Annotated in this window: 95 protein-coding genes and 2 pseudogenes (2 of these 97 running past the window's edge); 50 read left to right on the top strand and 47 right to left on the bottom strand. The window is 63.9% G+C overall.

The genetic code is table 11. The features are described 5' to 3' along the window. From ACLEJP_RS09950 to ACLEJP_RS09935, 4 genes are all read right to left on the bottom strand, one after another. Window positions 1-2473 carry the 5' portion of a T6SS effector BTH_I2691 family protein gene (locus tag ACLEJP_RS09950; protein ID WP_440806015.1) on the bottom strand. It extends 746 nt beyond the left edge of the window, so 2473 of the gene's 3219 nt are visible here — the first part of the coding sequence; its start codon is at window positions 2471-2473; the stop codon falls past the left edge of the window. A gap of 144 nt (window positions 2474-2617) precedes the next feature. Continuing rightward, the gene (locus ACLEJP_RS09945; protein WP_440806012.1) at window positions 2618-3382 is read right to left on the bottom strand and encodes a hypothetical protein; all 765 of its coding nucleotides are present in this window, start codon (window positions 3380-3382) and stop codon (window positions 2618-2620) included. Between the two features lie 63 nt (window positions 3383-3445). Then, window positions 3446-4723, bottom strand: a complete 1278-nt coding sequence (locus ACLEJP_RS09940) for a bifunctional O-acetylhomoserine aminocarboxypropyltransferase/cysteine synthase (RefSeq protein ID WP_440806011.1) — start codon at window positions 4721-4723, stop codon at window positions 3446-3448. Window positions 4724-4870: 147 nt separating this feature from the next. Next, window positions 4871-5623, bottom strand: coding sequence for an SDR family NAD(P)-dependent oxidoreductase (locus ACLEJP_RS09935; RefSeq protein WP_440806008.1), 753 nt, complete (start codon window positions 5621-5623; stop codon window positions 4871-4873). A gap of 100 nt (window positions 5624-5723) precedes the next feature. Between ACLEJP_RS09935 and ACLEJP_RS09930 the strand changes: the two genes are divergently transcribed. Both ACLEJP_RS09930 and ACLEJP_RS09925 read left to right on the top strand, forming a co-directional pair. After that, window positions 5724-6650 carry a LysR family transcriptional regulator gene (locus ACLEJP_RS09930; RefSeq protein WP_440806006.1) on the top strand — a complete coding sequence of 309 codons (927 nt, stop codon included), beginning with the start codon at window positions 5724-5726 and terminating at the stop codon, window positions 6648-6650. Window positions 6651-6762: 112 nt separating this feature from the next. Beyond that, complete coding sequence (locus tag ACLEJP_RS09925; protein WP_440806004.1) at window positions 6763-7524, top strand: SDR family NAD(P)-dependent oxidoreductase; 762 nt, start codon at window positions 6763-6765, stop codon at window positions 7522-7524. A gap of 36 nt (window positions 7525-7560) precedes the next feature. Here ACLEJP_RS09925 and ACLEJP_RS09920 read toward each other — a convergent pair whose 3' ends face one another. From ACLEJP_RS09920 to ACLEJP_RS09910, 3 genes are all read right to left on the bottom strand, one after another. Continuing rightward, entirely contained in the window at window positions 7561-8460 is a 900-nt protein-coding gene (locus ACLEJP_RS09920) for a helix-turn-helix domain-containing protein (protein WP_440806002.1), read from the bottom strand. Window positions 8461-8583: 123 nt separating this feature from the next. Continuing rightward, on the bottom strand, window positions 8584-9321 hold the full coding sequence (locus tag ACLEJP_RS09915; protein ID WP_289132888.1) for an SDR family oxidoreductase: 738 nt from the start codon (window positions 9319-9321) through the stop codon (window positions 8584-8586). Between the two features lie 142 nt (window positions 9322-9463). Continuing rightward, window positions 9464-10387 (bottom strand): DMT family transporter, encoded by a 924-nt coding sequence (locus tag ACLEJP_RS09910; RefSeq protein ID WP_440805999.1) that lies wholly within the window; start codon window positions 10385-10387, stop codon window positions 9464-9466. Between the two features lie 74 nt (window positions 10388-10461). On the opposite strand from ACLEJP_RS09910, the gene ACLEJP_RS09905 reads away from it, so the two are divergent. Next, window positions 10462-11316 (top strand): LysR family transcriptional regulator, encoded by an 855-nt coding sequence (locus ACLEJP_RS09905; protein ID WP_440805997.1) that lies wholly within the window; start codon window positions 10462-10464, stop codon window positions 11314-11316. 43 nt (window positions 11317-11359) lie between these two features. Here ACLEJP_RS09905 and ACLEJP_RS09900 read toward each other — a convergent pair whose 3' ends face one another. The 4 genes from ACLEJP_RS09900 to ACLEJP_RS09885 all read right to left on the bottom strand — a co-directional run bounded on the left by ACLEJP_RS09900 (window position 11360) and on the right by ACLEJP_RS09885 (window position 14966). Next, window positions 11360-11716, bottom strand: coding sequence for a hypothetical protein (locus ACLEJP_RS09900; protein WP_440805996.1), 357 nt, complete (start codon window positions 11714-11716; stop codon window positions 11360-11362). A 213-nt stretch (window positions 11717-11929) separates the two neighbouring features. Beyond that, entirely contained in the window at window positions 11930-12730 is an 801-nt protein-coding gene (locus ACLEJP_RS09895; protein ID WP_440805994.1) for a carboxymuconolactone decarboxylase family protein, read from the bottom strand. A gap of 37 nt (window positions 12731-12767) precedes the next feature. Then, a complete protein-coding gene (locus ACLEJP_RS09890) occupies window positions 12768-13754 on the bottom strand; it encodes an aldo/keto reductase (protein ID WP_440806252.1) in 987 nt (328 codons plus the stop codon). Between the two features lie 225 nt (window positions 13755-13979). Further along, the gene (locus tag ACLEJP_RS09885) at window positions 13980-14966 is read right to left on the bottom strand and encodes an aldo/keto reductase (protein ID WP_406819131.1); all 987 of its coding nucleotides are present in this window, start codon (window positions 14964-14966) and stop codon (window positions 13980-13982) included. A gap of 278 nt (window positions 14967-15244) precedes the next feature. Between ACLEJP_RS09885 and ACLEJP_RS09880 the strand changes: the two genes are divergently transcribed. The 3 genes from ACLEJP_RS09880 (at window position 15245) to ACLEJP_RS09870 (ending at window position 17038) form a co-directional block, all read left to right on the top strand. Continuing rightward, the gene (locus ACLEJP_RS09880; protein WP_440805993.1) at window positions 15245-16153 is read left to right on the top strand and encodes a LysR family transcriptional regulator; all 909 of its coding nucleotides are present in this window, start codon (window positions 15245-15247) and stop codon (window positions 16151-16153) included. A gap of 415 nt (window positions 16154-16568) precedes the next feature. Continuing rightward, a complete protein-coding gene (locus ACLEJP_RS09875) occupies window positions 16569-16745 on the top strand; it encodes a DUF3606 domain-containing protein (RefSeq protein ID WP_440805991.1) in 177 nt (58 codons plus the stop codon). Between the two features lie 17 nt (window positions 16746-16762). Further along, window positions 16763-17038 (top strand): hypothetical protein, encoded by a 276-nt coding sequence (locus tag ACLEJP_RS09870; protein ID WP_440805988.1) that lies wholly within the window; start codon window positions 16763-16765, stop codon window positions 17036-17038. Between the two features lie 304 nt (window positions 17039-17342). Here ACLEJP_RS09870 and ACLEJP_RS09865 read toward each other — a convergent pair whose 3' ends face one another. Next, window positions 17343-17789 (bottom strand): GNAT family N-acetyltransferase, encoded by a 447-nt coding sequence (locus ACLEJP_RS09865; protein WP_440805986.1) that lies wholly within the window; start codon window positions 17787-17789, stop codon window positions 17343-17345. Between the two features lie 10 nt (window positions 17790-17799). After that, window positions 17800-17964: pseudogene (locus ACLEJP_RS09860) on the bottom strand (transposase domain-containing protein); the annotation flags it as partial. A 382-nt stretch (window positions 17965-18346) separates the two neighbouring features. Between ACLEJP_RS09860 and ACLEJP_RS09855 the strand changes: the two are divergent. The 3 genes from ACLEJP_RS09855 (at window position 18347) to ACLEJP_RS09845 (ending at window position 22298) form a co-directional block, all read left to right on the top strand. Next, on the top strand, window positions 18347-18784 hold the full coding sequence (locus ACLEJP_RS09855) for an acetyltransferase (protein ID WP_440805984.1): 438 nt from the start codon (window positions 18347-18349) through the stop codon (window positions 18782-18784). Between the two features lie 358 nt (window positions 18785-19142). Next, window positions 19143-21416, top strand: a complete 2274-nt coding sequence (locus tag ACLEJP_RS09850; protein ID WP_440805981.1) for a KAP family P-loop NTPase fold protein — start codon at window positions 19143-19145, stop codon at window positions 21414-21416. A 324-nt stretch (window positions 21417-21740) separates the two neighbouring features. Next, window positions 21741-22298, top strand: a complete 558-nt coding sequence (locus ACLEJP_RS09845; RefSeq protein WP_440805979.1) for a hypothetical protein — start codon at window positions 21741-21743, stop codon at window positions 22296-22298. A gap of 317 nt (window positions 22299-22615) precedes the next feature. Here ACLEJP_RS09845 and ACLEJP_RS09840 read toward each other — a convergent pair whose 3' ends face one another. From ACLEJP_RS09840 to ACLEJP_RS09830, 3 genes are all read right to left on the bottom strand, one after another. After that, entirely contained in the window at window positions 22616-23632 is a 1017-nt protein-coding gene (locus tag ACLEJP_RS09840) for an alpha/beta hydrolase (protein WP_440805977.1), read from the bottom strand. A gap of 31 nt (window positions 23633-23663) precedes the next feature. Then, window positions 23664-23909 carry a DUF2790 domain-containing protein gene (locus ACLEJP_RS09835; RefSeq protein WP_440805974.1) on the bottom strand — a complete coding sequence of 82 codons (246 nt, stop codon included), beginning with the start codon at window positions 23907-23909 and terminating at the stop codon, window positions 23664-23666. A 165-nt stretch (window positions 23910-24074) separates the two neighbouring features. After that, a complete protein-coding gene (locus tag ACLEJP_RS09830; protein ID WP_440805972.1) occupies window positions 24075-24593 on the bottom strand; it encodes a carboxymuconolactone decarboxylase family protein in 519 nt (172 codons plus the stop codon). Between the two features lie 128 nt (window positions 24594-24721). Between ACLEJP_RS09830 and ACLEJP_RS09825 the strand changes: the two genes are divergently transcribed. The 3 genes and pseudogenes from ACLEJP_RS09825 (at window position 24722) to ACLEJP_RS09815 (ending at window position 26794) form a co-directional block, all read left to right on the top strand. Further along, window positions 24722-25546: an AraC family transcriptional regulator gene (locus ACLEJP_RS09825; RefSeq protein WP_440805971.1), complete on the top strand. Its 825-nt coding sequence runs from the start codon at window positions 24722-24724 to the stop codon at window positions 25544-25546. Window positions 25547-25634: 88 nt separating this feature from the next. Beyond that, window positions 25635-25748, top strand: a pseudogene (locus ACLEJP_RS09820) (quinone oxidoreductase); the annotation flags it as partial. Window positions 25749-25831: 83 nt separating this feature from the next. Next, window positions 25832-26794, top strand: a complete 963-nt coding sequence (locus ACLEJP_RS09815) for a LysR family transcriptional regulator (protein WP_440805968.1) — start codon at window positions 25832-25834, stop codon at window positions 26792-26794. A gap of 16 nt (window positions 26795-26810) precedes the next feature. Here ACLEJP_RS09815 and ACLEJP_RS09810 read toward each other — a convergent pair whose 3' ends face one another. Continuing rightward, entirely contained in the window at window positions 26811-27278 is a 468-nt protein-coding gene (locus ACLEJP_RS09810; RefSeq protein ID WP_440805965.1) for a RidA family protein, read from the bottom strand. Between the two features lie 229 nt (window positions 27279-27507). Here ACLEJP_RS09810 and ACLEJP_RS09805 point away from each other — a divergent pair, with 229 nt between their 5' ends. The 4 genes from ACLEJP_RS09805 (at window position 27508) to ACLEJP_RS09790 (ending at window position 32161) form a co-directional block, all read left to right on the top strand. Continuing rightward, complete coding sequence (locus ACLEJP_RS09805; RefSeq protein WP_440805962.1) at window positions 27508-28194, top strand: hydrolase; 687 nt, start codon at window positions 27508-27510, stop codon at window positions 28192-28194. A gap of 160 nt (window positions 28195-28354) precedes the next feature. Continuing rightward, window positions 28355-28759: a helix-turn-helix transcriptional regulator gene (locus ACLEJP_RS09800; protein ID WP_440805960.1), complete on the top strand. Its 405-nt coding sequence runs from the start codon at window positions 28355-28357 to the stop codon at window positions 28757-28759. A 143-nt stretch (window positions 28760-28902) separates the two neighbouring features. Then, the gene (locus ACLEJP_RS09795) at window positions 28903-31614 is read left to right on the top strand and encodes an AAA domain-containing protein (RefSeq protein WP_440805958.1); all 2712 of its coding nucleotides are present in this window, start codon (window positions 28903-28905) and stop codon (window positions 31612-31614) included. Between the two features lie 154 nt (window positions 31615-31768). Next, the gene (locus ACLEJP_RS09790) at window positions 31769-32161 is read left to right on the top strand and encodes a YkvA family protein (RefSeq protein WP_440805955.1); all 393 of its coding nucleotides are present in this window, start codon (window positions 31769-31771) and stop codon (window positions 32159-32161) included. A 98-nt stretch (window positions 32162-32259) separates the two neighbouring features. On the opposite strand, the gene ACLEJP_RS09785 is transcribed toward ACLEJP_RS09790, so the two are convergent. The 6 genes from ACLEJP_RS09785 to ACLEJP_RS09760 form a co-directional block, all read right to left on the bottom strand. Beyond that, window positions 32260-33474 carry an aldose 1-epimerase family protein gene (locus ACLEJP_RS09785; RefSeq protein ID WP_440805954.1) on the bottom strand — a complete coding sequence of 405 codons (1215 nt, stop codon included), beginning with the start codon at window positions 33472-33474 and terminating at the stop codon, window positions 32260-32262. 148 nt (window positions 33475-33622) lie between these two features. Next, window positions 33623-35377: an OPT family oligopeptide transporter gene (locus tag ACLEJP_RS09780; protein WP_440805952.1), complete on the bottom strand. Its 1755-nt coding sequence runs from the start codon at window positions 35375-35377 to the stop codon at window positions 33623-33625. Between the two features lie 89 nt (window positions 35378-35466). Then, the gene (locus ACLEJP_RS09775; RefSeq protein WP_440805950.1) at window positions 35467-36237 is read right to left on the bottom strand and encodes an SDR family NAD(P)-dependent oxidoreductase; all 771 of its coding nucleotides are present in this window, start codon (window positions 36235-36237) and stop codon (window positions 35467-35469) included. Continuing rightward, entirely contained in the window at window positions 36234-37196 is a 963-nt protein-coding gene (locus tag ACLEJP_RS09770; RefSeq protein WP_440805949.1) for a 5'-nucleotidase, read from the bottom strand. Before ACLEJP_RS09770 ends, ACLEJP_RS09775 begins: the two co-directional genes overlap by 4 nt. A gap of 53 nt (window positions 37197-37249) precedes the next feature. After that, the gene (locus ACLEJP_RS09765; protein ID WP_440806249.1) at window positions 37250-38227 is read right to left on the bottom strand and encodes a D-2-hydroxyacid dehydrogenase family protein; all 978 of its coding nucleotides are present in this window, start codon (window positions 38225-38227) and stop codon (window positions 37250-37252) included. A 52-nt stretch (window positions 38228-38279) separates the two neighbouring features. Then, window positions 38280-39227 (bottom strand): LysR substrate-binding domain-containing protein, encoded by a 948-nt coding sequence (locus tag ACLEJP_RS09760; protein ID WP_440805947.1) that lies wholly within the window; start codon window positions 39225-39227, stop codon window positions 38280-38282. Between the two features lie 94 nt (window positions 39228-39321). Between ACLEJP_RS09760 and ACLEJP_RS09755 the strand changes: the two genes are divergently transcribed. Further along, on the top strand, window positions 39322-40497 hold the full coding sequence (locus ACLEJP_RS09755; protein ID WP_440805944.1) for an MFS transporter: 1176 nt from the start codon (window positions 39322-39324) through the stop codon (window positions 40495-40497). A 48-nt stretch (window positions 40498-40545) separates the two neighbouring features. Here ACLEJP_RS09755 and ACLEJP_RS09750 read toward each other — a convergent pair whose 3' ends face one another. Next, window positions 40546-41169 carry a glutathione S-transferase family protein gene (locus ACLEJP_RS09750; RefSeq protein WP_440805942.1) on the bottom strand — a complete coding sequence of 208 codons (624 nt, stop codon included), beginning with the start codon at window positions 41167-41169 and terminating at the stop codon, window positions 40546-40548. 158 nt (window positions 41170-41327) lie between these two features. Between ACLEJP_RS09750 and ACLEJP_RS09745 the strand changes: the two genes are divergently transcribed. After that, window positions 41328-42065, top strand: coding sequence for a hypothetical protein (locus ACLEJP_RS09745; RefSeq protein ID WP_440805940.1), 738 nt, complete (start codon window positions 41328-41330; stop codon window positions 42063-42065). 35 nt (window positions 42066-42100) lie between these two features. Here ACLEJP_RS09745 and ACLEJP_RS09740 read toward each other — a convergent pair whose 3' ends face one another. The 4 genes from ACLEJP_RS09740 to ACLEJP_RS09725 all read right to left on the bottom strand — a co-directional run bounded on the left by ACLEJP_RS09740 (window position 42101) and on the right by ACLEJP_RS09725 (window position 45500). Further along, on the bottom strand, window positions 42101-42643 hold the full coding sequence (locus tag ACLEJP_RS09740; protein WP_440805938.1) for a WYL domain-containing protein: 543 nt from the start codon (window positions 42641-42643) through the stop codon (window positions 42101-42103). Window positions 42644-42818: 175 nt separating this feature from the next. Then, a complete protein-coding gene (locus tag ACLEJP_RS09735; protein ID WP_440805937.1) occupies window positions 42819-43451 on the bottom strand; it encodes a BRCT domain-containing protein in 633 nt (210 codons plus the stop codon). A 16-nt stretch (window positions 43452-43467) separates the two neighbouring features. Further along, the gene (locus ACLEJP_RS09730) at window positions 43468-43863 is read right to left on the bottom strand and encodes a hypothetical protein (RefSeq protein ID WP_440805934.1); all 396 of its coding nucleotides are present in this window, start codon (window positions 43861-43863) and stop codon (window positions 43468-43470) included. A 212-nt stretch (window positions 43864-44075) separates the two neighbouring features. After that, window positions 44076-45500: a PLP-dependent aminotransferase family protein gene (locus tag ACLEJP_RS09725; protein ID WP_440805933.1), complete on the bottom strand. Its 1425-nt coding sequence runs from the start codon at window positions 45498-45500 to the stop codon at window positions 44076-44078. Window positions 45501-45826: 326 nt separating this feature from the next. Here ACLEJP_RS09725 and ACLEJP_RS09720 point away from each other — a divergent pair, with 326 nt between their 5' ends. Beyond that, window positions 45827-47236 carry an amino acid permease gene (locus ACLEJP_RS09720; RefSeq protein ID WP_440805932.1) on the top strand — a complete coding sequence of 470 codons (1410 nt, stop codon included), beginning with the start codon at window positions 45827-45829 and terminating at the stop codon, window positions 47234-47236. Between the two features lie 3 nt (window positions 47237-47239). Here ACLEJP_RS09720 and ACLEJP_RS09715 read toward each other — a convergent pair whose 3' ends face one another. Beyond that, a complete protein-coding gene (locus ACLEJP_RS09715; RefSeq protein WP_170029427.1) occupies window positions 47240-47413 on the bottom strand; it encodes a hypothetical protein in 174 nt (57 codons plus the stop codon). Between the two features lie 90 nt (window positions 47414-47503). On the opposite strand from ACLEJP_RS09715, the gene tam reads away from it, so the two are divergent. Continuing rightward, window positions 47504-48280, top strand: a complete 777-nt coding sequence (tam, locus tag ACLEJP_RS09710; RefSeq protein WP_440805930.1) for a trans-aconitate 2-methyltransferase — start codon at window positions 47504-47506, stop codon at window positions 48278-48280. Here the strand turns inward: tam and ACLEJP_RS09705 are convergent. Together ACLEJP_RS09705 and ACLEJP_RS09700 are read right to left on the bottom strand one after the other, a co-directional pair. After that, on the bottom strand, window positions 48270-48641 hold the full coding sequence (locus tag ACLEJP_RS09705; protein ID WP_440805929.1) for a DUF2784 domain-containing protein: 372 nt from the start codon (window positions 48639-48641) through the stop codon (window positions 48270-48272). The two genes, tam and ACLEJP_RS09705, sit on opposite strands and share 11 nt — an antisense overlap. Before the next feature lie 57 nt (window positions 48642-48698). Beyond that, the gene (locus ACLEJP_RS09700) at window positions 48699-49568 is read right to left on the bottom strand and encodes a LysR substrate-binding domain-containing protein (RefSeq protein WP_440805926.1); all 870 of its coding nucleotides are present in this window, start codon (window positions 49566-49568) and stop codon (window positions 48699-48701) included. Window positions 49569-49811: 243 nt separating this feature from the next. Between ACLEJP_RS09700 and ACLEJP_RS09695 the strand changes: the two genes are divergently transcribed. From ACLEJP_RS09695 to ACLEJP_RS09675, 5 genes are all read left to right on the top strand, one after another. Further along, window positions 49812-51128: an MFS transporter gene (locus ACLEJP_RS09695; protein ID WP_440805925.1), complete on the top strand. Its 1317-nt coding sequence runs from the start codon at window positions 49812-49814 to the stop codon at window positions 51126-51128. A 15-nt stretch (window positions 51129-51143) separates the two neighbouring features. Continuing rightward, entirely contained in the window at window positions 51144-52535 is a 1392-nt protein-coding gene (locus tag ACLEJP_RS09690) for an FAD-dependent oxidoreductase (protein ID WP_440805923.1), read from the top strand. Between the two features lie 97 nt (window positions 52536-52632). After that, on the top strand, window positions 52633-53343 hold the full coding sequence (locus ACLEJP_RS09685; RefSeq protein ID WP_170029433.1) for a YebC/PmpR family DNA-binding transcriptional regulator: 711 nt from the start codon (window positions 52633-52635) through the stop codon (window positions 53341-53343). A 137-nt stretch (window positions 53344-53480) separates the two neighbouring features. Next, entirely contained in the window at window positions 53481-54425 is a 945-nt protein-coding gene (locus ACLEJP_RS09680) for a LysR family transcriptional regulator (RefSeq protein WP_440805920.1), read from the top strand. 80 nt (window positions 54426-54505) lie between these two features. Then, window positions 54506-55918, top strand: coding sequence for a DOPA decarboxylase (locus ACLEJP_RS09675; RefSeq protein WP_440805918.1), 1413 nt, complete (start codon window positions 54506-54508; stop codon window positions 55916-55918). Window positions 55919-55957: 39 nt separating this feature from the next. Here ACLEJP_RS09675 and ACLEJP_RS09670 read toward each other — a convergent pair whose 3' ends face one another. After that, window positions 55958-57331 (bottom strand): MFS transporter, encoded by a 1374-nt coding sequence (locus ACLEJP_RS09670; RefSeq protein ID WP_440805917.1) that lies wholly within the window; start codon window positions 57329-57331, stop codon window positions 55958-55960. A 288-nt stretch (window positions 57332-57619) separates the two neighbouring features. Between ACLEJP_RS09670 and quiC the strand changes: the two genes are divergently transcribed. Beyond that, a complete protein-coding gene (gene quiC, locus ACLEJP_RS09665; protein WP_440805914.1) occupies window positions 57620-59527 on the top strand; it encodes a 3-dehydroshikimate dehydratase QuiC in 1908 nt (635 codons plus the stop codon). A gap of 126 nt (window positions 59528-59653) precedes the next feature. Here the strand turns inward: quiC and ACLEJP_RS09660 are convergent, their stop codons facing one another. The 4 genes from ACLEJP_RS09660 to ACLEJP_RS09645 all read right to left on the bottom strand — a co-directional run bounded on the left by ACLEJP_RS09660 (window position 59654) and on the right by ACLEJP_RS09645 (window position 65015). Further along, window positions 59654-60517 (bottom strand): diguanylate cyclase domain-containing protein, encoded by an 864-nt coding sequence (locus ACLEJP_RS09660; protein ID WP_440805912.1) that lies wholly within the window; start codon window positions 60515-60517, stop codon window positions 59654-59656. Between the two features lie 84 nt (window positions 60518-60601). Then, complete coding sequence (locus tag ACLEJP_RS09655; protein ID WP_440805909.1) at window positions 60602-61930, bottom strand: TolC family outer membrane protein; 1329 nt, start codon at window positions 61928-61930, stop codon at window positions 60602-60604. Window position 61931: 1 nt separating this feature from the next. Continuing rightward, the gene (locus ACLEJP_RS09650) at window positions 61932-63272 is read right to left on the bottom strand and encodes an HlyD family type I secretion periplasmic adaptor subunit (protein WP_440805907.1); all 1341 of its coding nucleotides are present in this window, start codon (window positions 63270-63272) and stop codon (window positions 61932-61934) included. A gap of 6 nt (window positions 63273-63278) precedes the next feature. After that, a complete protein-coding gene (locus tag ACLEJP_RS09645; RefSeq protein ID WP_440805905.1) occupies window positions 63279-65015 on the bottom strand; it encodes a type I secretion system permease/ATPase in 1737 nt (578 codons plus the stop codon). 551 nt (window positions 65016-65566) lie between these two features. Between ACLEJP_RS09645 and ACLEJP_RS09640 the strand changes: the two genes are divergently transcribed. Beyond that, window positions 65567-77269, top strand: coding sequence for a peroxidase family protein (locus tag ACLEJP_RS09640; protein ID WP_440805903.1), 11703 nt, complete (start codon window positions 65567-65569; stop codon window positions 77267-77269). Window positions 77270-77482: 213 nt separating this feature from the next. Continuing rightward, the gene (locus ACLEJP_RS09635) at window positions 77483-77971 is read left to right on the top strand and encodes an isochorismatase family protein (RefSeq protein ID WP_440805900.1); all 489 of its coding nucleotides are present in this window, start codon (window positions 77483-77485) and stop codon (window positions 77969-77971) included. A 59-nt stretch (window positions 77972-78030) separates the two neighbouring features. On the opposite strand, the gene ACLEJP_RS09630 is transcribed toward ACLEJP_RS09635, so the two are convergent. Beyond that, a complete protein-coding gene (locus ACLEJP_RS09630; RefSeq protein WP_225778232.1) occupies window positions 78031-78729 on the bottom strand; it encodes a pirin family protein in 699 nt (232 codons plus the stop codon). 220 nt (window positions 78730-78949) lie between these two features. Here ACLEJP_RS09630 and ACLEJP_RS09625 point away from each other — a divergent pair, with 220 nt between their 5' ends. Further along, window positions 78950-81421: a UvrD-helicase domain-containing protein gene (locus ACLEJP_RS09625; RefSeq protein ID WP_440805898.1), complete on the top strand. Its 2472-nt coding sequence runs from the start codon at window positions 78950-78952 to the stop codon at window positions 81419-81421. A gap of 3 nt (window positions 81422-81424) precedes the next feature. Here the strand turns inward: ACLEJP_RS09625 and ACLEJP_RS09620 are convergent, their stop codons facing one another. After that, entirely contained in the window at window positions 81425-86323 is a 4899-nt protein-coding gene (locus ACLEJP_RS09620) for a dermonecrotic toxin domain-containing protein (RefSeq protein WP_440805896.1), read from the bottom strand. Between the two features lie 185 nt (window positions 86324-86508). Here ACLEJP_RS09620 and ACLEJP_RS09615 point away from each other — a divergent pair, with 185 nt between their 5' ends. From ACLEJP_RS09615 to ACLEJP_RS09605, 3 genes are all read left to right on the top strand, one after another. Continuing rightward, the gene (locus ACLEJP_RS09615; RefSeq protein ID WP_440805893.1) at window positions 86509-87435 is read left to right on the top strand and encodes an alpha/beta fold hydrolase; all 927 of its coding nucleotides are present in this window, start codon (window positions 86509-86511) and stop codon (window positions 87433-87435) included. Window positions 87436-87507: 72 nt separating this feature from the next. Continuing rightward, the gene (locus tag ACLEJP_RS09610) at window positions 87508-87918 is read left to right on the top strand and encodes a VOC family protein (RefSeq protein WP_440805890.1); all 411 of its coding nucleotides are present in this window, start codon (window positions 87508-87510) and stop codon (window positions 87916-87918) included. Between the two features lie 181 nt (window positions 87919-88099). Next, the gene (locus tag ACLEJP_RS09605) at window positions 88100-89779 is read left to right on the top strand and encodes an MFS transporter (protein WP_440805888.1); all 1680 of its coding nucleotides are present in this window, start codon (window positions 88100-88102) and stop codon (window positions 89777-89779) included. Between the two features lie 129 nt (window positions 89780-89908). Here ACLEJP_RS09605 and ACLEJP_RS09600 read toward each other — a convergent pair whose 3' ends face one another. Then, window positions 89909-90478 (bottom strand): hypothetical protein, encoded by a 570-nt coding sequence (locus ACLEJP_RS09600; RefSeq protein WP_440805886.1) that lies wholly within the window; start codon window positions 90476-90478, stop codon window positions 89909-89911. 115 nt (window positions 90479-90593) lie between these two features. Here ACLEJP_RS09600 and ACLEJP_RS09595 point away from each other — a divergent pair, with 115 nt between their 5' ends. Genes ACLEJP_RS09595 through ACLEJP_RS09565 form a run of 7 tightly spaced genes read left to right on the top strand, consistent with a single transcriptional unit; the run spans window position 90594 to window position 96880 of the window. After that, window positions 90594-91271, top strand: coding sequence for a thermostable hemolysin (locus ACLEJP_RS09595; RefSeq protein ID WP_186689921.1), 678 nt, complete (start codon window positions 90594-90596; stop codon window positions 91269-91271). Continuing rightward, a complete protein-coding gene (locus ACLEJP_RS09590) occupies window positions 91261-92721 on the top strand; it encodes an AMP-binding protein (RefSeq protein ID WP_440805885.1) in 1461 nt (486 codons plus the stop codon). Before ACLEJP_RS09595 ends, ACLEJP_RS09590 begins: the two co-directional genes overlap by 11 nt. Window positions 92722-92736: 15 nt before the next feature. Next, window positions 92737-93417, top strand: a complete 681-nt coding sequence (locus ACLEJP_RS09585) for a TenA family transcriptional regulator (protein WP_440805883.1) — start codon at window positions 92737-92739, stop codon at window positions 93415-93417. Further along, entirely contained in the window at window positions 93404-94210 is an 807-nt protein-coding gene (locus ACLEJP_RS09580; RefSeq protein ID WP_440805880.1) for an SDR family oxidoreductase, read from the top strand. The genes ACLEJP_RS09585 and ACLEJP_RS09580 overlap by 14 nt, the downstream gene beginning before the upstream one ends. Beyond that, window positions 94207-94848, top strand: coding sequence for a tetratricopeptide repeat protein (locus tag ACLEJP_RS09575; protein ID WP_440805877.1), 642 nt, complete (start codon window positions 94207-94209; stop codon window positions 94846-94848). The genes ACLEJP_RS09580 and ACLEJP_RS09575 overlap by 4 nt, the downstream gene beginning before the upstream one ends. 2 nt (window positions 94849-94850) lie before the next feature. Then, the gene (locus tag ACLEJP_RS09570; RefSeq protein WP_440805875.1) at window positions 94851-95513 is read left to right on the top strand and encodes a response regulator; all 663 of its coding nucleotides are present in this window, start codon (window positions 94851-94853) and stop codon (window positions 95511-95513) included. Then, window positions 95510-96880 (top strand): ATP-binding protein, encoded by a 1371-nt coding sequence (locus ACLEJP_RS09565; protein ID WP_440805872.1) that lies wholly within the window; start codon window positions 95510-95512, stop codon window positions 96878-96880. The genes ACLEJP_RS09570 and ACLEJP_RS09565 overlap by 4 nt, the downstream gene beginning before the upstream one ends. Window positions 96881-96883: 3 nt before the next feature. On the opposite strand, the gene ACLEJP_RS09560 is transcribed toward ACLEJP_RS09565, so the two are convergent. After that, entirely contained in the window at window positions 96884-97270 is a 387-nt protein-coding gene (locus ACLEJP_RS09560; RefSeq protein ID WP_440805869.1) for a VOC family protein, read from the bottom strand. A 193-nt stretch (window positions 97271-97463) separates the two neighbouring features. Between ACLEJP_RS09560 and ACLEJP_RS09555 the strand changes: the two genes are divergently transcribed. After that, window positions 97464-98369, top strand: coding sequence for a LysR family transcriptional regulator (locus ACLEJP_RS09555; protein ID WP_440805867.1), 906 nt, complete (start codon window positions 97464-97466; stop codon window positions 98367-98369). A gap of 47 nt (window positions 98370-98416) precedes the next feature. On the opposite strand, the gene ACLEJP_RS09550 is transcribed toward ACLEJP_RS09555, so the two are convergent. Continuing rightward, the gene (locus ACLEJP_RS09550; protein ID WP_440805865.1) at window positions 98417-98890 is read right to left on the bottom strand and encodes a hypothetical protein; all 474 of its coding nucleotides are present in this window, start codon (window positions 98888-98890) and stop codon (window positions 98417-98419) included. Between the two features lie 148 nt (window positions 98891-99038). On the opposite strand from ACLEJP_RS09550, the gene ACLEJP_RS09545 reads away from it, so the two are divergent. The 4 genes from ACLEJP_RS09545 to ACLEJP_RS09530 are packed head-to-tail and all read left to right on the top strand — an operon-like array spanning window position 99039 to window position 102440. Further along, window positions 99039-99635 carry a paraquat-inducible protein A gene (locus ACLEJP_RS09545; RefSeq protein WP_440805864.1) on the top strand — a complete coding sequence of 199 codons (597 nt, stop codon included), beginning with the start codon at window positions 99039-99041 and terminating at the stop codon, window positions 99633-99635. Then, window positions 99632-100261 (top strand): paraquat-inducible protein A, encoded by a 630-nt coding sequence (locus ACLEJP_RS09540; protein ID WP_440805863.1) that lies wholly within the window; start codon window positions 99632-99634, stop codon window positions 100259-100261. The genes ACLEJP_RS09545 and ACLEJP_RS09540 overlap by 4 nt, the downstream gene beginning before the upstream one ends. Further along, window positions 100261-101895, top strand: a complete 1635-nt coding sequence (locus ACLEJP_RS09535; protein ID WP_440805860.1) for a PqiB family protein — start codon at window positions 100261-100263, stop codon at window positions 101893-101895. The genes ACLEJP_RS09540 and ACLEJP_RS09535 overlap by 1 nt, the downstream gene beginning before the upstream one ends. 11 nt (window positions 101896-101906) lie before the next feature. Beyond that, window positions 101907-102440 (top strand): PqiC family protein, encoded by a 534-nt coding sequence (locus ACLEJP_RS09530; RefSeq protein WP_440805858.1) that lies wholly within the window; start codon window positions 101907-101909, stop codon window positions 102438-102440. Window positions 102441-102650: 210 nt separating this feature from the next. Here the strand turns inward: ACLEJP_RS09530 and ACLEJP_RS09525 are convergent, their stop codons facing one another. After that, window positions 102651-104429, bottom strand: a complete 1779-nt coding sequence (locus ACLEJP_RS09525; RefSeq protein ID WP_440805856.1) for a phosphoethanolamine transferase CptA — start codon at window positions 104427-104429, stop codon at window positions 102651-102653. A 154-nt stretch (window positions 104430-104583) separates the two neighbouring features. On the opposite strand from ACLEJP_RS09525, the gene ACLEJP_RS09520 reads away from it, so the two are divergent. After that, the gene (locus tag ACLEJP_RS09520; protein WP_440805854.1) at window positions 104584-104730 is read left to right on the top strand and encodes a DUF2986 domain-containing protein; all 147 of its coding nucleotides are present in this window, start codon (window positions 104584-104586) and stop codon (window positions 104728-104730) included. A 41-nt stretch (window positions 104731-104771) separates the two neighbouring features. Here ACLEJP_RS09520 and ACLEJP_RS09515 read toward each other — a convergent pair whose 3' ends face one another. Both ACLEJP_RS09515 and ACLEJP_RS09510 read right to left on the bottom strand, forming a co-directional pair. Beyond that, window positions 104772-105140 carry a hypothetical protein gene (locus ACLEJP_RS09515; RefSeq protein ID WP_440806248.1) on the bottom strand — a complete coding sequence of 123 codons (369 nt, stop codon included), beginning with the start codon at window positions 105138-105140 and terminating at the stop codon, window positions 104772-104774. A 199-nt stretch (window positions 105141-105339) separates the two neighbouring features. Then, window positions 105340-105924, bottom strand: coding sequence for a biliverdin-producing heme oxygenase (locus tag ACLEJP_RS09510; RefSeq protein WP_440805853.1), 585 nt, complete (start codon window positions 105922-105924; stop codon window positions 105340-105342). Between the two features lie 155 nt (window positions 105925-106079). Between ACLEJP_RS09510 and ACLEJP_RS09505 the strand changes: the two genes are divergently transcribed. Further along, window positions 106080-106571 carry a GNAT family N-acetyltransferase gene (locus ACLEJP_RS09505; RefSeq protein ID WP_440805850.1) on the top strand — a complete coding sequence of 164 codons (492 nt, stop codon included), beginning with the start codon at window positions 106080-106082 and terminating at the stop codon, window positions 106569-106571. Between the two features lie 72 nt (window positions 106572-106643). Here the strand turns inward: ACLEJP_RS09505 and ACLEJP_RS09500 are convergent, their stop codons facing one another. Then, entirely contained in the window at window positions 106644-108002 is a 1359-nt protein-coding gene (locus ACLEJP_RS09500) for an 8-oxoguanine deaminase (RefSeq protein WP_440805847.1), read from the bottom strand. A gap of 164 nt (window positions 108003-108166) precedes the next feature. Next, complete coding sequence (locus ACLEJP_RS09495) at window positions 108167-109543, bottom strand: APC family permease (protein ID WP_440805845.1); 1377 nt, start codon at window positions 109541-109543, stop codon at window positions 108167-108169. A gap of 278 nt (window positions 109544-109821) precedes the next feature. Here ACLEJP_RS09495 and ACLEJP_RS09490 point away from each other — a divergent pair, with 278 nt between their 5' ends. The 3 genes from ACLEJP_RS09490 (at window position 109822) to ACLEJP_RS09480 (ending at window position 113747) form a co-directional block, all read left to right on the top strand. Next, complete coding sequence (locus ACLEJP_RS09490) at window positions 109822-110664, top strand: helix-turn-helix transcriptional regulator (protein WP_440805843.1); 843 nt, start codon at window positions 109822-109824, stop codon at window positions 110662-110664. Window positions 110665-110706: 42 nt separating this feature from the next. After that, window positions 110707-112089: an aspartate aminotransferase family protein gene (locus ACLEJP_RS09485; RefSeq protein WP_440805840.1), complete on the top strand. Its 1383-nt coding sequence runs from the start codon at window positions 110707-110709 to the stop codon at window positions 112087-112089. Window positions 112090-112253: 164 nt separating this feature from the next. Next, on the top strand, window positions 112254-113747 hold the full coding sequence (locus tag ACLEJP_RS09480; protein WP_440805838.1) for an aldehyde dehydrogenase: 1494 nt from the start codon (window positions 112254-112256) through the stop codon (window positions 113745-113747). A 49-nt stretch (window positions 113748-113796) separates the two neighbouring features. Here the strand turns inward: ACLEJP_RS09480 and catR are convergent, their stop codons facing one another. Further along, entirely contained in the window at window positions 113797-114669 is an 873-nt protein-coding gene (gene catR / locus ACLEJP_RS09475; protein WP_440805835.1) for an HTH-type transcriptional regulator CatR, read from the bottom strand. Between the two features lie 135 nt (window positions 114670-114804). Here catR and ACLEJP_RS09470 point away from each other — a divergent pair, with 135 nt between their 5' ends. Next, window positions 114805-115343, top strand: partial view of a muconate cycloisomerase family protein gene (locus ACLEJP_RS09470; RefSeq protein ID WP_440805833.1) — the 5' portion only. The gene runs 589 nt beyond the window's last position; the window shows 539 of its 1128 coding nt (coding positions 1-539); the start codon lies at window positions 114805-114807; its stop codon lies beyond the right edge, outside the window.

Here is a 115343-nt window from a genome sequence, read left to right as displayed (position 1 = left end):
TGCCAGCGGCATACAAAACGACCGAAAATAAATATTGATAGTACGCGACATCATCACCCGCAGCGGCAGTGCGTCTCATGGCATTGATTGCTTGGGCCGTATCGAAGCCCCCTGCAATCGAGCTCACCAAAGCACCAAGCCTTATCAAGGCCTCCCCTGTGACTGCAACACCCTTTGCCCGCGCCAAATTCAGTGGGCCAGCGCTTGATCTCAAAATGAGCCCAACCAGTTCGATACTCCCTCCCAACACGCCCAACTGGGATCCCTGTAACGCCAACTTGGCCTCATGCGCCTTGGGCCCAATTTCCTCTTCCGCCTTTTCCTGATTCCGGCCCAGGCTGTCCTGCTGCAGATACAACCCGCCTATCGCCAACAGCACTTCCCAGCTCCCAGCCACCCCGCGCAACCCGGAAAAACCGGTCCTTACCAATCGCGCCGCCTGCTGCGAGGTGATCTTCATCCCTTGCAACAACCTGCGCGCATCGCTTTCCAAGGTCCCCGCCGCCACCGAGATATCCACCAGGGCAAGCTGCGCCAAGCTGCTCGCCTGGTTCACGCCCATGCTGGCTTCCTTGAACAACCGCCCATGCACGTCCTCGGCCTTGCCCTCGACCCACACCGTCACGCTGATCATCGTGTGGGTGAAGCGCGGGTCGAGCACGGCCAGGCTCATCAGCCCGTGCTGGATGATCGGCCGCACCTTACGCATCGACTTCATCGAGCCAAACTCGAAATCGTCAAGGTTGCGCTGCATCCGGTCCCGCGCCGCGGCGATGGAGGCATTGGCCTTGTGCTGCATTTCCCGCAGGTGCTGGCTCTGCAGGGCGTAGTACTCGCCCAGCTTCATCTTCACTTCCAGCTCGATCAGCTGCACGCCGTTGTAGAGATACTGCGTGGCGCTGTTCAGATGCCGCACGGCTTTCTGAATGCCAGGCGACAGGCAGGGCGCCAGCCGCTGACTGGCCGCGTTGAGCGCGCTTTGCGTTTCGGCGATGGCCTGCTTGAGGGTATTGCGCAGGCGCAAGCCGGCGTCGTCACTGGCGATGATCTTGCTCAGTATGCTGTAGAGCTTGTCACTGTCATTCCAGCTGATGCCTCCATCCGCGGCAAAGCTCGGCAGCAGCCCGGCCAGCAATGCCCGGTCGCGCATCAGCAAGGCGCGGTAGGGTGGGCTGTCAGGGTCCTGCAGCCATTTCTGCCAGAGGGCCTCGCTGGTTCCGGCGGCGGGAATACGCGGCTCGGTGGTCGGCACCATGGCTTCGGTAACGCCTCCGCCCAGGCACAGCGCCAGGGTCTTGGCATACGCCACGCCGGACTCACGGTCGTTACCGTCGTAGTCGTATGCCTCGATCACCTGGAACATGGGCGTATCGAACAAGGCAACGTACGCCTGCGCGTCCTGGTCGATGTAACGCTGAAACTCGCCTTCCTGCTGGTCGTAAGCCGCCTGGAACGCCGCGCGCTGCGGTTCGTGGTAGCGTTGTTCAAGCCGCTCGTCACTCTCCTGCTGCTTGCGCTCGACCAACTGTTGTCGCGCGACTGCCGGGTCGGTGAACACCGGCGGGGCATCACCGGTCAGCGGTTCCAGCGACGGCACTTCCTGCGCGGCCCGCTCCCGGTTGGTGGCACGAATGATCTGCAGGATCTGCGAGGTCTGCAACTGATAGGCCCGCATCGGCTCTTCGCGCCAGGCCTGGCGCTTCACGACCCAGTTCAGGCGTTGCTGGTTGTATTCCTGGATCAGCCCGACGGTGTCGTCGAGCACCACGGCCAGCACGCCGTTTTCCAGCTGGTGGCGGTTGATCGCATTGATCAGGTAGCCACGCAGGGCGAACCGGCGCAGCCAGCGGCTATGGAAACCGTGCGCACTGTCGAACGGTGAACACGCCTGCTGGGCGTACTCGAACACCTGCTTGTCGACCTGCAAGTTGTCCGGCGTCATGGCGATGCCCAGCAGCTCGGGATGCTTGCGCGCCTGGGTCAGGTCCAGCCCTTCGAAGCGCTGCGCCGGAGCCTGCCCCCGCTTGTAGGCGTTCAGCACACTGACCGGCCAGGCGTCGCTGGAAAAGGCCAGCCAGGCGCTGCTGTATCGCTCGGTGTCGAGGTTGAGGAAGGCCGAGGGAATGTCGTGGTCGTCATGCACGCACTTTTCCGGCAGTGGCCTTGGCGGGCCATCCGGTGGCTCGTACGGGTTGAAGCGGCGCAGGTGGCCCTGGGCGCTGACGGCATAGGCCTGCCAGACCTGCTGATCGAGCAGCACGTACAGGTAGCCCATGCGCAAGGTGCGCAAGCCGATCCTGGTCGAGATATGCAGGTTATCCGCCACGGTGACGAGACACTCGGGGCGGGTGTCTGGCACCAGCGCGCGGCGCAGCGGCAGGATTGGCAGGCCCTGGCGCTCACAGGACATGCACTGGTCGTGCGGCAGGCCGGCTTCGGCTGCGGCGATGGCGATGCGTTGACTGATGTTCACGGGCGATCCTCGTGTTGGCCAGGGCCTTGTCGGCCTCTGAACACTAACGGGGAATCGCTTTCCAGAGAGGCTTTGGCCTTCCTAAAAGCTTGTAGGAAACTTCTCTGAGTGATGGATGCCGCTCAGGCAGGCGTGGCTGATGGCTCAACGCCGTCGCAACGCAGCCGCCAACCCGATGGTCAGCCCCACGGCACAAACCATGGCCAGGCTGATGGCAATGGCAACACCCCAGGCCTCCAGCAGCCCCGCGATCACCAGATAGAATGCAATCACCCCCACCGCACCAATCGCATTGCCGCGCACCATCGCCGCCATCCCGGCGCGGCCATGCTGCACATGGGCAAACACCACCAGCGGCCAGGCAATGACCGGAATCGGCGCCAGCATCCCGCTGGTCGCCGGCCCCAGCCAGCTGGCCAGGCGGGTGGTGAGCATCAGCAGCGCGGTTGCCGACACCATGCGCAGGGGGATCTCCCAGTAGCGATGCCGGGTGCGGGCCAGGGTGTCCGGTTTCGGTTCGCGGCCGCTGGCGCGTATCAATACGCCGATCAGCAGCAGCGCCACGCCGATGGACAAGTACAGGCTGCCCCAGTGGGTAAATGCATAGGCAGCCAGACCGTAGAACAGGATTGCCAGCAACACGGCCGGGGCGATGCCGAGCCGGCGCGTGGCGAACAGGTAGAACGTGTAGGTGGCCTGCACCGCGGCCAGGCCGCCCAGCGCGCCGGGCACTGCGCCCAGGGCGAAGGCCGTGCCTTGTTCCAGGCACAGGAAAGTCATTACCAGTGCCGAGGTCACCGGCAGGCCGGACAGCAACCCGCCCAGCAGACCACCCCAGCGCCGCGAGGCGAGGGAAATGGCCCACATCAGCAGCGGGGTAACCATCAGTTTCAGGTAGAACAGGGTCATTGCAAGGGAATCCGCTTTTGCACGAGGTGCGCCCGCCGTCGGCATTGGGTGGGGCGCGGAAAGTCAACCGCGGCTGGCCTCCAGGGCCTGGGCCAGGTCGGCGATGATGTCGTCGCTGTGCTCGATGCCGATCGACAGGCGCACCATGTCGCGCGGCACGCCGGCTTTTTCCAGCTCTTCGTCGTTGAGCTGGCGGTGGGTGGTGGAGGCGGGGTGGCAGGCCAGTGACTTGGCATCGCCGATGTTCACCAGGCGCACCACCAGTTGCAGCGCATCGATGAAGCGCGCCCCGGCCGCCTGGCCGCCCTTGATGCCGAACGACAGGATCGCCGCCGGCTTGCCGTCGGTGTAGCGCTGCGCCAAGGCATGCTCGGGGTGGTCGGGCAGGCCGGCGTACTTCACCCAGGCGACCTGCTCGTGGGCCTGCAGGTAGCGGGCGACCTTGAGCGCGTTCTCGGTGTGGCGCTCCATGCGCAGGGCCAGGGTTTCCAGGCCTTGCAGGATCAGGAAGGCGTTGAACGGCGACAGCGCGGCGCCGGTGTTGCGCAGCGGCACCACGCGGCAGCGGCCAATGAATGCGGCCGGGCCGAAGGCTTCGGTGTAGGTGACGCCGTGGTAGGACGGGTCGGGCGTGTTGAGCAGGGCGAAACGCGCCTTGTGTTCGGCCCAGGGGAACTTGCCCGAGTCGATGACGATACCGCCGATGCTGGTGCCATGGCCGCCGATGTACTTGGTCAGCGAGTGCACGACAATGTCCGCCCCATGCTCGAACGGCCGGCACAGTACCGGGGTGGCCACGGTGTTGTCGACGATCAGCGGCACGCCATGACGGTGGGCGGCTTCGGCCAGCGCGGCGATGTCGACGATGTTGCCGGCCGGGTTGCCGATGGACTCGCAGAACACCGCCTTGGTGCGCTCATCGATCAGTGCTTCCAGGGCGGCGATGTCGTCATGCGCGGCGAAGCGGGTGTGGATGCCCATGCGCGGCAGGGTGTGCGCCAGCAGGTTGTAGGTGCCGCCGTACAGCTTGGCCACCGAGACGATATTGTCACCCGCCTCGGCGACGGTCTGGATGGCGTAGGTGATGGCCGCCATGCCCGAGGCCACCGCCAGCGCACCGACCCCGCCCTCGAGCGCCGCCATGCGCTGTTCGAGCACGTCGTTGGTAGGGTTCATGATGCGCGAGTAGATGTTGCCGGCCACCTTCAGGTCGAACAGGTCGGCGCCGTGCTGGGTATCGTCGAAGGCGAACGAGGTGGTCTGGTAGATCGGCACGGCCACGGCCCGGGTGGCCGGGTCGTGGCTGAAGCCTGCGTGGATGGCGAGGGTTTCCAGCTTCATGCAATCGTTCCTTGAGCGTGGGTGGAGCGAGCGAGCATGTGGCGCGGGGCGGGTGTGGGTCAAGGGTGAGTGGGTAATTGCCACGGCGCTTGGCCCAGGCAGTGGCGGATGGCGGAGCAGCCCCAGTGGGGCTGCTTCGATACTCGGTCAGATTTGAGCCTGGCCGCCATCGACGAACAGTTCGGCGCCGTTGACGAAGCTGGCATCACTGGAAGCCAGGAACAGCGCGGCCTTGGCGATTTCTTCCGGCTCGCCAACCCGGCCGAGGGGAATCTGCGAGGCCAGGTAATCGAGCAGGCCTTGCTGTTGCGCGGCATCAGGGCCGGCGAGCTCGACCAGGCCAGGGGTGCGGGTGGCGCCCGGGCTGATGGTGTTGACGCGCACATTGCGGTCCTTCAGGTCGAGGATCCAGTTGCGAGCGAAGGCACGCACGGCGGCCTTGGACGCCGCGTATACGCTGAAGGCGGCGGTGCCGGAGCTGGCAGCGGTGGAGCCGGTGAGAATCACCGAGGCCTGCGCTGCCAGCAGCGGCAGCGCCAGTTGCACGGTGAACAGGGTGCCTTTGACGTTGCGGTCGAACGTATCGTGGTAGTGCGCCTCGGTGATCTCGCCCAGGGGCAACATCGAGCCGCCACCGGCGTTGGCGAACAGGACGTCGATGCGGCCCTGTTCGCGTTGTACCTGCTGATAGAACGCAGCCAGTTGCTCCTGCTTCGCGGAGTCGACCTGCACGCCGGTGGCATTGCCGATCTGCGCCACGGCGGCATCCAGTTCTGCCTGACGGCGGCCGGTGATGTACAGGGTGGCGCCTTCGCTGGCGAACAGCTTGGCAGTGGCCAGGCCGATGCCGCTGGTGCCGCCGGTGACGATTGCGATTTTGCCTTCAAGTTTGCGCTTCATTTGCTTCTCCATAGGGGTGTGGGTTGCGATGGGAGAAGCGTATCGACGTCACGGGTAATTCAAAATAGAATTGTTTGAAACCTACCGTTGCAGAAATGAAATGAGCAAACTCCCCGATTTCGAAGGCTTGGCCATGTTCGCCAAGGTCGCCGAGGAAGGTTCCTTCGCCGCAGCGGCGCGTGTCATGGGCGTCTCCGTGCCGACGGTGTCGCGGGCGGTCGCGCGTCTTGAACAGCGCCTGGGCGGGCGCCTGTTCAACCGGACGTCGCGGCAATTGTCGCTCACCGAATTCGGTCACAGCGTGGCCGGCAGGGCGGGGGATATCTACCGTCAGGCCGAGGAAGCAGAAGGCCAGGCCATGGCTTTGTCGGTGCAGCCACGCGGCCAGGTGCGGCTGGCGGTCCCGATGTCGTTCGGGCTGCGCTGGGTGGCGCCATTGCTGCCGAAACTGATTCGCCAGTACCCCGAGCTGTCCATCGACCTGCACCTGTCCGATGCGTCGGTGGACCTGATTGCGGAGGGGTTCGACGCGGCCTTGCGTATCGCGGCGTTGCCTGACTCGTCGCTGGTCGCCAGACGCCTGTGCGCCGTTACCCAGCTGCTGGTGGCTTCGCCCGCTTACCTGGAACGACATGGCCGCCCGCAGCACCCGAGGGAGCTGGCGAATGCCGCCTGCCTCAGTTATGCCTACCGGGCGCGTACCCAGGTGTGGCGTTTCACCGACGCGTCAGGCGCGGAAGAAGATGTGTTGCCCAACGGACCGCTGCGGGTGACCAATGCCGATGCCATGCTCCCGGTGCTGCTCGAAGGGCTGGCCATTGCCGAGTTGCCTGAGTTCATTGCCAGCGAATACCTGGCCGATGGCCGACTGGAGAGAATACTCCCAGCGTGGAGCATGACCCGCGGCGGCCTGTATTTCGTGACCCCCTCGGCACGCCCGCGCCCGGCGAAAATCAGCGCGCTGTCTGATTTCTTCCATGAGCACCTGTCAGACCCGACGTGGCGTTGGCAGGGTTGCTTCGATTGAAAGAAGCAAAACCCCGATAGGCAGAGCAAGGTCGCCAAGGAGGCCCACGTCAAAAAGAGAGAAATTGGCACCGTCGAAAGCGGCAACCAATTCCTGACTTGGAGACGAGAAAATGACCGACTTCACCCCAACCCCAAACGAAGTGGCAGGCAAGGTAGTGCTGGTCACCGGTGCGGCCAGCGGCATCGGCAAAGCCACCGCCGAACTCCTTCATGCTCGCGGTGCGAAGGTGATCGCCGAGGACATCGACCCCGCAGTCAACGCACTCGAGCGTGCTGGCCTTGTTCCGTTTGTCGCTGACATCACGGCCGACGGTGCTGCCGAGCAGGCAGTGGCGCTGGCGGTCGACAGCTTTGGCAAGCTGGACGTGCTGGTCAACAACGCCGGTCGCATTCTGTACAAGCCGCTGCTCGAGATGACCCGCGAAGACTGGGAATGGCAGATGCAGACCAACGTGACGGGGGCGTTCCTGCATTCCCGGGAAGCGATGAAGGAAATGCTCAAGAACAAGAGTGGGGCGATCGTGAACATTGCCTCCTACGCCTCCTATTTCGCCTTCCCCGGTATTGCGGCCTACACCGCGTCCAAGGGCGCACTGGCGCAATTGACCCGCACCCAGGCGCTGGAGGCGATCGAACATGGCATCCGGGTCAACGCCATTGGCGTGGGTGACGTGGTGACCAATCTGTTGAATCATTTCATGGAAGACGGTCGCGGGTTCTTGCAGGAGCACGGCAAGTCTGCGCCTATCGGCCGGGCGGCAGCACCGCAGGAAATCGCCGAAATCGTCGCCTTCCTGGCATCGGAGCGCGCCAGCTTCATTGTCGGTTCGGTGGTCATGGCCGACGGCGGCATGAGCGTCGCGGTGGGGTGATGCGCGCCGGAACCTGCGAATGGTGTTGCCCACTCGCTACTGGCGGTATTGAGTGGGCGTAACGCCAACCTCTCGTTTGAACACCTGGGAAAAATGGCTGGGGCTGCTGTAGCCAACCTCAAGCCCTATATCAATGACGCTCCGGTCCGTTTCCACAAGCAGTTGCCGCGCCCTTGCCATCCTCAGCCGGATAAAGAACTGTGACGGCGAGTAGCCCGCCGCCTTCTTGAACAGCCGGCTGAAGTGGTACGCGCTCATTCCGGCTATCTCGGCCAGCTGCCCGAGCTGGAATTCCCCGGCCAGGTTGGCTTCCATTGCCGACAACACGCGGCGTAGCTTGTAAGCGGGGAGGGCATTGCGGCGCGCGATATCGTCCGCTGAGTTGTCCAGGTAGTTGCGCGCAAGGTGAACGGCGATGCACTGGGCCAACCCTTGCAGATAAAGCGGGCTGGGCCGTTGCCCGGTCAGTTCCCGCTGCACGTGTTGCAGCAGAACGGACAAGCCTTCATCGCGCCCGCCCGAGACTTCACGCAGGCGAAGCGCTTGCACAACGCCGCCCAACACCTCCTGAATGGCTTTCTCCAGCAGCGGAATGCCGAGGTAGATGTGCATCACTTCGAAGGGGTCTGCGCCGTCCACTTTCCAGCGCATTTCGTAAGGTTGTGCCGAGGTCGTCAGGAAGAAATCACCCCTGGCCACCCGGCTGCTTTGCCACTCGGCGCCAAGCTCGCGTTCCTCCACGGTAGCGTTGCCAGAGATGACCCATACCAGCAGGGGCTCGGCTACCGCAGGGACGATGAAGTCACCTTGTTCGCGCTCACGGTTGAAGATCTGCACCAGCATGTCGCGATCGGCCAGAACATCCGAGGCGGCAAGCCGCTGCCCACGGATATACGCCTCCAGACCATGGGCAGAAGTCCGCTCGATGACGTTCATGGGTAGCGTCGCCTCTCTTGCTGGCCGTTTGGAAAAACTATTCCAGGGACATCGACCCCAAAAAAGCCGGAATGTCTCCATTCCGGCCTGCTCTATCTGCTTTCCTCGCTGTCGTCCGGTTACTCAGAATGGACTTGCGGTCGGGCGCACGATCAGTTCGCTGACATCGACATCCGCAGGCTGTTCCACGGCGTAGGCGATCGCCCGGGCAATCGCCGAGGCGGGAATCGCGATCTTGCGGAACTCGCGCATCTCGGCACGCCCGCCCTCATCGGAAATGCTGTCGGCCAGTTCGGACTCGGTGACGCCCGGAGCAATGACGGTGACCCGGATGTCACCGCCCACCTCCTGGCGCAAGCCCTCGGAAATGGCCCGTACGGCATATTTGGTGGCGCAGTACACCGCAGCGGTAGGGCTGACGGCGTAGGCACCGATGGAGGCGATATTGATGATCTGTCCGGCCCGCTGTTGTTGCATGAGCGGCAGGGTCGCGGCAATGCCGTGCAGTACGCCGCGAATGTTGACATCGATCATCCGGTTCCACTCATCGACCTTGAGCGCTTCGAGCTTGGACAGCGGCATGACGCCGGCGTTGTTGATCAGCACATCGACGCGGCCATGCAGTTCGACGGCGAAGTCGATGAACGACTGCATGTCATCCAGGCGGGTGACATCCAGCGCCAGGGCATCAGCAATACCGCCCGCTGAACGAATCTCCCTGGCCAGTGCTTCCAGGCGGTCGGTGCGGCGGGCGCCCAGCACCACACGTGCGCCTTGGCTGGCGAGCAGGCGCGCAGTCGCTTCGCCGATACCACTGCTGGCGCCGGTAATCACGATGACTTTTTGTTCAATGCCGTGCATTTTTCTCACTCCTGTTCGTGGCTGAAGAAGCCCTTGTCGATAAGCAGGTGGTGAAACAAGAGTAAAAGCCTGGGCTGGGTCAGGATTAGGCCAATCCTGCGAATGGCATGCACGATCCTGCAGGGGTTGCCCAACCGGGATCTCATCTGCGGGCCTCGGCGCGTACCACCAGGCAGATACCGACCGCCGATAGCGCCATCCCCGCTGCCATCGGCCAGGACAACGGCTCATCGAACATCGCCCAGGCCCAGAGCAGGGTGATCGGTGGGCTGAGGTACAGCACGCTGGCGACGCGGGTGGCCGAGGACCTGCGCAGGCAGACCCAGTACAACCCATAGCCGCCCAGCGTCGACAGGACTGCGGTCCACGACACGCTCAATGCAAAGCCTGCGCTGGCAACCGGTGCCAGGCTGCGTTGGCTGCCTTCGATGGCGGCGAAGGCGAAACTGGAGACGAAACACTGCAGCCAGAGGTTCGGCAACAGGCCCATGGCCTGTACCGTGCTGCGTTGTTGCCACAACGTGGCGACCGCCAGCGAGCACATGCCGGCCACGGGCAGGCCATAGGCCCACAGCGGTGCCGTGCCCAGCATCAGCGCATCGTGGGTCACCCACAGCACCCCCAGCAGCCCGACAATCAGGCCGAGCCACACCTGCAGCGGCAGGCGCTCGCCCAGCACCAGCGCTGCGAGCAGCGCCATGCCCAGAGGCAACAGGTCGGCGCATAACGCGGCGAGGCCGGCGGGCACACCCAGGGCAATCCCCTGCGTCACGCCGGTCAGGTAGCCCGCCATGGCCAGCAGGCCGATGCCCGCGTGGCTCAGCAACACGGCAAACGGCGTATGGCGCAGGGCGCGCCAGACGAACGGGAACAACAGCAGGCTCACCACGAGGCAGCGCCAGAACACCACCAGCAGGGCGGGGGCATGATCGATGGAAAAGCGTGCGCCGATGAACCCGGAACTCCAGGTCAGCAGCAGCCCGGCTTCAAGCAAGGGCAGCGGCAAGGCCCGCTGCCAGGGGCGACGGGTCGGCGTGGGGGGCGGGGTCGGCAGGTGCTGGTTCATACCCCGACACTACGAAATCGGGCTAATCTGATAAATCAAAAATATGTGCAGCAGTTCTTTACGGATATTGAATCATGGCGACCACGCTCGATATCGACCTCCTGCGTACCTTCCATGCCGTGGTGCGCATCGGCAAGTTCAGCGCTGCGGCCGAGCAGCTGCATAAGAGCCCGGCGGCGGTCAGCGTTCACATTCAACGCCTGGAGACCGTCGCCGGCGGCAGGTTGCTCAATCGCGACAACCAGTCCATATCGTTGACGGCCCTGGGTCGGCGGCTGCTGAGCTCGACCGCCGAGCTGTTACGCACCCACGATCAGGTGCTGGCAGAGCTGCACGGGCCGGATCTGGCCGGGCGTATCACGCTCGGTGTCCCTGACGAATACGCGGCCCATGTGATTCGCGATATCTTGCCGATGTTCAGCGCGGCCTGGCCGAATGTGGTGCTCGAACTCAGGACCGGGCCGAGCCATGCCCTGAGGGAGCTGGTCCGGCGCGGCAAATTGCAGGCAGCGGTCATCGCCCAGGTCGAAGGCACGCTCGGGCCCGAGGCCGAGCGACTGCTGTCGACCACGCCGGTCTGGGTCGGGCCGATGAATGCGGCAGCGGTACTTCACGACCCGTTGCCGCTGGCTGCCCATGCCTTGCAATGCCCCTACCGTGAGGCCATGGTCGAATCACTCAAGGCCTCGGGACGCCGCTCGCGCATCATCCTTGAAAGCCACTCCAACCAGGCCGTCAAAGCCTGCGTGGAGGCCGGCTTGGCCATCAGCGTGATCGACCGGGCCAAGGTCACCGAGCGCATGCAGATCCTCGAGGGGCTGCCGGCCATTCCCGACCACGACATCCTGTTCGTGCGCAGCCCGGCATCAGGTGGGGACGCCGCCGTGACTTTGCTGGCGCGGGCGATGCGGCAATCGTTTCGGTTGTAGACAAGGGGGCGTGAGCAAGGCCGATGGATTGACCGATCGATCCTCAGGGCGCACTGGGTTTTTTCTCGAATGCGGCCTCCAGTGCCTGCTCGATCTCGGCAAGCCTGAATTCGGCGCCCCCCACGGCCGCAGTCTGGTTGGCGCAATTCACCAAGAGCTCCAGTGTCGCGGGAAGGTGATCGCCCGGAAATTTTCGAAGCACGAAATGAACCGTCGCATCACTGCGCCAGGTGGCCTGATCCATGGACCAATGCGGGTTGGTGAATGCAAAAATGAGCGCTTGGGTTTGCGTATCAAGGAGCGAGGGCACATACACCCATTGGCTGTTGCGCGCTTCCCAGGCGGCGACCCTGACTTCGAATCTGCCGCCTGGAGCGACGATTTTTTCCATTTCTTCCATTTACCACAGCTCCTGGGGCGGTTGTTCAGCGTCTGGAAGTAGGCTGCAGCAATTAGTCGGCCATGGATAGCGAAGCCGTAAAATCGCTGGCCTTTTCTTTGCGACTGTTCGCTTTCGACCCATAGCGGCCCTTCGCAGACGACAGCCCCAGGTCAGAAGTGAACGGAGCGAAGACTCCACTCATCTTCTCGGCTTGGAACGACGTGGGCGCAGCTATTGCCCTGCTGCCATATGCAGCTCCAGCGCATCGCTTGCACGCCGCGAAACGTCGGCGCTGACGTGTTCGCCCAGCAGTTGGCTCAGCTGGCGAAGTTGCTGAGGCGTAACCCCCGTGTTCATCGCGATGCGTATATGAGCCTGCAGTTGCGGCGTCACGCCTTCCAGCGCAGAAAGCATCGCGACGGTGGCGATTTCCCGGCTTTGCCAATCCAGATTGTCGCGTTCGAATATGTCGCCAAAGAGGTGAGCGCGCAGGTATTCATTGGCAACCGGAGCAAAGTCGAATAACGCACCTTCGACAGGTCCACCGGACAATCTGGTTTGGTTTGCAATGCCCGCCGCCAGCAACTCATCCCCTTTGGGAATCGATTTGCTGGGTTCGCGCCCCGGTTGGTCCACGATTCCTTGTTGTTTGCGAGCCTGCACCACCTTCATCAACTCGCCCAGGGCATTCAGACTGCGGGGGAAACCCGCGTAGGCGTACAACTGCACCAGTACCTCGCGTGCTTCGCTGATGGTCAGTCCGGCATCCAGTCCCCGATTAATCGCACCGTTCAGACCTGGGATATCGCCCGCTGCCGCGAGGGCTGCTATGGGGACAATGCTTTGCTGGCGATTGTCGAGCGTCTCGCCAGGGAGGGTTGGTTGGTCGTGTTCAGCCATGTGATGGTTCTCCTGTACTGCTAATGTCGGTGTCGTGGCGTCCAGGGCGGCAGCCAGGCCCAGAGCAATCCCAAGAATGCGGACAGTCCCGCGCAGATTAGTCAGCCTGCTCAGCGTCGTATTACTGCTCATCGTGACCTTCTCCATCCGTTCCAGATTCTTTCAACGCCTAGCTGCGATCAAACTGGCTTTCGGTGAACGGGTCGGCGCGGCCGCCATGCAGGGCGATCCGAGACAGACCCGCATCGATCTCCTGCAACTCGTCGGCGGTCAGTTGGACACTTGCTGCCCCGACGTTTTCGACCAGGTGCGGATATTGCGTGGTGCCAGGGATCGGTACGATCCACGGTCGCTGCGCCATGACCCAGGCGAGGGCGAACTGAGCGGAAGTAGTGTTCTTGCGCCGAGCCCAGTCCCGTGCGAAATGTAGAAGCGGCATGTTGGCTGCCAGGGCTTCGGGCTGGAAACGCGGCAGGTTATGGCGGCGATCGGTCTTGTCGTAACGCTGGCTTGGGTTGACTGCACCGGCAAGAAAGCTCCGAGCAGTTGGGCAGTAGGGAACAAAGCCAATTCCCAGCTCCTCCAGCGTCGGAAATATCCGGCTTTCCGGCTCCCGCCACCACATGGCGTATTCGCTCTGAACGGCAGTCACAGGGAGCACTGCGTGGGCTCGGCGGATGGTAGTGGCACTGGCCTCTGAAAGGCCCCAGTGCGTAACCTTGCCCGCCTGGATCAGCTCCTTCACTGTACCCGCTACCTCCTCGATCGGCACGCTGGGATCGGGGCGATGCTGGTATAGAAGATCGATTCGGTCCGTCTTCAGGCGTTTCAACGAACCGTCTACGGCCCGGCGGATATGGTCAGGGCGGCTATTGAGCGCTGTGGGTCGGCCTTCCTCGACGCCGAAGCCGAACTTGCTAGCGATCACCACCTGGTCGCGGATGGGGCCCAAGGCTTCGCCGACGAACTCTTCACTGAGGTAGGGGCCGTAGACCTCGGCGGTATCGAAGAACGTGACTCCCTGTTCGAAAGCGGCGCGGATGAGCGAAACCATCGCTTTGCGGTCGCGCGGACCTCCGCCGTAATAGCCCACCATCGGCAGGCATCCAAGCCCCATGCAGGAGACTTCCAGCGAGCCGAGTCTACGCATGCCCATGATCTGCTCCTCAACGGGAACTCCAGCGCTGCCGCCCCCGGTACTTATCGTTTGTGCCAAGGCATTTTCAGGCCTCCAGAGCGCGCTTGCCGCCAGCAGCAAGCTGGATCCGGTAACGATGAAATGGCGACGATCCATGGACACCGAATCGTCAGAGGAGTACGTGCCGGAAATGTTCTTACTCATAAGCTGAAGGGTCCCCGTGGCATGTGGGTGGAAGAAGGGCTACCAGGCGTAGGCCTGAGGCGCTTCTCCGCCGGGGCCCGGCCAAATTTCTTCCAGGCAACGCACGGTGTCTTCTGACAGCGTGATCGTCGTCGCACGCAGCGCGTCCTGGAGTTGCTCCACAGTGCGGGGGCCAATCAGCGGGGCGGTGACCACGGGGTTGCGCAGCAGCCAGGCCAGCGCGATATCCGCGGGAGCCTCGCCCAGGTCCTCACAGAGGCTTTCGAATGCTTCCAACTGCTCCCGATGTTGTTCGATGAGGCTCGTGAACGCGGGTCTTGCGCGCCGGCCGCTGGTGGCTTTTTTCAGAACACCGCCCAGCAGGCCGCCGGCTAGAGGACTCCACGGAATGAGACCGAGCCCGAAATGTCTGCAGGCGGGAATCACCTCCAGCTCCACCGTCCGGGCTGCCAGGTTGTAAAGGCTTTGCTCTGCCACCAGCCCAAGGAAGTTGCGGGCACTGGCCATCGACTGCGCTGTAGCAATATCCCAGCCAGCAAAATTGCTGCTGCCGATATAGAGGACCTTGCCCTGCTGGACGAGAATCTCCATGGCTTGCCAGATCTCTTCCCAGGGCGTGTGACGGTCGATGTGGTGCATCTGGTAAACATCGATGTGGTCCGTCTTCAGCCGACGCAGGCTGTCCTCGCATGCTTTGCGGATGTGGTAGGCCGACAACCGCCGATCGTTCGGACCCGGTCCCATGGGTTGATAAAGCTTGGTGGCCAGGACGATGCGATCACGGCGGCCTCCCTGTTCAAGCCACCGGCCGATGATTTTCTCGGACAGGCCAGAGCCTTGCGGGATGTTCGGCGATTGTTCCGTCCCATAGACGTCGGCCGTATCAATGAAGTTGATGCCTGCCTCGACCGCTTCGTCGAGGATGCGATGGCTCGTCGTCTCGTTGGAGACGTCGCCGAAATTCATGGTGCCCAGGCACAGGCGGCTGACCTTGAGACCTGTTCGGCCGAGATGCGTGTAGTCCATGCACATGCTCCGTGACGTGATGGCGCCTGTCGGGCGGATTGCTCCGGTCGGCGCAGGTGAGCAACGATAGCGCGCGTCAGGGGACTGAATTAGCGGGTTGTCCTTTCACGGACTTGTGAGGAATTCTCATGAGCAGAAGTTGAAATGAGGCGGTTTAATGGTTCACCGATTCACGGGCTTTGGCTTGCTGGACCGGTATCGCGTCGGTCTCCGGGAAATCGTCACAGCGATATCCTGATTGGAGCGCCAAGCTAGCCCCCTCGATTTGGAAGGCCTTTATGCAAAGCCATCGTGCTGATGTTGCCGATCTGATCTACTTTCGGGCCATTGCCCGCCATCGCAGCTTCAGCCGCGCGGCTACCGAGATTGGCGTTAGCGCATCGGCACTGAGCCACGCGCTGAAGGGGCTGGAAAGCAGGCTTGGGGTCCGACTGCTCAACCGGACGACCAAGAGCGTTACGCTGACAACGGCAGGGGAGGCGCTCATCGAAGCGATCGGTCAGCCGCTCGAAGCTATCGATGAGGCGTTGGAAACGCTCAACCGGTTTCGCGACACCCCTAGCGGACGGATTCGAGTCAATGCAGCTGTCGAGGCGGCCAATCTGCTCCTTGCGCCGATCCTGCCCGGCTTCATGGACCGCTATCCCGACGTCGAACTCGATATCGTGGCCAGCAACCGCCTGGTTGACGTGACCGACGCGGGTTTTGATGCCGGCATTCGTTATGGCGGCACGGTGCCTGAGGATATGGTAGCGCGGCGGCTGTCGGCCGATATCCGTTGGGTGATTGCGGCGTCTCCTGAATATCTGGAGCGCAATGGCACCCCTGAACACCCGGACGATCTGCTTAACCATCGTTGCATCAGCAACCGTCTGGGCGACGACCGGGTCTATCGATGGGAGTTGGAACGCGATGGAGAGGCGCTGCAGATCGCCGTGCCGACCTCCGTGACGGTCGATCACGCGGAGACCGGTTTGGTCGCCGTGCTGGGAGGGGCAGGCTTGATGTATTTCCCGGAGCCTTTGGTTGCGCCTTATGTGAACGCTGGGCGGCTTCGCCTGGTGCTGAATGAATGGGCCCCGCTAGAAGAAGGATTCCACATCTATTATTCAAGTCGCCGGCAACTGCCGATGGGGCTGAAGCTTCTGATTGAGTACATCCGAGAAATCAAACCGCTTGGTTACTAAACGCGTGTCTGCACGAGTCATTTCCGTTGTACAGAGATAGACGTCCGCTTGTGGCCGAGAGCAGTCGTCCAGCAACGTCTGCTTTGGGTCGAAAGCGGCTGTTCGCAGAGGCCAATCGAGCCGCCCAACAGGTGCAGCCCAGGCGTAGGTTCTGCTCAACGGTTTTCAATACCGTGGTACGAGCGCCCTATTCATGCCGCCCGCAACGCAAAATCGATTCCAAAACAACGGTGAAACGGCACGGCTACAGGCCGCATATTGCAAGGGTCGCCATTTTCAGTTTTGGAATCGTTTTTCGCTCCCCTCAGGCTTTCTGCCGACCAATTACCCTCAAAAAAAATAAACCTGCCCCGCTACCCTAGGTCCAGATGTTCAGCGGCCTGGTTTGACCAAGTCTCCTCAAAGGAACCTAGAAATGGCTGATGATCTTTTGAACCGCGGCACACATGATCGGGCTCGCATCAATCTCAGCGAAGACTGGGAGGTCCATTACTGGTTACAAAAATTCGGCGTCACCGAGCAACAGCTCCGGGAAGCGGTGAAGGCCGTAGGCAATAGCACAGAAAACGTTCGGAAAGAGCTTGGTAAATAACATGTCCAGGAGGCACCGTGTATGAGGTTGCGGTGGACGGTGAAGCCAGCGTGTTGCAGGGCAAGGTAACTGATCTGGTGGATGAGCAGCCTCGGCCTGGCGCCTGGTCGAGCGATTGGGACGCTCAAGGCTACCGGGAGCTGGAGTTTCGCGTGCTGTCCGGCCAGTGGCTGGATCCAGACGGTGGCCCACATGACTTGGGCCGGAATGGCTGCGCCGAAATGGCCGACCGTTATGCCGAATTCATCGAAGAGGAACTATGGCACCAGATCGACGCCGAGCGGGCCGCCTGAATGCTCATGCTCGTGCGCCCATAACCAGACCGCCTCCGCTAGTATCAGCATGTCCACCAGATCACCTTCGTCGATTTCCCGCCGTCGGCGCGCGGCATAGCCCAGCTCGCTCAGGCTGCTGCGCACCCATCAGGATCAGCCACTAGGGCAACCTGGTTGTTCAGCTCAGAGAAACAGACTCATGTGGCCAGGACATCATCCTATCTGCACCGTCCGCTTTCGACGCATTGCGGACTGTAAGCGACCGGCCCATCCCCCTCATGCAGAAGCATCATCTGGGCCGGCCTGTAGAGGCCGCGTCCGGTTATGTAAGGTCTTTTTCGAAGTAAACGCGATCGAAGCCATCCTCCGTGCGCTCCGCTACTTTCACATAACCAAGCCTGGAATATATCGAAAGGTTGTCTGTCATCTTTGCATTGGTATACAGACGAACGGCGCTCACACCATGATGTCGGGCGGCATTTTCACAGAAACTAATTAGCTTCTTTCCAACCCCGCATCCGGCTGCGCTCGGGAGGACTGCTACATTTTCCAACAGGAAATATCCATCCTTGTCATAAAACACAATAAAGCCCTGAAACCCGGTTTGGCCGTCCGTCGCAACATAGACCACTCCTGCCGCTATCTGCGCGACGTAATCGGCGATCATCGGGGCTGGCTTGCGCCCAATCACTGGCACATACCGAGCATAGGCTTGTTCAGCGCAATTTCTAACATCGGGCTCATCACTTACGTCGGCTAGCCGGATCACATTGCTTTCCTCAACGACTTCTATACTGCCAAGCTGCCGCCCACTGATGCGGCAGCAGCTGCTCAACTTCACTGGCCCGCTGAGTCGGCAGCCGCATCAGCACAACCTTGAAATAGGCATAAGGATCATGCCCGTTCATGCGGGCCGACTGGATCAAACTAATGATAGCCGCACCGGCCGGTTGCGCATGACCGCTTTCGACCCAAAGCGGCCTTTGCCAGAGGAAATTCAGGAACTTGTTAGCGCGGAATAATGGTAAGCGTCCGGGTAAGTCACTGCTAGCTCCTGATGGCTATATGAACCGTTTTACCGTTCCGCAGCAGGTCCCTACCGGACCACCAACACCTGTCATGCATGCCTCCACCAGCCCATCCGTAACTTTTTATTGACACCCCAAAAGCCTCTCAGTATCGTCCTTCCTCCCTCCTTTCCGGCCACCTCTGCCGTGAACCGCCCAGGCGTTAACTCGCGAAGCGGTCATACAAGTTGCCGACACTTATACGGTCGCTATCTACTCGCGCGCCTCATTTCCGATATCAAGTGTAAAGGATGATTCTATGATCATTCGTCCGGCTACTAATGCCGACCATCCGCAACTGCTTAACATCTGGCTGCGCTCCGTTCGCGCCACACATCACTTCCTGCAAGAATCCGATATTGAGGATTTGCTTCCTCAACTCCGCGATATTTACCTACCCGCTGTTGAACTATGGGTTGGCGTAGATGCCGAGGACTGCCCGCTAGGGTTCATCGGGCTCAATGAAAACCACGTAGAGATGCTCTTCATCGAACCAGATCTGCGAGGGAAAGGGATTGGCCGCGCACTGCTGGATCATGCCCGCAGTTCGCGCAGTCGGATCAGTGTTGATGTGAATGAGCAGAACCCCGACGCTGTAGGGTTCTACTTACATTACGGGTTTATTCAAACAGGTCGTTCTCCGCTGGATGGCGAGGGCCGCCCCTTCCCCTTGCTACACCTGAGCCTGCCCGGCTAGGGCTGTAGTCGTGAATCGCTCATAAGCTTTTGCTTCGGGGCGATTCAAAATCAGCTGAGACCGATGTTGAGATCTTTGCTTGGCCATGCCTTTTTCGGGGGGGGGGTGAATGTCCGTAATGGATCGATAGCGGTCACTCGCGACTGGCTGCTTTCGACCCATAGCGGACCTTCGATAAGGGCTGCTAACGGCGATAAGCCTATAGCCCAGTAAAAGTCGTAGCGCCAATAGGGCAGTAGTCAAGGTTGGAAATAGCAGTATGGACAGCCAGTCACTTGGTGAGTTATTTCTAGATCTCGGTTACAGCGCCGGGCGTCAGCAATGGCAGCTACAAATCTAAGCGCAGCAGGAGGAGTTAATGAAGTGGATTGATCGACTTTTCGGGCGTCACACTCAACCCTCAGAACCTGAGGCAAGTAGCCCACCGGCTGAAGAGTACGAAAACACTCTGGAGAGCAATCACTTTTTATCGGATGAGCCCATCGCATCTAAAGCCCACGACCGCTTTGGGCGAGCATTATTTTCCGCGCGGATTGCTGAGACGATAGCCAAGCGTCAAGATGAGTCTAGTATCGTCATCGGTCTATTTGGTCCGTGGGGGGACGGCAAGACGTCTGTACTTAAAATGATGGAGGAATCGCTTATTCAGTATGAGCACGTCGTCACGATACGGTTCAATCCCTGGTACTTCCCTTCTGAAGATGCGCTTTTGCGGGGTTTCTTCGCTACTTTGGCTGAGGCTTTGGGTAAAGAGCCGGCCTTTAAAGAAAAAGCAGCAAAGCTACTTGAGTCCTACGGCGGAATCTTATCCGTTGTCTCAGTTACGCTGCCAGGCGTAGAAATCAACCCCGGCGAAGCTGCAAAGAGTATCGGTGAATCGTTATCCAAGGTCAGTCTCGACCAACTTAAGGATCAGATCGATACTCTTCTAGGGCAGAGTGGGAAAAGGCTAGTTATTCTTATCGATGACATTGACAGGCTGGATAAAAATGAAACGAATGCTATATTCAAACTGGTAAAGCTCTCGGCAGGTTTCAAGTACACTAGCTATGTACTTGCGTTTGATGATGACGTAGTCGCTGCTGCCTTAGGAGAGCGGTACGGGTCCGGCGGACATGAGGCAGGACGTGCGTTTCTTGAAAAGATTATCCAGGTTCCTTTACATCTACCGCCCGCTGACAGAATAAGTCTTCGCGAAATAACTTTTGAAGGTGTGGACTATGCTCTGAATCAAGCAGGAATTGTTCTTGACCAGCGCCAAGTCGACGTATTTTCCCGCCACTTCGTGGATGGCCTTGAGCCAAAGCTGGAGACCCCAAGGCTTGCGAAGCTGTACACCAATGCGTTGATGTTCGCGTTACCCCTTGTGAAAGGCGAGGTGAATATAGCAGAGTTCATGCTTATTGAGGGGGCAAGAGTGCTTTACCCAAAACTATACGCAACTATTCGTGAAAATTCAGATCTATTCTTGAAAGGAGAGCCACGCACGGCTCTTAGAGGTCTGGAGCAGCCACCTTCTCCCATCAGCAAGTTGATTGAAAGCGCGATGCCCACCTCGGATTCGGAAGAGCGCGAGCGAGTGAGGCAGCGATTGCTGAAACCACTATTTCCTCGAATCGGAAACTCTACATACGGCGCAGAATGGGAGGAAAAGTGGGCGGGAGAAAAGAGCATCTGCTCGGCTCGATACTTTAAGCGATATTTCGCTTACGGTGTTCCCGAAGGAGACATAGCAGATAGCCGCCTGGAGACTTTGATAGAAACGCTTGTTACGGCGACCCCAGAAGAGCAGCGTGAACTTCTTGGTTCGTTCTCTATGCGGGCTATGCCGCAATTGATCCAAGCGTTGCGAGATCGTGTTGAGTCCTTGGAACCTGCATGTGCATTACCCGTTGCTCTCGCTGTTGCAAGAAATGGCGATCTTCTTCCCAATGAGCGAGGGTCATACGTTTTAGGAGGTACCAAGATGCAAGCTGGAATACTGATATCCCAGCTTATGAGATGCATTCCGCTATCAGAAAGGCAAGCGGCTGTTGAAACACTCGTCCAGTCATTTTCGCCTCTGTCAATGGGTAGTGAGTGCGTTCGCTGGCTCGTGCATTCATCTGATAGAGATGAGCAGTATCGGGTCCTTCCAAATGAGGCGAATGAGGTTATCTATCGATTGTTTGCTGACTGTATTTCCGAAGCGAACGGCGTCAAACCGTTATTCGAGCAAGCCGGAAGGGCTGCGCCGCATTTGTACTGGTACTGGGAGAAAGGTCGAGGTCAGGTAGAAATCGAAGCAAGCCTAAGAGCGCTATTTGATGCTGAGCCTGCCCGCATGGACGACTTCTTGGAAACCTACGTTGGGGAAGGGTGGGAGCTAGAGAGTGGTTTGCCGGTTCGATCAGACCTTCAGCGTGAAACCTATGACGCCATAAGTTTGCTGATTTCACCGGCTTACATCGCCGCAAACCTGCGTTCACGCTATGGAGCCGAACTTGACGATCCTCAGTATTATCAAGATGGCGCCTCTGCACGAGTTACGGCTCACCAGTTTTTATTCATTCACCAAAGTGTTTTAGCCGAACAACAAACCCAAGGTGCCACGAAGTCTGGATCAGAAAATTCGTCGGAAACCAATATATGAGGCTCGTGATGGAGGTAAGCTACTGGCCGATAGTTGCCTTCCGCAAGGGTCAGCTCACGGCCAAAAGAGGTCATTGCCCGCCGAAAATCCTTTGGCTTGGAAGACTCGGACTACCTGTTTGGTCGGATAAGGCCGGTTGTAGGCCAGGGTCATCGAAGTACGGTATCTAGCGGGGCTTTCGCTGGTGCAGGCAGGGCGGCCGGTATGGGACAGTCAAGCAGCGTCGATGTAGGAAACTCGTCGGGCAAGCGGTAAGCGCTCGACTCAATGGTTGTAATCTGCTTATGCGCAATCAGGCCGATTACCCACGTCAGGAACGGATAGATGAAACCAATATCGATCAACGCCCATCAGCTAGCGGCTGCTTTGCTTAAGGTACAGGCTGGCCTGCAGAAATACAGTGCCATCCAAGCGCTGGTGAAGGAGGACACCACAGGGTTTAAAGACCCAATATTGAGGCGATCGTACAATGGTTTTTACCGTGTACGACGCGGCCAGCCATGGCAATCAGCCTATTTCGACCTCATGCTCCAGACTCAAAAGCTTGGGTATGGCTTTTCGGAGGTTCTCACAGCCTTGCATCGCACAACAGGCAGGTATGAAGCTTCATTCGCCAGTAAGTTGTTAGCAACATTGGATACGTCTCAGCCCGTCATCGATTCAGTGGTTCTGAAAAACCTTGGTTGCAAGCTCCCAACCGCGACATCGACACAGCGCTTACAGGGCATTGTGGCTCTCCATAGTGACCTCAAGCAGAACGTTCAAAACTTCCTATCATTGGCTGAAGGTCGCGCTTTGGTTGCCCAGTTCAAAGCCTCATTCCCTCGCCATGCAGTTTCTGACGAAAAGGCGGTCGACCTTGTGCTTTGGCAGATGCGATAGGCAAGATTAGCAGTCAACGCTGAATTGCCCCTAAGCTCCTAAACGACTTCGATTGGCTACCTTTTATCCCATAGCTGCCATGCACCAATGACAGCTTTGGGTCGTTAGCAGCCTTTCGCGAATGACCGTTAACGACCCTTAGCGGACTGTCCTGCCTTGGGGCTTTGCGTGGTGCCTGATGTGTTTGCCTGAAGATCTTCGTTGCCTATGAGATCGAGCGCCGCCCGCGCGGCGCTCGATCTCATAGGCGCTACATAACGTAAGGCGAACACGCCGCGCTACGGTCCCAGGAAAATGTCAGTAAGCCAGAATCCCGATCACTGCAGGTGCTGTCTGATCGCCTGGGCCGCCTGGTCCATCGCACTGCGTGTACCGGGTACCTGGCCAAGCACGTTGAGCAGGCCGAAGTCGTGGATCATGCCGTTGTAGCGCACGGCGGTCACCGGGACACCGGCAGCGCCCAGCTTGCGCGCGTACGCTTCGCCTTCGTCGCGCAGCACATCCATCTCGGCAGTCTGTACCAGCGCCGGAGGCAGGCCTTTCAACTGCTCCAGGCTGGCGCGCAGCGGCGAGGCATGGATGTCGTCACGCTGCCTGGGGTCGCTGGTATAGCTGTTCCAGAACCACTGCATCATGTTGCGTGTGAGGAAATGGCCCTCGGCGAACTGGTTGTACGAGCCGTTGTTGAAGTTGGCGTCGGTCACCGGCCACAGCAGGGCCTGGAAGCGCAGCTTCGGCGTGCCGGCCTCCTTGGCCTTGAGCGCGACAACCGCCGCCATGTTGCCACCCACGCTGTTGCCTACCACCGCCAGACGGCTGCCATCGACGCCAATCTGCTTGCCGTTTTCGGCAACCCAACGGGTGGCGGCGTAGGCCTGGTTGATGGCAGTGGGGAACTTCGCTTCCGGCGACGGGGTGTAGTCGACGTACACCGCCGCCGCACCGGAGCCGAGCACCAGGTCGTGGATCAGGCGTTCATGGGTTGGGTAGTCGCCCAGCACCCAGCCACCGCCATGGAAGAACATGAACACCGGCAACTCGCCTTTCGCTCCCTGTGGGCGTACCACGCGGATCTCCAGGGCCTGGCCGTCGACCGCAATTGTGCGGCGCTCGACCTGGATGCCGGAAACGTCCACCTTGACGCTGGCCTGGGCGCCAGTGAGCACGGCACGCGCGTCTTTCGGTGCCAGGGTTTCCAGCGGTTGGCCGCCACCGGCTTCAAGGGCCTGGAGGAAGGCCTGGGTGGTGGTTTCCACACCGGGGCTACCGGCGGCGAAGGCGCTGTTGACGGCGAGCGCGAGCAGGCCGGCGGCGAGGGGGCGGGAGAGTTTCATGGTCAAGCTCCTGGGGCACTGGGCTGGGTGATCAGTTCTGGTTGGCGGAGGTGGTCGGGCGCAGGTAGCTGACCTTCTGCACCTTGCCGTCGCTGTCGCGGTAGGTCAGGGTGGCAGTGCTGGCGTGCCCGCTGGCGTTGGCCGGGGCGTCCACGGCGATGACCTGGGCGATGTCCAGGTGATCGCCGTACTGGTACGCCGAGGCGGACTGGGCGAAAGCACCGAAGCTGGCGCCGAAGGTCAAGGTGGCGATGGCGATTGCTTTGCTGAAGTTCATGGTCATGCTCCGTTAGCTGGGTAGGGGATCAGCATGTGCTTGCTGGTTGAGTTGTATGTTGCGCGATAATATTTAGTGCGCAAAATATATTTCTGTAATGGTGTTGATTGAAACGCTGCATCAGCCCCGCCATCGCCGCTGAGCGGCGACGTCGGGGTGGTTTGGCTAGCGTGCTGCCGGCGGGAAGTCGATATCGGTAAGGGCGACGTTGTTCAGGTAGTTTGTGAGGGTTAACAGCGCCACCTGCGCCACCACCTCGACGATCTTGCCATCGTCGATACCCGACTCATGGGCTGCTGCAATCTGCTGGTCGGTCAGCTGACCGCGGCTTTCGGTGACCTGGCGCGCCAGTGCGGCGACGGCGCTGAGCGTGCCGCTGCGGGCCTGGCCGATTGCTTCATCGCTCAAGCCGGCTTTGCCAGCGAAGAAAGCGTGCGCGGCCAGGCAGTAGTCGCAACCGTTCACGTCCGAAGCAGCGAGGGCCACCACTTCGCGTTCAGCGGCGCTCAGCGAAGTTTTGCCCAGGGCTTGGGCAAGGCCCAGGTAACCGTTCAATGCAGCAGGGGAGTGGGCCAAGGTCCTGAAGGCGTTGGGGATGAAGCCGAGGCCTTTCTGGATACCTTCCAGCGCGGTGCGCGAGGCAGCAGGTGCCTGGTCCAGCGAGAGGGCTGCGATACGAGTCATGGTCATTCTCCAAGGGTTGATTAACGGGCTTGTCGATCAAGCCTGGAGTCAATGTTAGGGAGCTGGGCTTTCCTTTCGGCTGCAGATCATCGAAATTATGCAACAGATCGTCTAAACCCGAGCGCGCCATGGACCGATTGTCGACGTTACTCAAACACTTCAACCTGCATGCCGCCACGTTTCACCAGGGCGGGTTCTGCGGCACGAGCGACCTTGATGGGCAACAGCGGGTGGGGTACGCCCACCTGCTGCGTGCCGGCCGCCTCGCTTTCAGGGACAAGCACGGGCAGGTCGTGGAGCTGAACGAACCGAGCCTGATCCTGGCGGTGCGCCCGCAGGCACACCGGCTGGTGGCGACCGAAGCCGATGAGGCGGAGCTGGTTTGTGCCACCTTGCAGTTCGAGGGCGGTGCCAACAACCCGCTGACCTTGGCCTTGCCGGATTTCATCATCAAGCCGCTAAGCGAATTGCCCGGCCTGACGGGTACCCTCGACTGGCTGTTTACCGAAGCCTTCGGCGACGAATGTGGCCGCGATGTCATGCTCAATCGCCTGTTCGAGCTGATGGTGATTCAGCTGCTTCGCCACCTCGTCGCCAACCGCAGCATTGCCTCCGGAATGATGGCCGGGCTGGCCGACGCCCAGCTTTCGCGCGCACTGGTCGCCATCCACAGCGAACCCCAGCACAACTGGTCGGTGGCGCAGATGGCTGACCGTTCGGGCATGTCGCGGGCCAGCTTTGCCGCGCACTTTCGCCACACTGTGGGCATGACCCCGGCAGACTACCTGGCCAACTGGCGTATCAGCCTGGCCCAGAAGCGCCTGCGCGAGGGTCGCCCGATCGCGCTGATTGCCGATGAGGTCGGCTATGAAAGCCCGTCGGCCCTGGCCCGGACGTTCCGGCGCAAGGTCGGCGCTAGCCCGAAGGCCTGGCTGAAGCAAAGTTCGGCATAGGGCCTGGGGCGCCTACAGGTGCTTCCGGAGAAAATCGATGAACGCCTTGGTACGGGCGGAGCGCCGTCGCTCGGGGCTGAACACGGCGCTGACAGTGCGGGTTGACCCGCGGCAGTTCGCCCTGGCAGATGTCACCGAAACGTTTCGCCAGGTCGCGCAAGGTCGTGGTACGGGCAAAACGGTGATCCGCTTGTCCAGCGACCTGGTACCGCGACAGGGCAGACGACTTGGTTCAACCCGGTTGCTTCTCGTATCATCGGCGCATTCGCCTGTGGATCGGAACCTGTGCAATCACTCACTGGAAAACTTCAGCCTGCTTCGGCAACCCCTGCCAAGTGGGACGCAGGCGAGGCCGTCAGCCAGCTGTCGTGGGACGACCTGCGCATCATCAAGACCCTCAGTGAATGTGGCAATCGTGCCGCCACGGCCAAGAAGCTCGGGGTGAACGTGTCCACCGTTTCGCGGCGCATTGCCCAGGTCGAGCGCACGCTGGGTATCGCCCTGTTCGATCACCGCAAGTCGGGCTACCTGCTCACGGCCGAAGGTGCCGAGTTGCGCGCGCTGGCCGAGCGTGTGGAGCTGGACATCGTCAGCGTCACGCGGCGTGTTTCACGTGCCGGCCAGGGCCCCCTCGGCAAGCTGCGGATCACCACCAGCGACTCGCTGCTGCTGTATTTCCTCACCCCGATCATCGCCGAGTTCAAGGCGCTGAACGAGGGCATCACCCTGGAAGTACTGGTCGGCAACCAGACTTTGAGCCTGGCCCGGGACGAGTCGGATATCGCCATCCGGGCGACGCGCAAACCTGCCGACAGCCTGGTCGGTCGCAAACTGGCCAATATCGCCTGGGCGCCGTACTGTGCTGGTCAGGCAGGTACTGCAGCCCTTTTCGAAGGCGAGCAGCCATGGGTGTCGTATGCTGGCGCGCTGTGCGGTTTGCGGGCGACAAGTTACGTCGAGAACCGGGTCGCCCCCGAGCGCATCGTGTACCGCACCGATTCCGTCGCCGCTGCGAGCGCGGCCATCGCGGCAGGGCTCGGGTTTGGTTTTCTCCCGTGCATGCTGGGCGACATTACCCCGGGATTGGTGCGTGCCGGCCCGGTGCTGCCCGAGCTGCAGGATGAACTGTGGCTGTTGACTCACCAGGACATTCGCAAGTCGTGGCGAGTCAAAGCCTTCATGACTTTCTGTGCCGCCGCCGTGGCCGAGCAGAAGCCCTTGGTCGAAGGGCACCTGCCGGCCAGCTGACAGCAAACCGGGCGAGCTAGTGCGCCGATGCACCAGCGCCAATCACGGCCTTGCAGGCGATCTCGATCAGCTGCGGGCGCTGGGCCAGCCTGGAAACGCCAATGATATTGCTCGCGCACTGGGGCCGCTCGGTGCCGTAGGCCGCCTTGCGCACCTTGCCGACGACGGCGAAGGCCGCGTCCATGTCCAGCACGTAGAGCGTCTCCTCGACCACATCCTGCAAGGTTGCGCCATACAGCGCGAGCAGCTTGGCAATGTTGGCGTAGGCAACCCGCATCTGCTCGCCCATGGATGAAAAGTCACTGGGCTTGCCGTCGGCATCCAGCGGTGCCGGGGCGACCAGGTTGCCGTCCTCGTCATGGTTGAACTGGCCCGACACATGGATCTCGTTACCGACCCGGCGTGCCTGCGGATAGCCATAGGCGTCCTCCCAGGGAACGCCCCAGTAAGCGGTGTCTTTGTTGAGTGGTTGTGAAGCTGCCATATGCGTTCCCCTGCAGATGAGCGGGCCGGATTGACCCGCATGGACAGGCGAATGCTAGCAGCGCATCGCTACGCCTGATGGCGCAAAAAAGAGCTTCCACAAGCGCAAAAGTGCGCCACCGATGCTTGCCGGGTTTCGCTATCTTGTGTTCCACCTCAAGCGGCGACGACGCCGAGGCATGCACCACGAACGGTGCGACTGACCATCATCCAGCGGAGAGGAAACAACCATGCGCAGCCCTAAAACCGAAGTTCTGACCCCCTTCAACAGCCAGCTGATCTTCATCGACCAGCAGCCGCAGATGGCCTTCGGCGTGCAGAGCATCGACCGCCAGACGCTGAAGAACAACACCGTGGCCCTGGCCAAGGCGGCGAAGATTTTCGACGTGCCCACCATCCTCACCACGGTCGAGACCGAAAGTTTCTCGGGGCACACCTACCCGGAACTGCTCGCGGTGTTCCCGGACGCTCCGCTGCTGGAACGCACCTCGATGAACTCCTGGGATGACCAGAAGGTGCGTGACGCGCTCAAGCACAACGGCCGCAACAAGGTGATCGTTTCCGGCCTGTGGACCGAAGTGTGCAACACCACCTTCGCCCTGTCGGCGATGCACGATGCCGGTTATGAGATCTACATGGTGGCGGACGCCTCCGGCGGCACCAGCAAGGAAGCCCACGACTACGCCATGCAGCGCATGATCCAGGCCGGCGTGGTGCCGGTGACCTGGCAACAGGTGCTGCTGGAATGGCAGCGCGACTGGAAGAACCGGGCCACCTACGACGCCGTGATGGCGCTGGTGAAAGAACATTCCGGCGCCTACGGCATGGGCGTCGACTACGCCTACACCATGGTGCACAAGGCGCCTGAGCGTGTTCAGCATGGCCCGACCCTGGCACCGGTGGCGGCAGCTGTCTGAACGTCACCCGTAGCCCCTTGAACGGGGCTGGTGATTGCTGCAAGGGTGCGCAGCAGGCCGAGCCACCTGGGCCTGGTCTTCCCCTGGGAAGCCCGGTGCCTGGCTTGTCACCGCGGGCAGGCGCGCACCCGGTTACCTGGATGTGTGAACGGGTGAAAACATGGAACCATTCACCGTGCCGGCGTCAGTGCCGGCTGCAACGGCGCCGCTCGGTGCCTGGCAGATAGAAGCCGCCAAACAACTCATGCTGGAAAAGCTGGACAGCGGCATTTCGGTTGCCGAAGTCGCCGAAGCGTGCGCATTGTCACGCAGCCACTTCTCGCGCATGTTCAAGCAGAGTACCCGTATGCCCCCGCAGCAGTGGTTGCGCGAGCAGCGGGTGCTGAAGAGCAAAACGCTGCTGGAAACATCCACCATGCTGCTTGTGGATATCGCATTGACGTGCGGTTTCTACGATCAATCCCACTTCTGCCGGACCTTTTTCAGGACTGAAGGCATGACCCCGCAGAGGTGGCAGCAGCAGGTGTTCGGCGGTCATCGTCGGCAAGCACGGCGTGTGCAGTGATAACGAAAGCAGTGGCATCTTGATACAGCGACAGGCGCAACCAGCTATCGACCCTGCGCACAATAGTGGCACTATGGCGTTTCACAGTGAGGGAAACATCCGGTACGGATATCCGGGTGTCATGGGCACAGGACCAAGGGAATATGGTTTCGATTCAGGTGGATGGTGAGGACAAGACCGCAAACATAAGCGACTGGTCTATTCGTTGGAGCGATAAGTTCGAAGCCCTGGCACTGACCTGTCATTTTCCCTCTGGAAAAAAATACATTCGCCCACTCAGTAACTGCAGGGTGTCACCCTCTCGCGAACTGAGCAATGTGCTGCTGATCAGACCCGGCAGCACGATCGTCAAGCCCATCGAAAAAGCGGTGATCTACGGCGAGCGATACGCCGTGGTGCATTACCCGGGTACCGACAAGCCCTATATTCACAAGATGGAAGGCATTGTCTTCAGCGCGCCTACCGCGATCAGCGATACGCCGGTCTTCGCTTATTTCAAGGCTGTTGCCAATGCTCGCCAGGCTCAAGCGCAGTCAGAGTCCGATCGTAAGATAGCCAGTAATGTCGTGGCTCAACTGGGGAAACTGCCTGCCAGCGCCAGCACGGCCTTGCAGGCCTATTGCACCGGGCGGAACGGCACGCTGGCGCCAGGTCAGGGGCTCATTTATCCGTTCGGGCTGAACGAAAGCCAATACCAGGCCGTCGAGCGGGCGTTCAGCGCGCAGATCAGCGTGATCGAAGGCCCACCGGGCACCGGCAAGACCCAGACTATCCTCAACATCCTCGCCAATATCCTGTTGCGCGGGCAGACGGTGGCGGTGCTGTCCAACAACAATGCGGCTGTGGCGAACGTCTACGAGAAGTTGGAAAAGTGCGGCCTGGGCTCCCTGGTTGCCAAGCTTGGTAAAAAGGAAAACCGCGAGGCCTTTTTCGCCAACCTGCCGGCGTGGCCCGCCAGCGCGCCCGAGCCGGCACCGTCCTTGGAAGAAATACAGGCTTTGCTGGCCCGCTTGAAGCAGCACCTGCAAGACCACAACCGGGCGGCACAACTGCAAATCGAACTGGACGAGCTGGTCATCGAGCGGCGCTACCTGCAGCAGTGGCAGGCAGAAAACGGTGTGCAGGCCACAGGCTCGTTGGACAAATACGGGCTGACCCCGCGCAAGACGGCCGACCTCATGGCCTACCTGGCGCACCTTGGCGAGCAGCGCGTGCAGCTCAAGGACCGCATCGAGCTGCTGTTCAAATTCAAAATCTTTCGCACCACACCGTTCGCCGCGGGCGAGGCGCGCATGGCCGCGTTCCATGCCCTGCAGATGCATTACTACGACAAGTCGCAACAGGCCAAGGAAGCTGAGCTGCGGGCGTGCTGTGAGTCGTTGGCGCGGGCCAACTTCACGGCGCTGCTGGAAGCGCTGACAACAGCATCGATGCAGCATCTGAAGCAGCATCTGCAAAGCCGGGTAGCGCCGCGAGGCAGCTTCGATGGCAAAACCTACCGCAGCGATTTCGATGCCTTCGTGCAGCGTTTCCCTATTCTAGGCAGCGGCACGCATTCCATCGTCAATTCGATCGCGGCGGGGGCGATCCTCGACTACGTGATCATCGACGAAGCGTCTTTGCAGGATATCGTGCCGGGCATCCTGCCACTAGGCTGCGCCAACAACCTGATCGTTGTCGGTGATAACCGCCAGTTGCCCTACATCCCGGTGAAACTGGGGCTTCAGGCGCCGGCCGAGGCCTACGATTGCGAGCGCTACAGCCTGCTGGATTCGTGCATTGCCGTGTTCCGGGAGGCACTGCCAAGGACGTTGCTGAAGGAGCATTACCGATGCCACCCGAGGATCATCCAGTTCTGCAACCAGCAGTTCTATGACAATGCGCTGGTGCCCATGACCGTGGATAACGGCGAACAGCCCCTGCGCCTGGTGGTCACCGCCAAGGGCAACCACGCACGCAAGAACACCAACCTTCGCGAGCTGGAGTCGTTGCTGAAGGTGCTCGAGGACGAAGGGCCGCCTGTCGTCGTGGACGCTGGAGGCCGCGGTTGTATCGCCCCGTTCCGGGCCCAGGTCAGTCTTTCCGACAAGCACCTGCCGCCGGACTTCGTCAATGACACTGTGCACAAGTTCCAGGGCCGCGAGTGCGACGAAATCGTCTTCTCGACCGTGCTGGACAAGAAGCGCTACAACCAGGCGCAAGGACGCCTGGACTTCGTCGACGACCCTTGCATGATCAACGTGGCAGTGTCGCGGGCCAAGCATCGCTTCACCCTGGTGACCGGTGATGAGGTATTCACCAGCAATAATGGCCACCTCGCCGCCTTGATCCGCTACATCAGCTATTACGCGCAGGATGAGCAGATCGTCCGTGCGCCGGTGGTGTCGGCATTCGACTTGTTGTACCGCGAGTATGACCAGTCCCTGGCACGCCTGAATGCTCGTCTGCGGCCGGAGGATTCACGCTACAAGTCCGAGCAGATCGTGGCACAGTTGCTGCGCGAAGCGCTGTCGGCCCCGGCGTGCCAGGCGCTGAAGTACCACACGCAGATCCGCCTGGATAAGCTCGCATCGCCGAGTAATCCCGCCTGGACGGCAGCCCAGCGGGCGTTCATGAGGCGCGCCAGTTGCGATTTCGTGATCTATTACAAAGTAGGCAAGACACCGGTAGGGGTGATCGAAGTCGATGGCGGCTACCACGACCACCCCGTGCAGGCGGCGCGGGACGCCATGAAAAACGAAATCCTGGCTGCAAGTGGCATTCCCATTTTGCGGCTGCGGACGGTTGAGAGTGATATCGAGCGCAGAGTTGACGAATTCCTTGGGCAATGGGCCAGGCCGGTTCAGGACGCCTGAGCAGCTGGGGCTGAGGCCGGCACCGAACAAATGCCACGCGTTTATCCCCCAGAAGCATGGATAATGCGCTGGATTTGGCCATTGCCGAGCAGCGTTTGCCAGGCGGTTGGCTGCGAAAGGCATCTATCAAACCAATTGCGAGGACTTTGGCTACATGAAAGCTTTGCTGGACCGTGCACGCCAATGGGCCAAGTCGCTCAAGCGGCAGACCATGGTGCTCTGGTTCTGTTACCAGCACCCCGATACGCCGTGGCTGCCCAAATGGATAGCGGTGTTCGTGGTGGCCTACGCGCTGAGCCCGATCGATCTCATTCCCGACTTCATACCCGTGCTGGGCTATCTGGACGATGTGATCATCTTGCCCCTTGGCATCCTGTTGGCAATTCGCCTGATGCCGCCGGCCGTGCTCGCGCAGTGCCAGGACAAAGCCCTGGCGTGGGAACAGAGCCAGGTGAAGCGACCGGTCAGCGTTACCGCAGCGGTGTTCATCGTACTGATCTGGATGGCAGTGCTAACGGGGGCGTTACTGGCATTCGCTCATTACTGAGCGCTTGCCCGAGCCTTGCGAATCCCTCCGCCTGATGGCAACTCACCTGCGCACAGGTGGGCTGAGGCCAGCCATCGGCTGGCTGGCCTCAACCGACGTCAGCCCTTGCTCAAATCAACCAATGGCGTCTGCCGCACCTCGGTTTCGCGCCCACCCTGGATCTCGTCCACCTGCTGCAAGGCCTTGTCCACCGCTGCCTTGTCCGCCAGCAAGCTGTAGCGGATATGGAACTGCCGGTGTTCCTTGGGGCCGATGGTCGGCACCAGGTTCAGTGGCCGCTGGTAACGGCGGTTGTAGGAAAAACTCGTCCCCGGCTCCAGCCCCGTGACATAGCCCTGGCCTTGGGTGTCGGTGTTCTTCCACAGCGAGAACACCGGCAGTGTCGCGGTATTGAAACCGACCGAGACGCCCAGGTTGCCCGCCTTGTTATGCAACACGGTCAAGGTATCGCCCTTGGCATCGGCGTACGGCACCACGTTGTAGACCGTTTCGTCATAGTCCCGGGTCGGCGCACGGTAGGTCTGCCAGTCGGGCAGGTCGCCCTTGGCCTTGTCGTTGAACGGCGACACCTGTTTCACCGGGGCGGCGAAGCGGGCGCCTTGCTCGAGGAACGGCGTGCTGAAGTTGCTGTGGTACAGCGCCTGGTATTCCTTCGCATAGTCGCCATTGTTGGTCAGCGTGTCGTTGACGGTGAACGCCACGCTGCCGGGTTCGGTGACCAGTTCGGTGGCGACGGCGAAGTCGACCTTCTTGAATGCCTGTTCTTTCAGTTCGCCACGCAAGCTGATGGCGTACGGTGGTTTCTCGTCGATGTGCAGGGTGACTCTGCTTGCAGGAATGTTGGCGGCGCGGCCATGCAGGGTCAGCAGCTCGCCATTGTCGATGCCGGGGTGGCCGACCCATTCGTAACCGCAGCGGGTGACCAACTCGTTGAAGCCTTCCAGCCAGCCCAGGCCATTGCGCCCGTTGAGTTCGATGAAGGACGGGTTGACCACCTCCTTGACCGGCGAATCCCAGCCCAGCCGCAGCGTGCCGACCGAGGCCTGCGGAATGTTCATCCCGCGTGTCGGCACGACCGACAGTTTCAGCGTGCCGTTATCGATGTCGACGATGCTGACACCTTCCTGCCGTCCCCCGTGCAAGGTGCGCAAGGTCACGCTGAAGGGCTTGCCGGTGTTCACGCCCAGTTGCTGACTGGTGATCCGCCAGTTCTGGGCGGCCTTGTCGGTGTCGAGCAGGACGTAATCCCAGGCCATGGCGTGGGAGGTCGCGCACAGGGCGCTGAGCGCAACGAAGCGTTTGAGGAGCAACATGAGCAGCATGCCTGTCTTGGAATTGTGCCCATTTTATAGACCTACAGAAACGTTTCAGCAAGCGCGCCAACCGGCATTTGCATGCAGGGTTGAAGCGCAACGCCAGAAGGGCACAGGGGTGCGCAGCGGGGCAGCAGCATGCCAACCGTTACAGCGCCCGTACCAGTTCCCAGAACGATGCGCCCACCCCGGTAATGCTTTCCCCGGCAATCAGCCCCGCTGCGGCGGTGATCGCAAACCGCTCTGTCACGCTCGGCCAACGGCAACTGACCAGCCAGGTGAGCACCGCGCCGAGCCCCATCATCATGCTGATCGACGCCGGCAGAATGAACGCCAGCCCCAGTGCGGCGGTACTCGGCAGCCAGCGCGCCGCCCGTTGCGGCAGCAGGCTGTCGAGGGCGCCCAGCAGCACGCCTGCCGCGCTACCGGCCACGATTGCCCAATGCAGCGTCGGCGACAGTGCCCCCAGCCCCTGCGTCAAGGTCTGGGCCACGGCCTTCCAGGTCGCCACGGCGGGTGCAGGCCATTGCGCGGTAAGCAGTTGTGCCTGCGGATCGGGAATCAGCATTCGATACACCAGCACGGCCACCACGCTGCCGATGACGATGCCAAGGCACTGCGCAATCAGTTGCCGATGCGGTGTTGCGCCGATCGCCTGGCCAACCTTGAAGTCGTTCATCAGGTCAGTGGATTGCCCGGCCGCGCCGCCGGCCGTGTTGGCGCTCATCAGGTTGATCGCCACCTGGCCCGGGGCGACCAGGCCGAAGCCGAGCTGCGACAGCTTGCCAATGGCGCCGATCGGCGCAATGCCGGTGGCACCGACCACGCGCGCGGCGACCACGGCAAGGCACACCGCCAGGGGAATGCTCAACAGCGCCATCCACCCGTCGATGTCGAACAGCAACACCTGTAGCGCTACCACCAGGGCAATCGACAGCAGTAGCCCCGCAGCCGGCGTCAGGGCAAACCCCGTTTGCGTGCGCGATGCCCGCGTCAGCCCGTCGGCGGGCCTTTGCCGGGGCATTTGCAACAGGCGAACCGACAGTGAAGTCAGGGTCGCGCAGACCATCAGGCTGACCCCCGGCCACAGCAGCCATTCCACCAGCGCTGCGAACTGCGGGCCGCTGGCATTCGGCGCCAGCAGCACCAGCGCATGTTCGATGAGCCACGGCGCCAGCCCGCCCCAGGCCAGGGCGGCGCCGAGCAGCAGCGTCAGGCCCACGCGGAGGCCGATGATGCCGCCGAAACCGACCAGCATCAGCGACGGGTCGAGGGTAAAGGTCAGGCGCTCGAGCACTGGCGTGGGGGCCCAGCGCGGTATCGCCCAGACGAAGCCGTCGATCCACTTCACCAGCCCCGACAGCAGCGCGGCACTGCACAGTACCTTGATCCGCAGCATGGCTTCGTGGCCTTGCTGGTAGATCTGTTGCAGGGTCTCCAACGTCGCCATGCCCTCAGGGAATTTCAGGCCATGGTCAGCGAGCAAGGTGGGGCGCAGGTACCAGGCGATCCAGATGCCCAGGAAACTTACCGAGAACACCCAGGCCATCATCGGCAGCGGCTCCAACTGGTGACCGGTGAGCAGGGTATAGGCAGGGATCGGCGCCACCAGCCCGCCGGAAACGATGGACGCAGCGGCCGAGGCCACGGTCTGGTTGATGTTGCTTTCGTGCAGCGTCCACGCCGGCCGGCCCTTGCCGCGCCCTGGCAGGCTCTGCCATACGGCGAAGCCGACCAGCAAGGCGATGATCGACATGTTGAATGACCAGCCGATCCGCAGGCCCGCGTACACATTCGAGGGCGTGAGCAGGATGCCCAGCGCGATGCCGGTGAGCACCGCGCGCAGGCTCAGCTCACGCTCGACGCGCACCCGGGGCAGGGCGGTGGAAGGGGCATGTTCCATGGCAATCCTTTGTCGGTGCGGCAAACGCGCTTTGCACAACTGAGCCGCGCGTGCCACAAAGGTTCACTGGCGCCAGCGGCTGACCTCGCTCACCACGCGATGCGCTGGCCATCCCAGCCCCAGAAGCTGCCACTCTCGGCTGGCCCAAGCCGCCCCACCAGCTCGATCAGGCATTGAGCGGCAAACGCCGGGGTAAACAGTTTGCCCTCCGGCACGTTGCCTTGAAACGGCCGCGACAGGCGCGTATCGGTGGTGCCCGGGTGCAGGGCCAGTACGGTAGCGGCCGGGTTCAGCCGTTTCAGCTCGATGCTGGCCGTGTGCAGCAACTGGTTCAGTGCCGCCTTGCTGGCACGGTAGCTGTACCAGCCGCCCAGGCGGTTGTCGCTGATCGAGCCGACCCGGGCCGAAAGTGCCGCGAAGGTGGCCGGTTGCCGGCGCAGCAGCGGCAGCAGGTGCTTGAGCAACAGCACCGGCGCGAACGCATTGGTGGCGAAGCTGGCCTGCAGGCCGGCCAGGTCCAGTTGCGCCAGTGACTTTTCCGCCTTGCTGCCTTCCTGATGGAGAATACCCAGCGTACTGACCACCAGGTGCAGGTGCTCGCAGGCGTGGCCCACCTGGCGTGCCAGGGCTGCGAGTGCCTGCTCGTCACGGGCGTCGCAATCCACCAGCGACACTCGCCCCGCGTGCTGCCTGGCCAGGGCCAGCAACGCATCGTTGCGGCTGGCCTGGCGCGACACGGCCCAGACCTGGCGCACATCGTCGCGCGCCAGCAAGGCCGCGCACAGTGCCAGGCCTATGCCCGCGCTGGCGCCGCAGACCAGTGCATTGGCCTGGCCCGGCAGCCCGGGAATGAGGTTCATGCGACACCTTCCAGCGGTGAGACCGGCGCCAGTACCTTGTTGGCTACACCGAACGGCACATGCACCATCGGCAAGTTGCCCGCCGACGACTGCAGGTGGCTACGTTGGTCATCGAAGAACACATGCGGCTTGAGGATCGACAATACCCTGGGTTTCTCCATCCCGCCGAGGAAGAAGCATTCATCTGGCGACACGCCCCAGTTCTTCAGTGTCGTCACTACCCGCTCATGCGCTGGTGCGTTGCGTGCAGTGACGATCGCGATCCGCAGGATCCGTCTGTACGTCGGGTCTTCGACAAGCTTCTGGTCTTCCAGCATGCGGATCAGCGACAGCTTGCGGTACAGGTCAGCCAATGGCCCGGGCGTGTGCGGGGTGGCCATGTGCATGCGCTCATGCTGCTGGAATTCGTCCAGGCTGTTGTCGCGCTTGTACACGCTCTCCGCTTCGTCGTCGGCGATCACGCCGTCGAAGTCGAAGGCCACCCGCAACTCGGTGTCGATCTCGTCATCGTAGATACGCGTCGGCAGCACCCGCCCGGCCGGGTAGTTGGCGTCGATGGCCTTCTGCACGTCTTCCTCGTTGGCGCTGAGAAACAGCGAGGCATTGAACGCCGGGATGTACTCGTAAGGCGAGCGACCGGACATGAACGCCGCGCGGGTGATATCCAGCTGGTAATGGTCGATCGAGCGAAACACCCGCAGGCCGGTTTCCGGCGAGTTGCGCGACAGCAACACCACTTCCACCGGCAACTGCTCGGGAAAAGCCTGGTTGATGCTCAGGAAGCGCCGAATGAACGGGAATGCCACGCCCTTGGGGAACGGTTCGTCCAGGTTCTGCTGCTGGTGCTGGCGGTAGGCTTCGACGCCCTCGGTCTGGTAGATGGCGTCCGAGACGGTGAGGTCGAACAGCGCACTCGAAGCTACGCCGATGACCAGCTTCTGTTCGATGGGGTAGGGCATGTGGCAACTCCTGGGCCTGTGCTGAAGGCAAGTGTACCCCGTGCAGTGCCGAGTCAGCGCCGCTGGCTCAACACCTCCGGGTTGGCTACGTGCTTCGGCGTGCCCGCGAAAAACGCCAGTACATTGTCGAAGGCGTCGCCAAAGTACAGCTCATACCCGCTCTTCTCCACATAGCCCAGATGCGGCGTGCACAGCACGCGTGGGTGGCGCAGCAGCGGGTGGGCAGGGTCCAGCACCGGCTCGTGCTCGTACACGTCGATTGCCGCCTGCCCCGGGCGCCCCGCATCCAGTGCCTGCAGCAATGCACCGGGGGCAATCAGCTCGGCACGGCTGACATTCACCAGCAGCGCGTCGGGTTTCATCAGGGCCAGGTCGTCGAAGGTGACGCGGTGGCGCGTCTGTTCAGACAGGCGCAGGTTCAGGCTGAGGATATCCGCCTCGGCAAAAAACGCTTCGCGCGAAGCTGCGGCGCGGTGGCCATCGGCTTGGGCTGCGGCGCGGCTGCTGTCGCTGCCCCATACCACGACTGGCATGTCGAAGGCCTGGGCATAACGCGCCAGGCGCTGGCCGATCTTGCCGTAGCCCCAGATGCCCAGCAGCTGGCCGGCCAGTGCCTGGCCAAGGTTGACCTGCCAGTGGCCCTGGCGAAAGGCATCGATGGCCGGTATCAGCTGCCGGCGGGCATTCAGGATCAGCGCCCAGGCCAGTTCGGCTGGCGCCACCGGCGAGCCGCGCCCCTCGGTTACGGCGATGCCGCGCGCGGTGCAGGCGGCCAGGTCGAGGTGGCTGGACACCTTGCCGGTCTGGCTGATCAGCCTGAGCCGCGGCAGGCGCTCGAGCAAGGCAGCGTCGATGCGCGTGCGTTCGCGGGTGAGCACCAGCGCTTCGGCGTCGGCGAGACGGGCCGCGCGTTGCTCCAGTGTGGCCGGTTCGCCTTCATGCAGGATGCGCACATCATGCCCGCTCAGCGTGCTGAAGCAATCGAGCGTGCGAATCACGTCCTGGTAGTCGTCGGGGATGACAATGCGCATGGTGGTCTGGCCCTGGCGGTAGGTGATCGGCCGAAGATAACCCAACAACCGGCTACAGGGGGTGCGCGATGTGGTTTTCTCCAGGCCGGGTCATGTCGGCAGGCCCAGCCCCCTGGAGCTGCTCGACGAGAAAATCGACGAACACCCGCACCCGCGCCGGCATCGCCGGGCCGCCGACGAACACCGCATGGATCGGCTCGCGATCCCCCGGGTTGTAGGCCTCCAGCAACGGTACCAGGCGCCCGCTGGCGAGGTCATCGGCGACGGTGAAGGTACCGATGCGGGCAACCCCGGCGCCGAGCGTGGCCAGTTGCGCCAAGGCTTCGCCACTGCTGCATTCGATGTTGCCGCTGACTTTCAGCGCAAAGACCTGCCCGTCGCGGCGGAACGGCCAGTCCGGCGCGGCACGGCGGAAGTTGAAGCGCAGGCAGTTGTGCCGGGCCAGGTCCTCCGGCACCAGGGGCGTGCCACAGCGCTGCAGGTAGTCGGGAGAGGCGACGATGACCTGGCCGGTTTCGCCAATGACGCGGGCGCTCAACGAGCTGTCCGGCAGCGGGCCGAAGCGTAGCGCCACATCGGCCTGGCCGCCGGGAATGTCGGCTATTTCGTCGCTGAGGGTAAGGTCGACCAGCACCTGTGGGTAGCGCGCGCTGAACGCCGCCAGCAGCGGCACCACGGTCAGCCGACCATGGCCCAGCGCTGCGCTGACCCGCAAACGCCCGCGTGGCACGCCCTGGTCGGTAATGGCTTGTTCCACTTCGTCGAGGTCGGCCAGCACCCGCCGTGCGCCGCGCAGGTACGCCTCGCCTTCAGGGGTAAGGGTGATCGCCCGGGTGGTGCGCAGCAGCAGGCGGGTGCCCAGGCGCTGTTCGGTACGGGCCAGGATGCGGCTGACCGCCGAAGGCGTCAGGCCCAGCGCCCGCGCTGCGGCGGACAGGCTGCCCGCTTGCGCCACCTTGGCGAATATTTCCATCTCTCCGGATCGTCCGCTGAAATCCATTTGTGCCTCGTCAGCAAAGGTGGTTCGCAAAAATGCAGTCTAGTGCAGTCTGATGCTGGATCGTAGCATTTGCGGCACAGATAAGGAGTTTGCCATGCGTATCAATCCACCTCTTGTCGCGCTCGCCATCGGTGCCTTCGGCATTGGCGTCACCGAGTTCGCCCCCATGGGCATGTTGCCCAGTATCGCCACCGACCTTGGCGTCTCGATCCCGGCGGCGGGGTTGCTGGTCAGTGCCTATGCCATCGGGGTGCTGATCGGCGCACCGCTGATGACCCTGGCCACGGTGAAAGTCCCGCGGCGTTACCTGCTGATCGGGCTGATGGCGATCTTCACCCTCGGCAACCTGCTGTCAGCCCTGGCCGACGACTACGCCAGCCTGCTGGTCGCGCGCGTGGTTACCTCGCTCAACCACGGCGCCTTCTTCGGCATCGGCTCGATCGTCGCGGCCAGCGTGGTGCCGCCCGACAAGCGCGCCGGGGCGGTGGCGGCGATGTTCATGGGCCTGACCCTGGCCACCATCGGTGGCGTGCCGCTGGCGACCTGGTTCGGTGAACTGCTCGGCTGGCGTACGGCATTCTGGGGCATCGCCGGGCTCGGCCTGGTTGCCATGAGCAGCCTCTGGTACGCGCTGCCCAACGTGCCGTCGCCCAAGGGTGACGGGGCCATGGCCGAGCTTCGCGTACTCGGGCGCGGGCCGGTGCTGGCGGCGTTGCTGCTGACCGTGGTGGGTTCCAGTGCGATGTTCACGGTGTTCACCTACATCGCGCCGATCCTGCAGCGCGAGGCGGCCGCATCCACCACGTTCGTGACCGCCATGCTGGTGCTGTTCGGCGTCGGCCTGACCTTGGGCAACGTGTGGGGCGGCAAGGCGGCGGACCGTTCGGTCGACCGTACCTTGATCGTGTCACTGGCCACCCTGATCGCGGTACTGCTGGTGTTTCCGCTGGTGCTGGGCTGGTCGCTGCCGACGGCATTGGCGATCCTGGTCTGGGGCGCTGCCAGCTTCGCCCTGGTGCCACCGCTGCAGATGCGCGTGATGGAAGCGGCCAAGGATGCGCCCAACCTGGCTTCGGCGGTGAATATCGGGGCGTTCAACCTGGGCAACGCGATCGGCGCGGCGCTGGGCGGGGCGGTCATCAATGCCGGGCTGGGTTATCCGGCGATTGCCCTGGCGGGGGCCGCGACGGCAGCGCTCGGGTTGTTGATGGTGCTGATGTTTGCCTGGCGTGGGCGGGTGCAGGCGCTGGCGGGGCAGGCAGCTGCGTGAGGCGTCGGGGCCGCGTTGCGGCCCTTCGCGGCTATCAATCGGTGTTTGTCACGGCGTACCGTTGCGGCCATGCAGGTGATAGGCCGGGCGCTCGCTCAGGCGCTCGTAGTAATCGCGCACGGCCGGCAGGTGCGGGTGCTCCAGTGGCGTTTCGAACCAGCGGTTCACCGACAGGCCGATGGGGATGTCGGCCAGGGTGAACTGGCTGCCGGCCACATAGGCACCGGTGCTTGCCAGCTGGCCCTCGAGGATGCGCATGTAGCGCGCCCAGTCCGCGCAACCGGCAGCGAGGGCCTGCGGGTCCTGGTGGGCCGGCGAGTGCCTGACCAGCGACATGAACGCGTAGCTCCAGGACCGGTTGAGGTCCGAGGCCTGCCAGTCGATCCACTGGTCGACCCTGGCTCGGGCCTGCGCCTCGCTGGGGTAGAACGCAGTGGCCCCGTAACGCGTGGCCAGGTAGCGGATGATGCTGTTGGATTCCCATAGGGTGAAGTCGCCATCCTGGATCACCGGGACCATGGCGTTGGGGTTCAGCGCGAGGAACTCGGCGCTGTCCGTGGGCTGGAAGCCGGCGCCCCAGTCTTCGCGCTCGTACGCGACCTCGAACTCGGCGCAAGCCCACAGCACTTTTCGTACATTGATCGAAGAGGCTCTGCCCAGTATCCGCAACATGCTGTTCGTCCTTGTGTGGGGGGAGGTTGATGGTCCGCCACTGCCGTGGCCTGGTCAAGCGGCAGGCGCAAGCGACCGGCTCAGGCTTGCCTGGGGGGCGCGAACTTGGCACCCTTGGCCGGTTTGCAGCGTCGCTATCACACAGAAGGAAGTACGCATTGAGCTGGGACAAGGTGGGGAAACTCCTCGTAGCCGTGCTGGTCGGCCTGATGGTCCTGTTGGCCGCTTATGGGTTGCTCAGAGGCAGCCCGCGCCTGGAGGCTGCGCTGACCTACGCCTACCTCACCTATCCCAGCCAGTTCAGCGAGCGTATCAGCAAGGCCAGCGAGCAGCTCAAGTACGAGCAGTTGCAGGGGCGTATCAACACCATCAGCCAAGGCGCGCTGAGCCACGACCAGGTCGAGCGGCTGGTCGAAATGGCCCAGGCACCCTATACCCAGTTGTTCGCCAAACCATTCGAGGCCGGGTTGGTCGACCACCGTACCGGCTTGCTCATCGAACTGCGCAATCGCGGGGACGCGCCGGTGCGCCAGGTGAAAATCCGCCTGCCGGCGAAGGGCCTGGTGCAGGTGCGCGACGCAGCTGGCAACGACACCATCGTCGAGGCCGCTACTGCCCAGGTGGAAATCCCGGGCATAGAGCCCGGTGGCGCGTGCAAGGTATGGGTGTATTTCGATGCGGACTACACGCAAATCCGCCAGGGCGGGATCAGCATCAGTCACGCCGACGGCGAGGCTGACGTGCAGGTCTACCGCGAAGTCGTCGGCTTTCCGGCCTGGGTGGCGCGCTACAGCCGCGAGCTGATGGTGCTGCTGGGCGTGCTGGCCTTCAGTGTGCTGGGCTTGGCGTATGCCTGCCTGGCGCGTCGAAACCTGCGCCAGGCGCAGCCTCTCTAGGCGCTGGCAGTGGGCTGATGCCGGTTGCCCGCTGCTCAACCACCGCCATCGTGCAGTGCCAGGCTTTGTCGCAACTGCTCGAGCAGGGCCAGGCGCAGGGGCTGCGGTGCCTGGACGCGGATCGAGCCAGCCTGCGACAACAGCCAGCCCATCAGCGCACGGTTGTCGTCGACCGTGGCCACCAGTGTCGCGCCGCCGTCCGCGTGCGCGGTCAATTGCATGTCCGAGGCCAGTGGCTGCGCTTGCAGGCGCCGGGCCAGCCCGTCGTCGACCCAGGCATGCAGTTGGATCGGTGCCGGCGATGCCAGCACGTCAGGTTGCAATTGCTGTGCTTCGCCCAGGCTCAGGCCGGGTTGCCAGTACCAGCCGTACGGCATGCCTTTGCTGTTGCAGCGCAGCGGGAACAGCGCCGCGAGCTCGACCAGGTCGCGCTCGACGGTGCGTTTGCTGGTGCTATAGCCCACGGTTTTCAGGGCAGCCTGCAACTGGGTGGAGCTCAGTCCCGGGTGGCGGCCGGGTAGCAGCTTGAGCAGTTGCCACTGGCGGGCGATGGTGTGGCGGGTAGGGTGGCTGGGCAAGAGGTTCGTCCTTGAAAGCAGGCTTGCAACGTGGCCTGAATGGTGGCATTTAGCTATCGCCAGCATACCTTTTCACAGGATCGGATCCAAGTTTTCGCGCGCCTTGCACCGTTCGGTCAACGCTATTTCATTTTTCGCCTTGACCAACGGCAACCTGTTTACAGCGGCAGAGTCATCATCCAAACGCGGCGCGCTGCCAGTGCGCTTCGCTTATTATTGCGATGTTTGCACCCGCTTCCCTGATCTCCACCGCTTTCTTGATCTTCGTGCCATAACTGCTATGCAGCCACTGCTCGTTGCCAATACTGCCGATGACGAGATAGTGGATCTTCTTGCTGACACCCGCGCCAATGGCTCCCCCACGTTCGATGACCAATGTTTCGCAGGCTTTGCGAGGTCCGTAAGCCATAGTGCCGGTGAACAGGAAAGTACGGCCTGTCCATTCCAGCGTGGGTTCGGGGTTATCAAGGGGCAGTGTGGTGGGCGAGGTAAACGGGGTTTCCCTGCACTGCGGCTTGCCGGTGAACTGGCGTAGAAGCTCCAGTAATTCTGCCGACTCATCGGCATCCAGCACGTTGTCCTGGAGCATGTCGCTCAGGCGCCGGTACAACAGATTGATGACCGGGTCCTCAAGATGAACAAGTTGCTGTTCCATCCACGTTTTCAGGAACTCGGCTTCTTGTTGATTGACCTGATTGTCCGCAGTCAGGCCAGCAGCGATTCCAATCAACCCGTCAACCGAGCGCTGTGCGATGCGCGCTTCGTGAAAAAAGCGGCTGTTCTGAAACTCCTGGTGAAGATCGACCATTCCCTGTTCCTCGTTTCTATTCCATCAGGACCACGGCGTTGGCGTATTTTTCCTGGTCCGCTGTGAAGGTGGTGTGCATGCCAGTGTGATTACAGGTCAGGGTGAGCTCTGTTCGTGTATCGATGAACAGATCTTCGCCGCGAAGGCCCTGCCATTGCGCCAGGTATTTGAAAGAGCCGTATTTGACGGGCTTTTTCAACGCCCGATCATGCCCACCTTTCCAGCCAAGCACCGGCAGTGCGCCATCGACACAGCGCCGGGCAAGCTCTGGCTGATTCACAGCCCGCTCACGGCCAATTTCCCAACAGCGGATCAAGCCTTCGTCGGGGCCTTTCCAGGCTTCTTCCCAGGTAATCGAAGGGCGGATGGGTTGGTGTATCGGGCGCTGAATGACGCCGGTGGTGCAATCCATGGCCTGAGGTGTCCGTGAAGTCCGTATGGTCTGGATGCTACTAATTGGCCATTATTGTGTCCAGTGCCAGCCCACCCTGCTGCAGCGCGGCCGTCGCTTTTCGTCATGATTTGATTTTTGCGGTGACGGTGAGATAGAGCGCCGCGCGGGTGGCGCTCGATCTAACAGGCACTGCAAATGTGCCGGGCCCCCCGCCAAGAACGCCTCGTCCCCTACATGCCACCCCGGCGCACATGCTTCACCAACACCTTCTCCAGCAACTCCCACATCGCCGGCTCCGTACTGAACGCCACGTTGAAGCGCATCCACCCGGTCGCCTTGGCATCGACCATGAACAGCTGCCCGGGCCCGAGCATGATGCCTTTCTCCAGCGCGTCATCCAGCAACGCCGCACTGTCCGGAATCGCCGGGTGGCGGGTCCAGATGTACATGCCCTCGTCCGACTCGATGAACAACTCGAAGCCCAGCCGGTGCAGGTGCCGGCCGACTTCCTGGTGCGCCTCGGCCAGGCGCTGGCGCAGGCGCTTGAGGTGCTTGCGCCAGCGCCCGTCGATGATCGCGGCGTACACCACGCGCTCCATCACCTGCGAGGTGGTCAGGCCCGAGCGCATCTTCAGGTGCAGCAGTTTCTGCATCAGTTCGGGGTTGGCCAGCAGGTAGCCGACCCGCACATTCGGCGAAATGCTCTTCGAGTAGCTGCCCACGTACACCACCTGCTGCAGGTGATCGAGGCTGGCCAGGCACGGCTGCGGTTCGGCGATCATGTCGGCGTACAGGTTGTTTTCCACCAGGCGGAAGCCATGCTGGCTGGCCAGTTGCAGCAGGCGGTGCAGTTGCGGCAGCGGGGTGCGCGAGCAGGTCGGGCTGTGCAGGTGCGGCTGGGTGAAGAAGGCGGTCGGGCGGTGGTGGGTGAGCAGTTGCTCCAGCTGGTTCAGGTCGTAGCCGGCCGGGGTGCGGGGCACACCGACCAGGGTCGCGCCCTGGGTGCGCAGGATACTCATCAGGTTGGGGTAGCCAGGGTCGTCCACCAGCACCACATCGCCCGGGCGCACCAGCGTGCGCGCTGCCAGGTCCAGGGCCTGGCTGGCGCCGTGGGTGAGCATCAGTTGCGCCGGGCTGGCGACGATCGACAGTTCCTGCTGCAGGTTCTGCGCGGTCAGTGTGCGCAGTTCCAGCAGGCCCATGGGGTCGCCATAGCCCGACAGCTCCAGCGGGCTGCCGGCCACCTGGCGCAGGCCGCGGCGCAGGCCGTCTTCGTACATCCAGTCGTTGGGCAGCCAGCCGCACCCCGGCTTGTACGGCAATTGGCGGATTTCGAAGATCTGCTGCAGGTACCACTCGGAGTTGAACGTGGGTCGACTGGTGTCAGCCTCGGCGTTGTGCGGGTCCAGCAGCTCGCCTGCTGCGCGGTTGACGAAAAAGCCGGCATTGCCCCGGCTCACCAGCAGGCCCTGGGCGACCAGGCGGTCGTAGGCCTCGACCACGGTGAAGGTACTGACCGAGTAGGTCGCGGCAAAGGCGCGAATGGACGGGACCTTGGCGCCTGGCTTGAGGGTCTGGTTGTCGATCAACTCGCGCAGCCCGTCGATGATCTGGTTGACCAGCGGCGTCGAGGAGTCTGGATGTAATTGCAGCATTCGGGGCCTTCAGGGTGTGTAACGCCAGGCGCTGAAGCGGTGTATTGCATCGGCGACCTATACAGTGCAGTGCGAGTTTCATGCCACTGTGCATGGTTCTCTGCGACGGACATTTTTACATTAGGTGTCAGATATCGCCACATAAAGCATGTTCAGTTCGCCCCAGGCGTCAGCCCTGGGGCGCGTCAGCAGGCCGCCATGGAAGGCCTGCGTGTGTTCGTCGCACACCATCCTGCCCGCATTAGCACTGATGTACAGGTGAGACCGCCAGCCATCGGGGTTTCACAGTTTTCCTTGGATAAAAAGAAGCACGGGGTACACAACTGATGGACGCAACATCTACAACCACCACCGCGAAAAGCGGGCACGAGAGCAAACTCAGTGCCTCGCTCAAGTCGCGCCACCTGACGATGATGTCGATCGCCGGGGTTATCGGCGGCGCCTTGTTCGTCGGCTCCGGCAGCGTGATCCACAGCGCCGGCCCAGCCGCTGTCCTGGCCTACCTGGCAGGCGGCATCCTGGTGGTACTGATCATGCGCATGCTGGGTGAAATGGCCACGTCCTCGCCGGACACCGGTTCGTTCTCCACCTACGCCGACCGCGCCATCGGCCGTTGGGCCGGTTTCACCATCGGCTGGCTGTACTGGTGGTACTGGGTCATCCTCATGGCCTGGGAAGCCTATGTGGCGGGCAAGATCCTGCATGGTTTCTTCCCCGACGTCAGCGTCAACGTGTTCGTGCTGGCCACGACCCTGTTGCTGATCACCGTCAACTTCTTCAACGTCAAGCACTACGGTGAGTTCGAGTTCTGGTTCGCCCTGATCAAGGTGATCGCGATCGTCTGCTTCCTGATCGTGTGTACCGCGGCAGTGCTGAACATCTGGCAGTTCGGTGAAGTACGCGGCATCAGCCACCTCACTGCCGAAGGCTTCATGCCCAATGGCATCACCACCGTGGTCGGTGCCCTGCTCGGGGTGATGTTCGCCTTCCTCGGCGCGGAAATCGTCACCATCGCCGCAGCCGAAGCCAAGGACCCGGCCACGCAGATCGTCAAGGCGACCAACTCGGTGGTCTGGCGGGTGTGCCTGTTCTATGTCGGCTCGATCTTCCTGATCGTCTGCCTGGTACCGTGGAACGACCCGCAGCTGGGCGTTTCCGGTTATGGTGCCTATCGCCGTACCCTGGAACTGCTGGGCGTGCCGTACGCCGAGCTGCTGATGAACTTCGTCGTGCTGACCTCGGTGAGCAGCTGCCTGATCTCCGGCCACTACACCGCTTCGCGCATGCTGTTCTCCCTGGCCCAGCGTGGCGACGCCCCATCGTTGTTCAAGATCACCCGCGCCGGTACCGGGGTACCGGTGTACGCGATCATGGGTTCGTGCGCGGTGGCCATCGTCTGCGCGCTGATCAACTTCAGCGAGACCCTGCGCCCGAAGGACGTACTCGAAACCCTGATGAACACCACCGGCATGATCGCCCTGCTGGTGTACCTGGTGATCGCCTTCTCGCAGCTGCGCATGCGCCGCAAGCTGATCGCCGAAGGCAAGGAAGTACGCCTGAAGATGTGGCTGTTCCCGTGGCTGACCTACCTGGTGATCGCCTTCATCGTCGCCGCCCTGGTGACCATGGCCTTCATGCCTGACTACCAGATCCTGGTCATCTCCACCGGCATCGCTGCGGCGATCGTGGTGGCGATGGGCGTGGTGCACCAGATTCGTTCTGGCAAACAGCACTAAGCGTCATTCGTTGCGCGAAACGGCCGGCTCCCTTGGGGACCCGGCCGTTTCGCGTTGTTGGGCAGGGTGTTTTTCCGCTGGCATGTGAAAGCGCTGGTTCATCCAGGGCGAGCCGAGCAGGGCGGCGGTGGCAATCAGGGCCAGGATGGCAAGGGCCAGATAAGTCTTCATGCGCATGCAAGGAATGACCTGGAAGCGGGCCAGCCAGTTCCGCTCGCCCGCAGATCGCAATATGCTGCCCCCATCACTCGCCAGAAGGAGTTGCCCATGGCCTGGTCTGCCAACCAGTATTCCCTGTTCGAAGACGAGCGCACCCGCGCCGTGCGCGACCTGCTCGGTGCCGTGCCGCCACGCCCGGTGCGCCACGCTACCGACCTGGGCTGCGGCCCGGGCAATTCCACCGAGGTGCTGCTGCAACGTTACCCGGACGCCCAGGTGACCGCGCTGGACAGCGACCCGGACATGATCGACAAGGCCCGCGAACGCAAGCGGCTGTGCATCCCCCGGGTGCGCACGCTGGTTGCCGACATCGCCGGCTGGTCCGCCGCCGAGCCGCAGGACCTGATCCTGGCCAATGCCTCGCTGCAATGGCTCCCGGACCATGCCTCACTGTACCCGCACCTGGTGCGCCAACTGAGCGATGGCGCCAGCCTGGCGGTGCAGACCCCGGACAACCTGGACGAACCGGCGCACCGGCAATTGCGCGAGATCGCCAGCCAAGGCCCATGGGCAGCCAAGTTCGCCGATTTCCAGCTGCCGCCGCGGCATAACGCGGCGTTCTACTACGACCTGCTCAGCCCGTTGTGCGCGCGCGTGGATGTATGGCGCACCACCTATCACCACCCGCTGATGGGCGGCGCCGAAGCGGTGGTGGAGTGGTTCAAGGGTTCGGCGCTGCGGCCGTATCTGGCCAGGCTCGACGCGCAGGAGCAGGCTGACTTCCTGCAGATGTACCTGCAGGCCATGCAGCGCGACTACCCGCCAGCCACCGATGGCAAGGTGCTGCTGCCATTCCCGCGCTTGTTCGTGGTTGCTACCCGCTAGGGCGGCGCCAGCGCCAGGCCACGTAGCTGTAGATGCCGAGGTTGAGCAGCAGCACGACACTGCCCAGCACCAGCTGCACAGCGGGTGTCAGCCCGGCGGGGTAGATCAGCGGCCAGATGTAGTGGTCGATGAAGCCGCCCCGGTAGCCCGCCTCACCGGCCGCGTTGCGCATGTGGTTTTCCCAGGCAGTCAGCGGGCAACCCAGGTGCAGGTATTCCACCGCCAGGCCCCAGCCCAGGGCTGGCAGATGCAGCAGCAGGGCAGGGCGCCAGCGCAGCACCAGCAGGCCGCCGAACAGCACCAGCAGGATGAAGGCCAGGTGCAGCAGCACCAAGGTGTCGGCGGCGAGACGGAAGAGCATGGGCCAAATGCCGGAGGCGGGGGTTATCCCAGCATAGTCGGGTTGCCTGCGCTGGCCTCACAGCGCTTCCTCGACCATTTGCAGAAAGGTCGCCACCACCCGCCGCGTGCGCTGTTCACGCAGGCACACCAAGGTCTCGGTCAGGTACCGCTGGCAATCGACAATCGGCAACGCACACACACGGGCATCCGCACCAAACTCGGCCGCCGAGACCACCCCCACACCAATCCCCACCACCACGGCTTCACGTGCGGCTTCCCGGCCTTCAACCTGGATCGCCGGGCGAATCCGCAACCCGGCCCGTTGCATTTCCTGCTCCAGCGTCTGCCGCGTCACCGAGCCGGGCTCGCGCAGTACCAGCGGCATGTCGTCCAGGTCCGCCAGGCTGATCGAGCCACGGCTGGCCCACGGGTGGTTGTGCGAGACGAACGCCACCATCGGGTCGCGGCGCAGCGGCAGGCAATGCAGGCGCTCGTCGTCGACATCCCGGCCCAGCAGGGCCAGGTCGGCCTGGTAACTGAACAGCCGGGCCAGCGATTCATCGGTGTTGCCGGTCTCGACCTTCACCTGGATGCCCGGGTAGCGCTGGCAGAAGCGGGCGATCTGCGGCAGCACGTGCACCGGCGCATCCACCGCCAGCACCAGGCTGCCGGTGTGCAAGGCGCGCGAGTCCTGCAGCAGTTCATGCGCCTCGGCCTCGCAGGCGAACAGGCGCTGGCTGATGCCCAGCAGGCGCTCCCCCAGGTCGGTGAGCTGCACCGAGCGCTTGTTGCGGTGGAACAGCAGCACGCCAAAGCGTTCCTCCAGCTTGCGCACCTGGTCGGATACTGCCGGCTGGGTAAGAAACAGCTTTTCTGCCGCGCGGGTAAAGCTGCCGTGCATGGCTACGGCGTGGAAGGCCTTGAGTTGTGCGTGGGAAACCGACATGACCACCTCAGTAACAAGCCAGGCTTATGTGTGTAATACGATAAATCGATTTTATTTATCAGTCAGCAGCTGTTTCCATACCTTTCAGCCCGACGCAGGTACCACAAGTGCCGCCAGGGCCATGGCGCCCACACGGCGCCATCTGACCCGATGACAGCCTCGTCATCGCTGTGCGTAACACAACAACAAGACAGGCGTTTCTTCACATTCTGCCGGCACACTTGAGCAAGAGGTCAGACTTAAATGAACCAGTCACTCGCCACGTTGAAGCGCTGGCGCATCCAGATCTTCGCCATCACCTGGCTGGCCTACGCCGCCTTCTACTTCACCCGCAAGGCCTTCTCGGTGGCCAAGCTGGGCATCGCCGAAGACCCGAATTTCATGCTCGACAAGGCCGCCATGGCCAACCTCGACGCAATCTACCTGGCGGCCTATGCCGTGGGCCAGTTCACCTGGGGCATGCTTGCCGACCGCTTCGGCCCGCGCGTGGTGGTGCTCGGTGGCCTGCTGATTTCCGCAGGCGCCGCGGTGGTGATGGGTAGCTACGCCACCTTCCCGATCTTCGCCACCTGCATGCTGGTGCAGGGCCTTGCGCAATCCACCGGGTGGGCGGGGTTGTGCAAGAACATCGGCAGTTTCTTCCCCGCCGTGCAGCGCGGGCGGGTGCTGGGCTTGTGGAGTTCCTGCTATGCCTTCGGCGGCCTGGTGGCTTCGCCGTTCGCCGGTTGGTGGGCCTACACCCTGGTCGGTAGCTGGCACGCGGCGTTTTTCTCCAGCGCCGCCGTGGTGGCGCTGGTGGCCGTGCTGTTCTTCTTCCTGCAGCGCAACAAGCCTGAAGACGTCGGCCTGCCGGCGGTCGAGCCCGAACCGCAGAGCATGGCCCCGGGCGGCAACCTGTGCAGCCTGTGGGCACCGCTGAAGGAAATCCTGCGCAACCGTACGGTGCTGACCCTGGGGCTTGCCTACTTCCTGTTGAAACCGGCGCGCTACGCCATCCTGCTGTGGGGGCCGGTGATCGTCTTCGAGCAGATGCCCTCGGTGGGCAAGGTGGGCGCAGCGATCATCCCCACGGCGTTCGAACTGGCCGGGCTGCTCGGGCCGATTCTGATCGGCCTGGCATCGGACAAACTGTTCAGTGCCCGGCGCATGCCGGCCTGCGTGATCAGCCTGGTCCTGCTGACCGTGACCCTGGCGGCGTTCATGGCGGCCATGCACACCGGCAGCGTGGTGCTGGTGGTGGCCCTGCTGTTCGTCATGGGCCTGACCTTGTACGGGCCGGACTCGATGATCAGCGGCGCTGCGGCCATCGACTTCGGCACCGCCAAGGCCGGCGCCACCGCGGCAGGCTTCGTCAACGGTTGTGGTTCGGTGGGGGCGGTGCTGGGCGGGCTGCTACCGGGCTACTTCGACGGCGTCACGGTGTTCATCGTGTTCGCCGGCTGTGCGCTGTTCTCGGCCCTGGTACTGCTGCCGCACTGGAACAGCCGCCCGGCCAGCGCCGCGCAGAGCGCCGACCTGGCACCGAACACCAGCATGGCAATCAAGCCATTGCGTACCTGAAAGGAAAGCGAGCGAATGAGACCCTTCTGGCTGCAACAGGCCCTGGATTCGGCACAAGAGGCGGTGTGCCCGCGATTGCCTGGCGATGCCCGTTGCGATGTGTGCATCGTCGGTGGCGGCTACACCGGCCTGTGGACTGCGCTGATGCTCAAGGAGGCGCAGCCGGCCCTGGACATCGTGCTGATCGAGGCCGATATCTGCGGTGCCGGCGCCAGTGGGCGCAACGGTGGCTGCGCGTTGTCCTGGTCGGCCAAGTACTTCACCCTCGAGCGGCTGTTCGGGGCCGCCGAGGCGGTGCGCCTGGTGCGCGAGTCGGAGCGCAGCATCGGTGAAATCGGCGCGTTCTGCACGGCCAATGGCATCGACTGCGACTACCGCCTGGATGGCACGCTGTACACCGCCAGCAATGCCGCCCAGGTCGGTGCCACCGATGCGGTGGTGGCCGCGCTGGAGCGCAAGGGGATCAATTCGTTCAGCCGCCTGCCGCTGGACCAGGTACAGCGCCTGGCAGGCTCGGCGCGGCACCTGGAAGGCTGGTTCTCGCCGGCCGCGGCCACCGTGCAGCCGGGCAAGCTGGTGCGTGGCCTGCGCCGGGTGGCCTTGCAGCGCGGGGTACGTATTTTCGAAGGCACCGCCATGACCGGCCTGGAACATGGCGCCCCGGTGCAGGTGCGCACGGCCAGCGGTACCGTGCGCGCCGACCGCGTGGTGCTGGGCCTCAACGCCTGGATGGCGCGGGCCTTTGCGCAGTTCGAGCGCAGCGTGGCGATTGTGTCCAGCGACATGGTGATTACCGAGCCTTGCCCCGAATTGCTGGGCCAGATCGGCCTCGACTCTGGTATCAGCGTGCTCGACTCGCGGATCTTCGTGCACTATTACCACAACACTTCCGATGGCCGGCTGATGCTGGGCAAGGGCGGCAATACCTTTGCCTACGGCGGGCGCATGTTGCCGGTGTTCGACCAGCCGTCGCCATACCGGGCACTGCTGCGCGAAAGCCTGGGCGGGTTTTTCCCGGCGCTGGCCGAGGTGCCGCTGGCGGCCAGCTGGAACGGACCGTCGGACCGCTCGGTAACCGGCCTGCCGTTTTTCGGCAAGCTGGACGGGCAGGGCAATGTGTTCTACGGCTTTGGCTATTCCGGCAGCGGCGTGGGGCCGTGCCACATGGGCGGGCAGATCCTGTCGTCGCTGGCACTGGGGCTGGACAACCTGTGGACCCGTTCGCCGCTGGTCAAGGGGCCGTTGGGGCTGTTCCCACCCGAGCCGATCCGCTACCTGGGCTCGCTGATGGTGCGCAATGCCATCCGCCGCAAGGAGCGCGCCGAGGACCACGGTTTGCGTCCGCGCCGGCTGGATGTGCGCTTGGCGCGGTTTGCGGCGGCGGCAGGCAAGGCGGATAAAGGCTGATGAGATTTCTTGTCGAACAGCGGCCTGAGGGCGTATAAACTGCACCCACTTTTGGCCGGTCGCTTCCTGAACCGGCCGCTGAAACAAGAGAGTCGACATGGGCGCACAGTGGAAAGCCAAACATAAAGAAGCCGCGGCCAACGCCAAAGGCAAGATCATGGGCAAGCTGTCCAAAGAGATCCAGATCGCCGCCAAGTCCGGCGCCGACCCTGACATGAACCCGCGCCTGCGCCTGGCCATCGAGCAGGCCAAGAAGGCCTCGATGACCCGCGAAACCCTGGAACGTGCCATCCGCAAGGGCGCGGGCCTGGACGGTGATGCCGTGCAGTACTCGGCGGTCAGCTACGAAGGCTTCGCCCCGCACCAGGTGCCGCTGATCGTCGAGTGCCTGACCGACAACGTCAACCGCACCGTCGCACAGATCCGCGTGCTGTTCCGCAAGGGCCAGCTGGGTGCCAGTGGCTCGGTGGCCTGGGACTTCAACCACGTCGGCCTGATCGAAGCCACCGCCAACGGCGACGCCGACCCGGAAATGGCGGCCATCGAAGCCGGCGCCCAGGACTTCGAGGAAGGCGACGAAGAAGGTTCGACCCTGTTCATCACCGACACCACCGACCTGGATGCCGTGCAGAAGGCCCTGCCGGAACATGGCTTCACCGTGACCTCGGCGAAGATCGGCTACACCCCGAAGAACCCGGTCAGCGCAGCCAGCCTGAGTGCCGAAGCGCTGGCCGAGGTGGAAGCGTTCCTCGAGGCCATCGACGAGAACGATGATGTGCAGAACGTGTACGTCGGCCTGACTGACTGATCTGTGTAAGCGGGGCGCTTTGCCGCCCATCGCGACGCAATGCCGCGCCTGCAGGGGAACGCATGACCCATGCAGGCGCGGCCTTGTGTCGCGAAACGAGGGCAAAGCCCTCGCCAGCGGTCTGGAGCCGAACCCCGATGAACCCCGCTTTCGCCTCCCTCAGCCTCGCCCACCTGCGCACCCTCGACCACCTGCTGCAACTGAAGAACCTCAGCCATGCCGCCGAGCGCCTGGGCGTCAGCCAGTCCGCCCTGAGCCGCCAGCTGGCCCACCTGCGCGAAGCCTTCGACGACCCTTTGCTGGTCCGCCAGGGCCGTGGCTACGTGCTCAGCGAACACGCCGAAGCGCTGGTCGAACCTTTGCGTCAGGTCCTCGAAGAACTGCACGCCCTGCGCCAGCCGGCCGTGTTCGACCCGGCGCGTTGCGAGCGGCGCTTCTGTCTGGCCGCTTCGGACTACGTGGCCGAGCACATGCTGCCGCTGCTGGTGGCGGCGCTGGAGCGCGAAGCCCCGGGCGTATCGCTGGAATACCGCACCTGGCAGGCCGGCCAGTACGCCTTGCTGGCCAGCGGCGAGATCGACCTGGCCACCACCTTGTTCGACGAGTCGCCGCCCAACCTGCACGGCCGCCTGCTTGGCGAGGACCGCGCGGTGTGCCTGATGCGCCACGACCACCCGCTGGCCGCCCACGGCAGCTTGAGCCAGGCCGACTACCTGGCGCACAAGCATGTGCGGATTTCCGGCGGTGGCGACAAGGACAGTTTCATCGACCGCCACCTGCGCGCCCAGGGGCTGCAGCGGCGGGTCAGCCTGGAAGTGCCGTTCTTCTCCGCCACCGTGCAGGTGATCGCCAACAGCCAGGCGCTGGCCACCGTGCCCGAGCACATCGCCCGGCAACTGTGCCGCCTGCATCCGCTGGCCTGGCGGCCGCTGGGCTTCATCGAGCACAGCCAGCGCTACTGGGTGGTGTGGCACCAGCGCCTGCAGGCTTCGGCCGAGCATCGCTGGTTGCGCAACCGGGTGTTCGAGCTGTGGCGCCAGTCGCAGTTCGGTGTGCAGGGCGGACATGCGGGTTTGCCATAGCAGGTATGCGCCAAGCGGGGTTATTCACTGCGGGATAGCTGCCTAGACTGGGGGCAATGGAAAACCGCAGGAGCCGCCACGTGACCCCCGAACAATTCCGCCAATACGGCCATCAACTGATCGACCTGATCGCCGACTACCGCCAGACCGTCGGCGAACGCCCGGTCATGGCCCAGGTCGAGCCCGGTTACCTCAAGGCCGCCTTGCCCGGCAGCGCCCCGCAGCAGGGCGAACCCTTCGAAGCGATCATCGCCGATGTCAACCAGCTGGTGATGCCCGGCCTGTCCCACTGGCAACACCCGGATTTCTACGGCTACTTCCCCTCCAACGGTACCCTGTCATCGGTGCTCGGCGACTTTCTCAGCACCGGCCTGGGCGTTCTCGGCCTGTCCTGGCAATCCAGCCCGGCCCTGAGCGAGCTGGAGGAAACTACCCTCGACTGGCTGCGCCAGCTGCTCGGCCTGTCCGACCAGTGGAGCGGGGTGATCCAGGACACCGCCTCGACCAGCACCCTGGTGGCGCTGATCTGTGCCCGTGAACGCGCCAGCGACTACGCCCTGGTGCGTGGTGGCCTGCAAGCCCAGGCCAGGCCGCTGATCGTCTACGTCAGTGCCCATGCCCACAGTTCGGTGGACAAGGCGGCGCTGCTGGCCGGTTTTGGCCGCGACAATATCCGCCTGATCCCGACCGACGAACACTACGCCTTGCGCCCGCAAGCCCTGCAGGCGGCTATCGAACAGGACCTGGCCGCTGGCAACCAGCCCTGTGCCGTGGTCGCCACTACCGGCACCACCGCCACCACGGCCCTCGACCCGCTGCGCCCGATCGGCGAGATCGCCCAGGCCCATGGCCTGTGGCTGCATGTGGATTCGGCGATGGCCGGCTCGGCGATGATCCTGCCGGAATGCCGCTGGATGTGGGACGGCATCGAGCTGGCCGACTCGGTGGTGGTCAATGCGCACAAGTGGCTGGGCGTCGCCTTCGATTGCTCGATCTACTACGTGCGCGACCCGCAGCACCTGATCCGGGTGATGAGCACCAACCCCAGCTACCTGCAGTCGGCGGTGGATGGCGAGGTGAAGAACCTGCGTGACTGGGGCATCCCGCTGGGGCGGCGCTTCCGCGCGCTGAAACTGTGGTTCATGTTGCGTAGCGAGGGTGTTGAAGCGTTGCAGGCGCGCTTGCGCCGTGACCTGGACAACGCCCGGTGGCTGGCCGCGCAGGTTGATGCGGCCGCAGGGTGGGACGTGCTGGCACCGGTGGCGTTGCAGACCTTGTGCATTCGCCATCAACCGGCTGGGCTGGAAGGGGAGGCACTGGATGCGCATACCAAGGGTTGGGCGGAGCGGCTGAATGCGTCCGGGGATGCCTATGTGACGCCGGCGACCCTGGACGGGCGGTGGATGGTGCGGGTGTCGATCGGGGCGCTACCGACCGAGCGGGGGGACGTCGAGCGGTTGTGGCAGCGCTTGCAGGAAGTGGTCAAAGGGTGAAATTCCCGGGGGGCGCGCAAAGCGCCCCCCGGCAAGCCATCAGTGGCTCACGGCCTGCAAGCTGCCTTTGCGGCTGGCTTCATACGCTGCTTTTTCCATCGGCTTGGCCTGCGGGTTACCCAGGTCTTCCATCGACAGACGATGGGTTTCCGGGGCGATGTAGGCCGCCAGGGCGCACACGCAGGTGATGAAGAACGCCAGGCCACCGATCACCAGCGGGATGTTGTCCGAGCCGGGCGGGGCGACCAGGGCGAACAGCGCCGGCAGCATGGCGGTCAGCATGGTGCCGATGTTCTGGGCGATGGCCATGGCCGACACGCGGTAGCGGGTGTGGAACAGCTCCGGGTAGAAGCTGGGGAACACGGCGTTGTAACCCTGGTAGACCATGCCCCACATGACGATCGAGGTGGCGAACGCCAGCGGTACGTTGTGGATGCTGATCGCGTACAGGTAGACGAAGGCCAGCAGGCCCGAACCCAGGCAGCCCGCGATCATGGTCGGGCGGCGGCCGATCTTGTCGGAGAGGTTGCCAACGAATGGGATCACCAGCACCGCGACGACGTTGCCGACCACCGGGATCCACAGGTACACGCTTTTGTCGAAGCCGATGCCATAGGCCGGCTGCACCGCGTAGGCGGCACCGAAGATGGTGGCTACCACCGGGATGACGTTCATCAGGGCCATGAACATCACCAGCACCATGTGTTTCCAGCTGTGGCGGAAGGCCTCGCGGATCGGCGACTTGGCGACCTTGTCCTGTTTCTCTTCCTTCACGAACGCCGGGGTTTCGTGCACTTCCTTGCGGATGATGAAGCCGGCCACCAACACCAGGGCGCTCATCAGGAACGGGATGCGCCAGCCCCATTCACTGAAGGCTTCACTCGGCATGAAGTAGGCCAGTGGCAGGAATACCGCTGCCGCCAGGACCTGGCCGGCCTGTACGCCTTGCAGGGTGAAACTGGCGTAATAGCCTCTTCGCCCGAACGGTGCGTGCTCCATGATCATGGAACTGGCGCCGGAGATTTCGCCGGCCACGGCAAAGCCCTGGATCAGGCGCAGTACCACCAGCAAGGCCGGGGCGAGGTAACCGATGTCGTGGTAGGTGGGCAGCAGGCCCACGGCCATGGTCGACAGGCCCATCAGGAACATGCACAGCAGCAATACGTTCTTGCGCCCGCGGGTGTCACCCCAGTGGCCGAGTACGAAGGCGCCGACCGGGCGTGCCAGGTAGCCCACGCCGTAGGTGGCCAGCGAGGCAATGATGGCCATCTTCGGGTCAGTGTTGGGAAAGAATATCTGCGGGAAAATCAGCGCGGCGGCCTGGGCGTAGATGAAGAAGTCGTAGTACTCGAGTGCCGAGCCTATCCATCCACTGGCGGTCGCTTTTTTCGCTTGCGAGCTGGAGTGAGCCATCGTTGTCTCCGTTGTTATTGTTGTTTGCGCAGGTTCGGCCATCGCTTTCGCAAGGGCAGGGGGCAGCGGTCAATGGGCCTGCGTTGTGGTTCATGTTGACCACGGGCCAGCGGTGTAGCAATTCATCAAAACGGGTTTTGTGCGGTAATCGAACGCAAAACTAACCATTCCGTACAAAGGGATTGAAGCGCCGACTCTACCTGCGAATAATCGATCGTGCCAGAAACGGTGACCGCTGGTTTTCTTCCACCTGGCACCGTCAGCCTCTAACAACAAGGAACTCCCGCCATGCAGCGTTCGATCGCCACCGTGTCCTTGAGCGGCACCCTGCCGGAAAAGCTCGAAGCCATCGCCGCCGCCGGTTTTGACGGCGTCGAGATCTTCGAGAACGACCTGCTCTATTACGCTGGCAGCCCACGCCAGGTGCGGCAGATGTGCGCCGATGCAGGTCTTGCCATCACCCTGTTCCAGCCCTTCCGCGACTTCGAAGGCTGCCGCCGCGATCGCCTGCAGAAGAACCTCGACCGTGCCGAGCGCAAGTTCGACCTGATGCAGGAGTTGGGCACCGACCTGGTGCTGGTGTGCAGCAACGTCCAGGCCGATGCCCTGGGTGAACAACAAGTGCTGGTCGACGACCTGCGCCTGCTGGCCGAGCACGCTGGCAAACGCGGCCTGCGCATCGGCTACGAAGCCCTGGCCTGGGGCCGCCACGTCAATACCTACCAGCAAGTCTGGAACCTGGTGCGCCAGGCCGACCACCCATCGCTCGGGGTGATCCTCGACAGCTTCCACACGCTGTCACTGAAAGGCGACCCGCAGGCGATCCGTGACATTCCCGGCGACAAGATCTTCTTCGTGCAAATGGCCGACGCGCCGATCCTGGCCATGGACGTGCTGGAGTGGAGCCGCCACTTCCGCTGTTTCCCGGGGCAGGGCGAGATGGACATGGCCGGGTTCCTGGCCCCGATCCTTGCCACCGGCTACCGCGGCCCGCTGTCGCTGGAAATATTCAATGACGGTTTCCGCGCCGCACCGCCGCGGCAGAATGCCGCCGATGGCCTGCGCTCGCTGCTGTACCTCGAAGAACAGACCCGCCTGCGCCTGGAGCAGGAGGGCACGCCGATCGAACCCGGTGTGCTGTTCACGCCACCGGCGGCCAGCAGCTATGACGGTGTCGAGTTTCTCGAATTCGCCGTTGACGAAGCGGTTGGCGCGCGCCTGGGCAGCTGGCTGAAGCGCCTGGGCTTTGCCGAAGCCGGCAAGCACCGCAGCAAAGCAGTGCAACTGCTGCGCCAGGGCGATATCAATATCGTCCTGAATGCCGAACCCTATTCCTTCGGCCACAACTTCTTCGAGGCCCACGGCCCATCGCTGTGCGCCACTGCGCTGCGGGTCAAGGACCAGCATGCGGCGCTGAAGCGTGCCACCGCCTTCCGTGGCCAGCCGTTCCGTGGCCTGGTCGGGCCCAACGAATGCGAAGTCCCGGCGGTGCGTGCGCCGGATGGCAGCCTGCTGTACCTGGTGGAGCAGGGTACGGGCGGGCCGACCCTGTACGACACCGACTTCAGCCTGGACAAGAACGCTACCGCCAGCGGTGGCCTGCGCCGTATCGACCACATGGCCCTGGCCCTGCCGGCTGAATCGCTGGACAGCTGGGTGCTGTTCTACAAGACCCTGTTCGACTTCGCCGCCGACGATGAAGTGGTGCTGCCCGACCCCTACGGCCTGGTCAAGAGCCGCGCCCTGCGCAGCCAGTGCGGCACCTTGCGCCTGCCGCTGAACATCTCGGAAAACCGCAATACCGCCATCGCCCATGCGCTGTCCAGCTACCGTGGTTCGGGTGTGCACCACATCGCATTCGATTGCGAGGACATCTTCCGTGAAGTGGCGCGTGCCAAGCTGGCCGGGGTGCCACTGCTGGAGATACCGCTGAACTACTACGACGACCTGGCCGCCCGCTTCGATTTCGACGACGAGTTCCTCAGCGAACTGGCGTACTACAACGTGCTGTACGACCGCGATGCGCAGGGTGGCGAGCTGTTCCACGTGTACACCGAACCGTTCGAGGAGCGTTTTTTCTTCGAGATCATCCAGCGCAAGGGCGGCTATGCCGGTTACGGTGCAGCCAATGTCGCGGTGCGCCTGGCGGCCATGGCCAAGGCACGCAGTGGCGCAGCGCGCAAGCCGGTGCTCTGAACGCTGTCCGGGCAGGAGCGGCCTTGCGGCCCGCCGCGGCACAAGCTCGCTCCTGCACGGTCGATGTTTGGCTCAGGGGCGTTCAGCTACCATCAACGGCGACTGCGGGGTAGGCCTCCTTGCCGCTCAACCGGCCGCTGCGCGCTGGCGTTTGATCCGGTACATGTGCCCGTCGGCGTGGCGCAGGAGCACGTCGGCTTCGCTGCCATGCTCCGGGAAGCAGGCCACGCCGATGCTGCAGCTGGGGGTGTCGATGCCGGCGAAGCCGTCGCCCAGCGGCTCGGCCATGGTCGCCAGGATCTGTGGCACACGCTCGGCGATGACCTCCGGCGCTGCGCAATCGGGCAGCAGCACGGTGAACTCGTCACCGCCCATCCGCGCCACCGTGTCGGCAGCGCCCACACAGCTTTCCAGGCGCCGGGCCAAGGCGCACAGCACCCGGTCGCCCATGCCGTGGCCGTGGTTGTCGTTGATCTGCTTGAAATCGTTGATGTCGAGGAACAGCAGGGCCAGCGGCCGACCATGGCGGCGAGCGACGGCCAGGGCAGCCTCCAGCCGTTCATTGAACCTGGCGCGGTTGGCCAGCCGGGTCAGCGGGTCGTGGTGGGCCAGGAAGCGCAGCTCTGCTTCGGCCTGGTGCTGGGCGGTCACATCCCGCGCCACACCGATGCGCGCATTGGCTTCATCGGACCAGCAGGCCGCCCACAGGATGTGCACCACACCGCCATCCTTGCGGATATAGCGGTTGCGGAAGTCGTAGTGGGGTTGGCCGCTCATCACCCGCACGATCGAGGCGCGGGTCATCGCCAGGTCGTCGGGGTGCATGTAGTCGGTGATTGGCGTGCCGACCAGTTCGCAGGCCCGGTAACCCAGCAACGCCTCGCAGGCATCGCTGACGAACACGATCTGGTTGTCCCGGTCGACCACGAATACCGTGTCCAGCATCAGATGGATGAGCCTGGGGTACAGCGTATGCAGGTCTACGGGCATGGGTCGGGCGTCCGCGGCAAGGTGACCGATCATAGCCTGAAATCCGGCAAACTGCGGCAAGCGCCGAGCGATAGCTGGGGGTACTCAGTTGCTCACCACCAGCTCCGGCCCGAGGTAGTCGTTGATCTGCTGGATGTCGTCATCGCCCAGGCTACCCACCGACGACGCCAGGCGCAGCCGTGACATCAGGTAGTTCAGCTTTGCCTCGAACAGGTCGTGGCGGGCGTCATACAGCAATTCCTCGGCGTTGAGTACATCCGAGTTGGTGCTGGTGCCACCTTCCTTGAAGCCTTTGCGGGTCGAAGTCAGTGAGCGTTCGTTGGAGGCTACGGCTTTTTCCAGTGCCTGGATACGCAAGGCACCACTCTGCACGCCGCGGAACTCCCGGGTGGTGCCGGAAATCACCTCCTGGCGGGTGGCGTCCAGCTCATCCAGGGCCTTGGCGCTGTTGGCGCTGGCCTGGCGGGTCAGGGCGCTGGTACTGCCGCCGCTGTACAGCGGGATGTTCAGTTCCAGCCCCACCGAGCTGTAATGGTTGCGCTGGTTGAGCTCGGAAATCGACTGGCTGCTGCCGGCGGTATAGCCCGCGACGAAATCCAAGGTTGGCCAGTGCCCGGCGCGGGCGCGCTTCACTTCTTCCTCGGCCAGCTCATAGCTGTGCCGGCGGGCATGAATCAGCGGGCTGTCGGCCTGGGCCTTGACCAGCCAGTCCTGCAGGTTGCCCGGCATCAGCGGCGGGGTGCTGAAGCCTGGCTGCAAGGTGGTCAGCGACTGCGGCGTTTCACCAATGTATTCCTCCAGCTTGCGGCGGGCATTGATCAGGTTGTCCTGGGCTTCGATCAGGTCGGCTTCGGCCAGGTCGCGGCGGGCGACCGACTCGTCGATGTCGGTGATGGTGCCGGCACCCAGTTCCATGCGCCGCTTGGCCGACGCCAGCTGCTCCTCGAAGGCGTTCAGCTTGGCCTTGGCCAAAGTGATGGTTTCGCTGGCCAGCAGCACGTCGAAGTAGGCATCGGCCAGGCGCACCGCGGCGTCCTGGGTCTTGGCATCGAACACAGCCACGCTGTACTCGGCACGCTGCTGGCCCTGGTGGTACTCGGCCATCTTCTGCTTGTTGAACAGCGGTTGGCGCAGACGCACGTTGGCACCCTTGGAGTCGTAGTCCAGGTCGCTGTCCCGGCCACTCTGCCGCTGGCTGCCATTGACCTTGTTGAAGTAGCCCGTAGCGTTGATCTGCGGCAGCAGGCCGGCCTGGCCGATGGCGCGGTTCTCGCTGCCGGCTTCTTTCTCGTGCACTGCGGCACGGTAGATCGGGCCCTGGTACTGCAGCAGGTCCCAGGCTTGCTTCAGGTCCATGGCACTGGCCTGTACCGACAACCCCAACAGGCACAACATCAGGCACGGGCGTTTCATGTCATTGCTCCTTGAACGAGGCGTCCACGCGTTCGAGCATCGGCTTGAGCAGGTAGCTGAGCAGGTTGCGCTCGCCGGTCTTGATGGTGACGGTGGCCGGCATGCCGGGGCGGATGTGGTTGCTGCCCAGCAGGCCCATGCCGGCCTGCGTCACTTCCACCTGGGCCAGGTAGTACGGTTGCTTGCTTTCTTCGTCCATCAGGCGGTCGGCGGAGATGGTCTTGACCCGCCCCGGAATGTTTGGCGTCTTCGCATGGTTGAAGGCGGGGAAGGCCAGGTCCACGTCCAGGCCCGGCACCATCTTGTCGATGGCCTGCACCGGGATCATCGCGTCGACCTGCAGCGGCTGGTCGAGTGGCACGACTTCCATGATCTTGGCCCCTGGCTGGATGATGCCGCCGACCGTGGCGATGCTCAGGGCCTGGACCATGCCGTCGATCGGCGAGCGGATCACCGTGTGGGTCACTTCATAGTCCAGCGCACGCAGGCGGTCGGCCAGGGTGGTGTTCTCCTTGGCGGTATCGGTCAGTTGCGACTCCACTTCCTTCAGGTAGTCGTGCTGGCGCTGCAGGATGCGCAGCTTGATCTCGGTGGCCTGGCTGCGTGCCCGGGCAATATTGTTGAGGTTCTCGGCCTGGCCGGCGGACAGGTCGGCATTGTTGCGCTCCAGCTCCAGCAGGCGGTTGCGCGGCACATAACCTTCGGCGGCCAGTACCCGGGTGCCTTGCAGTTCCTGGTTGAGGAAACCGATCTGCGAGGCGCGCGCCCCGTACACCTGCTGCAGGCCCTTGAGCTGCACCGCCGTGGCGGCCAGGTTTTCCTCGAGGATGCTCAGCTCACCGGCCAGCCCGGCGCGGCGGGTGTCCAGCAGCCGTTGCTGCAGGTCCATGGCCGCCAGCAGGCGCGGGTCGTTGTGGTAGTGCTTGAGCAGGGCGGGGTCGAAGGTGATCGTGTCGCGGCCGTCGCGCTCGGCTTCCAGGCGGTTTTCCACGGTTTTGCTGACGATGTACTGGGCACTGACCGCACCCTGTTCGGCCACTGCGCGCAGCGCATCGAGGCGAACCACCTCCTGGCCTTTCTTCACCACGTCGCCCTCGCGTACCAGGATTGCCTCGACCGTGCCGCCGGTCAGGTGCTGGACCGCCTTGCGATTGCTGGTGACCTTGACCGTGCCCGTGGCCACCACCCCGGCATCCAGGGGCGCCAGGCACGACCACAGCAGGAAACCGCCGAAGCCGGCGATGACCAGCCATATGCCCCAGCGTGCCGGCCGGCTGGCATCCAGGTCGATCAGGTTGCGGGCCTCCGCCGGAATCAACTCTGTGTGATGGGTCATCTGCATGGTCGGTTACTCCCGTACTTTTACCGAGGCCAGCGGCGCAGCGCTCCCCGCCGGGATCACGCTGGCCTTGCGCAACGCCGCGAACACTTCATCGCGGCTGCCGAGCATGTGCACGGCACCGTCACGTAGCATCAGTACCTTGTCGACCGCGCACAGCACGTTGGGCCGGTGGGATATCAGGATCACGGTAGCCCCGCGTGCCTTGAGTTCGGCCAGCGCATCGACCAGGGCTTTTTCGCCGACGTCGTCGAGGTTGGCATTGGGCTCGTCCAGCACCACCAGGTTCGGTTCACCGTACAGCGCACGGGCCAGGGCGATGCGTTGCTTCTGGCCGCCGGACAACGGCGTGCCATCGGCCGCCAGGCGGGTGTCGTAGCCCTGCGGGAAGCGCAGGATCATGTCGTGCACGCCGCTGCTGCGGGCCGCGCGGATGACCGCGTCGCTGTCCACTTCGGCAAAGCGGGCGATGTTCTCGGCGATGGTGCCCTCGAACAGCTCCACGTCCTGCGGCAGGTAGCCAAGCCAGGGGCCCAGCTCGGCCTTGTTCCAGGTGAAGATGTCGGCGCCGTCCAGGCGCACCTTGCCGGCCTGGGCCGGCCACACGCCGACCAGCAGGCGGGCGAGGGTGGACTTGCCGGAAGCCGACGGGCCGATGACGCCGAGGCTTTCTCCCGGGGTCAGGCTGAAGCTCACCCCACGTACGATGGGGTTGTTGGTCCCGGGGGCACCGGCGATCACGTTTTCCACGGCAAGCATGCCCAGCGGGCGCTGCAGTGACATGCTCGGTGGCCGCTGCGGGTAGTCGTGCAGCAGCTCGTTCAGCCGCCCCCAGGCCGACCGGCAGCCGAGCAACTGTTTCCACGAGGCGATCACCTGTTCCACCGGCCCCAGGGCACGGCCGGTGAGGATCGAGCAGGCAATCATCATGCCCGGGGTGATCTTGCCTTCGATCGCCAGCAGCGCGCCGGTACCGAGGATGACCGATTGCAAGGTGATGCGCACGAAACGCCCGGTGCTGCTGATCAGTGCCGCACGGTCGGAGGCCAGCGTCTGCATCTGCAGGATGCGCAGGTGGCCTTGGTACCAGCGCTTGCCGATCGCCGGCAGCATGCCCATGGCCTCGATCACTTCGGCATTGCGCAGGTTGTTGTTGGCGTAGCTGGCCGATGACAGGGCCGCCTGGTTGGCTTCGGCCAAGGGTTTTTGCGTGGCTTTCTCGGTGAGGTAGGCCAGGCCCACCAGGATCAGCGAGCCGACCAGCGTGACCAGCCCCAGCAGCGGATGGATCAGGTAGCTGACCAGCAGGTAGATCGGTGTCCACGGCGCATCGAAGAAGGCGAACAGGCCGTTGCCGGTGAGAAACTGGCGCACCTGGGCAAGGTCCTGCAGGGCCTGCGCCGGGTTACCGCCAGCACGGCTCAGGTTGCGCTCGAAGGCGGCGCTGAAGATACGTCGGTTGAGGTCCATGTCCAGGCCGTTGCCCACGCGGATCAATACGCGGGTACGGACCATCTCCAGCGCCGACATCAGCAGGAACAGGCCGATCACCAGCAGCGTGAGCATGCTCAAGGTGGTGACGTTGCGGCTGACCAGGGCACGGTCATACACCTGCAACATATAAATAGATGGCGTCAACATCATGACGTTTATCACGCCGCTGAACGCGGCGAGGGCGAAAAAGCTGCGTCGCAGGCGAAACAACACCTCTGCGAGCTCGGATCGGGTGCGTGGCGACTTGTGCATCAGCGGCCTCCCTTTATCACAAAACGGGAAGGCCGTTGCGGCGCCCCGTACAGCGGTAGTCGTGGCTTCTGGTCGGCTCGCAGGCGGTTCGCTCTAGGGGCGAAATGGTCCAGAACGCTGCGTTGCTCCCACATGCTGGAGCGTAGGTTGCGACGAAACATTCAGTAATATCGTTTCGCTCTATAAATACATTGAACTTTTTATAAGTGCCATAAAAACAGCTAGTTGCAACGAATTATCATTGCGCGGCGAATTTATTGACGAAATATTGACAACGTTCTGTTCTGCGACTTTAGTCTGATGTATTCGGACCCCCATGCGAGCTGGGGTCGATGCGTGTGCGTTACAGCTGTATCGCACCGTTTACACGGTTCCCGCCTTCCTGAGGGAGCCGGCTTGCCGGCGATGAGGCCAGTGGCGATAGCACGACCGTAGTGCCCAACTGCCCCCAGAACCCCGAACCAGAAACTGCGCACGTCAATACTGACTGGGCGCGGGAAGGACCCTGTTGCCCTGTGTGTCATCTCCCGACAGATCGAGGGCAATTCGAAATGGCCAATTTCAGCAAGTCGGACCTGGAATTCATCCTGCAACAGATCTTCATTGCCGAAGCCCACGCCGATGGCGCCAGCCTGATCGACCTGCTGCCCAACAGCCAGGTACCGTTCGGCCTGCGTACCGTGGACGGCAGTTACAACAACCTGGTAACCGGGCAAAGCGAGTTCGGCGCCGCTGACAACTCGTTCCTGCGCCTGCTCAGCCCTTCCTTCAGCGGTGACTATGCCGGCACCGGTACGGTCGTCGATTCGCAGCCGCGCACCATCAGCAACCTCATTGTCGACCAGACAGCCAACAACCCGGCCGCCGTCGAAGCCAATGGTGGCGCCGCCCCGGTAATCAGCCCCGGCATCGATGGGGTGTTCGGCACCGCTGACGATACCCAGGTGTTCTTCATCCCCAACGTGTCGCCCGATGTCGGCCTGACCGCCGGTTTCAACGCCTGGATGACCTTCTTTGGCCAGTTCTTCGACCATGGCCTGGACCTGGTGACCAAGAGCAGCACCGACATCGTGTTCATTCCGCTGCAGCCGGACGACCCGCTGTTCGATCCCAACAGCCCGACCAACTTCATGGTGCTGCCGCGCGCCGTCCGCACCGCCGGTGCCGATGGCGTGGTCGGCACCGCCGACGACGGCCAGACCAACACCACCTCACCGTTCGTCGACCAGAGCCAGACCTACAGCTCGCACCCCTCGCACCAGGTGTTCCTGCGCGAGTACACGCTGAACGCGGCCGGCGACCCGGTGGCGACCGGGCGGCTGCTCACCAACCGCGACCTCGGTGCCGATGGCCTGTTCGGTACCAGCGACGATGGCAGCGGCGAAAGCGGCGGCATGGCCACCTGGGCGGTGGTCAAGGCCCAGGCCCGCGACCTGCTCGGCATCAACCTGACCGACGCCGACGTGCACAGCGTGCCGCTGCTGGCCACCGACCCCTATGGCAATTTCCTGCGTGGGCCTAACGGCATGCCACAGGTGGTGATGCGCGTGAGCAATGGCGCTGACGGCATCGCCGGCACCGCCGACGACGTCACCACGCTGGTCGAAGGCAACCGCGCCGCACCGATCAGCCTGGCCAATGCGGTGAGCACCGGGCATGGTTTCCTCGACGACATCGCCCACAATGCCGCGCCCGTGGTAGTGGGCGGGGTACTGCAGGCCGATGCCGACACCGCCGTCGGCAACGCGCAGCCGGTGGGGCCGGGTGGTGCCAACCTGACCTATGACAACGAACTGCTCGACGCCCACTACATTGCCGGTGACGGCCGGGTGAACGAGAACATCGGCCTGACCGCCGTGCACCATGTGTTCCACTCCGAGCACAACCGCCTGGTGCAGCAGACCAAGGACACCCTGCTGGCCGCTGGCGACCTGGCGTTCCTCAACCAGTGGTTGATCGACGATGTCACTGCCATCCCCACCACGCCCGCCGAGATCGCCGCGCTGGTATGGGATGGCGAGCGGCTGTTCCAGGCTGCCAAGTTCGGCACCGAGATGCAGTACCAGCACCTGGTATTCGAAGAGTTCGCCCGCACCATCCAGCCGCAGATCGACGAGTTCCTCGCCCCCAACGGCTACGACACCTCGATCAACCCGGCCATCCTCGCCGAGTTTGCCCACGTGGTGTACCGCTTCGGCCACTCGATGCTGACCGAAACCGTCGACCGCTTCGACCCGGCGTTCAACCCGGTATCCGCGGACCCAAACAACCCCGACCAGCAGCTTGGCCTCATCGCCGCCTTCCTCAACCCACTGGCCTTCGCTGGCAGCGGGGCCACCGCCGATGAAGCGGCCGGCGCGATCATCCGTGGCGTTACCCGGCAACTGGGTAACGAGATCGACGAATTCGTCACCGAGGCGCTGCGCAACAACCTGCTTGGCCTGCCGCTGGACCTGCCGGCACTGAACATCGCCCGCGGCCGCGACACCGGTATCCCCACCCTGAACGAGGCGCGCCGTGAATTCTATGCGATGACCGGCGACAGCCAGCTCAAGCCGTACATCAGCTGGGTCGACTTCGCCGACCACCTCAAGCACCCGGCGTCGCTGATCAACTTCATCGCCGCCTACGGCACCCACAGCACCATCACCGGGGCCACCACCGAAGCCGCCAAGCGCGCCGCTGCAGTGGCCCTGGTACTCGGTGGTGACGGTGCGCCAGCCGACCGCCTGGACTTCCTCAACGGCACGGGGGCGTATGCCAACGTGACGCTGCCCGGCGCGGACGGCATCGCCGGCACCGCCGATGACATCAGCGGCGTGACCGTGACCGGTGTCGATGCCATCGACTTCTGGGTCGGCGGCCTGGCCGAGCAGAAAATGCCGTTTGGCGGCATGCTTGGCTCCAGTTTCAACTTCGTCTTTGAAACGCAGCTGGAAGCCTTGCAGAACGGCGACCGCTTCTACTACCTGTCGCGCACGGCGGGCCTCAACTTCGGCACGGAACTGGAGAACAACTCCTTCGCCAAGCTGATCATGCTCAACTCCGACGTGACCCACCTGTCCAACACCGTGTTCCTCACGCCGACGTTCACCCTCGAGGTGAACCAGGCCAACCAGTTCACCGGCCTCGGCGCCGACGGCCGGGCCGACCCGACCGGCGGGATCCAGATCAACGGGGTAGAGGTCGTACCGCTGGTGATTCGCGACAACCCGGATACCGTGGGCCCCGACAGCAACTTCCTGCACTACACCGGTGAAGATCACGTGGTGCTGGGCGGCACTTCCGGCAACGACATCATCATCTCGGGCGACGGCGACGATACCGTCTACGGCGATGCCGGCAACGACACCCTTGAAGGCGGCGCAGGCAATGACGCGGTGCTGGGTGGCGCCGGTGACGACATCATCACTGACGCGTTCGGCGACAACCGCCTGGAAGGTAACGATGGCAACGACGTGATCGTCGCCGGCAGCATGCTGGCAGCCGGTAACCTTATCCTCGGCGGCAACGGCCAGGACTTCATCGTCACCACCGAAGACATCACCACCACCTTCGGTGGCCAGGGCGATGACTTCATTCTTGGCGCCAAGACCAACCTGCCACCTACCGGCAACGAGGGCGATGACTGGATCGAGAAGGGGACGCAGGACGGTGCCCCGGGCGACAACTTCGCGCCGCTGCTGGGTGACGAAGTGGTCGGCAACGATATCTTCGTTGGCGGCGGTGGCTTCGACGAGATGATCGGCGAGGGTGGCGACGACATCTTCGTCGGCAGTGACGCCCAGGACAAGATGGACGGCATGTCCGGTTTCGACTGGGTCACCAACAAGAATGACCAGGTTGGCGTCACGGTCGACCTGACCCTGGCCGCCCTGGCTCAGCCCCATGGCAACGCACCGAACCAGAACGCCGGCGTGTTCAGCCCGGTCGGCGCCTCGCCGGCCTCCATCCTCGACCGCTTTGCCGAGGTCGAGGGCGTGTCCGGTTCGAACTTCGCCGATGTGCTCAAGGGCGACAACGTCGATGCCGTGACCATCCTCAACCATGGTGGTGCCACCGGCAGTGCCTTGACCAATGTTGCGCTGATTCGCGGCCTGCAGCAGTTCCTGGCCGATGCCGGGCTGCCGACCACCGGCTTTGCCACCGGCAACATCATGCTCGGCGGCAATGGCAGCGACCTGATCGAAGGCCGTGGCGGTGATGACCTGATCGACGGCGACAAGTGGCTCAACGTGCGCATCGCCGTGTATGCCGCGGATGACGTCAATCACACCGGCCCCGAGATCGCCAGCTTCGACAGCATGGTCGACATGATCCCGTTCATGCTCGACCGCACCTACAACCCTGGCCAGCTCAAGGCCGTGCGGGAGATCCTGCCCGGCACCTCGACCGGTGGCGCGGCCTTCGACACGGCGGTGTTCTCCGGGGTGCAGAGCGAGTACACGGTGACGCAGAACACCAAAGGTACGCTGGACACTGCCGATGACGTGTGGACGGTGACCGACAATGTGGCGGGTCGCGATGGCGTGGATACCTTGCTGCACATCGAACGCCTGCAGTTCGCCGACAGCCAGCGGGTGCTGGTGGAAGGGTTGAACGCGCAACCGGTCGGCAGCCCGGCCATCACCGACGGTAACGGCGGCGCGATCACCGTGGGCGATATTCTCACGGTCAACGTCGCCGGCGTGCTGGATGCCGACAACATCAGCGCCGGCAACCCGCAGGGCACCCTGGCCGACCGTTCGGTGTCGTACTACTGGCAGTTCGAGGCCACCCCGGGCAGCGGCGTGTTCGAGGACATCATCCTGCTGCCGGCCGGCGACCTGGCGTTCCTGAGCGCCGACGGTACCTCGTTCAAGGTGTCGCCGGACCTGGCCGGGCTGAGCCTGCGGGTCAAGGCGATCTACCAGGATGCCCATGGCACCACCGAAGTGCTGTTCTCCCAGCCCACTGCCGTGGTGCAGCCGGGCGCGCCTGTGGTACCGACACCGGCCACGCCGGTGGTGGATGCCACCGATGGCGGGGCCGGCCTGCACATGGTGCGCTCCGACCTCAACTTCATCCTGGCCCAGATCAAGATCGCCGAGGCTGATGCTGCCGGGGCAGACCTGCTCTCGCTGCTGCCCAACGTTCGGGCGCCGCTGGGACTGCGGGCGGTGGACGGTTCGAACAACAACCTGATGAACCTCAACGGCATCAACAATACCCAGTTCGGTGCCGCCGACAACGTCTTCCCGCGCGTGACCGACCCGGTGTTCAACCCGGCCGAAGGCGCACCGGCCGGCTTCTTCGGCCCCGGCTCGCCGGCCATTCCGGGTTCGTCGTACCAGCAGACCAGCGGCCCGGTGTTCGATTCGCAGCCGCGCACCATCAGCAACCTGATCGTCGACCAGACCTCCAACAACCCGGCGGCCTATGCCACGGCGTACGACCCCGGCGCGGACGGCGTGCTCAACTTCGGCACGCCTGGCAATGACGACGTGCTCAAGGATGGCGTGCGCATCGTCGCCAGCCCGGGCCTGGACGGCCAGTTCGGCACCGCCGACGACCATGACGTGTACCTGTTCGAGAACACTGCCGCCGATGCTGGCCTGTCCGCGCCGTTCAACGCCTGGATGACCTTCTTCGGGCAATTCTTCGACCATGGCCTGGACCTGGTGACCAAGGGCGGTTCGGGGACCATCTACATCCCGCTGCAGCCGGACGACCCGCTGTACGTGGAAGGTGGTTTCACCAACTTCATGGTGGTCACCCGGGCCACCAACCTGCCCGGCGCGGACGGCGTGCTTGGCACGGCCGACGATATTCACGAGCACACCAATACCACCACGCCGTTCGTCGACCAGAACCAGACCTACAGCTCGCACCCGTCGCACCAGGTATTCCTGCGTGCCTACGTGCTGACCGACAACGGGCCTGTCGCCACCGGCCGCCTGATCACCAACCGGGACCTGGGTGCCGATGGCCGGTATGGTACCGCTGACGACACCGAGATCGGCGGCATGGCTACCTGGAAAGTGGTCAAGGCCCAGGCCCGCGATGTACTTGGTATCAACCTGACCGATGCCGACGTCGACAATGTGCCGCTGCTGGCAACCGACGCCTATGGCAACTTCATCAAGGGCCCCAATGGCTACCCGATGGTGATCATGAAGGGCGCCGACGGCATTGCCGGTACGGCCGACGACCAGCAGGTCGAAGGCAACCCGGCCGCGCCGCTCGACCTGACCAACGCAGTGCGTACCGGCCATCAGTTCCTCGCCGACATCGCCCACAATGCCGTACCGGTATTCAACGCCGGGGTGCTGGCGCCGGATGCCGACAGCGTTGCCGGCAACGCCGTGCCGGTGAACCCGCAGACCGGTGCCAACCTGGCCTACGACAACGAGCTGCTCGATGCCCACTACATCGCCGGCGACGGCCGGGTCAACGAGAACATCGGCCTGACCGCCGTGCATGCGATCTTCCACGCCGAGCACAACCGGCTGGTGGCGCAGACCATGGACACCGTGCTCGATTCGGGCGACCTGGCGTTCCTCAACGAATGGCTGCTCAACCCGTTGACTGCGCTGCCGGCCAGCCAGGCCGAGATCGACGCGCTGGTGTGGAATGGCGAGCGGCTGTTCCAGGCGGCCAAGTTCGGTACCGAGATGCAGTACCAGCACCTGGTGTTCGAGGAGTTCGCCCGCACCGTGCAACCACGGGTCGACCTGTTCTTTGCCCCGACCCAAGTGTACGACGTCGACCTCGATGCATCGATCGTGGCTGAGTTCGCCCACACCGTGTACCGCTTTGGCCACTCGATGCTGACCGAGACCGTCGACCGCTTCGATATCGACTTCAACGTCATCCAGGACCCGGCCAGTGCCAACCCCGACCAGCAACTGGGCCTGATCGCGGCGTTCCTCAACCCGCTGGCCTATGCCGCCAGTGGCGTCACCCCCGAGGATGCCACCAGCGCCATCGTGCGCGGGGTCACCCGCCAGGCCGGTAACGAAATCGACGAGTTCGTCACCGAGGCGCTGCGCAACAACCTGCTCGGCCTGCCGCTGGACCTGCCGGCGATCAACATCGCCCGTGGCCGCGACGTGGGCATCCCTTCGCTGAATGCCGTGCGTCGCGACATCTACGCGCAGACCGGCGACACCCAGCTCAAGCCGTACACCAGCTGGGTCGACCTGGTGCAGCACCTGAAGCATCCAGAGTCGTTGATCAACTTCATCGCCGCCTACGGCACCCACAGCACCATCACCGGCGCCACCACGTTGCTGGAAAAACGCGCGGCAGCCATGGCCCTGGTGTTCGGTGGCGACGGCGCGCCAGCCGATCGCCTGGACTTCCTCAACAGCACTGGCGCCTATGCCAACGTCACCTTGCCGGGCAAGGATGGCGTACTGGGCACCGTCGATGACCTGCGCGCGGTGACCGTGACCGGGGTCGATGCCATCGACCTGTGGATCGGCGGCCTGGCCGAAGCCAAGACCCCGTTCGGCGGCATGCTCGGCACCACCTTCAACTTCGTGTTCGAGAACCAGCTGGAGAAACTGCAGGATGGCGACCGCTTCTACTACCTGGAGCGCACCGCCGGCCTGTCGATGAACGCCGAGCTGGAAAGCAACTCGTTCGCCAAGCTGATCATGGCCAACACCTCGGCCACCCACTTGCCGGCGCTGGTATTCTCGGACCCTGGCTTCTACCTGGAAGTGGACCAGACCCGGCAATACAACGACGGCCTGGGCAGCGCCGACCCGCTGGGTGAAAACGGCCAGCAGGTGGTATTCCGCGACAGCCCGCTGACGGCCGGCCCGGATACCAATTACCTGCGTTATGCCGGTACCGAGCACGTCGTGCTGGGCGGCACCAACGGGGACGACATCCTGGTCTCCAGCGAGGGAGATGACACGCTCTGGGGCGATGCCGGCAACGACCGCCTCGAGGGTGGCTACGGCAACGACCAGCTGCGCGGGGGGGCCGGCGACGACATCATCAGCGACATCGGCGGTGACGACAACATCCAGGGCGGCGACGGCAACGATGTGCTGCACGGCGGTAATGGCGTCAACCTGATCATCGGCGGTTTCGGCAATGACTTCATCGTCACCGGTGAGGACGCCTCCGAAGCCATTGGCGGTCAGGGCAACGACTTTATCCTTGGCAGCAAGGCCAACGAGCAGGACATGGGCAACGAAGGCGATGACTGGATCGAGAAGGGCACCTCGGACGGTGCGCCTGGCGACAACTTCGACCCGCTCGGCAACGACCCGATCATCGGCAACGACGTGTTCATCGGTGGCAACGAGAACGACAAGTTCAACGGTGAAGGCGGCGACGACATCATGGTCGGCAGCCTGGGCTTCGGTGACCGCTACATCGGTGGCTCCGGCTATGACTGGGCGACCTTCAAGGGCCTGGCCCAGGGCGTGACCATCGACTACAGCGACCGCTTCTTCGATGTGCCGCCGGTACCCGGCTCGGGCGCTTCTGCACTGGTGCGCTTCGATATCATGGAAGGCCTGTCCGGGTCGGCGCATGGCGACTTCCTGCGCGGTGACAACGAAGACGCTGCCAGCCTGCCGACCAACGGCGCCACCGGCAGCGTGCTGACCAACATCGGCCTGATCAACGGCCTGTCCGGCCTGCTGGCCGCCGGGGCGACGTTCTACGATGGTGGCAACATCATCCTCGGCGGCAGCGGCAGCGACCTGATCGAAGGCCGTGGCGGCGACGATATCCTCGACGGTGACAAGTGGCTGAACGTGCGTATCAGCGTGCGCGCCAACAGCGACGGAACCGGCCCGGAAATCGCCAGCTACGACAGCATGGAGCCGATGGTGCCGCTGATGCTCAATGGCACCTACAACCCGGGCCAGCTGGTGATCGTGCGGGAAATCCTCAACGGCACCGACAGCTATGACACGGCGGTGTTCTCGGGGGTGGCCAGCGACTACAACGTGGTGGTCGATGGCAATGCGGTGATCGTTACCGACCTGGTAGCAGGGCGTGACGGCGTCGACCGCCTGACCGGCATCGAGCGCCTGCAGTTCTCGGACAGCTCGCAGGCTTCCGGGGTGGGCACGGCCGTCAACGCCGGCCCGACCGGCCACCTGGCAATCCTTGACGCTGCCACCGGCCTGCGCAATGACACCTCGGTCAGTGGCCAGTTGCTGCGGGTGAGCAACCTGGCGGTGCACGATGCCGACAACGTCGGTGCAGGCAACGCCAGCGGTGCCGTCAACGGCGCGATGGCGTACTACTGGCAAGTCGAGCGCCTGCCGGGTTCCGGGGTGTACGAAGACATCACCTTCGTCGCCGCCGGTGAGGTTTCCCGGGCGATTGGCAGCACCTATCGGGTGACTGACGATGTGGCCGGCCTGAACATCCGCGTACGTGGGGTGTACCAGGATGCCAAGGGCACGCTGGAAATCGTCGATTCGGCGCCGAACAGCGCACCGAGCGCCGGGCCGACCGTGACCGGGCTGCTGGTACAGAACCAGACCCTCACCGCCAACCCGGCCACCATCGTCGATGCCGACGGCCTGAGCAACCCGCAGTTCACCTTCCAGTGGCAGTCCAACCGGGGGCTCGGCTGGGTCAATATTGCTGGCGCCATCAGCAGTACGCTGGTCCTGACACAGGATCAGGTGGGGCAGAACATAAGGGTGGTGGTCAGCTACGTGGATGATATCGGGGTGCATGAAAGCATTGCTTCCGACATCCTCGACCCGGTGGCCAACGTCAACGATGCACCTACCGGCGCGGTGCTGATCAGCGATACCACGCCAGAGGTGGGCCAGACACTGACCGCCCTTACCGGCAGCATTGCCGACCTGGACGGGCTTGGCGCGTTCAGCTTCCAGTGGCAGCAGGGTAGTGGTACGGCATTCATCGACATTCCCGGTGCAACCTCTTCCACCTTCACTCCGGGACCATTGCAGGCTCACTTCCAATTGCGCGTGGTGGTGCGCTATACCGATGGCTTCGGCGCGCTGGAAACCGTGACCTCCGCAGCTACGGTCGAAGTGCCGGCCGTACCAGGGGTGACGCTGGTGGGTACAACCGCGGCAGATACCCTGACAGGCACCACCGGTGATGACGTTCTGCTCGGTCTTGCAGGTAACGACACGCTCATTGGCCTGGCCGGATTCGACCAGTTGTTCGGTGGTGATGGCGACGACGCGCTCGACGGCGGCGAAGGCAACGACACCCTGGACGGTGGCACCGGCAACGATGTGCTGAGCGGCGGACTGGGCGCAGATGCGATGGCCGGGGGAGCCGGCAACGATACCTTTGTTGTCGACAACTTGGGTGACACGGTCAGCGAGGCTGCAGGCGGTGGTACCGATCTGGTTCAAACCAGCCTGGCCAGCTACACCTTGGGTGCCAACCTGGAGAACCTGAGCTTTACTGGAAACGGTAATTTTATCGGTGTGGGGAATGGCCTGGTCAACACCATCGTCGGGGGGGCTGGCAACGACTTCCTCAACGGTGGTGCGGGTATCGACCAGCTGGTGGGCGGTGCCGGCAACGATAGCTATGTGGTCGACAATGCCGGAGACACGCTGGTTGAGCTGGCAGGCGGTGGTACGGACCTGGTTCGTACCACGCTGACCAGCTGGACGCTGGGCAACAACCTGGAGAACCTGACCTACTTCGGTGCTGCAAGTTTCGTTGGTACCGGTAATAGCCTGGCTAACGTCATCACTGGCGGCTCGGGTAATGACATCCTTACCGGCAACGCTGGCAACGACACACTCAACGGTGGGCTTGGTGCGGATACCCTGATTGGCGGAACGGGTGATGACACATTCGTTGTCGACAATGCCGCAGACATCGTTGTCGAGGTGTTGGGTGGGGGCTCCGACCTGGTACGCACCAGCCTGGCGAGCTACACCCTCGCGGCCACCCTGGAGAACCTGAGCTTTATCGGCACCGGCAATTTCATCGGTGTGGGTAATGGCCTGGCCAATACCATCGTCGGCGGCAATGGAAACGACTTCCTCAACGGCGGAGCGGGCAGTGACTTGTTGGTAGGCGGTGCTGGCAACGACAGCTACGTGGTCGACAATGCCGGCGATGTGTTGGTGGAACAGGCAGGTGGTGGTACCGATCTGGTGCGCACGACGATCACCAGCTGGACGCTGGGCAATAATCTGGAGAACCTGACCTACTTCGGCGCTGGCAATTTCGTCGGCATCGGTAACGTCTTGAACAACGTCATCACCAGCGGCTCGGGCAATGATGTGCTTAACGGTGGGGCTGGGGCAGACACCCTGACTGGCGGTGCCGGCAATGACACCTACGTAGTCGATAATGTTGGCGACATCGTCAGCGAGGCTGCAGGCGGCGGCACCGATCTGGTTCAGAGCAGTCTGGCCAGCTACACCTTGGGTGCCAACCTCGAAAACCTGAACTTTACCGGCACCGGCAACTTCACCGGTGTGGGGAATGGTCTGGCCAACACCATCGTCGGTGGTGCTGGCAATGACTTCCTCAACGGTGGCGCGGGTATCGACCAGCTGGTGGGCGGTGCCGGCAACGATAGCTATGTGGTCGACAATGCCGGGGACACGCTGGTTGAGCTGGCAGGCGGTGGTACGGACCTGGTGCGTATCACGCTGACCAGCTGGACGCTTGGCAATAACCTGGAAAACCTGAGGTACTTCGGCGTCGGCAACTTTACCGGTACTGGTAACGGGCTGAACAATGTCATCACCGGCAACTCAGGTAATGACACCCTCAACGGTGCGGCGGGTAACGACCAACTGCTGGGCGGCGCTGGCAACGATACCTTGAATGGGGGAGACGACAACGACAGCCTTGATGGCGATCTCGGTGACGATACCCTCGACGGGGGCGCTGGCAGCGACACGCTGTTTGGCGGTGATGGCAACGACATCCTCTCCGGCGGCAGCGGCAGCGACTTCCTCAACGGAGGGGTTGGCGATGACACGGTCAACGGCGGGGCAGGCGATGACACGATGATGGCTACGGATGGCAATGATGTCTTCCAGTTCGCCGCAGGCTTCGGTAACGACCTGATCATCAACTTCGACAGCAATGCAGTCGGCGGCCAGGACCGGCTGGACATCACTGCCTTCAACATCACCGCGGCCACCTTTGCCGCCAACGTCACCATCGCCGATGTCGGCGACGATACGCTGGTCAGCATCGGTGCCAACGACTCTATCCGCCTGGTGGGAGTGGCGGATGCAACCACAGTGACTGCGGCGGACTTCAACCTGTCGGTGTGAGGAACCGAGAGACAAGCTGCTGGCTTGAAATGCACGGGCTGCTGGGCAGCCCGTCGCGGCACAAGGCCGCTGCTGCAAGCGTTCGCGTAGCGCCTGCAACAGCGGCCTTGTGTCGTGACTGGCCGCGCCCGGAGCCACGCCGGCTCAACGCCAGCGCCAGCGCAAGGTGATCAGGCTATACTCCGCGCCTTTTGCCCTTGCCGGAATCCGCCCATGCGCCAGGTTTTGCTCATCGTCGATGTCCAGTCCACCTTCAGTCCGCCCGAATGGCTGGTCGATGGCCTGCGCCGGTTATCGGCAAACATACCCACCATTGCCTCGGTCGAACTGCACGACGAACAGGTCACCCCGTTCGAGCGCCAACTCGGCTGGCATCCGGCGGCCGACGACGAAAGCCTGGTCGAGGCCGACCAGGTATTCGTCAAGCATGGTTACGGGCAGAGCGCCGAGGCTATCGCGTACATCCGCGAGCTGGGCGTGGAGCGCGTGCTGGTGTGTGGGCTGCAGACCGAGACCTGTGTGCTGGCCGCCGGTTTCGCCCTGTTCGATGCGGGGTTGATGCCCACCCTGGTCACTGACATGACCGTCGGCTCATCGCTGGATCGGTCGGGCAAGCTGGGCATCGAGCTGTGGCAGCATCACTTCCGCCAGGTCACGACTTCCGCCGAGGTGCTTGCGGAGCTGGCTGCACACGGCCAGTAGCGAATCGTCACTGGCCTGTGCGCGGCTGTTGCAGCAGCGGCCTTGCGTCGGGAAGGGCTTCAGGCCACATCCACCAGCACGATCTCGCTGTCCTCGATGGCGGTCACCCGCAGCACCTCCTCCTGCTCGATCGCCACGCCATCGCGCGCCTTGGCGCGCAGTCCGTTGACCTCCACCAGCCCCTTGGCCGGCACCAGGTAGCCCCGGCGTGCGGCATCGAAGCGGTACTCGGCGGTTTCACCCGCACGCAGGGTGGCGGCCACCAGGCGGGCATCGGTACGGATCTGCAGGCTGTCCTCGTCACCCGCCCGGCCGCTGGCCAGGGTCACGAAGCCTTCGCCGCGTTCACCTTTGGGGAACGGCCGGGTGCCCCACTGCGGTGCTTCACCGGTGCGCTCCGGTACGATCCAGATCTGGAAGATGCGCGTATCGACCTCTTCCAGGTTGTATTCGCTGTGCACGATGCCGGTACCGGCGCTCATCACCTGGACGTCACCGGCCTCGGTACGGCCCTTGTTACCCAGGCTGTCCTGGTGGCTGATCGCGCCTTCACGCACATAGGTGATGATTTCCATGTCGCGGTGTGGGTGCGGTGGGAAGCCGCTGCCGGCAGCGATCAGGTCGTCGTTCCAGACCCGCAGGTTGCCCCAGTGCATGCGCGCCGGGTCGTAGTACTCGGCAAACGAGAAGTGGTGGTGGGCATCGAGCCAGCCGTGGTTGGCGTGGCCGAGGCTTTCGAAGGGGCGAAGTTGCAGCATGGTCGTGCTCCTTGAATCAGTGGAATGGGGCCATGATGCGCCAAATAAAGATCGAAAATAAGCGTAAATATCGGCTTAAATTGATCAGTTAAATAGATGTAAAAGGTGGCGTAGTTTGCCCGCTTCATCGCCTAATCCACTGATCTGCAAGCATTCGCTGGCGATTTTCCGTCGATGCGGCGAACATGCCCGCTGATTTTGCTTTTTCACCGGAGTGACCGTGGCCCACGAGCAGACCCAGGCCCCAGCCGACCTTACCCCACCTGCCCAGTTACCCTGGTTTCGCCGCCTGGCGGCGCGCCTGCTGGGCCGTGGCCTGACCGGCCTGGGCGCCCAGCACCGCGATTCATGGTTCCTCGGCCATGTCAGCGGCCAGCGTAGCGGCCACGCCGAGGGCATGCGTGAGGGCTTCGAGCGCGGCCGGGTGGAGGGCTATGAGGCCGGGCGCCAGGTGCTGGTGATCCGCGATACCCGCCCCGAGGTTGCCGCCGTGCCGGGTCAGGACGACAACCTGTTCGATGACTGGCGCCTGCCGTTGACTGCCGAGTTGAAAAAACGCTTCAAGGCCGATGTCGCCCAGCGCCTGGCCGCCGCGGCCCAACCCAGTGCCGCGCAGTGGAAACTGATTTTCAGCGACACGCCCTCCACCTGCGTGGTCGCCGGGGCCGGGGCGGGCAAGTCGACCTCGCTGGTCCTGCGCATCCTGCTGTTGCGCCATTACCTGGGCTACGAGCTGGATGCGATGACCGTGGTCACCTTCACCCGCGAGTCGCGCAAGGACTTCATCAAGCGCCTGCTGCAGGTCTTCGCCCTGTGGCAGGTCGACCTGCAGCCGGCGCAAGCGCGCGAGCTGGTGCGCACCTTCCATTCACGCATCCTGCCGCTGGTACGCAGCCTGCCGGGCTTTGCCCAGGTGCGTGCGTTCGAAACGCTGGGCAACGAGATGCCCGCCGGGCGCGAAGCCGATGCCGAGAGCAACCCGTTCGACCTGCGCCTGAACGATGCCCAGCGCCAGCAACTGAACCAGTGCTACAGCAACTTGCTGGGTAGCAGCCCGCGTTTTGCCGAGCTGGTCGGCCTGCTGCGCAGCGAAGCCCTGCAACTGAAGCCGCTGGACCCCAGCAACCCCGAAGTGCAGAAGCGCGCGCAGGTGACCCAGCTGGCCGCCCAGCGTGACGAAGAACTGTGTGACGTGATCGAGGACCTGTGGTTCGCCGCCGGCGCCTGGCCGATCAAGGGGATCGAGCCCTGTCGCGAGACGGTCGCGATCCGTGGCAGCCAGTTCCATGTGCATGGCCGTCTGGCTGGCCACGGGCCGCTGGTGGTGCTGGGCTTCGACCCGGCAGAAAGCGCCCAGTACCAGCGCCCCGGCGCCAAGCTGGCGGTGCGTGCCGAGTGGGCGGTCAAACGTACCCTGTTGCAGGCTTTCTGCGACCGGCCGCTGATCTGGCTCGACAACTATGCCATGGCCCGGCGCCTGGCCGCTTCGCTGGCCGGTGATGCGGTGGCCGGCCCCGGCTTCGAATACAAGGTCAAGGGCGAGCTGGCCCCGGCGCCGCTGCTGGATGCCTTCGTCGGCGCCGCCAACTTCATCGAGAACCTCGGCCTGGAGGTCAACCCTGCCGTGGCGGCGATGAGCTTTCCGCCAGGCGACAGCGACGCGTTGTTCTTCGAGGCCCTGGCCCTGTACTGGAAGGCCCTGGAGGCGCACCTGCTGGACCAGTCGCCACCGGTCATGAGCTACAACCGCATGTTCGCGCTGTTCGGCGAGAACAACCCGGAAAACCTGAAACTGCTGCCTGACCCCTTGCTCCGCCCGCTGGCGCACCTGATGATCGACGAGTTCCAGGACGTATCGCCGCAGATTGTCAGCTGGCTGCGCGCCAGCCTGGCCGAGATCCGCCGACGCGGTCCGGCCATGCACACTGGGCGCAATGCCCGCTATTCGTCGCTGCTGTGCGTGGGCGACGACTGGCAGTCGATCTACGGTTGGCGCGGCAGTTCGCCCAAATACTTCATGGAATTCACCAAGGCGTTCCCATCGCCGGCCAACACGCGGGTGATGCTGGTCGACAACTACCGTTGCCAGCAGCAAGTGATCGATGCGGCCGAGCACCTGGTCAAGGGCACCCCGGCGATTGCCGGCAAGAGGGCCAGGGCCAGTGGCCCGGCGGCAGCGCTGCCGGGCTCGCCGGTCAAGGTGTTCGACCGTGACGAGGCCGCTTTGGGGGAAACGTTGATCGAGCACTACCAGCGTGGCGAGACGGTCATGATGCTGTACCGCAAGGGCAGCGACAGGGCGCTGATGAACGAGCACCTGCTCAGCGTGCTGCAAGCCGAGGCAGCGCTGCCGGCCGAGCAGCGCCGGCTGCGCCAGCTGACCTACCACAGTGCCAAGGGCTTGCAGGCCGACGCCGTGTTCATGCTGGGCGACTGCCAGTACCTGACCAGCTCGCCGTACAAGAACCAGGTGTATCGCCAGGCTGGGCTGGGCAAGCCCGGTGATGCGCAACCGTTCGACACGGCGCAGAAGGAGGAAGTGCAGCGCCTGGCCTACGTGGCGGTGACCCGTGCGGTACAACACTGTTACTGGCATGTCGAAGCTGCCAACAGTGAAGCCGCGGCAGCTCCGCGCGCCTCAAGCCAGGTGGATGGTCGGCAGGCCTTCTTCGAAGACCTGCGCGGGCAGTGAGGGTCAGCGCTTGTTGGGGTCCTGCTGGTCAGTCAGGCGCTGGTACAGGGCATCTTCTTCTGCCTGGCGGCCGCTGCTCAGGCGTGCCAAAGCCGTTGTGTACGTCTGGCTGCCCAGCTTGAGCCGGGGGAGCCTGCCCGCCGCGTCCGGCACGGCCTCAGGCAGCACTTCGTTGAGCGCCTCGCGTACCGATGGCGCCAGCGTGGTTACCGCGTCGCTGTCAGCGTCCAGGCAATATTGCAGATACTCCATGCCTTGGTACCAGCGCGCATTCAAGGCATCGAAGCGCGCCGCGTAGCGCCGCCTGAGAAAACGCTGCCAGCCGGGCTGCGCGCCGATCCAGGCGCGGCGTGTGCCGGGCGCGTCGGCGAATGCTTCGACTTCCTCTGCAACGTTTTCCACGACCACGTCGGAAATATATGCGTCTCTTCTATAGAGCATGTCCTGGCTCGGCTCCGGGAATTCGAGTTGCCCTGCCAGTGACTGGCGTAACGCCAGGCGTATTTCGATATCGTCCAGCCCGCCTTCGAGCAGTTCTGCATCGGTAATATCGTCCAGAGGGTCCAGGTCGGGCAGTTGCGGAACGGCCGGCCGGCTGTCCCCAGGCAGATGCTCCAAGGCCAGCAGGGCGCGTTGCCGCTGGAAGCGTGCTGCCTGGATGCGTGCCGCGAGTCTGTTGACCTGCTCGCGACGCAGTAGCCGCAGGTAGAACTGGAACAGGTAGGGCCCCGGTATATCGGCCTGGCTGCTTTCGGCATAGGCCATCAGCTCGACCTGCAAGGTACTGAAGCCATCGGCCCCGGCATCACCGCAGGTGGCGGGGAAGTCACCGGCGACTTCGTTCAGGTGCTCGCGCAAGGCCTGGTCCTGGCTGGCCGCCTCCAGCAGTTGCCAGATTTCCCGGGCCAGTGAGCGCTGGTTATTCTGCGCTTGCGCCGAGCGTCCCACGCGTTCGATGACCTCACGCAGTGCCGGGTTGGCCCCGTCGTCGAACAGGCTGTCCCACAGCAACTGCTGGGTTGCATCGCCATTGGCCCGCCAGTCCACCGCATCGGCAGCGGGCAGGAATTCGGCATCTTCCATAATGGCCACGCCGATTGCTCGCAGTGGGCCGGCGGCTGCGGGCGACAAGCCGTTGAAGTGAAACTCCCAGTTTTGCCCGTGGTGGGTCAGTAGGTTGCGCGCATAAGGCGTAGCCAATATGTCCGCTAGCGTGGGCAGTTCGTGGATGGCATTGTCACTCAGCTCCAGGCTGCGCAACGCATAGTCATGCCGGTTCATCAAAGTGGTGAGTTCGTCGGGCCACGCACTCAGGCGACAATCATTGAGCGTCAGGTTACGCAAAAGCTCCAGGGAGGCCAGGTGTGGTGGAGTGTCCAGCGGATTCTGCGACAGGTTGAGAGTGCGCAGCTGGCGCATTTCGCCAAACCGGGCCGCCAGGGCTGGCGTCAGGGTGACCTGGTTCCTGCTCAGGTCCAGCTCCTCGAGGGGCAGGCCAGCCAGCAGCTGCAGGCTGTCGTCGGTGATCGCCAACTGGTTGTTGCTGAACCTGAGGGCACGCAGATGGCGCATGCCACGCAGGGCCTCCCTGGCCGTGGCATCCAGGTGGCCCAGCGGGCTATCGAGCACTTCCAGGAAACGCAACTGGGGGGCATTGCGCAGCGCGTTGAACAGCGTCTCGGCTTGCAGTTGCGGATTGCCGACCAGCGACAGCTGGCGCAAACCGGGGAAGGCTTCGAAGAACCCTGCGGGCAGGAAGTCAAGGCCCAGGCCACGGATATGCAGGGTCTGGATGTGGTCGAACCGCGCCGGCAGCTCGGGCAGGCTCGCCAGCGTCATGTGCTGCAGGTGCAAGGTGGTGCCGTCATCACGCCGGGCAGCGCGCTGCATGGCCTGGCCGAACGCGCTGCGCTCCTCCCGGGCATCGCCTTCGGCAGCATCGCGCCAGGTGCGCAGGGCCTCGTCCAGTGCAGCACGTTCGCGCTGCAGGTGGCTCAGTTGTTCAGCGACGTTGCCCCGTTGGCGCAACTGCTCAAGCAAGGCCCGCCGTGCTTGCGTCGACAGGGCAGGGTAGAGTTCCTGCAGCCTGCGCTCTTCGATGCTGGAGCCACCCAGCCTGATCCAGTCTCGCCAACTGCCTCGACCGCTCAGCGGATAACCGAAGCGCCCATCGGCCAGGCGCATTGGCGAACGGTAACCGGGCCGGATCGGTTGCTGGCCGATCAGTTGCGCGGCCCGTCGCCGGTCGGCGAGCGCCGCTTGCAGCAACTCTGCGTTGCTGGCTCCCGGTCGCTCGGCCAGCAAGGCGTTGGCCAGGCGTTGGCTGTCGGCATTGGCCAGGCCGGGGCGATACAGGCCCAGCAAGGCGCGGTCCAGACGGACATGCGCCTGGTGCGCCCTGGCTTCCTCGGCAATGCGCAACGGGACGCGGCCGCCAAGCATGCGCGCACGTTCCGCTGTGCTTGCCTGCCGGGTGATCTGGTTCAGTACCCGGTTGGGCAGACTGGTGAATTGCCGTTTCAAAACCTCGGCCGCATTGTCCAGGGGCTGCTGCCTGCCGTCATGCAATGCTTCGTACAGGGCGTTGCGCCGCGCGGCCAGGTGGTCTGCGAGAAGATCATCCAGCGCGCTGGCAGGTGACGTTGGGTGCGGTGCGGTGATCAGCCGATGAGCCACTGCTTCATCCAGCTGATCCAGCACGGCCTGGCTCAAGCGGCCGAGCTCCAGGTCGCTGCGGGTCAGCTCGATGACCACCGGCGTTGCGCCTGCGCTGTCGCCGTAGGTCACTGCATTGCCCCATGGCTCGGGGCCGTCGAACACCTGCAGCACGTGATCGCTTGGCCAGCCTTGCAACTCGACCAGCGCATTGAGGGCATAGTGCTTGTAGGGCGCCACCGAGAGCCCGTGGCGTACCCGGGTGATCAGTTCGCTGGCCTCCTGATCGCTCGCCAGGCGCTCGATCGCGTCGGCCAGCAACGCCGGCGGTGGGTCTTCGCTGACATGCAGGTGGCGCAACACCTGTTCATCGGTGTCGGTACAACGCAGTGCGGTTTCCAGGTCGCTGTCGCTCAACGTGTCGGTCAGCGGCCCGAGGCGCCTGAGCAACTGGCCTGGCTCCCAATCCAACGGGTGCTCCCCTGTGATGCGCCACGCCCCTTCGCCGACCGGGCGAGCGGTGGGGCGGTAGGCATCAGCCTCTTCAGGGTGATGGATACGCCACTGCCCCGAAGGGGTCTCGGCTTGTTCGTACAGTGTGCCATCGAGACGGATGAAGTGGCGCTGCTGGTGAGTGTATTGCCCGTGTTCGTTCGCTTCTACGGTATCGGGCAACACCTCGGGGCTTGCGTAGCGCTCGATCGCGGGTTGCCACAGGCGTTCACCGCCAGCATGTTCAATGGGCACCAGCGAGTCGACGAAGCGTGACGGCCTGAGCAGGGCGCTACCGGCACCGACCACGCCGACCAGCGCCAGGTTGAGCATTACTGATTCAAGCTGCGCGGCGGCTTCGGCCTTGTCCCCGGCTTCCCAGGCCTCGATGCCGTGGAACACGCTGTTCATCAGCTGCGCGCCACCCACGGCCAGCATCACGATGTTCAGCCCCGGGACGAACATGGCTGCCACATTGGCCAGATCCAGCCCGATGGACAACCAGTGTTCCAGGCGCTCCACGCGGGCGGCGGCGTCCACCGCGGCAGTCGGTACCGCCAGGGTGGCGGCGTCGGCCTTGACCCGATCGACATGGGTGCGATACAGGAACGCCCACAGATCACCAGGCAGTTCTTCGGTGGCCTGGTAGCGCAAGCGTGGCGCAGGGCGCGGCAGGGTGGCCGGTATGTTGGGGGCGACCAGGGTCTCGAACAGTTGCGCGCGCAACTGGCGGGCCAGCTTGGGTTGCAACGACTGAGGAGCACAGCGAATGACCCGTTGCAGCAGCCGCTCGTCCTGCAGGCGAACCGCCAGGGCAGTTGCCGCCGCCCTGGCCGACGGATATTCCATCAGCGGCGCGTCATGCGCGCCCGGGATGTAGATGATACAGGGCCTGACCTTGTCGTCAGCGTGCATGCCGATGACCATGATTTCATGCAAGGGTACCTGGTACAGGCTTAGCCGCCAGCATTTGAGTTGCGCGGGAAGGCTGTCGGTACACAGCTGGCGCACTGCCTCCAGGCCGGCATCGCTGAGCTTGCCGCGTAGCAGCGCGATCTGCGCTTGGGCCAGCAGTTCGTCGCGGCTGGCCTGGATGAACTGCCCGGCCAGACCAGCCTGCTCTGCGCTGTGGTAAACCGAGCGGATGTGGGCCTGGTACTGCCCGCCCAGGTCCAGGCTGCGGCACGCTTCGACGAAGCTGGCCGGGGTCCAGCCGACAAGCGGTGCAATCTGGGTCTTGCTGGTCTGCAGCAGGCTGTAGGGGCCAGCCTCATCGTCGGTGGCGAAGTTGTGCAGCGCGGCCTCCAGCAGCGTCACCTTGCGCGGCGTGCCATCGGGGTCGTACTTGAACCGGTCCGGTTCGCTGGTCGAGCCCAGCCCGGCTTCCGGTTCGGCAGGCACGCTGGGCAAGCGCCTGAAGGGCTGGTAGAAGTACACGGCCTCGTCCACCGGCACCGCGATGCCGAGGCGTTGTTCCAGCAAGGGCTTGCAGAATTCGGTGATGCCCTGGAGCCCGGCCAGGGTCTTGTTCAGCGTGCTGCGGCTGCGGTCGCGTTGTTCCAGAGCGTCATCCAGAGCCTGGCGTTGCGGGTCGGTTGCCTGTTGGTGCCAATCGAACGGCTGGCCATCGTCCTGTAGATAATCCTTGCGCAAGGTGCCCAGCATCGCCGTGATGTGGGGGCTCGGAATCTGTCGGGCCCAGTGCGGTACGGATCGCTCGATCTGGCGCAGGTGAAAGGGAGTGGTGGCGGTCATCATGCGGCTCCAGAGTAGGTGAGGCGCCATTGCATGACAGTGTGCAGGCAAGCGAGTGGTAGATAAGTACGCCGCCAGGTGTCGGTCACGCCTATGTCAGGGTCGGCCAGGCATCAATGCCGCACCGGGCATCGCGCGAAGGTGTGCTGTCGCCGTCTTGCCAGGTCTTAGACAGGAAGCTATCCATGCGCTCATCATCGACGCCCAGGGACCATTTGCTGGACAACAACGGGATTGAAATCGCCGTACGCTGCTGGGGGCCGGAGGAGGGTATTCCGGTTCTGGCGCTGCACGGCTGGCTGGACAACGCCGCCTCGTTCGACCGCTTGGCACCGCTGCTCGAGCACTGCTTCGTGGTGGCCCCCGACCTGGTCGGCCACGGCCGCTCCGATCATCGCCGCCACGACAGTGGGTATTACCTGTGGGAGCATGCCGAGGACATGCTGGCGGTGGCCGAAAGCCTGGGCCTGGGGCAGTTTCATGTGCTGGCCCATGGCATGGGCACCGGTGTGGCATCGCTGCTGGCGGCCATGACCAGCGGTATCGCCAGCATGACCTTCCTCGACGGCATGGGCGCACCGTTCACGGTGGCCGAGGATGACCGTGTGGAACACCTGGCCCGGGCCTACCGGCTCAAGCGCATGGTCCAGCGCAGCCAGCTGCAGGGCTTCGCCGAGGCGGACGTGTGCCGCTTCGAAGACCTGGACACTGCGCTGCAGCAACGTCGCGAACGCCTGGACACCGAATTGTCGGAGGAGGCCGCACGGCTGCTGGCGCTGCGCGACCTGCTGCAGCTGGGCGATGGTTATTGCTGGCGCCACGACCCGCGCCTGGTACTGCCCGAACCCATGCCGCTGACCGAGCGCGAGGCCTGCGAGCTGCTCAGTCAGATCCGCTGCCCGCTTTACCTGTTGTTCGGCCGTCAGGGGGCATTCACCGGTGAGGCCTTTACCCGGCGCCAGGCAGCCTTGCCTGGCCACGCCAGGGTGTCGTGGCACCCGGGCGGGCACCACTTCCATCTGGATTCCCCGGACCGGGCGTTGGTCGACCAACTGCTGCGGATCCTGGCCCGCCATGAAGGCGGTGTGCTGCAACGCCTGGTGAACGAATAGCGGCAGGCGCGCCGCTGGGCTATCGTGCTGAACGTTGACTACAGGAAGCCGACTGCCACAAGGAGCCCCGGCATGCGCCCGTTCGCCATCAAGCACATCGACCACCTCGTACTGCGGGTCAGCGACCTGCCGCGGAGCATTGCCTTCTACACCGAGCTGCTCGGCTGCACGGTCAGCCGCGTGCGCGAAGACCTGGGCATGGTCCACCTGGCCACCGGCACGGCGATGATCGACCTGGTCACCCTCGACGGCCCGCTGGGCCAGCCTGGTGGCGCGGCACCGGGGGCCGAGGGGCGCAACCTGCACCATTTCTGCCTGCGCATCGAGCCGTTCGACGAGCCGGCGCTGAGGGCGTACCTGCAGGCTGCGGGGGTGCCAGTGGCGCCTGCGGAGAAACGCTACGGCGCTGAAGGCGAAGGGCCGTCGCTGTACTGCTACGACCCGGATGGCAACCAGGTCGAGTTGAAAGGGCCCGTGTCGTAGCAACGGCCGGGAGTGGATATCCCGCCAAAGCCTATTATGCTTCAGATACCTTGCTGCGATCCGAGGCGGCCCGCCTCGTCGTGCTTCGCATAACCAAAGCAAGCCCCCAGGGCCTGGGTGCGACGGTGAAACAGCGGATGAGGTGCTCCCGGCCTGCATGACGACAAGACGGAGGCACCCCATGGCGGTTCTCGACAGCACATCCACGGGCAGTAGTGCGCCCCAACGCGGTATCACCCGGGACGAACGCAAGGTCATCTTTGCCTCGTCCCTGGGCACAGTGTTCGAATGGTACGACTTCTACTTGTACGGCTCACTGGCGGCGATCATCGCCAAGCATTTCTTCGCCGGTGTCAATGAGACCACCTCGTTCATCTTCGCCCTGCTGGCCTTCGCCGCCGGCTTTGCCGTGCGGCCGTTCGGCGCCATCGTGTTCGGCCGCCTGGGCGACATGATCGGGCGCAAGTACACCTTCCTCATCACCATCGTGATCATGGGCCTGTCGACGGCGGTGGTCGGCCTGCTACCCAGCTACGCCACCATCGGCGTGGCGGCACCGATCATCCTGATCAGCCTGCGCCTGCTGCAGGGGTTGGCCCTGGGTGGCGAATACGGCGGTGCGGCCACCTATGTGGCGGAGCATGCGCCAAAGGGGCGGCGCGGCTTCTTCACCGCCTGGATCCAGACCACTGCCACCCTCGGGCTGTTCCTGTCGCTGCTGGTGATCATGGCCTGCCGCACGGCCATGGGTACCGAGGTGTTCGAGGCCTGGGGCTGGCGCGTGCCGTTCCTGCTGTCGATTCTGCTGCTGGCGATTTCGGTGTACATCCGCCTGCAGCTCAACGAGTCGCCGGTGTTCATGAAGATGAAGGCCGAGGGCAAGGCGTCCAAGGCCCCGCTCACCGAGTCGTTCGCCCGCTGGGACAACCTCAAGGTCGTGATCATGGCGCTGCTGGGTGGCACTGCCGGGCAGGCGGTGGTGTGGTATACCGGGCAGTTCTACGCGCTGTTCTTCCTGCTGCAGATGCTCAAGATCGAGCCACAGACCGCCAACCTGCTGATTGCCGGCTCGCTGCTGATCGGCACGCCGTTCTTCATCTTTTTCGGCAGCCTGTCCGACCGCATCGGGCGCAAGAAGATCATCATGGCCGGCTGCATCATCGCGGCGCTGACCTACTTCCCGATCTTCAAGGCGCTGACCCAGTACGGCAACCCGGACGTGTTCGTCGCCCAGGAGCAGAACCCGGTGGTGGTGATAGCCGACCCAGGCCAGTGCGCGTTCCAGTTCGACCCGGTGGGCAAGGCCAAATTCACCAGTTCGTGCGATATCGCCAAGAGCCTGCTGGCCAAACGGGCCATCCCTTATACCAACGAAGCGGCCGAGCCGGGCAGCGTGGCGCAGATCCGCATTGGCGAGCGGGTCCTGCCCAGCTTTGACGGCAGCAGCCTGGCAGCGGCGGACTTCAAGGCGCAGAGCGAGGCCTTCACCGCCACCCTGAGCGGCGCGTTGAAAGAGGCGGGCTACCCGGAGAAGGCCGACCCGGCGAAGATCCACTACCCGATGGTGCTGTTGCTGCTGACGCTGCTGGTGATCTACGTGACCATGGTCTACGGGCCGATCGCCGCCTGGCTGGTAGAGCTGTTCCCGGCGCGTATCCGCTACACCTCGATGTCACTGCCTTATCACATCGGCAACGGCTGGTTCGGCGGCTTCCTGCCGACCGTGGCGTTTGCCATGGTGGCGGCGACCGGTGATATCTATTACGGCTTGTGGTACCCGATCGTGATTGCGGTGATGACGGCGGTGCTAGGTATCTTGTTCCTGCCGGAGACCAAGGACCGGGAAATCCATCACGCCTGAAGGTTTAGGCTACCCGTAGCGGCCTCTTCGCGGGCTTGCCCGCTCCCACAGGGATACCACTGTGCCTGAGGGCAGTGAGTTACCTGTGGGAGCGGGCAAGCCCGCGAAGAGGCCGGCATAGTCAACCCATCAGTCGAAATAGCCACGCAAGCCAAACGCATACCCGGTATCCACGCCTACAGCCTCACCCCGGCTCCAGCGCTTCTTCAGCACGAACTCGAACGCCGGCTCATAGAGCCCGTCACGCACCAGTGCGCCCGCCAGCACCTCGACGTCATACCAGCCATTGTCCAGCTCGATGATCGGGCGTCCCGGCACCTGGTAGCGCGCCAACAGGTCGCCCAGTGTCTTGGGGGTGAAGTGCTGCAGGATGCGCCAGGTGTACAGCATCAGTGCCCCGTGGTCGACCCGCAGCACATAGCCATTGCGGCGGTGCTTGAGGCGGCTGCCGGGTTCACGCAGGGCCGGGGTGTGCTGGTCGAGGGTGAACAGAATGCGGTAGGGCAGGTTGTCGACCCCGGCCAGCGGCAGCACGATGCCCTCGCGCACCGCCTGGTCGCCGCTGTCGCCGTGGGTGAACGCATGCGCCAGGTCGTCGGGCAGTTGGTGTTCCAGCTTGAAGCGCTCGAGCAGCTGGATATCGCCAAGCAGAAAATAGTCGACCAGGTCGTTGAGCACTTCGCTGAATTCGTGGCGCATCTTTCTATTGTTCCTTGTGGGTGCGCTTGCGGACCCTGGCAAATGTAGCACTTCAGATTGGCTTCAGATTCGCCGCCGATACTCCCCCTCGACATCTACCTTGAAGGGGACAGCCATGACCCAGGCAGACAGCCCCAGCCTGTTTCCGCTGGCGATCGGTAGCCACGGCGACCGGCTCGCCCATTTGAGCCTGAAACTCCCGGGTGAGCCAGGGCGCGACGAGCTGGAGCAGTTCATTCACGCCCGCTTTGCCTGCGCCCACCATGCCGATGTGCAGCATTACCTGCCCGAACTGCTCGGCCTGCACGACAGCCACGGGCGCTTGATGGCCGCCGTGGGTATCCGCCTGGCCAGCACCGGCCCGACCTTTATCGAGCGTTACCTGGATGAGCCGCTGGAGGTCGCCGTGACCCGGCTGGCGGCCAACCCGGTGAGCCGTGCGCAGTTGGTCGAGGTGGGGAACCTGGCGGCGCTCAGCGCCGGCAGCGCGCGGATCATGATCATCGCCGTGACTTGGTTGCTGGCCACCCGTGGCCTGCAATGGGTGGCCTTTACTGGCGCCGCGACCCTGGTCAACAGTTTTCATCGCCTGGGCCTGGTGCCTACGGCCTTGGCCATGGCCGATCCTGGTCGGCTGAATGGCGACGCCGACAGCTGGGGCAGTTACTACGCGCAGCACCCGCAAGTGTTCGTCGGCAGCATCGGCTATGGTCATGCAGCCCTGGCCCGCGGCGGTGTGTACGAACGACTGGGGTTGCCCAGCAGCGTGCCGGAGGCTGGCCATGCCGCATGAATGCCAGCTGTTCAAGGAAGTGCTGCAACTGCATGCCCGCCACCGGGGGGCGCAACCGGCGTTGCTGGGGGCTGCCGAGCGCTTCACCTATGGCCAGTTGCTGGATGAGGTCGAACAACGCCAGGCCTGGCTGAGCGCGCAGCCGCCGGGCACTTTCGTCCTGGCCCAGGAAAACGGGCCACAAGCGCTGCTCTGGGACTTGGCTGCGCTGTTCGCGGCGCGCCCCATCGTCATCCTGCCGGCGTTCTTCAGCAGTGCCCAGCGCCGCCATTGCCTGGCGCAGAGTGGCGCGGTGCTGGCGCTGGCCGACGAGGCTTTCGCAGACGATCTGCACGCCTGCGGCTTCAGTGCCGGCGAGCGCTTCTGGAGCCGCCCGCCGAGCGCGGGCGTGGACTTGCCAGCGGGCACTGCAAAGATTACCTACACCTCCGGCAGTACCGGGGCACCCAAGGGTGTCTGCCTGAGTGCCGAGGCCATGCTGCGGGTCGCGCGCGAACTCGAGGCCGCCAGCCGACCGACAGCGCCGACCAGGTACCTGGCGGTGTTGCCGCTGGCGGTACTGCTGGAAAACCTCGGCCTGTATGCGGCCCTGCTGGCGGGGGCGAGCATTGTCCTGTACCCGCAGGCGCAGCTGGGTTTGCGTGGCGCCAGCCAGGTCGACTTCAAGCAACTGCTGGGTGCCATTGCCTTGAGCGGCGCCGAGAGCCTGATCGTGGTGCCACAACTGCTGCTCGGCCTGGTCACGGCCATCGAGCGTGGCCTGATGCGGGTAGGCCCGTTGCGCTTCGTGGCGGTAGGCGGGGCACGGGTGGCGCCGAGCCTGCTGGCCCGTGCCGAGGCGGTCGGGCTACCGGTGTTCGAAGGCTACGGCTTGTCCGAATGTGCCTCGGTAGTGTGCCTCAACCGCCCCGGCGCCAGGCGCCCGGGCAGTGTCGGCCGGCCGCTGCCGCATGTACAGGTACGCATTGCCGAGGATGGCGAGGTGCAGGTGGCCGGCTCGGCGTTGCTCGGCTACCTGGGTGAGCCAGCGTTCAACGCACCCTGGTTGTCGACCGGTGACCTTGGGCATTTCGACAACGACGGTTTCCTCTACCTGGCCGGGCGCAAGAAGCACCAGTACAGCACCAGCTTCGGGCGCAACGTCAACCCCGAGTGGGTCGAGGCCGAGCTGACCCAGGGTGGGGTGATCGCCCAGGCCTTCGTCTACGGCGAGGGCCTGGCACACAACCTGGCGCTGCTCTGGCCACTGGACCCGCACGCTGACGACCACACGCTCGAACAGGCTGTGCGCCAGGCCAATGCCGGGCTGCCGGACTACGCCCGGGTGCATGCCTGGCGGCGCCTGCCCGAACCCTTGAGCGCCGCTGGGCAAACCCTGACCGCCAACGGCCGGCCACGCCGCGAACAGATCCTGCGGCGTTACCACGCCTTGTTAACCGACCTTCAATGACCTGCGAGGTTTGCCATGCTTTTCTTCGATAGGCTGCAACAGGAAACCGCCGACGAACGTACGGCTTTGTTCAGCGTCCCGGTCATCCGCGACGCGCTGGCCGGCAAGGCCAGCCTCGAGGCCTATGTGGCGTTTCTGACCCAGGCCTACCACCATGTGCGGCATACCGTGCCGCTGATGATGGCCTGCGGAGCGCGTTTGCCGACGCGGCTGGAGTGGCTGCGCGGCGCAGTGTGCGAGTACATCGAGGAGGAGTACGGCCATGAGCGCTGGATTCTCGATGATATCGCTGCCTGTGGCGGTGACCCGCTGCAGGTGGCGAATGGCCGTCCGGCATTGCCGATCGAGCTGATGGTGGCGTTTCTCTACGATCAGATCGCCCGTGGCAACCCGGTCGGGCTGTTCGGCATGGTCAACGTCCTCGAAGGCACCAGCATTGCCCTCGCGACCCAGGCCGCCGGGACCTTGCAGGGAAGCCTTGGCTTGCCGGACCGGGCGTTCAGCTACCTCAGTTCCCACGGTGCCCTGGACCAGGACCATATGGCCACTTACCGTGGCCTGATGAACCGCCTGGAGGACCCTGAGGATCATCAGGCAGTGATCCACGCCGCCAAAGTGGTGTATCGCCTGTACACCGCCATGTTCGAAGGGCTGCCGCATGCCGCGCAGCAGGAGGCCCAGCATGCGCCTGCCTGATTGCGTGGCTGTGCTCACCGGTGCCAGCGGTGGTATCGGCCTGGAACTGGCAGACCAGTTGTGCAGCGCCGGTGCGCGGGTGCTGGCGGTCAGCCGGCAGAAGGGCCGGCTGGTCGAGCTGATGGCACGTTACCCGCAGCAGCTGTATTGGCAGCAAGCCGATCTGCGCAGTAGCGAAGGCCGCCGCGAGGTGCTGGAAGCGGCCCGGGCCATGGGCTACTGCAACCTGTTGATCAATGCCGCCGGGGTCAACCGCTTCGCCTTGCTCGAACAGCTGGACGAAGCCGCCCTGGACGAGCTGTTCGATCTCAACGTCAAGGCCGCCATCCAGCTGACCCGCCTGTGCCTGCCACTGCTGCGCGAGCAGCCCAGTGCGCTGGTAGTGAACGTGGGGTCAATCTATGGCTCGATCGGCTACCCCGGCTACGCCACCTACTGCGCCAGCAAGTTCGCCTTGCGCGGTTTCTCCGAGGCGCTGCGCCGCGAGCTGGCCGACACCTCGGTGAGCGTGCTGTACGCGGCGCCGCGCACCACCCGCACGGCGATGAACAGCAGTGCCGCGCAGGCGCTCAACCAGGCCTTGAAGGTCGGCGTCGACGACCCGCAGGACGTGGCCCGCGCGGTGCTCGCCGCGGTACAGGCCGAGCGTAGCGAACTGTATCTGGGCTGGCCGGAAAAACTCTTCGTGCGCCTCAACGGCATGTTGCCGGGCGTGGTTGACCGCGCCCTGCGCAAGCAACTGCCGCTGATTCGCCGCTACAGCACCTGGCACAACAAGGAGTCGAGCAAATGAAACGTCTGTTTCTGGCCAGCCTGCTGGCCATCGCCCCATTCACCTGGGCTCTTGACCAGAATGGTACCCAGCAGCTCGCTGCCATTCAGCAGCGCTGGGCGGTGATTCGCTATGAATTGCCCGAAGCCCAGCGTGCCGGGGCGTTCGAGGCCCTGGCGGTACAGTCGGCCGCGCTGGTGCGGCAGCACCCGGGCGCGGCCGAACCGCTGATCTGGGATGGCATCGTCAACAGCAGCTGGGCCGGTGCCACGGGCGGGCTGGGGGCGCTGGGCAAGGTCAAGGCCGCGCGCGCCAGCCTGGAGCAGGCCCTGGCCGTCGACCCCAAGGCGCTGCAGGGCTCGGCCTATACCAGCCTCGGTGCGCTGTATGACCAGGTGCCGGGCTGGCCGCTGAGCTTCGGCGACCAGGCCAAGGCCGAAGCCATGCTGCGCCAGGCGCTGGCGATCAACCCCGACGGCATCGACAGCAACTATTTCTGGGCTGACCACTTGTACCGGCTGAAGCGCTATGGTGACGCCCGCGCGGCCCTGCAAAAGGCCTTGCAGGCACCGCCCCGGCCCGGGCGCGAGCTGGCTGACCAGGGCCGACGCGGTGAAATCGATGCTTTACTCAAAGCGATCAAGGACAAACAGGATTGAGCATGCGCCTGCTGCTGGTGGAAGACGACGTCGCGCTGGGGGAGGGGATCTGTGACGGCCTGCGCCGCGAGGGTTATACCCTCGACTGGCTGCAGGATGGCGCCAGCGCCTTGCATGCCTTGACTCACGAGGCGTTCGACCTGGCCATTCTCGACCTGGGCTTGCCACGCCTGGACGGCATCGAACTGCTGCGGCGCCTGCGCGCTACCGGCAAGAGCCTGCCGGTGCTGGTATTGACCGCCCGCGACGCCACCGATGATCGCATCACCGGGCTGGACGCCGGTGCGGATGATTACCTGGTGAAGCCCTTCGACCTCAACGAACTCAAAGCCCGCCTGCGGGCCTTGCTGCGCCGCAGCAGCGGCCGCGCGCAACTGCTCATCGAGCACGCCGGGGTGTGCCTGGACCCGGCCACCCAACAGGTGCACTACCAGGGCCAGCTGGTGGTGCTCACGCCCAAGGAATACCTGCTGCTGCACGAACTGCTGGCCCAGCCGGGCAAGGTATTCACCCGCGAGCGCCTGACCCAGTTGCTGTATGGCTGGGATGAAGAACCCGAGAGCAACACCCTGGAAGTGAACATCTACCATTTGCGCAAGAAGCTCTTCAACGGGCTGATCCGTACCGTGCGCGGCATCGGTTACCTGGTGGAAGGCAAGGCATGACCTCGCTGCGCCAACGCACCCTGTGGCGGGTGATGCTGCTGTTGCTGCTCGGCAGCGGCCTGCTGGCGTTGTACAACTATCATGACAGCCGGCACGAAATCACCGAGGTCTACGACGCCCACCTGGCGCAGAATGCCCGGCTGCTGCAGGGCATCATGAGCCTGCCGGTGCAGGAACAGAGCCGTGGCGAGTTGTACCGCGCCTTCGACGAGGCGCTGAGCAAGGCCGGCCGGCACCGGGTCGGGCACCCCTACGAGAGCAAGCTGGCCTTTCAGGTATGGGCCGACGACGGCACCTTGCTGGTGCATACCCCCAGCGCCCCGCAGCTGGACCAGCCGCCCCGGGAGCCCGGGTTTGCCGATGTGCTGGTGGATGCGCGGCGCTGGCGCAGTTTCGTCTTGCCGGTGCCGGAAAAACGCTGGGTGATCTGGGTCGGCGAACGCAGCGACGTGCGTATCGACCTGGTCGAGCGCATCGTGCGGCATACGCTGTTGCCCTTCCTGTTCGGCAGCCTGGCGCTGGCGTTACTGGTGTGGGCGGCTATCGGCTGGGGCCTGCGGCCGTTGCAGAACATGGCCAGGGTCATCCGCGCCCGCCATGCCGACTCACTCGAGCCATTGCAACTGGTCCCGTTGCCGAAGGAACTGGAACCGATGCAGGCGGCGATCAACCGCCTGCTCGGGCAGATTGGCGACCTGCTGAGCCGCGAGCATCGCTTCATCGCCGATGCCGCCCACGAGATGCGCACCCCGTTGGCCGTCCTGCGCCTGCATGCGCAGAACGCCCTCAATGCAGCCAGCACCGCCGAGCGGGACAAGGCGCTGGGCTTTCTCATGGGCGGTGTCGACCGCCTTGCCCGGGTGGTCAACCAGTTGTTGACCCTGGCCCGCCTGGAGCCTCGGCCCGGCCGGCGTGACTGGCCGCCGGTCGATCTGCAGGGGCTGGTGGCCGAGACCCTGGCCGACCTGACCCCGTGGATCCTGGAACATGGGCTCGAGCCTTCGCTGGACATTGTCGCCGGTGACTACCGCCTGCATACCGATGCCGGCGCGCTGGGCATTGCCTTGCAGAACCTGGTGGCCAACGCCGTGGATCATTCACCGCCGGGCGGGCGCATCACCGTGACCCTGCAGCGTGAAGGGCAGGCGCTATTGGTCAGTGTCGACGACGAAGGGCCGGGCATCGCCGAGGCGGAGCAACAACGGGTGTTCGAGCGTTTCTACAGCAAGGGCTCGGCCAATGGCGCCGGCCTGGGGTTGTCGATCGTCAGTACCATCATGACGCGTCTGGGCGGCAGCGTGCAGTTGCGCAACCAGTTGCCGCACGGGCTGCGAGCGACCCTGCGGCTGCCGCTGGCGCCTGGCTAGCCGCTAGTGCTTCTGGGCGATCTGGATCAGGTTGCCGCAGGTATCATCGAACACCGCCACGGTGACCGGCCCCTGGTCGGTAGGTGGCTGGGTGAACTGCACGCCGGCGGCGCACAGCCGGGTGTATTCGGCCTGGATATCGCGCACGCCGAACGAGGTGGCAGGGATACCGTCCTGCTTCAGCGCGGCCTTGTAGGCCTTGGCAGCCGGGTGCGCGTCGGGTTTTAGCAGCAGCTCGACGCCATTGGGGTCGTTGGGCGAGGTGAGGGTCAGCCAGCGGTGGCGGCCCATGGGAATGTCATGCTTGGGCTTGAAACCGAGTACGTAGTGGTAGAAAGCCAAGGCCTTGGCCTGGTCGTCGACAAGAATGCTGGTGACCACGATCTTCATAGACACACACCGTATGCTTGGGGCCGATGAATACTAGTAAAGACGGTTGAGGGTAATTGACCAGGGGCGCCCTTACCAAAAACCTGTTCAAGCCATAGGTAAATCCTTCACCTCCCGGCCCCCACGTGGCGGCTGCCGAGGGTAAAGTGGCAAGCATGATTCCAGCGCCCGGAGCGGCGCCAGCGAGGTGCCCGTGGCTGCCTATACCCTGCGACAACTCAAGTACTTCGTCACCACCGTGGAGGCCGGCAGTGTCGCCGAGGCTTCGCGCCAGCTGTACATTGCCCAGCCGTCCATCTCCACGGCGATCAAGAGCCTGGAGGAAAGCTTCGGCGTGCAGCTGTTCATCCGCCACCACGCCCAGGGCGTGTCGCTGACGCCCAGTGGCAAACGCTTTTACGCCAAGACCAAGTCGCTGCTACAGATGGCCCACGAGTTCGAACAGAACGCCCTGGCCGATAACGACACCGTGGCCGGGCAAATCGACATCGGCTGTTTCGAAACCGTGGCCCCGCTGTACCTGCCGCGTCTGATCGCCGGCTTTCGCCAACGCTACCCCGGGGTGGATATCCGGCTGCGTGACGGCGAACAGCAAGACCTGGTCCAGGGCCTGACCGCTGGCACCTTCGACCTGGCATTCCTCTATGACCATGACCTGGACGGCACCATCGAGGCCGAGCCACTGATGCCGCCGCAGAAGCCCTACGTGCTGCTGCCCGAGCAGCACCGCTTCGCCGGCCAGGCCCAGGTGTCGCTGCGCGACCTGTGCCCCGAGCCGATGATCCTGCTGGACGTGGCACCGAGTCGCACCTACTTCGTCAGCCTGTTCAACGAAATGGGCCTGACGCCGAACATCGTCTTCAGTTCGCCATCAATCGAGATGGTGCGTGGCATGGTTGGCCAGGGTTTCGGCTTTTCCTTGCTGGTGACGCGCCCGCATTCGCCGTACAGCTATGACGGCCAGCGCCTGGCGATGGTGGATATTGCCGAGCCGGTAGCGTTGTCCGGGTTGGCCGCGGCATGGTTGAAGCGGGTGCAACTGACCAAGCCGGCCCAGTTGTTCGTCGAGTTCTGCCGCGAAGAACTCGCGAAGTTGTGAACCGGGCACGCCATGCCGCCACTGCCCCGGCATGGCGTGCCTGCTGCTCAGGGGCTGACCTGATAGCCGCGCCCCTGCAAGCAACCGCTGTAGGCACTGGCATGGGCCTGGGTTTTTGCTTCGTCCTGGCCGCGGCGGTCCTGGCGCCGCTCCTGACGCTGGCGCATGCCACCCACTGCTGCACCGGCGGCGGCCACTTCTCCGGCACGGTTTTGCCGGTACTCCTGCTTGGCATCGTCACCGACCCGGTCGTACAACTCGTCATGCTGGTTACCACGCACCTGCGCACCTGCGGCACCGGCCACCGCGCCGGCGGCGGCACCGCGCACGCGGCCACCGACATGCGGGTCGGTGGACGTCGCGGCGCTGTTCGCGGCATTGGTCGCGACGGTGTTGCACTCATTGATATCCAGCTGCATCTGCTGGCTGCTCTGGCCCTTGAGCGGCACCACCGACTGCGCCAGGGCGGGCGGTGCCGTGCACAGCAGCACCAACAGGTAACTCCACGTCAACCTACGCATGCTACACCTCCAGCGGGCGGGATCCCGACTCTCAGAATAGTTCGCCTTGGTCGAGCCGATGGCAGTTTTGCCCAGATGGGCTAAACCGGTATCAGGCGTTGTTCGCCAACGCATCCCGGCCTGAACCCGGGCCACATGTGGAAGCACCATGAGCCAGACCCAGCACCTGATCATCTGCGAATACTGCGACACGGTGTACCACCGTGCGCCGCTGCTCAAGCATCAGCGTGCCCTGTGCCAGCGCTGTGGCGGCGTGCTGTACCGGCACACCTCGCTGAGCGTACAGCAGCGGCTGGCATTGAGCGTGACCGGCGGCATCCTGCTGGTGTTTGCCAATTTCTACCCGGTGATGACCATCGGCATGCAGGGGCTGACCCACTCGGCGACGCTGTGGGACTCGGTGCAGATCCTCAGCCACGGCAGTATCACCTTCATCGCCCTGGTCATGGCCTTGTCCATCATCGTTGCCCCGGTGCTGCAGATCGGGCTGCTGTGCTGGTTGCTGGGTTTTGCCCTGGCTGGCCGGCGCGCGCCCGGTTTTGCCCTGTGCATGCGCAGCCTGGAAGGCCTGCGGCCGTGGAGCATGCTGGAAGTGTGCCTGCTGGGGGCGATGGTGGCGGTGATCAAGCTGGCGGGGTTGCTTGACGTCATCCCCGGCATCGGCCTGCTGGCCCTGGCCGCGCTGAGCATGCTGATCATCCATGTCGCCGGCAAGGACATCCGCGACTTGTGGGAGCAGCCATGAGCACCCCGGCTACCGCCGAGGAACTGGGCTTGTGCCTGTGCCACGGCTGTGGCCAGGCCTGCACGCTAGCGCGCGGCATCCACACCTGCGACCGCTGCGGTGCGCCCATTCACCGCCGCAAGACCAATGCCATCAGCCGTGGCTGGGCCTTTCTCCTGGCCGCGCTGGTTTTCTACATCCCCGCCAACCTGTTGCCGGTGATGCACACCGAAATGCTCGGCAGTGGCAGCGAAAGCACCATTGCGGGCGGCGTGCTGGAATTCTGGGAGGCCGGGGCCTGGGACATCGCGCTGATCATCTTCATTGCCAGCGTGGGCGTCCCGGCCATCAAGTTCTTCTCGCTCGGCCTGTTGCTGTTCACCGCCCAGCGCGGCTCCACCTGGGCCTGCCGGCAGCGCTCGCAGTTGTACCGCTTCGTCGAGTTGATCGGTTACTGGTCGATGCTCGACGTGATGGTGGTGGCGCTGGTGGCGGCGCTGGTGCAATTGCGCGGGCTGGGCACCATCGAGCCGAGGGCGGGCATCCTGTTTTTCGGCATGGTGGTGGTACTGACCATGCTTTCTGCGATGAGCTTCGATCCACGCCTGATCTGGGATAGCCATGCCAACGAGGGGAGGCCGCATTGATGGGGCAACAGACTGACAGCCACGGTGGCGCTGGGCAGGTTGAGATACGCACCCGGCGCTGGAGTGTATCGCTGGTATGGATCGTGCCGATCGTGGCGATCCTGATCGGCGCCTCGCTGGTGGTGCGCAACTGGATGCAGCAGGGCCCGGTGATTGCCATCGCCTTCCACACCGGGGAAGGGCTGGTGGCACACAAGACCCAGGTCAAGTACCGCAGCGTGGTGATTGGCGAAGTGACCACGGTGGACCTGGCCGAGGACAAGAAAAGCGTGATCGCCACGGTGCAGTTGTCCAATGACGCGCGTGCCTTCGCCACCCAGGGCGCGCGTTTCTGGGTGGTGCGGCCACGTATCGGGGTAGGCGGTGTTTCCGGGGTGGACACCCTGCTTTCGGGCAGTTTCATCGGTGCGGATGCCGGCGAGTCGAAACTGCCAGCGAAGTCGTTTGTCGGCCTGGAACTGCCGCCGCCGATCACCTATGACGAAAAGGGCAAGCGCTTTGTGCTCACCGCCAGCGACCTCGGTTCGCTGGATGTCGGCTCGTCGCTCTACTACCGCAAGATCCCGGTGGGCGAGGTGGTGTCGTTCGCCCTGCAGGGCGACGGCAAGGGTGTGGAGATCGGCGTGTTCGTGCAAGCCCCCTACGACAACTTCGTCACTGCCGACACCCGCTTCTGGAACGCCAGCGGGGTCGACATGCAGATCGGCGCCAACGGCCTGAAGGTCGATACCGAGTCGCTGTCGTCCATCCTGGTGGGCGGGCTGGCCTTTGGCTCGCCCGACTTCGCCGCGCAAGCCGAGCCGGCCGCCGACCAGGCGCGCTTCCAGCTGTTTGCCGACCGCGAGACCGCCCTGGCACCGCCCAATGGCCAGGCGCAATACCTGCAGTTGCGCTTCGACCAGGCCATGCGCGGCCTGTCGGTAGGTGCGCCGGTGGAGTTCAAAGGGGTGGAGTTCGGCCGGGTGACGTCGATCAAGCTGGACTACGATGCGGCCCGGCAAGCCTTCCCGGTGGTGGTCGATGCGGTGGTCTACCCGCAGCGCCTGGGGCCGGTGCACCGCAAGATGCTGGCGGTGTTCAAGCACAGCGAGGGCGACATGGACGGCGCCCGGCGCCTGATCGGCACCTTCGTCGAACATGGGCTGCGGGCCCAGGCGCGCAGCGGCAACCTGATCACCGGGCAGATGTTCATTTCCCTGGACTTCTACCCGGATGCCCCCAAGGTCGCTTTCGACAAGACCGCCGACCCGATCACCATACCGACGCTACCAGGCAGCCTGGAACAGTTGCAGGAGCAGCTGCAACGGGTGGTGGAGCGCATCAGCAAACTGCCGTTGGAGAGCATTGCCAGCAACCTCGATGGCAGCCTGCGTGAACTGCGTGCCAGCCTCAGGCAGTTCAATGGCCAGACGTTGCCGGATGTGCAGCTGGCGCTGGACGAAATGCACAAGACCCTGCGCACGGCCAACTCGGCGATTGCCGAAGACTCGCCGCAGCGCGAACGGATGGGGGAGACCCTGGACGAACTGGAGCGCATGTCGCGTTCGCTGCGCGACCTCGCCGATTACCTGGGCCGGCACCCCGAGTCGCTGATTCGCGGTCGGCCGAAAGCGGCCGCGGGCCTTGAACCCTGAGGAGACAGCCAATGCAACGACTGCGCAATGTATGTGGGGCCGGGCTGCTGGCGCTGTTGTTGGGCTGCAGCACGCCCAACAACTATCACACGCTGGTGCCGAGCGAGCCGGTGCGTGATGGTGGCCAACGCATCCAGGTCGCCAGGGTGGCGGTGCCGCCGCAAGTCGACCGCCCGCAACTGGTGGTACGGCAAGGGCAGAGCGGCCTGGCCATCCTCGAGACGGAGTGGTGGGGGGCCAACCTGGTGGACGAATTCCGCAGTGCCCTGCAAGACCAGCTGGGTGGGCCGGTGGCGGGTAGCAAGGCGCTGCTGCGGGTAGACGTGCAGCGCTTCGATACGGTGCCGGGGCGCTATGCCTCGCTGGAAGCCCTGTGGCGCCTGAGCCAGCCGGGGCAGGCCGAACTGACCTGCCGCACCTTGCTGCAAACGCCAGCGGACAACAGCATCGCCAGCCTGGTCAATGCCCACCAGGCCAACCTGCGCAAGCTGGCCGAGGCCGTGCGAAGCAGCGCCCGCCAGGGGAGTTGTAGCCAGCCGGCCTGACTGAAGCGAGGTTGAGCTGGTGTAAGTTCTGTTTTGCTCAAGGTCTAGCGGCCTGCCCGATTTTGTGGGAGCGGGCATGCCCGCGAACACCGGCACAGCCGGGGCCACCTATCGCGTCGACTGCTTCGCGGATAAATCCGCTCCTACAGGGACTGCGTTCGCCTGTCCAGGCGTGGCCTTGTGCCGCGAAAGGGGCGCAAGTACCCACCGTCAGTCCGGGCCTGCACCGTTCTGCGCTTGGCTGTTGCTGACCGTCTCCTGCACCCGCTCGGCCTTGTCCAGCGGCAGGCGGTCGAACTCGCGCAGGCCATCCTTGCGGTACGGGTCGCCAATCCAGCGCGGCGCCACCACGAACTGCGGGCTTACCAGGCTTTTGCCCGGTTCGTAGCGGTCGTAGCTCAGCCCGGCGAGGTCGGACAGGGTGTGGATCAGGTGCGAGCTGCTGTAGGGCCGGTCGGCCATCGCCTGCAAGTCGCGTGGGTGCTCGGCCCGCCAGCTTGGCGAGGTCCACAGCAGGAACGGGATGGTGTACATCGGCCGGGTCGGCGCGCCTTCATTACGCCCCAGGCGGTCGTGGTTGCCGGAGCTGTACACGTCCTCGCCATGGTCGGACAGGTACAGCAGGAAACCATTGGGGGTGGTGGCCGAATAGCGCTTGATCAGGCTCGAGACCACATAGTCGTTGTAGCGCACCGCGTTGTCGTAGAAGTTGTAGGTTTCTACCTGCTCGGGTGTCAGCACGCCGGGCGCGCCCTGGCGGTCGGTGAAATGCGCGTAGTCGCCCGGGTAGCGGTAGCGGTAGTCCATGTGCGTGCCCAGCAGGTGCACGATGATGAACTTGTTCGGTGCCGGGTCCTGCAGGGCTTTGTCGAACGGCGCCAGCACCACCTCGTCGTACTGGCTGGCGTTCTGGTTACGCTGGTTGTTCAGGTAGACCGGCGCGTCCGTCTGCTGCGAGAAGGTGGTCAGCATGGTATTGCGCTTGGTCATGGTCTGCTGGTTGGTGATCCAGAAGGTCTTGTAGCCGGCCTGCTTCATCAGGTTGATCAGTGACGGATCGGTGAGGAAGCGGTCTGGGTTCTGCTCGTCGCCGAAGGTGAGGATCTGCTGCATCACTTCGATGGTGTAGGGGCGTGGCGACACCACGTTGCGGAACACCGTCAGGCCGTCGTCGCTGGCCGCCAGGGCATCGAGGTTGGGCGTGGTGTCACGGTTGTAGCCGTACAGGTGCATGTGTTCGCGGGTGGTCGATTCGCCCAGTACCAGCACCAGTGTGCGTGGCGCGGTACCGCTGCTGTCGCGCAGGTTCTGCAAGGGCGGCAGCGCGGCATTCTGGGCCAGCAGTTCCTGCATGTTGTCCAGCTGCTGGCGGTACTGGCGGTAGCCGACCAGCAATTGCCAGGGCACGGCCGGTTCCATGCGCTGCTGGACCTTTTCTGCCGCGTCGGCAAAGCTGCGCTGCTGTGTGACCATCTGCTTGTAGAACGGATACACCAGGTTGGCCAGCAGCAACAGGACGACCACTGGCAGGCGGCTGCGCAGCGGCAGGCGCACCGGGCGCACGCGCTTCCACAGCAACACGGCGCCCAGCGTGTACAGCAGCAGTGCCAGGCCAAGCCCGACGCTGAAGTACTGGCTGAAGTACTCTCCGGCCTCGGCGGTATTGGACTCGAACATCACGAAGATCACGCTTTGCGAGAACTCCTGACGATAAATGCCGAAGTAGCTCAAGCCCACCAGCGACGCAGCCCACAGCACCACACCGATGACCGCAGCCGTGGCGCGGGTGAAGCGCGGCAGCAGCAGTACTGGGGCCAGCCACAGGCTGCTGAGGAACAGCGCGTCGCGGAAGCCGGCGAAACCGGTGGTGCCGCTGAACAGCAGCAGCGCCTGGGTCACGCCCGAGAAGTACCAGAAGAACAGCAGGAGCCAGCCCAGGCCGGCCCAGTCCACGCGCTGCGGCGCAGCAGGGGAAGGAGTGTGTGACACGGATGCCTCGTCGTACCATGGCGGCCAGCGGATCTGCCCGGCGCCGGAAAAGCCGTGACGCTAATCTGCCGCGTGTGAAAATAACGTCAATCAGGCGCTGGCCCAGGCAAGGTATGATGTGCCCGGGCAATCCGCACTGACAGGTCGAGTGAGAATGAACCGTCGCAAGAAGATCAAGCAGTTGTTGCAGGCGCATGCCAGGAAGGCCAGTGCGAAACTGGCGCCACGCAAGCCAAAGTACATTTGCAAGGCGGAGCGCCTGAAGATGGAAGCCGAGGCGGCGGCGGATACCGCCACCTGACCAACCAGCGCGGCCATCAAGGCCGCGCTGGTTGCCGACTATCAACGGCGGTAGTAACGGTAATCGTCATGATAGCGCTGGTGCATGGCCCGCTCATGGCGGCGTTCCCAGTCTCGTCGGCGTTCCCAGTCGCGGCGGTATTCCCAGTCGCGCCGACGCTCCCAGTCACGTCGGGCCTGCTCGCGGCGCCACTGTTCGCGGCGCCAGTCGCTTCTGTGGTCATGCCAGCGGTCGTCACCATGAGCCAGCAGCGTGGCGGGCTGCTCATCGGCCACGCTGGCCAACTTCGCCCAGGGGTTGCCAGCCGCCTGCAGCGGCGATTGCACCGCCGGGGCAGCCGCTACGGACGGTTTCATGGGGGTTGCCGATGCCGTGCCCACCGCCGCCAACGAGAACAGGCCGAGCAGCATCAACCTTGCGACATGTATTTTCATGAGCGAAGCCAACCTCTGAGAACAATTGAGCCATCTGGCCAGCAGGTGGTTGGCGATTCTGTTTCGCGTCCCGCTACCTTTCTGTGCCTCCCAGATAGACCGGCAAACAGAAAAAAGTTCGCTACGGCAACAACTTGTACAACTTTTGAAACAACCCGATCAGCGGTTGCTGAATTCAGGCAAACAGCGCTCGCAAGTGCATTTGGTAGCTGCCGAACGCGGCGACCGCACCAGCGACCACCTCGGCTTCTTCCTGCGCATTCAGCGATAAGCCGTCCAGCCTGGCGACGAACTGCCGCCAGGGCAGCGCCCGGCCCTGCGGATGTGGTGCCAGGTGGCGCGCGCCGAGGCCGGCGTCCAGGCCCAGGCGCTGGGCCTGCCTGAGCAGAAACGCAGCCCCAAGGTTCGACCCCTCGCTGCAGTACAACCAGCCCAGGGCCTGGGCCGGGCTGGCACAGACCTGTCGAGGGCGCGCCGGCACTGGCAGGCCCAGATCGTTGAGGTCATGCTCGACCGCGGCAGCGCGCGACAGGTGCGCTAGCCCAGGCAGCAGCAGGTTGAGTTGTTCATCGCGGTATAACGCCAGCAGACTGCCATGAAAGCGATGCTGTACCTGCAGGAAGCGACCGTAGCGTTCGCGGTTGTCGAAAGGCCTGGCGGCCATCACCCGTTGGTCGACATCGTCGTGGGCCTGGCTGCTGGCAGCCTTCAAGCGTTTGCAGCGGCCGGGTTCGGCGAGCAATAGCGGCACTGAGGCCATCGGCGTATCCATGGTGGCTGGGCAATGGGCCATGATGCTTGTCAGCCGTGGCCCTCAGCAAGCGCCACGCAACAGGTTTGAGAAAGCTGTCTGTCCAGGTGACCAGTCATTTACCATGACGCCCGCTTTGCCAATCATCGTCAAGGAAACCCGCCATGAGCACTCCGCAGTTCCGCAACCCCACCGCCGCAGACGCCGAGCGTTGCCACGCCATCGAGATCGGCGCCTATGAAGGGGACGAAGCGGCCACCCTGGAGAAGATCCGTACCCGTATCGCGCAGTACCCGCAAGGTTTCCTGGTGCTGGAGCAGGCGGGAGAGATCGTCGGTTTCATCAACAGTGGCTGCGCCCATCAGGTGGAGATGGCCGATGAAGCCTTCAAGGAACTGGTCGGGCACGACCCGCAAGCGCCGAATGTGGTGATCATGTCGGTGGTGGTCGACCCGGCGCACCAGGGCCAAGGCTACGCCAGGCGCCTGATGGACGAGTTCGTCAGGCGCATGCAGGCTGCGGGCAAGCAGAGCATCCACCTGATGTGCAAGCAGCAGCATGTGCCGCTGTACCAGAAGATGGGTTACCAGTACGTGCAGCCATCGCCGTCGGCGCACGGTGGCATGGCCTGGCATGAGATGGTGATGGCCCTCTGATAGATCCCGCGGGCGCGGCCCGGGTCGCGACAGGGCTGCCTGGCTGCCTGTCGCGACACGCGGCCAGCCGCTTTATCCGCCACTGACCAGCTGGTGCGCCAGGCGATTGTGGCGCTCGAGCACCCGTGGCAGGTCGATGCTCAGCAGTTGGCCGTCCTGCACCACCACCCGGCCATTGATCACGCTGGTATGCACCTGGGTCGGGGTGCAGAACACCAGCGCCGCCAGCGGGTCATGATGGCCACCGGCATAGGCCACGTGGCCCAGGTCGAAGGCGACGAAGTCGGCGACCATGCCGGGGGCGAGGGCGCCGATGTCATTGCGGTTCAGCACCTTGGCGCCGCCGAGGGTGGCGATTTCCAGCGCTTCGCGGGCGGTCATCGCGTCGGGGCCGAAGCCGACCCGTTGCAGCAGCAAGGCCTGGCGCACTTCACCGATCATGCTGGCGCCGTCGTTGGAGGCCGAACCGTCGACGCCCAGGCCTACCGGCACGCCATGGTCGCGCATCTTGCGCACCGGGGCGATGCCCGAGGCCAGGCGCATGTTCGAGCACGGGCAGTGGGCTACACCGGTGCCGGTGCGGGCGAACAGCTCGATGCCGTGCTGGTCGAGTTGCACGCAATGGGCATGCCACACATCGTGGCCGACCCAGCCGAGGTCCTCGGCGTATTCGGCCGGGGTCATGCCGAACTTCTCGCGGCTGTAGGCAATGTCGTTGACGTTCTCGGCCAGGTGGGTATGCAACGACACGCCGTACTGGCGCGCCAGCACTGCCGCTTCGCGCATCAGGTCGCGGCTGACCGAGAACGGTGAGCATGGCGCCACCACGATGCGGCGCATCGCGCCGTGACCGGCATCGTGGTAGTCCTCGATCAGGCGCTGGGACTCCTTGAGGATGTCAGCTTCCTTCTCTACTACCGTGTCCGGTGGCAGGCCGCCCTGGCTGCGCCCCACGCTCATGCTGCCGCGCGCGGCGTGGAAGCGCATGCCGATCTCGTCGGCGGCGTGGATGCTGTCGTCGAGCTTGCAGCCGTTGGGGTAGATGTACAGGTGGTCGCTGGTGGTGGTGCAGCCGGACAGGATCAGTTCCGCCATGGCGGTCTGGGTCGACACCGCGATCATCTCGGGGGTCAGGCGCGCCCAGATCGGGTACAGGTTGGTCAGCCAGTTGAACAGTTCGCCGTCCTGGGCTGCCGGCACCACGCGGGTGAGGCTCTGGTACATGTGGTGGTGGGTGTTGACCAGGCCAGGGATGACCACTTTGCCGGCCATGTCCAGCACCACGTCGGCGTGCTCGGGGAGGGTGTCGCTGGGGCCGACCTGGCGGATCAGGTTGTCTTCGATGAACAGGCCGCCGTTGCTGATTTCGCGGCGTTGGCCGTCCATGGTGACCAGCAGGGCGGCGTTTTTTACCAATAGCGTCTTGGGCATAGCATGTGCCTGCGCAATACCCAGCGACGATTGTCGCTGTCGTAGGCGCTGCGACATGTAACCAGAGTCCGGCAGGATTGTATACACCTCGGGTGTTCGAACCAGCCACGATCCGGATGGGCACCGCTGAACCCGTTCCCACCCGGATCGCGCGAGCGCGCCCGTTACTCGGCCATCTGCAGCTCCGGCAGCTTCACCCGGAACGCCCGCGTAAGCCCGAGCAGCACCACCAGGCCCAGGCCCATCCAGCACAGGCCGATGCTGAACGATAGGCGGGTCAGGCTGCTCCACAGCCACAGTGTACTGAGAAAGCCCAGGCCAGGTACGACACCATACAGCAGGTAGTTGCGGGCCCCCCGCAAGCGGTGGTCGACCAAGTAGTGCTTGACCACCGCCAGGTTCACCGCCGAGAAGGCGAACAACGCGCCAAAGCTGATCATGTTGGCCACGGTGTCGAGGGTGATCACCAGGGCGACCAGCGACAGCAGGCTGACCACCAGGATGGCCACCGCCGGCACGCGCTTTTTCGTCGCCAGCTGGCCGAACGCCCGGGGCAGTGCACCGTCGCGGCCCATGGCGAACAGCACCCGCGACACGCTGGCCTGGGACACCATGGCCGAGGCGAAGCAACCGGCCACGTAGGTGGCGGTAAAGGCGGTCACCAGCAGCTCACCGCCCACCCGCCGCATCACGTCCACCGAGGCCGAATCGGGGTCGACGAAGCTGCCCCAGTCGGGGAACACCATCTGCGCGCAGTACGACACCACCAGGAACAGCAGGCCACCGATCAGCGACACCGCCAGAATGGCCATGGGAATGCGGTAGGTCGGGTTGCTGGTTTCCTCGGCCATGGTCGACACCGCATCGAAGCCGAGGAACGACAGGCACAGCACGGCGGCGCCGGTCATGATCAATGGCACGCTGAAGCCCTCGTGATGGAAGGGCGCCAGCAGCGAGAGCGGTGCGGCCTGGCTGCCGAGGTTGCGTATCGACAGGGCGACGAACACGACGATGAACACCAGTTGCAGCAGCACCAGAAGCCAGTTGACCCGGGTGATGGATTCAATGCCGATCAAGTTGAGGAAGGTGACCAGGGCAATCGAGCCCAGCACCCAGACCCAGGCGGGAATGGCCGGAAAGTATTCCGCCATGTAGATGCCGATCAGCAGGTAGCTGAGCAACGGCAGGAAGATGTAGTCGAGCAGCAGCGTCCAGCCGGTAATGAAGCCGATGTGGCTGCCGAACGCCTTGCGCGTGTAGGTATACACCGACCCTGAGTAGGGGTGGGCCTGGACCATGCGCCCATAGCTGTAGGCGGTCAGCAGCATGGCGGCGAGGGTCAGCAGGTAGGCGGTGGGCAGGTGTCCCTTGGTCATCTGGGTAACCAGCCCGTAGGTGGTGAACACGGCCAGCGGCACCATGTAGGCCAGGCCGAACAGGACCAGGGCGGTCATGCCCATGGAGGTGCGGAAGCGCCCGGTGGGGGCAGGGGACGAGGCATGCGCGGCGGGGGAATGGGCTGTACTTGTTGTTGTATGCATTGCTAACTCCTGGAAAGGGATGCAGGACACCGCAGCAGGCGAGGGGGCTCGCTGCCGGTGGGCGTTGTGCAAGGAGGTCGAGCGCGGGGCTCGCAGCGTGGGGCGGATTGATGCTCCCACACCCCGCAGGTACCCGGAATCACCCTTTGGGGTGAGCCGGACGACGCGCGCAGGCGCTCACCCCAAAGGGTGATTCCGATGCCGGCGGCGGCATGGGAGTATCTGGCCAACAACGCACCGCACTGTGGCGGTGCCCTACTTGATATGGCAGGCCCACCGTGACCCATCGATTGCTTGCACAACAGTGGTTCGAGCACCAGGCCAAGGTCACCGAGGCCATCGGCCGCCCGGGCTTTGCTGCCACCTTGTTCGCCGCACTGGGCGTGATCCATCCGATCCAGGCGACCACGGTGTATCTCTACCCGCACCACGGCATGCCCAGCGCATTGTTCGAGCAGGACGACAACGCGCCCTGGCTGCCCGAAGGCAATGTCAGCCGCTACCTGTCGGGCTTCTACCTGCTCGACCCGTTCTACGGTGCTTGCGTGGAGCAGGTCGAATCCGGCTGCTACGGCCTGTTCGAGGTGGCGCCGGACCATTTCGAGGTGAGCGAGTACTACCAGTCGTTCTACCGCCATTCGCACCTGCAGGATGAACTGAACTACATCCTGCAGCTGCTGCCCGGGCACAGCCTGGCCGTGTCGCTGGCTTTCACCGACAAGCTCGATGGGCACAGCCGCGCGCTGTTCGGCTGCATCACGCCCTGGGTGCTGGCGGTACTCGGCCGGCACTTCGCCGGGCTCGACAGCCGTGCCGGGCGCTTCGAAAACGTGCTCGAGCAGCGCATCCATGCGGCCCTGAACAATTTCGGCAGCTCATTGCTCACCGAGCGCGAGTGCCGTATCGCGCAGCTGATCCTGCGTGGCCACTCCACCCGATCGCTGGCCGAGCGCCTGGGCGTGTCGGAAGACACCATCAAGTCGCACCGCAAGAACGTCTACGCCAAGCTCGACATCGGCACCCAGTCCGAGCTGTTCTCCCTGTTCATCGACGCCCTGGCCAATGCCCAGGGCGTGCTGGGCAAGGACCCGCTGGAAAGCTACATGGGCAAGCTGCGCTGAGCGCCGGCAGCCCTGCACCCCCACCGCAAAGGAAAACCAACAATGAATGCGCCTTTCGCCCCGCAACGCCAGACCCGCGACTACCAGGCCGCCGATGCCGCGCACCACATCCATGCCTTCCTCGACCAGAAGGCGCTGAACGCCGAAGGGCCGCGGGTGATCGTCGGCGGTGAACGCCTGCACCTGTGGGACAGCGAGGGCAAGCGCTACCTCGATGGCATGTCCGGCCTGTGGTGCACCCAGCTCGGCTATGGCCGTCGCGACCTGACCGCCGCCGCTGCCACGCAGATGGACCAGCTGGCCTACTACAACATGTTCTTCCACACCACCCACCCGGCGGTGATCGAACTGTCCGAGCTGTTGTTCAGCCTGCTGCCGGCGCACTACAGCCACGCGATCTACACCAACTCCGGCTCCGAAGCCAACGAGGTGCTGATCCGCACCGTGCGCCGCTATTGGCAGGTGGTCGGCCAGCCGGCCAAGAAGATCATGATCGGCCGCTGGAACGGCTACCACGGCTCGACCCTGGCCGCCACGGCGCTAGGCGGCATGAAGTTCATGCACGAAATGGGCGGGCTGATCCCGGACGTGGCACACATCGACGAACCGTACTGGTATGCCGAGGGCGGCGACCTGAGCCCGGCCGAGTTCGGCCGCCGCTGTGCCCTGCAGCTGGAAGAAAAAATCCTCGAACTGGGTGCCGAGAACGTTGCCGGTTTCATTGCCGAACCGTTCCAGGGCGCCGGCGGCATGATCTTCCCGCCGGAAAGCTACTGGCCCGAGATCCAGCGTATCTGCCGCCAGTACGATGTGCTGCTGTGTGCGGATGAAGTGATTGGCGGCTTTGGCCGCACCGGCGAATGGTTTGCCCATGAATATTTCGGCTTCCAGCCCGACACCCTGTCGATCGCCAAGGGCCTGACCAGTGGCTACGTGCCCATGGGTGGCCTGGTGCTGAGCAAGCGCATTGCCGAAGCGCTGGTGGAGCGGGGCGGGGTGTTTGCCCATGGCCTGACCTATTCCGGCCACCCGGTGGCGGCAGCGGTGGCCATCGCCAACCTGAAAGCGCTGCGTGACGAAGGCATCGTGCGCCAGGTCCGGGACGACACCGGGCCGTACCTGCAACGTATCCTGCGCGAGGTGTTCGCCGATCACCCGTTGATCGGCCAGGTGCAGGGCGCCGGCCTGGTGGCGGCATTGCAGTTCGCCGAGCACAAGCCAACGCGCAAGCGCTTCGCCAACGAGAACGACCTGGCCTGGCAATGCCGCACCTTCGGTTTCGAGGAAGGGGTGATCATTCGCTCGACCCTGGGCCGGATGATCATGGCCCCGGCCCTGGTCGCCAACCACAGCGAGCTGGATGAACTGGTGGAAAAGACCCGCATCGCCGTGGACCGCACGGCGCGCCTGGTCGGCAAGTTCTGAACCGCTGCTAAGGGCACACATTTCCCTGTGGGAGCGGGCGAGCCCGCGAACACCGGCGAAGCCGGTGCCATTCACCGCAGCGCCTGATTCACGGGCACGCCCGCGCCCACAGAAATTGCGTAGCCCTGATGAAAACGCTGCTACAACCGTTACCAGGAGTACCAATGTACACCCTCGAATTCTGGCAACAACGCGCCTCGGCCCTGTACCTCCCGGCCCAGGCGCTGATCGACGGCAAGCCGGTCAACGCGCAGGACGGCGCCACCTTTGCCGCCATCAACCCCGCCAGCAACGGCGTGCTGGCCCAGGTTGCCGCCTGCGGCCAGGCCGAAGTGGACCTGGCCGTCGCCAGCGCCCGCCGCGCCTTCGAACACGGCCCGTGGCCGCGCCTGGCTCCGGTCGAGCGCAAGAAGGTCCTGCTGCGCCTGGCCGAGCTGATCATGGCCCATCGTGAAGAGCTGGCCCTGCTGGACTCGCTGAACATGGGCAAGCCGGTCATGGACGCCTATAACATCGACGTGCCGGGCTCGGCGCAGGTGTTCGCCTGGTACGGCGAGGCACTGGACAAACTGTACGACCAGGTGGCACCCACCGCGCCCAACGCGCTGGCCACCATTACCCGTGAGGCCCTGGGCGTTGTCGCCGCGGTCGTGCCGTGGAACTTCCCGCTCGACATGGCCGCGTGGAAGCTCGCCCCGGCGCTCGCCGCTGGCAACAGCGTGGTACTCAAGCCCGCCGAGCAGTCACCGTTCTCGGCCCTGCGCCTGGGCGAGCTGGCGTTGCAGGCCGGCCTGCCGGAAGGCGTGCTGAACGTGCTGCCGGGCCTGGGTGAGCAGGCCGGGCGGGCACTGGGCCTGCACCCGGACGTGGATTGCCTGGTGTTCACCGGCTCGACCCAGGTAGGCAAGTACTTCATGCAGTATTCGGCGCAGTCCAACCTCAAGCAGGTGTGGCTGGAGTGCGGCGGCAAGAGCCCCAACCTGGTGTTCGAAAACTGCCAGGACCTGGACCTGGCTGCGGAAAAGGCTGCGTTCGGCATCTTCTTCAACCAGGGCGAGGTGTGTTCGGCCAACTCGCGGCTGTATGTGCAGCGTTCCATCCATGACGCGTTCATCGAACGCCTGCAGGCCAAGGCTCGCCAGTGGCTGCCGGGTAATCCGCTGGACCCGGCGAGCCGGGCCGGTGCGATTGTCGATGCGCAGCAGACTGGCCGGATCGAGGCGGCCATTGCCCGGGCAGGGCAGGAGGGGGCACGGCGGGTGTGTGGTGGTCGGCGCCTGACCATCGACGGTTCGGACAATTACATCGAGCCGACCATTTTCGCCGATGTCGAGGGCCACATGAGCCTGGCACGGGAGGAGGTATTCGGGCCGGTGCTGGCGGTCAGCGTGTTCGACACTGAGGAACAGGCCGTGCGCCTGGCCAATGACAGCATTTACGGCCTGGCGGCGTCGCTGTGGAGCGATGACTTCAACCAGGTCCACCGCGTGGCGCGGGCGCTGAAGGCCGGCACGGTGTCGGTGAACACGGTCGATGCGCTGGACGTGGCGGTGCCGTTCGGCGGTGGCAAGCAGTCCGGGTTTGGTCGCGACCTGTCGCTGCATTCGTTCGACAAATATTCGCAGCTCAAGACCACCTGGTACCAGCTGCGCGCCTGATCACCGCGTCGCCGGCGTCGCGGATAAATCCGCTCCTGCATTCAGGCCCCTAGCTGGCTTGCTTGGCAATCACGGCCAGGCAGCGCTGCACGATCGGGCTGACGTCGCCCTTGCGCCGGCTGAGGATGATCGGGCTGACGGCGCCGCTGTCGAGCAGGGCGACATATGCAATATCGGTGCGGTGCTGTTGTTGCACCGAGGCCGGCACCAGGGTCACGCCCACGCCGACAGCCACCAGGCCAATGGCCGTCTGCAGTTCGTTGGCCCACTGGCTGACCCGGATGCTCATGCCGTGGTGGGCGAACAGGGCCAGTACATGGTCGGCATAGCTGGGCCGGGGGTTGGCGGGGTACAGGATGAACGCCTCGCCCGCCAGTTCGGCGAGGGTGAGCGGCGCGCCCGCCAGCGGGTGGCCCTTGGGCAGCACGGCCACCAGCGGGTCTTCGCATAGCACCTGCTGGTGAATTGCCGGGTCATCGATGCGGATGCGCCCGAAGGCAATGTCGATGCGCCCGCTTTTCAGCGCTTCCACCTGCTGCAAGGTGGTCATCTCGTTCAGGCCCAGCTCCAGCTCGCTGTCCTGGCGCAGTTCGCGGATCAGCTCCGGCAACACCGTGTACAGGGTCGAGGGGGCGAAACCGATACCCAGCCATTGGCGCTGGCCCTGGCCGATGCGGCGGGTGTTGTCACTGATGTTGTGCAGTTGTTGCAGCAGGGTGCAGGCCTGTTCGTAAAAGAAGCGACCTGCCTCGGTCAGCCGCAGCGGTCGTTCGCGCAGCACCAGCAGCGTGCCCAGTTCGTCTTCGAGCTGGCTGATCTGCCGACTCAGCGGTGGCTGGGCAATGTGCAGCAGCTCGGCAGCACGGGTGAAGTTCAGGGTCTCGGCCAGCACTTTGAAATAACGCAGGTGGCGCAGTTCCATCAGACCTCCAGGGTATGGTGGGAGATTCATTCGATATTGGACGGCCATCAGGGTCTCGCGCAATCCTTGAGCGATCAAGTGAATGCACCATTCGGGCCTGCAGCTGGCAGCCCGATATAACGGGACCCGGCAACAATGACAAGCGCGCTGATTGAACGTATAGAAGCCATTATCGTCGACCTGCCGACCATCCGCCCGCACAAGCTGGCGATGCACACCCTGCAGCAGCAGACCCTGGTGGTATTGCGGTTGCGCTGCAGCGATGGTGTCGAAGGCATCGGCGAGGCTACCACCATCGGTGGCCTGGCCTACGGCTATGAAAGCCCCGAGGGCATCAAGGCCAACATCGATGCGCACCTGGCGCCGGCGCTGGTCGGCCTGCCCGCCGACAATATCAACGCCGCCATGCTCAAGCTGGACAAACTGGCCAAGGGCAACACGTTTGCCAAGTCGGGTATCGAGAGCGCCCTGCTCGATGCGCAGGGCAAGCGCCTCGGCCTGCCGGTCAGCGAACTGCTCGGCGGCCGCGTGCGCGACAGCCTGGAAGTGGCCTGGACCCTGGCCAGCGGCGATACCGCCCGCGACATCGCCGAAGCCCGGCACATGCTGGAAAGCCGCCGACACCGGGTGTTCAAGCTGAAGATCGGCGCCAACCCGCTAGCGCAGGATCTCAA

This window comes from Pseudomonas sp. SMV7 (genome assembly GCF_052041995.1).
Lineage (GTDB): Bacteria > Pseudomonadota > Gammaproteobacteria > Pseudomonadales > Pseudomonadaceae > Aquipseudomonas.
This window is presented reverse-complemented; position numbering and strand designations above follow the sequence as displayed.

Bases quoted from the DNA above. Each gene is read 5' to 3' on its own strand.
- ACLEJP_RS09585 (WP_440805883.1), top strand. From the start codon at position 92,737: ATGCTTTTCTTCGATAGGCTGCAACAGGAAACCGCCGACGAACGTACG.
- ACLEJP_RS09685 (WP_170029433.1), top strand. From the start codon at position 52,633: ATGGGCGCACAGTGGAAAGCCAAACATAAAGAAGCCGCGGCCAACGCC.
- ACLEJP_RS09515 (WP_440806248.1), bottom strand. From the start codon at position 105,140: ATGCTGCTCGGCCTGTTCTCGTTGGCGGCGGTGGGCACGGCATCGGCA.
- ACLEJP_RS09940 (WP_440806011.1), bottom strand. From the start codon at position 4,723: ATGAAGCTGGAAACCCTCGCCATCCACGCAGGCTTCAGCCACGACCCG.
- ACLEJP_RS09695 (WP_440805925.1), top strand. From the start codon at position 49,812: ATGAACCAGTCACTCGCCACGTTGAAGCGCTGGCGCATCCAGATCTTC.
- ACLEJP_RS09765 (WP_440806249.1), bottom strand. From the start codon at position 38,227: ATGCGCATTGTCATCCCCGACGACTACCAGGACGTGATTCGCACGCTC.
- ACLEJP_RS09700 (WP_440805926.1), bottom strand. From the start codon at position 49,568: ATGTCGGTTTCCCACGCACAACTCAAGGCCTTCCACGCCGTAGCCATG.
- ACLEJP_RS09855 (WP_440805984.1), top strand. From the start codon at position 18,347: ATGATCATTCGTCCGGCTACTAATGCCGACCATCCGCAACTGCTTAAC.
- ACLEJP_RS09540 (WP_440805863.1), top strand. From the start codon at position 99,632: ATGAGCACCCCGGCTACCGCCGAGGAACTGGGCTTGTGCCTGTGCCAC.
- ACLEJP_RS09900 (WP_440805996.1), bottom strand. From the start codon at position 11,716: ATGGAAGAAATGGAAAAAATCGTCGCTCCAGGCGGCAGATTCGAAGTC.
- ACLEJP_RS09565 (WP_440805872.1), top strand. From the start codon at position 95,510: ATGACCTCGCTGCGCCAACGCACCCTGTGGCGGGTGATGCTGCTGTTG.
- ACLEJP_RS09930 (WP_440806006.1), top strand. From the start codon at position 5,724: ATGAGCAAACTCCCCGATTTCGAAGGCTTGGCCATGTTCGCCAAGGTC.
- ACLEJP_RS09935 (WP_440806008.1), bottom strand. From the start codon at position 5,623: ATGAAGCGCAAACTTGAAGGCAAAATCGCAATCGTCACCGGCGGCACC.
- ACLEJP_RS09680 (WP_440805920.1), top strand. From the start codon at position 53,481: ATGAACCCCGCTTTCGCCTCCCTCAGCCTCGCCCACCTGCGCACCCTC.
- ACLEJP_RS09495 (WP_440805845.1), bottom strand. From the start codon at position 109,543: ATGCATACAACAACAAGTACAGCCCATTCCCCCGCCGCGCATGCCTCG.
- ACLEJP_RS09660 (WP_440805912.1), bottom strand. From the start codon at position 60,517: ATGCCCGTAGACCTGCATACGCTGTACCCCAGGCTCATCCATCTGATG.
- ACLEJP_RS09630 (WP_225778232.1), bottom strand. From the start codon at position 78,729: ATGCTGCAACTTCGCCCCTTCGAAAGCCTCGGCCACGCCAACCACGGC.
- ACLEJP_RS09560 (WP_440805869.1), bottom strand. From the start codon at position 97,270: ATGAAGATCGTGGTCACCAGCATTCTTGTCGACGACCAGGCCAAGGCC.
- ACLEJP_RS09770 (WP_440805949.1), bottom strand. From the start codon at position 37,196: ATGCCCTACCCCATCGAACAGAAGCTGGTCATCGGCGTAGCTTCGAGT.
- catR (WP_440805835.1), bottom strand. From the start codon at position 114,669: ATGGAACTGCGCCACCTGCGTTATTTCAAAGTGCTGGCCGAGACCCTG.
- ACLEJP_RS09885 (WP_406819131.1), bottom strand. From the start codon at position 14,966: ATGGACTACACGCATCTCGGCCGAACAGGTCTCAAGGTCAGCCGCCTG.
- ACLEJP_RS09775 (WP_440805950.1), bottom strand. From the start codon at position 36,237: ATGAACCTCATTCCCGGGCTGCCGGGCCAGGCCAATGCACTGGTCTGC.
- ACLEJP_RS09945 (WP_440806012.1), bottom strand. From the start codon at position 3,382: ATGACCCTGTTCTACCTGAAACTGATGGTTACCCCGCTGCTGATGTGG.
- ACLEJP_RS09580 (WP_440805880.1), top strand. From the start codon at position 93,404: ATGCGCCTGCCTGATTGCGTGGCTGTGCTCACCGGTGCCAGCGGTGGT.
- ACLEJP_RS09645 (WP_440805905.1), bottom strand. From the start codon at position 65,015: ATGCACAAGTCGCCACGCACCCGATCCGAGCTCGCAGAGGTGTTGTTT.
- ACLEJP_RS09925 (WP_440806004.1), top strand. From the start codon at position 6,763: ATGACCGACTTCACCCCAACCCCAAACGAAGTGGCAGGCAAGGTAGTG.
- ACLEJP_RS09845 (WP_440805979.1), top strand. From the start codon at position 21,741: ATGAAACCAATATCGATCAACGCCCATCAGCTAGCGGCTGCTTTGCTT.
- ACLEJP_RS09670 (WP_440805917.1), bottom strand. From the start codon at position 57,331: ATGGCTCACTCCAGCTCGCAAGCGAAAAAAGCGACCGCCAGTGGATGG.
- ACLEJP_RS09605 (WP_440805888.1), top strand. From the start codon at position 88,100: ATGGCGGTTCTCGACAGCACATCCACGGGCAGTAGTGCGCCCCAACGC.
- ACLEJP_RS09730 (WP_440805934.1), bottom strand. From the start codon at position 43,863: ATGGATTGCACCACCGGCGTCATTCAGCGCCCGATACACCAACCCATC.
- ACLEJP_RS09535 (WP_440805860.1), top strand. From the start codon at position 100,261: ATGGGGCAACAGACTGACAGCCACGGTGGCGCTGGGCAGGTTGAGATA.
- ACLEJP_RS09850 (WP_440805981.1), top strand. From the start codon at position 19,143: ATGAAGTGGATTGATCGACTTTTCGGGCGTCACACTCAACCCTCAGAA.
- ACLEJP_RS09805 (WP_440805962.1), top strand. From the start codon at position 27,508: ATGCGCAGCCCTAAAACCGAAGTTCTGACCCCCTTCAACAGCCAGCTG.
- ACLEJP_RS09545 (WP_440805864.1), top strand. From the start codon at position 99,039: ATGAGCCAGACCCAGCACCTGATCATCTGCGAATACTGCGACACGGTG.
- ACLEJP_RS09610 (WP_440805890.1), top strand. From the start codon at position 87,508: ATGCGCCCGTTCGCCATCAAGCACATCGACCACCTCGTACTGCGGGTC.
- ACLEJP_RS09785 (WP_440805954.1), bottom strand. From the start codon at position 33,474: ATGTTGCTCCTCAAACGCTTCGTTGCGCTCAGCGCCCTGTGCGCGACC.
- ACLEJP_RS09720 (WP_440805932.1), top strand. From the start codon at position 45,827: ATGGACGCAACATCTACAACCACCACCGCGAAAAGCGGGCACGAGAGC.
- ACLEJP_RS09575 (WP_440805877.1), top strand. From the start codon at position 94,207: ATGAAACGTCTGTTTCTGGCCAGCCTGCTGGCCATCGCCCCATTCACC.
- ACLEJP_RS09505 (WP_440805850.1), top strand. From the start codon at position 106,080: ATGAGCACTCCGCAGTTCCGCAACCCCACCGCCGCAGACGCCGAGCGT.
- ACLEJP_RS09915 (WP_289132888.1), bottom strand. From the start codon at position 9,321: ATGCACGGCATTGAACAAAAAGTCATCGTGATTACCGGCGCCAGCAGT.
- ACLEJP_RS09880 (WP_440805993.1), top strand. From the start codon at position 15,245: ATGCAAAGCCATCGTGCTGATGTTGCCGATCTGATCTACTTTCGGGCC.
- ACLEJP_RS09500 (WP_440805847.1), bottom strand. From the start codon at position 108,002: ATGCCCAAGACGCTATTGGTAAAAAACGCCGCCCTGCTGGTCACCATG.
- ACLEJP_RS09530 (WP_440805858.1), top strand. From the start codon at position 101,907: ATGCAACGACTGCGCAATGTATGTGGGGCCGGGCTGCTGGCGCTGTTG.
- ACLEJP_RS09735 (WP_440805937.1), bottom strand. From the start codon at position 43,451: ATGGTCGATCTTCACCAGGAGTTTCAGAACAGCCGCTTTTTTCACGAA.
- ACLEJP_RS09520 (WP_440805854.1), top strand. From the start codon at position 104,584: ATGAACCGTCGCAAGAAGATCAAGCAGTTGTTGCAGGCGCATGCCAGG.
- ACLEJP_RS09920 (WP_440806002.1), bottom strand. From the start codon at position 8,460: ATGAACGTCATCGAGCGGACTTCTGCCCATGGTCTGGAGGCGTATATC.
- ACLEJP_RS09895 (WP_440805994.1), bottom strand. From the start codon at position 12,730: ATGAGCAGTAATACGACGCTGAGCAGGCTGACTAATCTGCGCGGGACT.
- ACLEJP_RS09550 (WP_440805865.1), bottom strand. From the start codon at position 98,890: ATGCGTAGGTTGACGTGGAGTTACCTGTTGGTGCTGCTGTGCACGGCA.
- ACLEJP_RS09905 (WP_440805997.1), top strand. From the start codon at position 10,462: ATGGCGACCACGCTCGATATCGACCTCCTGCGTACCTTCCATGCCGTG.
- ACLEJP_RS09590 (WP_440805885.1), top strand. From the start codon at position 91,261: ATGCCGCATGAATGCCAGCTGTTCAAGGAAGTGCTGCAACTGCATGCC.
- ACLEJP_RS09655 (WP_440805909.1), bottom strand. From the start codon at position 61,930: ATGAAACGCCCGTGCCTGATGTTGTGCCTGTTGGGGTTGTCGGTACAG.
- ACLEJP_RS09690 (WP_440805923.1), top strand. From the start codon at position 51,144: ATGAGACCCTTCTGGCTGCAACAGGCCCTGGATTCGGCACAAGAGGCG.
- ACLEJP_RS09570 (WP_440805875.1), top strand. From the start codon at position 94,851: ATGCGCCTGCTGCTGGTGGAAGACGACGTCGCGCTGGGGGAGGGGATC.
- ACLEJP_RS09825 (WP_440805971.1), top strand. From the start codon at position 24,722: ATGGACCGATTGTCGACGTTACTCAAACACTTCAACCTGCATGCCGCC.
- ACLEJP_RS09600 (WP_440805886.1), bottom strand. From the start codon at position 90,478: ATGCGCCACGAATTCAGCGAAGTGCTCAACGACCTGGTCGACTATTTT.
- ACLEJP_RS09780 (WP_440805952.1), bottom strand. From the start codon at position 35,377: ATGGAACATGCCCCTTCCACCGCCCTGCCCCGGGTGCGCGTCGAGCGT.
- ACLEJP_RS09595 (WP_186689921.1), top strand. From the start codon at position 90,594: ATGACCCAGGCAGACAGCCCCAGCCTGTTTCCGCTGGCGATCGGTAGC.
- ACLEJP_RS09810 (WP_440805965.1), bottom strand. From the start codon at position 27,278: ATGGCAGCTTCACAACCACTCAACAAAGACACCGCTTACTGGGGCGTT.
- tam (WP_440805930.1), top strand. From the start codon at position 47,504: ATGGCCTGGTCTGCCAACCAGTATTCCCTGTTCGAAGACGAGCGCACC.
- ACLEJP_RS09620 (WP_440805896.1), bottom strand. From the start codon at position 86,323: ATGACCGCCACCACTCCCTTTCACCTGCGCCAGATCGAGCGATCCGTA.
- ACLEJP_RS09485 (WP_440805840.1), top strand. From the start codon at position 110,707: ATGAATGCGCCTTTCGCCCCGCAACGCCAGACCCGCGACTACCAGGCC.
- ACLEJP_RS09640 (WP_440805903.1), top strand. From the start codon at position 65,567: ATGGCCAATTTCAGCAAGTCGGACCTGGAATTCATCCTGCAACAGATC.
- ACLEJP_RS09650 (WP_440805907.1), bottom strand. From the start codon at position 63,272: ATGCAGATGACCCATCACACAGAGTTGATTCCGGCGGAGGCCCGCAAC.
- ACLEJP_RS09830 (WP_440805972.1), bottom strand. From the start codon at position 24,593: ATGACTCGTATCGCAGCCCTCTCGCTGGACCAGGCACCTGCTGCCTCG.
- ACLEJP_RS09755 (WP_440805944.1), top strand. From the start codon at position 39,322: ATGCGTATCAATCCACCTCTTGTCGCGCTCGCCATCGGTGCCTTCGGC.
- ACLEJP_RS09890 (WP_440806252.1), bottom strand. From the start codon at position 13,754: ATGGGCATGCGTAGACTCGGCTCGCTGGAAGTCTCCTGCATGGGGCTT.
- ACLEJP_RS09790 (WP_440805955.1), top strand. From the start codon at position 31,769: ATGAAAGCTTTGCTGGACCGTGCACGCCAATGGGCCAAGTCGCTCAAG.
- ACLEJP_RS09795 (WP_440805958.1), top strand. From the start codon at position 28,903: ATGGTTTCGATTCAGGTGGATGGTGAGGACAAGACCGCAAACATAAGC.
- ACLEJP_RS09750 (WP_440805942.1), bottom strand. From the start codon at position 41,169: ATGTTGCGGATACTGGGCAGAGCCTCTTCGATCAATGTACGAAAAGTG.
- ACLEJP_RS09840 (WP_440805977.1), bottom strand. From the start codon at position 23,632: ATGAAACTCTCCCGCCCCCTCGCCGCCGGCCTGCTCGCGCTCGCCGTC.
- ACLEJP_RS09615 (WP_440805893.1), top strand. From the start codon at position 86,509: ATGCGCTCATCATCGACGCCCAGGGACCATTTGCTGGACAACAACGGG.
- ACLEJP_RS09480 (WP_440805838.1), top strand. From the start codon at position 112,254: ATGTACACCCTCGAATTCTGGCAACAACGCGCCTCGGCCCTGTACCTC.
- ACLEJP_RS09875 (WP_440805991.1), top strand. From the start codon at position 16,569: ATGGCTGATGATCTTTTGAACCGCGGCACACATGATCGGGCTCGCATC.
- ACLEJP_RS09725 (WP_440805933.1), bottom strand. From the start codon at position 45,500: ATGCTGCAATTACATCCAGACTCCTCGACGCCGCTGGTCAACCAGATC.
- ACLEJP_RS09800 (WP_440805960.1), top strand. From the start codon at position 28,355: ATGGAACCATTCACCGTGCCGGCGTCAGTGCCGGCTGCAACGGCGCCG.
- quiC (WP_440805914.1), top strand. From the start codon at position 57,620: ATGCAGCGTTCGATCGCCACCGTGTCCTTGAGCGGCACCCTGCCGGAA.
- ACLEJP_RS09910 (WP_440805999.1), bottom strand. From the start codon at position 10,387: ATGAACCAGCACCTGCCGACCCCGCCCCCCACGCCGACCCGTCGCCCC.
- ACLEJP_RS09510 (WP_440805853.1), bottom strand. From the start codon at position 105,924: ATGGCCTCAGTGCCGCTATTGCTCGCCGAACCCGGCCGCTGCAAACGC.
- ACLEJP_RS09705 (WP_440805929.1), bottom strand. From the start codon at position 48,641: ATGCTCTTCCGTCTCGCCGCCGACACCTTGGTGCTGCTGCACCTGGCC.
- ACLEJP_RS09635 (WP_440805900.1), top strand. From the start codon at position 77,483: ATGCGCCAGGTTTTGCTCATCGTCGATGTCCAGTCCACCTTCAGTCCG.
- ACLEJP_RS09715 (WP_170029427.1), bottom strand. From the start codon at position 47,413: ATGCGCATGAAGACTTATCTGGCCCTTGCCATCCTGGCCCTGATTGCC.
- ACLEJP_RS09835 (WP_440805974.1), bottom strand. From the start codon at position 23,909: ATGAACTTCAGCAAAGCAATCGCCATCGCCACCTTGACCTTCGGCGCC.
- ACLEJP_RS09760 (WP_440805947.1), bottom strand. From the start codon at position 39,227: ATGGATTTCAGCGGACGATCCGGAGAGATGGAAATATTCGCCAAGGTG.